Raw genomic sequence first — 113,284 nt, forward strand, 5'->3', positions numbered from 1 at the left:
TGACGGTGGCGCGGCCGATGGTGGCGCTGACGGTGGTGCGGCTGACGGCGGTGCCGACGGTGGCGCGGCTGACGGCGGTGCGGCCGATGGTGGCGCTGACGGTGGCGCGGCCGACGGTGGTGCCGACGCCGGTAACGGCGGCAACGGCAACGGCGGCAACGGCAACGGTGGCAACGGCTCGAACGGCAACGGCAACGGGTCGAACGGCAACGGGAACGGTGGCAACGACTCCGGTTCCACCACCACGACCGGTGGCTCGACCGACGGCGGTTCCTCCGCCGACGGCGGTGCCGGCAACTGCACCGTCGACCTCGACGGCGTCGAGTGCGTGGAGACCGGCTCGACCGGCTCCAACGGCTCGACCGGCTCCAACAACAACACCGACACCCAGCAGGCCGGCTCCCAGCCGGTCCAGCAGGGCGAGGCCAAGGAGGAGCTCGCCGAGACCGGTGCGGCCGAGACCTCGTTCCTGATCATCGGTGCCGCCACCATGATCGCCGGCGGCATCGGCTTCCGCTTCCTGCCGCGCCTCGTGGCCGGACGCGGCGCCGCCGCCTGAACGCGGTAAGCGCCCGGTAGGACGCAGAAGGGCCGGGGAGGCTTTCCTCCCCGGCCCTTCGTCGTGCCGCGTCTCCGGCTCGTGTACGGATCAGACCGTGCGGACCGCCGCCAGCAGTGCCAGCGTCGCCACCAGGGCGATCACCAGCGTCAGTACCATCGCGGGGGACAGTCCCTGCGGCTCCAGGCGCTGTCGGCTGGCCCGGCAGACGGGACAGCGACCCTCGGCGACCGGGGCCGCGCAGCTGGCGCACACCAGTCGGTCGTAGGTCATACGCTCTCCTCCTCCCGCACGGGGCTCACACCAGGACAACGCCCGGCACGATCCGGACGTTCCCCCTACCACTGTGCCAGCTCCGTGAGGTTCCGGCGCGCCCCGGCCGCGAACGGCTCCGGACCGCCCCCGAGGGCCAAAAAGGATAAAGCACGCAAGCCCGGACCGCGACTGCGCGGGGCTTCCCGGTTCGCGTAAGGTCACGCACACCTACTCCCGGCCGACCGTGGTGCATTCGTGATCCGATTCGACAACGTCTCCAAGTCCTATCCGAAGCAGAACCGCCCCGCGCTCCGGGATGTATCCCTGGAGATCGAGAAGGGGGAGTTCATCTTCCTCGTCGGTTCCTCCGGCTCCGGAAAGTCGACTTTCCTCCGGCTGATCCTGCGGGAGGAGCGCGCCAGCCAAGGGCAGGTGCACGTCCTCGGCAAGGACCTCGCCCGGCTGTCCAACTGGAAGGTGCCGCACATGCGGCGCCAGCTCGGCACCGTCTTCCAGGACTTCCGCCTGCTGCCGAACAAGACGGTCGCGCAGAACGTCGCCTTCGCCCAGGAGGTCATCGGCAAGCCGCGCGGCGAGATCCGCAAGGCCGTGCCGCAGGTGCTCGACCTGGTCGGCCTCGGCGGCAAGGAGGACCGTATGCCGGGCGAGCTGTCCGGTGGTGAACAGCAGCGCGTGGCGATCGCCCGCGCGTTCGTCAACCGTCCGATGCTGCTGATCGCCGACGAGCCCACCGGCAACCTCGACCCGCAGACCTCCGTCGGCATCATGAAGCTGCTCGACCGCATCAACAGGACAGGGACCACCGTCGTCATGGCGACCCACGACCAGAACATCGTCGACCAGATGCGCAAGCGCGTCATCGAGCTGGAGAAGGGCCGCCTCGTCCGCGACCAGGCGCGCGGCGTCTACGGCTACCAGCACTGACGGCGGGGGAACCAGAACACCATGCGCGCTCAGTTCGTGCTCTCCGAGATCGGCGTCGGTCTCCGGCGTAACCTGACGATGACCTTCGCGGTCATCGTCTCCGTGGCCCTGTCGCTGGCCCTCTTCGGCGGTGCCCTGCTCATGCGCGAGCAGGTCTCCACGATGAAGGACTACTGGTACGACAAGGTCAACGTCTCCATCTTCCTCTGCAACAAGACGGACGCCTCGACCTCGCCCAAGTGCGCCAAGGGTGCCGTCACCAAGCAGCAGCGCGAGCAGATCCAGGCCGATCTGAAGAAGATGGACATCGTGGAGAACGTCATCCACGAGAAGGCCGAGGAGGCCTTCGCGCACTACAAGGAGCAGTACGGCGACACCGCCATCGCCTCCGTCATCACCCCGGACCAGATGCAGGAGTCGCTCCGGGTGAAGCTGAAGGACCCGGAGAAGTACAAGGTGGTCGCCACCGCCTTCGCGGGCCGGGACGGCGTCGAGTCCGTCCAGGACCAGCGCTCCATCCTGGAGACGCTGTTCAACATGATGCGCAGCGTCAACTACGCGGCCGTCGCGCTGATGCTGCTGATGCTGGTGATCGCGCTGATGCTGATCATCAACACGGTCCGCGTCTCGGCCTTCAGCCGCCGCCGCGAGACCGGCATCATGCGGCTGGTCGGCGCCTCCAGCTTCTACATCCAGATGCCGTTCATCATGGAGGCCGCCTTCTCGGGCCTCATCGGCGGCGCCTTCGCCTGTGTGCTGCTCGTGGCCGGCCGGTACTTCCTCGTCGACCACGGCCTCAACCTCGCCGAGCAGATGCCGCTGGTGAACTTCATCGGCTGGGACGTGGTCCTCGCCCAGCTGCCGCTGGTGATCGTCATCGGCCTGATGATGCCGTCCGTGGCCGCGTTCATCGCGCTGCGCAAGTACCTGAAGGTGTGAGAAGAGACCTCCGACGGCGGGCGGCGTCCTGGGGCCAAAGCCTCGGTGGCGCCGCCGCCTTGTCCTAGAGTGGGCGCCATGCCGGCCGGCTCCGCGCCTCTCTGTCTCCGGCCCCGCGGCGTCGTCCGCGGGGCCGTTCTCACGTTGGTCTTCGCCGGGGTCCTGGCCACCGGCGCCGCGACCGGCGCGCTGCCCCGGGAGGACGGTGCCGGGCGGGAGCCCCGTACCGGCGCCGGGGACCGGGCGGTCTTCGACCGGGCGGCCCTGCACCGCGTCGCCGCCGATGCCGTCGCCGACGGCAAGTCGGGCAAGCAGGCCGCCGAGGAGTTCGTGAGCCGCAGCGGCGACCGCTGGGGCGCGGTCTACGACCGGCGGGAGTACGCCGAGTTCGAGCGGTCCCTCGACGGCGCCTACACCGGCGTCGGCCTCTCCGCGGCCGCCGCGTCCCCGGAGGGCGGCGTCGAGGTCACCCGGGTGCGGTCCGGCGGTCCGGCCGAGCGGGCCGGGGTGCGCGTCGGGGACCGGCTGCTCGCGGTCGACGGGCGGGCCACCGACGCCCGGTCCGTCTCCGAGGCCGTCTCCCTCCTGCGCGGCGACGGGGTCCCCGGCTCCACCGTCTCCCTCCGGGTCCGGCGGGGCGGCATGACCTGGACCCAGACCCTGCGCCGGGAACGGCTCGCGACCGACCCCGTCACCGTCAGCCGCCCCGACGAGCGGACCGTCGTCATCAGGATCGCCGCCTTCACCCGCGGCGTCGGCGCCCGGGTCCGGGAGGCGGTCCGCACCGCCCCGGCCGGCGCGGGCGTCCTGCTCGACCTGCGGGGCAACTCCGGCGGCCTGGTCGACGAGGCGGCCTCCGCCGCCTCCGCCTTCCTCGACGGCGGCCTGGTCGCCACCTACGACGTCGAGGGCGAGCAGCGGGCCCTGTACGCGGAGCGGGGCGGAGACACCGGCCGGCCGCTGGTCGCCCTGGTCGACGCCGGCACCATGAGCGCGGCCGAGCTGCTCACCGGCGCGCTCCAGGACCGGGGCCGGGCGGTCACCGTCGGTTCCCGGACCTTCGGCAAGGGCTCGGTGCAGATGCCGAGCACCCTCCCGGACGGTTCGGTCGCCGAACTGACCGTCGGGCACTACCGCACCCCCGCCGGGCACGAGGTCGACGGGCGCGGCATCGCCCCCGACCTGCCGGCCGCCGAGGGGGCGGAGGAGCGGGCCCGCACGGTATTGAGTGGCCTCGGAGGGGGCTCGTAGTGCGAAAATGACCGCACTATGGCTAAGGGACTCGTCAACGTGCAGGGAAAGCCTGCCAAGAAGGCCCAGGACAAGGGGCCGGAGCGCAAGCTCATCGCGCAGAACAAGAAGGCGCGCCACGACTACCTCATCCTCGACACGTACGAGGCGGGCGTGGCGCTCATGGGCACGGAGGTGAAGTCGCTCCGGATGGGGCGGGCCTCGCTCGTGGACGGCTTCGTCCAGATCGAGGGGAACGAGGCGTGGCTGTACAACATCCACGTCCCCGAGTACATGCAGGGCAGCTGGACCAACCACTCGGCGAAGCGGAAGCGGAAGCTGCTGCTCCACCGGGCGGAGATCGACAAGCTGGAGCAGAAGGCGTCCGAGACCGGTCACACGATCGTGCCGCTGGCGCTGTACTTCCTGGGCGGCCGGGTGAAGTGCGAGATCGCGCTCGCCAAGGGCAAGAAGGAGTTCGACAAGCGGCAGACCCTGCGGGAGAAGCAGGACACCCGCGAGACGGCGCGGGCGGTCGCGGCGGCGAAGCGACGCCAACGCTCCCAGGAGCGTTAATCCGCTGGCAACCGTGGCCGTGGGTCACGTACGATGGGCCACGCACCCCACAGAGGGTGCGCGGATTGAAAAATCAACATGGGGATGATCGGTTTCGACAGCGGATGTCGAAGCAGGGGAAGCGTGTCGAGGAAGCGGCAATGATCTCGTAAACCACGCGCCGAAACCTATAATCGCCAACACCAAGCGCGATTCCTTCGCCCTCGCTGCCTAAGTAGCGACTTGCGAAGTGTCAGCCCGGGGCTGTTCCCGACCCGGATCCTGGCATCATGAAGGGGACTAAACCTTGATCCCGGTCACGGGGTGAAGAGGGAAATCAAACAGTGACTGAGCCCGTTCCGGACTTGTCTGGGTGATCCGGAGGGCTGAGAAACTCGTACCAGACTGCACACGGAGAAGCCCTGGTTCCGCACCGTTGGACGCGGGTTCGATTCCCGCCATCTCCACTCATCCCATGTGGGCAGAGGCCCGGTGGTCGCGCGAGCGACCGCCGGGCCTCTGTCATTCCCCGGAGCCCTCACCCGCGAGCGCGGCGGCCGACGCCGGTCGCCGCGCACAGGGCCAGGGCCAGGGCCGCCGCCGTCACCGGCAGGACGAAGCCGAGGGCGGGCGACGGGGCGTGGTCGGCCGTCCAGCCGGCCGTGGCGGAGCCGGCGGCGATGCCGCCCAGCAGGGCGGTCACGGCCAGGGTCATGCCCTCGTTCAGCTGGGACGGCGGGGTCAGCCGCTGGACCAGGGCCATGCCCGTGACCATCGTCGGGGCCGTCGCCATGCCCGCCACCAGGAGGCCGGCGGCCAGCGCGAGGAGCGAACCCGTCCCCGACACCAGCAGCGGGGCCGCCATGAGCAGCGTCATCGCCGCCAGACAGGTGCGCAGGGCCGCCGTGCGGCGGGCCCGGCCGTAGAGGAGGCCGGCCGCGCAGGAGCCGGCCGCCTGGAGGGCCAGCACCGGGCCCGCCAGCGGGCCGTCCACGAACGCCAGGGTGGTCACCTCCATCGAGCCGAAGATCGCGCCCGTGGCCAGGAAGACCGCGAGCAGCGGCACCATCCCGGGCGCCCGCAGCGGCGAGCCCGCGGCGGTGCGCGGGGCCACCGGCGGCTCGGTCGCGCGCTGGGCCGCGAAGAGCAGGACGCCCGTCAGGAAGAGGACGGTGGCGGCCAGCGCGCCCGCCTCCGGGAAGAGCGCCGAGCAGAGGACCGCCGCCAGCACCGGGCCGAGCATGAAGCACAGCTCGTCGGCGGCCTGCTCGAAGGCGTTCGCCGTGTGCAGGGCGGCCGCGTCGCCGCGCAGCAGGTGCGCCCACCGGGCCCGGGACATGCCGCCCGTGTTCGGCGTGGTGGCGGCCGGGGCGATCGCGCAGAACAGGGTCCACGCGGGCGCGTGGACGTGCGCGCAGAGCAGCAGCGCCAGGTGGCCCAGGGCGGCCACGGCCGCGGCCGGGACGGCGATCCGGGCCTGCCCGTGCCGGTCGACCAGCCGGGCCACCCACGGCGCCGTCACCGCGCTCGCCACCAGCCCGGTCGCCGTGACCGAACCCGCCAGGGCGTAGGAGTCGTACGCCGCCGAGATCATGATCACCTCGCTGACCCCGAACATCCCCGCCGGCAGCCGCGCGATCAGGTTCCCGGCGGTGAAGGCGCGCGTGCCGGGCACGGCGAAGAGCCGCAGGTACGGATTGCGGGGGAGCGGGCGCGCGGAGACGTCCGGCGCGGGGCGGGGGGCCCGGGCGGAGGCGGGGGAGGGGTGCGGGGGCTGGGTGGTGTCCGGGTGGGGCATGGCACCAGGCTCGGGGCGGGGCGGCGGGGCCGTCCAACACCTGTGCGGTCGCCATTCACGCACCCGTGTTGTTGAATGCGGCGGTGCCCACTCCGTACGACATCGAGCCCCGGCTGCTGCGCGCCTTCACCGCCGTCGCCGAGGAGCTCCACTTCACCCGCGCCGCCGGCCGGCTCTTCGTCGCCCAGCAGGCGCTCAGCCGGGACGTCCGGCGGCTGGAGCGCGAGGTCGGCGCCCAGCTCTTCGTACGGACCACCCGGCAGGTCGCCCTCACCCCGGACGGCGAGCGGCTCCTGCCGTACGCCCGCCGGGTCCTCGACGCCCACGACGCGCTCCGCGACGCCTTCCGCCCCGAGCTGCGGCCCCTCCTCGTCGACCTGAACACGCCCGGCCTCGTCCAGGACCGGGTCCTGCGCCGCGCCCGCGAGCTCGTCCCCGAGCAGGAGCTGATGGCCCGCTTCGAGTCCGGGCTCACCGGAGCCGCGCGGGAGATCCTGGCCGGCCGGCTCGACGTCTCCTTCGGGCGGTACGGCGGACTCGCGCCCGCGCTGCGGGCCCGGCTCGACGCGCTCCTCGTGCGGTACGAGCCGATGGCGGTGATCCTGCCCGAGGACCACCCGCTCGCCGGACTGCCCGAGGTGCCGCTCGGCCGGCTCGCCGGCGAACGCCTCTACGCGGGCGCGGGGAACGACCGCACCCCGGAGTGGACCGACCTCGCCGTCCGGCTCTTCGCCGGCCGCGGCATCCACCTCTCGCCGCCCGCGCCGCTCGCCGTCGGCAAGGAGGAGTTCCAGCGGATCATGGCCAAGCACCGGCACCCGGTCCTCGCCGTCGTCGGCTTCCCGCCCATGCCCGGCTGCGTCCTGCGGCCCCTGGTCGACCCCGTCCCGCTCTCGCCCGTCAGCCTGGTGTGGCGCAGGGGCCTGCGCCATCCCGGCCTCGACGCCCTGCGCGCGGCCGCCGCCGAACTCGGCGGGCGCGAGGGCTGGCTGGACCGCCCGCCCGGCTCCTGGCTGCCGGACGACGAGCCGGGGGTGCCGCCGTCCGTCCCGCTCACACGGTCCGGTGCGTCCGGGTGAGAGCAAGGTTCCGCCGCCGTCACCTCACGGCACTGTCCTGAAACGCGCCCTCCCTAGCGTCGGATGCACCAGGATCCGAGACCGGATCCGACACCGTGGAGGTGCGAGATGGGCGGGCGCTGGATCGACGTCTGGGAGCCGGAGGACGAGACCTTCTGGCGGGAGAAGGGCGAGCGGATCGCCCGGCGCAACCTCGCCTTCTCCGTCCTCTCCGAGCACATCGGCTTCTCCATCTGGAGCCTGTGGTCCGTGATGGTCCTCTTCATGGGACCCCAGTACGGCGTCGACCCCGCCGGCAAGTTCTTCCTCATCGCGACCGCGACCTTCGTCGGCGCGCTGATCCGCATCCCGTACACCTTCGTCGTCGCCCGCTTCGGCGGGCGCAACTGGACGGTCTTCAGCGCCCTGCTGCTGCTCCTGCCGACCGGCGTCGCCTACGCGGTGATGGAACCCGGCACGTCCTACTCGACCTTCGTCCTGGTGGCCGCCCTCACCGGTGTCGGCGGCGGCAACTTCGCCTCCTCCATGACCAACATCAACGCCTTCTTCCCGCTCCGGAAGAAGGGCTGGGCGCTCGGCCTCAACGCCGGCGGCGGCAACATCGGCGTCCCCGTCGTCCAGCTCGTCGGCCTCCTCGTCATCGGCACCGCCGGCGCGATGCACCCGAGGATCGTCCTCGGCGTCTACCTGCCGCTGATCGTCCTCGCCGCCGTCTGCTCGGCGCTCTTCATGGACAACCTCACGCCCGTCAGGAACGACACCGGCGCCTTCCGCGAAGCCGTCCGGGCCCGCCACACCTGGATCATGGCCTTCCTGTACATCGGCACCTTCGGCTCCTTCATCGGCTACAGCTTCGCCTTCGGCCTGGTCCTCCAGACGCAGTTCGGCCGCACCCCGCTCCAGGCCGCCTCGCTCACCTTCATCGGCCCCCTCCTCGGCTCCCTCATCCGGCCCTTCGGCGGCTCCCTCGCCGACAAGCACGGCGGCGCCCACATCACCCTCGCGACCTTCGCCGCCATGTCCGCGGCCACCGGCGTCGTCATCTGGGCCTCGGTCATCGAGTCCCTCACCGTCTTCCTCGTCGGCTTCATCGCCCTCTTCGTCCTCAGCGGCCTGGGCAACGGCTCCACCTTCAAGATGATCCCGGCGATCTTCCTCGCCCAGGGCTACGGCAAGGGCCTGGCCGGCGAGCCCGCCGAGGCGTACGGGCGGCGGCTCTCCGGGGCCTCCATGGGCCTCATCGGGGCCGTCGGCGGCCTCGGCGGCCTCGGCATCAACCTCGCCTTCCGGCAGTCCTTCCAGACCGTCGGCAGCGGCACCGGCGCCTTCGTCGCCTTCCTCGTCTTCTACGCCGCCTGCATGGCCGTCACCTGGGCGGTATACCTTCGCCGGCCGCCCGTCGTCCCCGACACGGCCGAGACCGCCGAGGAGCCGGAGAACCGGCCCGGATACGCGAAGGTGTGAGCGGGCGTGCCGGGCGCGTACCGTAACGGCCAGGAAATACGCGTGAACCCCGACCGTCACGCGTCCGCGCCACCCTCGATGACCATGGACCAGCACGAACACGGACCCCTGGCCGGCTTCACCGTCGGCGTCACCGCGGCCCGGCGCGCGGACGAACTCATCGCCCTGCTGCGCCGGCGCGGCGCGGCCGTCGTGCACGGCCCCGCGCTGCGGATCGTCCCCCTCGCCGACGACACCGAACTCCTGGCCGCCACCAAGGAGATCATCGGCAGCACGCCGGACGTCGTCGTCGCCACCACCGCGATCGGCTTCCGCGGCTGGATCGAGGCGGCCGAGGGCTGGGGGCACGGCCCCGAGCTCCTGGACGCGCTCCGCGGGGTCGAACTCCTCGCCCGCGGGCCCAAGGTCAAGGGCGCCGTCCGGGCGGCCGGGCTCACCGAGTCCTGGTCGCCGTCCTCCGAGTCCATGGCCGAGGTCCTCGACCGGCTCCTCGCCGAGGGCGTCGACGGGCGGCGGATCGCCCTCCAGCTCCACGGCGAACCGCTCCCCGGCTTCGTCGAGGCGCTCACCGCCGCGGGGGCGACGGTGCTGGGCGTGCCCGTCTACCGATGGATGCCGCCCGAGGACCTGGGGCCGCTCGACCGGCTGGTCGACGCGATCCTGTCCGGCGCCGTCGACGCCGTCGCCTTCACCAGCGCGCCGGCGGCGGCCTCGCTCTTCGCCCGCGCGGGCGAGCGGGGGGTGCGGGACCGGGTCGTCGAGGCGCTCCGGCACGAGGTGCTCGCGGTGTGCGTGGGGCCCGTGACGGCACTGCCGCTCCAGGCCGAGGGCATCCCGACCCACCAGCCCGAACGGTTCCGGCTCGGGCCGCTCGTGCAGCTGCTGTGCACCGAACTCCCCGCCCGGTCCCTGGCCCTGCCCGTCGCCGGCCACCGCGTCGAGATCCGCGGACACGCGGTGCTCGTCGACGGCGAGCTGCGGCCCGTGCCGCCGGCCGGCATGGCCCTCCTCGGCCTCCTGGCCCGGAAGCCGGGGTGGGTGGTCTCGCGGGCCGACCTGCTGCGGGCGCTGCCCGGGGCCGGGCGGGACGAGCACGCGGTGGAGACGGCGATGGCCCGGCTGCGGGCCTCGCTCGGCGCCCCCAAGCTCATCCAGACGGTCGTCAAGCGCGGCTACCGCCTCTCCCTGGACCCGCTCGCCGACGAACCCCGGACCCCGTGAACCGGCGGGTACCGTACGGACCATGGACGACGGGGTGGGCATCAGGGAGGCGCGCGACACGGACGCGGGGGCGCTCGCGCAGGCACTGGCGCGGAACCGGGCGTACATGCGCCCCTGGGAACCGGACCGGGCCGAGCGGTACTACACGGCCGAGGCGCAGGCGGAGCGGCTGGCGGACGGCGGCCGGCGGTGGTTCGCCGTCGACGGGGAGCGGATCGTCGGGGCCGCGATCCTCTCGGGCATCGTGCTCGGGCCGTTCCGCAGCGCCAGCCTCGGTTACTGGGTGGATCCCGAATACGGCGGACGGGGCCTCGCCACCGCCCTCACCGAGGAGGTGATCCGGGCCTCCCGCGACACGCTCGGGCTCCACCGGATCGAGGCGTGCACCCTCCTCGACAACCGCACCTCCCAACGCGTGCTCGCCAAATGCGGCTTCGAGCGGATCGGGACGGCCCCGCGCTACCTCCACATCGCGGGGGAGTGGCGCGACCACCACCTCTTCCAGCGGATCCTGCACGATCAGGCGCCGCCCCTCGCCTGACACGGCAGCCACCGGTGGCGTACCTTTGACGGCTGCCCAGTGCACGTCAGAAGGGGGCCTTAGTGGCCGCGCAGGAAGCCGTCGACACGGTCAGAGACCGTGAGATCGGCATCGAGCAGGAACATCTGGACCAGGTCTACCGCCGCCTGGAGGAGAAGATCCACGAGGCGGAGTTCCTGATGAACGACGCCGCCCAGAAGGGGCACGTCGGCACGCCCGGCGCCCTCGCCGAGCGCGACGCCCAGGTCTTCCGCGCCGGAGTCCACCTCAACCGGCTCAACAACGAGTTCGAGGACTTCCTGTTCGGGCGGATCGACCTCCTGGAGGGCAAGGACGGGGTCAGGGGCCCCGACGGCGCCTACACGTCCGTGGAGCCCGCCGACGACGCCGTCCGGGCCGACAACACCGCCGACATCGGCGAGACCCTGCACATCGGCCGCATCGGCGTCCTGGACGCCGACTACTCCCCGCTCGTCATCGACTGGCGCGCGCCGGCCGCCGCGCCCTTCTACCGCTCCACCCCCGTCGAACCCGGCCGGGTCGTGCGCCGCCGCGTCATCCGCTCCAAGGGCCGGCGCGTCCTCGGCGTCGAGGACGACCTGATGCGCCCCGAGCTGAAGGCCGCCCTGGACGGCGCCGAGCTGCCCGTCATCGGCGACGGCGCCCTGATGGCCGCCCTCGGGCAGGCCCGCGGTCACTCGATGCGCGACATCGTCTCGTCCATCCAGGCCGAGCAGGACCTCGTCATCCGCGCCCCCGCCGCCTCGGTCACCTACGTCGAGGGCGGGCCGGGCACGGGCAAGACCGCCGTGGCGCTGCACCGGGCCGCCTACCTGCTCTACCAGGACCGCAGGCGGTACGCCGGCGGCATCCTCATCGTCTCGCCGACCCCGCTGCTCGTCTCGTACACCGAGGGCGTGCTGCCGTCCCTCGGCGAGGAGGGGCAGGTCGCCATCCGGGCGCTCGGCGACCTCGCCGAGGACGCCGCCGGGGGCGTGGCCGACACCTACGACGAGCCCGCCGTCTCCCGGATCAAGGGCTCCTCCCGCATGCTCGCCGTGCTCCGCAAGGCCGCCCGGGGCGCCCTCGACCAGCCCGACACCCCGCGGCTGCTCCGGGTCGTCGCCTTCGGCCGCCGCCTGGAGCTGGAGGAGAACGAGCTGCGGCGGATCCGGCAGAACGTGCTGTCCGGCACCGCCCCCGTCAACCTGCTGCGGCCCCGCGCCCGCCGACTGCTCCTCGACGCCCTCTACGCCCGGTCGGGCGCCGCGGGCCGGCACAGCGACCCGGAGCTCGCCGCCGAGCTGCGCTCCTCCTTCGACGAGGACGTGTCCACCGAGGACTCCTTCCTCGGCTTCCTCGACGCCTGGTGGCCGGAGCTGGCCCCGCGCCGGGTCCTGGACGCCATGGGCGACGAGAAGCGGCTCGGCCGCTGGGCCCGCCGGATCCTCAACCCCGGCGAGGTCCGCCGGGTCGCCCGCTCGCTGCGCCGCCCGGGCCTCTCCGTCCACGACGTCGCCCTCCTCGACGAGCTGCACACCCTGCTCGGCGCCCCCGCCCGGCCGAAGCGGAAGCGGGAGTACGACCCGCTGGACCAGCTGACCGGCCTGGAGGAGCTGATGCCGGTCCGCGAGGAGACCCAGCGGGAGCGGGCCGAGCGGCTCGCGGCCGAGCGCACCGAGTACGCCCACGTGATCGTCGACGAGGCGCAGGACCTGACGCCCATGCAGTGGCGGATGGTCGGCCGGCGCGGCCGGCACGCCACCTGGACGATCGTCGGCGACCCGGCCCAGTCCTCCTGGTCCGACCCGGACGAGGCCGCCGCCTCCCGTGACGAGGCGCTGGGCTCGCGGCCGCGCCGCCGCTTCGAGCTGACCGTGAACTACCGCAACCCGGCCGAGATCGCCGAGCTGGCGGCCAAGGTCCTGGCCCTCGCCATGCCCGGCAAGGAGTCCCCGAGGGCGGTCCGCTCGACCGGGGTCGAGCCGCGGTTCGTCGCCGTGGCCGGGGGCGACCTGGCCGGGACCGTGCGGGCCGAGGCCGAGCGGCTGCTCGCCGGGGTCGAGGGCACGGTCGGCGTGGTCGTCGCCATGGACCGGCGCGCGGAGGCCGCCCGCTGGCTCGACGGCCTGGGCGACCGGGTGGTGGCGCTCGGCTCGCTGGAGGCGAAGGGACTGGAGTACGACGCCACCCTGGTCGTCTCCCCGGCCGAGATCGCCGACGAGTCCCCGGCCGGGCTGCGGGTGCTGTACGTGGCCCTCACCCGTTCGACGCAGGCGCTGACCGTGCTCGCGGGGGAGCGGGACCTGCCGGACGCGGCGGGGGTGCCGGACCTCCTGCGGGACTGAGGCGGGAGGGACGACCCTGGCGCGCGGTGGCGATTTCAGGTCAACACGCGCCGGGGGAATCACCTTCGGGGAGGGTTTGTTAGCCTGGTCGTGACACCGGCTCGATCCAAGCCCCCGGGCCCAACCTTCGTCCCTCAGAGGGACCACTTGCCGCGAGGCGAGCATGGCGGGTCGGTGTCACTTAGACGTACATACGAAGTTGAGGCCCCGGTCGTCTTCCGATGACCGGGGCCTCTTCTGTTGTTCGCGTGACTCTCGTATGGTGGAAACTACTTTCCGAAAACAAAATGACCGCATTACCTGCTACCGGCAGGTAGGTGCGACCATCGGAGGGCGCCGCCAGGCAACCAGCCGGGGCGGCGTAGCAACGAAGCTAGGGAAAGCAGAGGAACCCGGCCATGGCAACGGCGCCCAGCGTCTCGTACTCGATGACGGTCCGGCTGGAGGTGCCCGCGAGCGGCACCGCGGTCTCGCAGCTCACCGCGGCGGTCGAGTCCCACGGAGGTTCCGTCACCGGCCTCGACGTCACCGCGTCGGGCCACGAGAAGCTCCGGATCGACGTCACCGTCGCCGCGACGTCCACCGCGCACGCCGACGAGATCGTCGAGCGGCTGCGGGACATCGAGGGCGTCGTCCTCGGCAAGGTCTCGGACCGTACGTTCCTGATGCACCTCGGCGGCAAGATCGAGATGGCGTCCAAGCACCCCATCCGGAACCGTGACGACCTCTCGATGATCTACACCCCGGGCGTGGCCCGGGTGTGCATGGCGATCGCCGAGAACCCCGAGGACGCCCGCCGCCTCACCATCAAGCGCAACTCGGTCGCGGTCGTCACCGACGGCTCCGCCGTCCTCGGCCTCGGCAACATCGGCCCCAAGGCCGCCCTGCCGGTCATGGAGGGCAAGGCCGCCCTCTTCAAGCGCTTCGCGGGCATCGACGCCTGGCCGATCTGCCTGGACACCCAGGACACCGACGCGATCGTCGAGATCGTGAAGGCGATCGCCCCGGGCTTCGCGGGCATCAACCTGGAGGACATCTCCGCGCCCCGCTGCTTCGAGATCGAGGCGCGGCTGCGCGAGGCCCTGGACATCCCGGTCTTCCACGACGACCAGCACGGCACCGCCATCGTCGTGCTCGCCGCCCTCACCAACGCCCTCCGGGTCGTCGGCAAGGGCATCGGGGACGTCAAGGTCGTCATGTCCGGCGCCGGCGCGGCCGGTACGGCGATCCTCAAGCTGCTGCTCGCCGCCGGCGTGAAGCACGCGGTCGTCGCCGACATCCACGGCGTCGTGCACGCCGGCCGCGAGGACCTGGTGGAGGCCCCGGCCGACTCGCCGCTGCGCTGGATCGCGGACAACACCAACCCGGAGGGCGTCACCGGCACCCTCAAGCAGGCGGTCGTCGGCTCCGACGTCTTCATCGGCGTGTCGGCCCCGAACCTGCTGGGCGCGGAGGACGTGGCCGCGATGGCCGAGGACTCCATCGTGTTCGCGCTCGCGAACCCCGACCCGGAGGTCGACCCGGCCGCCGCCCGGCAGACCGCCGCCGTGGTCGCCACCGGCCGCTCGGACTTCCCCAACCAGATCAACAACGTCCTGGTCTTCCCCGGCGTCTTCCGCGGTCTGCTCGACGCGCAGTCCCGCACGGTGAACACCGAGATGATGCTCGCGGCCGCCAGCGCCCTCGCGGACGTCGTCACCGAGGACGAGCTGAACCCGAACTACATCATCCCGTCGGTCTTCAACGACAAGGTCGCGGGCGCCGTCGCCGGCGCCGTCCGGACCGCGGCGAAGGCCGCGGGCGCGGGCGCCTGACCCCTCCCGCGGGGCCTTCGGCGTCCCCCGGTGGACGGTAACCGAGCGTGTCGCGATTCGCGGAGCCGTAAACCCGCCTTTAGGGTGGCTTTTCGGCTCCGCACCGTTTGCGGGGAGTCGACGCTACGTCACCACCAGGGGGATCCGGCGCTTTTCGTGTGACCCCAGAGGGTGCCGGATTGGCGTTCCCGCCGCTGGTGGGGGCAGGATGCTCCCCCGAGGACTTCGTCCAGGGGGGAACCCCCAGGGCGCGAGGGATCCACGAGAGGCAGACCCCGGTTCCGGGGACTGTCCGAGGCCCCTGGCAGCATCGGCTTCGATCTCACGCCTCACAGGCAAGAAGAACACGGGAGTAACAACATGAACCGCAGTGAGCTGGTGGCCGCGCTGGCCGACCGCGCCGAGGTGACCCGCAAGGACGCCGACGCCGTGCTGGCCGCCCTCGCCGAGACCGTCGGTGAGGTCGTCGCCAAGGGCGACGAGAAGGTCACCATCCCCGGCTTCCTGACCTTCGAGCGCACCCACCGTGCCGCTCGCACCGCTCGTAACCCGCAGACCGGCGACCCGATCAACATCCCGGCCGGCTACAGCGTGAAGGTCTCCGCGGGCTCGAAGCTCAAGGAAGCCGCCAAGGGCAAGTAAGCGGCCTGTAGGCGCACGAAAGGGCGGCCACCCCCTCCGGGGTGGCCGCCCTTCCGTACGTCCGGGAGAGGGCCCCGCAGGGCCCTCCACGCGGGAACCGCTAGACGAGCGCGCCGCCCGGCAGCTCGACCTTGGCGCCCAGCTCCACGAGCTTGTCCATGAAGTTCTCGTAGCCGCGGTTGATCAGCTCGATGCCGTGGACCCGGCTGGTGCCCTGGGCGGCGAGGGCCGCGATCAGGTACGAGAAGCCGCCGCGCAGGTCGGGGATGACCAGGTCGGCGCCCTGGAGGCGGGTGGGGCCGCTGACGACCGCCGAGTGGAGGAAGTTCCGCTGGCCGAAGCGGCAGTCGGAGCCGCCCAGGCACTCGCGGTACAGCTGGATGTGGGCGCCCATCTGGTTCAGCGCCGAGGTGAAGCCGAGCCGGGACTCGTACACCGTCTCGTGGACGATGGAGAGGCCGGACGCCTGCGTCAGGGCGACGACCAGCGGCTGCTGCCAGTCGGTCTGGAAGCCGGGGTGGACGTCGGTCTCCAGGTGGATCGCGTTCAGCGAGCCGCCCGGGTGCCAGAAGCGGATGCCCTCGTCGTCGATCTCGAAGGCGCCGCCGACCTTCCGGTACGTGTTGAGGAAGGTCATCATCGAGCGCTGCTGGGCGCCGCGCACGTAGATGTTGCCCTCGGTGGCCAGCGCCGCGGACGCCCAGGAGGCCGCCTCCAGGCGGTCCGGGAGGGCCCGGTGGGTGTAGCCGTCGAGCCGGTCGACACCGGTGATCCGGATGGTCCGGTCGGTGTCCATCGAGATGATGGCGCCCATCTTCTGCAGGACGCAGATGAGGTCCTCGATCTCGGGCTCCACCGCCGCGTTCGACAGCTCGGTGACGCCCTCGGCGAGCACCGCGGTGAGCAGCACCTGCTCGGTCGAGCCGACCGAGGGGTACGGGAGGCGGATCTTGCAGCCGCGAAGCCGCTGCGGGGCCTCCAGGTACTGGCCGTCGGCGCGCTTCTCGATGGTCGCGCCGAACTGGCGAAGCACGTCGAAGTGGAAGTCGATCGGCCGGCCGCCGATGTCGCAGCCGCCGAGGCCGGGGATGAAGGCGTGCCCCAGACGGTGCAGCAGCGGGCCGCAGAAGAGGATCGGGATGCGCGAGGAGCCGGCGTGGGCGTCGATGTCGGCGACGTTGGCGGACTCGACGTGCGTCGGGTCGAGCACCAGCTCGCCGGGCTCGTCCCCGGGACGGACCGTCACGCCGTGCAGCTGGAGCAGCCCGCGGACGACGCGCACGTCGCGGATGTCCGGCACGTTGCGCAGTCGACTCGGACCACTGCCGAGCAGGGCGGCGACCATCGCCTTGGGCACGAGGTTCTTCGCGCCGCGGACGCGGATCTCGCCCTCGAGCGGGGTGCCGCCATGGACGAGCAGTACATCTTGGCTGTCTGTGCCGGTCATGAATCTCGCGTTCCGGAGTCGTCGGTCGGGTGGCCAGAGAAAAGGGTAAGGGGCCATTGGACCCCGACAGGGCCGGTCGGGGTGCCTGTCAGATGTAATGAATTCGGCACAACACCCTCCGTTTCCATGATCTTGCGGACTGTCACCGTCCGGTTGTCCCCGGCGGGCGGTCCGGCGCCTTCCGTCCCGCCCCTCCCGACCTGCGAGGCTCGTTCACTTTCCGCCGGATTCCCCCGGACTCCCGCGGCATCGCGCCCGAGAACCCCCACGCGCGCCGAAGATGCGGGATCATGTGTCGCATGACCGAGGTGTCCTCGCTCACAGGACGGCTGCTCGTGGCCACCCCCGCCCTCGCGGACCCGAACTTCGACCGCGCGGTGGTGCTGCTGCTCGACCACGACGACGAGGGCTCGCTCGGCGTGGTCCTCAACCGGCCCACCCCCGTCACCGTCGGTGACGTGCTCGCCGCCTGGGCCGGCCTGGCCGGCGAGCCGGGCGTCGTCTTCCAGGGCGGGCCCGTCTCCCTCGACGCGGCCCTCGGCCTCGCCGTGATCCCCGGCGACGAGGGGCCGCTCGGCTGGCGCCGGGTCTTCGGCGCGATCGGTCTGGTCGACCTGGAGACCCCGCCCGAACTCCTCGGCCCCGCGCTTGGCGCGCTCCGCATCTTCGCCGGCTACGCCGGCTGGGGGCCCGGCCAGCTGGAGACCGAACTGACCGAAGGCGCCTGGTACGTCGTCGAGTCCGAGCCCGGCGACGTCTCCTCCCCGACCCCCGAGACCCTCTGGCGCCAGGTCCTGCGCCGCCAGCGCGGCGAGCTCGCGATGATCGCCACCTACCCCGACGACCCTTCGCTCAACTGAGCCCCGCCGGGTTCAGTACCCTTGGGTCCCATGAGCACTCTCGAGCCCGAGCGCGGGGCAGGTACGGGAACCCTCGTCGAGCCGACGCCGCAGGTGTCCCACGGTGACGGCGACCACGAGCGCTACGCCCATTACGTCCAGAAGGACAAGATCATGGCGAGTGCCCTCGACGGCACTCCCGTGGTCGCGCTGTGCGGGAAGGTCTGGGTCCCGGGGCGCGACCCCAAGAAGTACCCGGTCTGCCCGATGTGCAAGGAGATCTACGAGTCCATGGGCTCGGGCGGGGACAAGGACAAGGGCGGCAAGGACGGCGGCAAGGGGAAGTAACCCCGCCTCCGTACCCGTCGGGAACGGCCCCCGTCGTACGCACCAGCGGTGCGTGCGACGGGGGCCGTTCGTGTTCTCCGGGGGCGCGGCGGGGGCTTTCCGGGGACGTGCGGGCGGGTGGCTTCCCGGGGCGCGGGCGGGCGGCCTCGCGGGGGTGTGGGCGGGCGGCCTCGCGGGGCTTGGGGCGGCCTTCCGGGGTGTCGCGAGCGGTCGTCCGAAGTGCCGCGAGCGGCGGTCCGGGGCTTCGGGGGCGGCCTCCCAGGGGCGTGGGCGGGTGGCCTTGCGGGGCTTCGGGGGTGGCCTTCCGGGGTGCCGCGAGCGGTGGTCCGGGGCTCCGGGGGCGGTCTTCCGGAGCACCGTCCGCGGGCCTGAATTGGTCGAGACCTCTTGTCGTGATCGCCGGGCGCGCCTAACCTCACCGCTGTTGTTGTGAGGAACGAAACGCCCGTTGCGCATGCTGCAACGCACGCTCGGAGGGGAACGTCATGAAGCTTCCTGCCCGGATCGCCGCCCCCGTCGCCCTGTCGCTCGCCGCCCTCGTCCTGGCCGCGTGCGCCCCCCAGACCTCCGCCCCCGCCGCCGGCGGGGACGAGAAGACCGGCACCCTGCGCGTCTGGCTCTTCCAAGAGGTCGCCAACCAGCCCAAGGAGAAGGTCGTCGACGGGGTCGTCGCCGCCTTCGAGAAGAAGCACCCCGGCGTCGACGTCGAGGTCGAGTACATCCCCGTCGAGACCCGCGCCCAGCGCGTCAAGGCGGCCTTCAACGACCCGAAGTCCGCCCCCGACGTCATCGAGTACGGCAACACCGACACCGCCGGCTACGTCGAGGACGGCGGGCTCGCCGACGTCACCGCCGAGTTCGCCGCCTGGGACCAGTCCGCCGACACCGACGCCACCGCCAGGGAGTCCGTCACCGTCGGCGGAAAGGTCTACGGCGCCCCGCTCTTCGTCGGCGTCCGCGCCCTCTACTACCGCACCGACGTCTTCCGGGAACTCGGCCTCGCCGCCCCCGCGACCCAGGACGAACTCGTCGCGACCGCGAAGCGGATCCGCAAGGAGCGGCCGGAACTGTACGGCCTCGCCGCCGGCGGAGCCTTCACCTACGGCGCCCTGCCCTTCGTCTGGGCCGCCGGCGGCGACCTCGCCACCCGGGACGGCTCCGGCGCCTACGAGGCCGCCCTCGACTCCGACGCCGCCGTCAGGGGCCTCACCACCTACACCTCGCTCCTCGGCGACGACAACTGCCCCGCCGCCACCTGCGCCCAGATGGGCGGCAACGCCACCATCACCGCCTTCGCCGCGGGCAAGGCCGGCATGGCCATCGGCGGCGACTTCAGCCACGCCGCCGTCGAGGCCGGCCAGGTCAAGGGCAAGTACGCCGTCGTCCCGCTGCCCGGCACCACCCCCGGCTCCATCGCCCCCGCCTTCGCCGGCGGCAACAACATCGGCGTCCTGAAGTCCACCTCGCACCGCACCCTCGCCGTCGACCTCATGAAGGGCCTGGCGGGCAAGGAGACCCAGGCCGGGCTCTTCGACGCGATGGGCTTCCTCCCCACCTTCACCGACGTCCGCGCCGACGCCGCCCGCCGCAAGCCCTTCGTGAAGCCCTTCATCGACACCCTCGCCGCCGGCACGAAGTTCGTGCCCGCCACCCCCGCCTGGGGCCGCATCGACTCCTCGCTCGTCGTCCCCACGATGCTCCAGGAGATCGCCAGCGGCCGGAAGGACGTGCGGACCGCCGCCGGCGACGCGGCGAAGAAGATGGACGCGGCCTTCGCCGAGGCGGGGTGACCCGCGTGACGCTCACCGCCCCCGCGCCGCCGGCCCCCGCGGACACCGCGAAACGGCCCGTCCGCCGCCCCCGGAGCCGTACCGGCACCTCCTCCTGGACCCCCTGGCTCTACCTCCTGCCCGCCCTCGCCGTGCTCGGCGCCCTGCTCGTCTACCCCGTCTACCAGCTGGGCCTGATCTCCTTCCTGGAGTACACCCAGGCCCAGGTCAGCGGCGGCGAACCCACCTCCTTCCAGGGCCTCGGCAACTACACGGCCCTCTTCGCCGACCCGCAGTTCCGTCAGGTCCTCCTGGCCACCGTCGTCTTCGCCGCCGCCTGCGTGGCCGGCACCCTCGCCGTCGGCTGCACGCTCGCCGTGCTCCTCACCCGGGTGCGGGCGCTGCCCCGCCTCGCGCTGATGCTCGCCGCGCTCGGCGCCTGGGCCACCCCCGCCGTCACCGGCTCCACCGTCTGGGTCTTCCTCTTCGACGCCGACTTCGGACCGGTCAACAAGCTCCTCGGCCTCGGCGACTTCTCCTGGACCTACGGGCGGTACAGCGCCTTCGCGCTCGTCCTCCTCGAAGTCGTCTGGTGCTCGTTCCCCTTCGTGATGGTCACCGTCTACGCCGGGATCCGGGCCGTCCCCACCGAGGTCCTGGAGGCCGCCGCCCTCGACGGCGCCTCCCAGTGGCGGATCTGGCGCGGCGTGACCGCGCCGCTGCTCCGCCCGATCCTCGCCGTCGTCACCATCCAGTCCGTCATCTGGGACTTCAAGGTCTTCACCCAGATCTACGTGATGACGGGCGGCGGCGGCATCGCCGGGCAGAACCTGGTCCTCAACGTCTACGCCTACCAGCAGGCGTTCGCCTCCTCCCGGTACAGCCTGGGCGCGGCGATCGGCGTCGTGATGCTGCTGATCCTGCTCGCCGTGACCCTGGTGTACCTGAGGCTGCTGCGCCGTCAGGGGGAGGAGCTGTGACCGCCCCCCGCGTCCTCGGCGTCCGCCGACCCGGACGGCTGCTCGCCGAGGCGGCCGCGCTCCTCACCGCCGTCGTCGTCGCCTTCCCGCTGTACTGGATGGTCCTCTCCGCCCTCAAACCGGCCGGCGAGATCCAGTCGACCCGCCCCCGCCCGTGGACCCTCTCCCCGTCCCTCGACTCCTTCCGGCGGGTCTTCGAGCAGCAGGACTTCGGGCGCTACTTCCTCAACAGCCTCCTGGTGGCGACCGCCGTCGTGCTCGCCTCCGCCGTCATCGCCTTCCTCGCCGCGACCGCCGTCACCCGCTTCCGCTTCCGGTTCCGCACCACGCTCCTGGTGATGTTCCTGGTCGCGCAGATGGTGCCGGTCGAGGCGCTGACCATCCCGCTGTTCTTCCTCATGCGCGACGCCGGACTCCTCAACACCCTCGGCTCGCTCGTCCTGCCGCACCTCGCCTTCTCGCTGCCCTTCGCGATCTGGATGCTGCGCGGCTTCGTCCGGGCCGTGCCGGAGGCGCTGGAGGAGCAGGCCCGGATCGACGGGGCGAGCCACGCGCGCTTCCTGTGGACGATCCTCTTCCCGCTGGTCCTGCCCGGGCTCGTCGCGACCAGCGTCTTCTCGTTCATCTCCACCTGGAACGACTTCCTCTTCGCCAAGTCGTTCCTCATCAGCGACACCTCGCAGTCGACCCTCCCGATGGCCCTGCTCGTCTTCTTCAAACCCGACGAGAACGACTGGGGAGGAATCATGGCCGGGTCGACCGTGATGACGATCCCGGTGCTCGTCTTCTTCGTACTCGTACAGCGCCGCCTGGTCTCCGGACTGGGCGGGGCGGTGAAGGACTGACGCGATGACCGACACGGACCTGATCCCGGCGCCCCTGACGGCCGGCCACCCGGAGGGCCTGCTCCCGCTCGGCGCGGGCACCACCCTCGACGCCGGACCCGGCACCGGCCCCACCGCCCGCTGGCTGCGCTCCGTCCTCGGGGACGCCACCGGCCTGCCCCTCCCCGACGGCACCGGCCCGGGCGCGGTCCGGCTGCGGATCTCCCCGGAGACGGAGAAGGAGTACGGCCCCGAGGGCTACCGCCTCTCCGTGAGCGGCGACGGCGTCCTCCTCGACGGCGGCGGCCCCGCCGGGCTCTTCTGGGGCGCCCAGACCCTCCGGCAGCTCCTCGGCCCCGACGCGTACCGCCGGGCGCCGCTGCCCGGGCGGACCTGGGCGCTGCCGTACACCGAGGTCGCCGACCGTCCCCGCTTCGGCTGGCGCGGCCTGCTCCTCGACGTCTCCCGGCACTTCACCGCCAAGGAGGACGTGCTGCGGCTGCTCGACCTGATGGCCGCGCACAAGCTGAACGTCTTCCACTTCCACCTCACCGACGACCAGGGCTGGCGGATCGAGATCGAGCGGTACCCGCGGCTCACCGAGGTCGGGTCCTGGCGGGCCCGCTCCAAGTGGGGGCACCGGGCCTCACCGCTGTGGAACGACACCCCGCACGGCGGGTACTACACCAAGGACGACATCCGCGAGATCGTCGCCCACGCCGCCGCCCGGCACATCACCGTCGTCCCCGAGATCGACCTCCCCGGCCACTCGCAGGCCGCCATCGCCGCCTACCCCTGGCTCGGCAACACCGACGTCGTCGACACCACCGCCCTCACCGTCTGGGACACCTGGGGCGTCAACCCGAACGTGCTCGCCCCGACCGAGGAGGTGCTCCGCTTCTACGAGGGCGTCTTCGAGGAGGTCCTGGAGCTCTTCCCGTCGACCTTCGTGCACGTCGGCGGCGACGAGTGCCCCAAGGAGCAGTGGAAGGCGTCCCCGGCCGCGCAGGCCCGGATCGCGGAGCTGGGCGTCGGCGACGAGGACGGGCTCCAGTCCTGGTTCATCCGGCACTTCGACCGCTGGCTCGCCGACCGGGGCCGGCGCCTCATCGGCTGGGACGAGATCCTGGAGGGCGGTCTGGCCGAGGGCGCGGCCGTGTCGTCCTGGCGCGGCTACGGCGGCGGGATCGCCGCCGCCGAGGCCGGGCACGACGTCGTCATGTGCCCCGAGCAGCAGGTCTACCTCGACCACCGGCAGGACGGCGGCGAGGACGAGCCCGTGCCGATCGGCTTCGTGCGCACCCTGGAGGACGTCTACCGCTTCGAGCCCGTCCCGCCGGGCCTGTCCGAGGCGGCGGCCCGTCACGTCCTGGGCACCCAGGCCAACGTGTGGACCGAGGTGATGGAGAACCGCGCCCGCGTCGACTACCAGGTCTTCCCCCGCCTCGCCGCCTTCGCCGAGGTCGCCTGGTCCGCGCTGCCCGCCCCCGCCGACCGCGACACGGACGGCTTCCTGCGCCGCATGGAGACCCACTACCGGCGCCTCGACGCCCTCGGCGTCGCCTACCGGCCGCCGTCCGGACCCGCGCCCTGGCAGCGCCGCCCCGGTCTCCTCGGGCGCCCGATCGACGGACCGCCCCCGATCGTGTGAGCCGTCTCGCTTCCCGGGGTCACCCGGGAGCGGCGAAACGGGAGTTACCTTCTCTCTCAGGACGTCCCCAGGCGTCCCGGGACGGTTCAGGCCGTCCCGGGCCTCCCGGGCGACCCGGGCGCCCCGCCGGAAGGGGGCGCGCGCGGCCCCTCGCTCCGGACGGCTCGGAACATGTGCCAGAGTTGCCACGTCCGGCCTGTGAGCACGTACGGTACGCCCACACACAGGCGCGCCGTGCGCCCGCTCGCACGTGCGCGGCGGCCGGTCGCAGACGGGGACGTACCGGGACAACCGGGAAGGGGCAGCGGGTTGACCACGCACGCACCACAGACGGCGCAGTCCGTGACGCTGCCCGCCTCGCTCGACGAGGCGGTGGCCGCGCTGACCGCCATGCCGGCGGCCGTGCCCGTCGCCGGCGGCACCGACCTCATGGCCGCCGTCAACCGCGGTCAGCTCCGCCCCGCCGGACTCGTCGGCCTCAGCCGCATCAACGAGATCCGCGGCTGGCAGTACCAGGACGGCCACGCCCTCCTCGGCGCCGGCCTCACCCACGCCCGCATGGGCCGCCCCGACTTCGCCGCCCTCATCCCGGCCCTCGCCGCCGCCTCCCGCGCGGCCGGACCGCCCCAGATCCGCAACGCCGGCACCCTCGGCGGCAACGTCGTCACGGCCGCCCCCACCGGCGACTCGCTGCCCGTGCTCGCCGCCCTGGAGGCGGACCTCGTCGTCGTCGGCCCGCTCGGCAGCCGCGAGATCCCCGTCTCGCACCTGCTCGCCGGCCGCGACCTGCTCGCCCCCGGCGAGCTCGTGGCCTTCGTCCGGGTGCCGCTGCTGCACGCCCCGCAGGTCTTCCTCAAGGCCACCGGCCGCACCGGTCCGGCCCGCGCCACCGCCTCCGTCGCCGTCGTCCTCGACCCGGCCCGGCGCGGCGTCCGCTGCGCCGTCGGCGCGGTCGCCCCGATGCCGCTGCGCCCGCTGGAGGCCGAGCGCTGGATCGCCTCCCTGGTGGACTGGGACAACGACCGGGGGCTGGCCCCGGAGGCCCTGACGGCCTTCGGCGAGTACGTGGCCGCCGCCTGCGTCCCCGATCCGCCGGGTGACGAGCAACTGCCGCCCGCCGTCCTGCACCTGCGGCGCACCGTCGCCACACTCGCCCGCCGGGCACTGGGGAGGGCCCTGTCGTGAGCACCAGCAACCACGAGCCGAACGAGACGGCGGCCCCGGCCGCGCCGGGCGGCTGGGAGCCGATCCCGCAGAGCGAGGGGTACGACGAGGGCGCGACCGCCTTCGTCCACCTGCCGCCGGAGTTCATGCTGGACGGGGTGCCGCTGGAGGCCCCCGGCCACGGCTACACGCCGCCGATGATCGTGCCGCTCCAGCCGCTGACGCAGGCGGAGCGGTCCGACGAGGGCGTGGAGTTCTTCGCGCCGGAGCCGTTCCCCGAGGCGTTCCAGGAGCGGGGTCCCGAGCCGCTGCCGCACGGCTACGGCGAGGAGGCCGCGGGCGGTCCCGCCGCGCACCCGTACGGCGAGCACGACCCGCACGCGACGGCGCAGTGGCACTTCGGCGGGACCGGACAGTGGGAGGTCCCGCCCGTCCCGGAGGCGCCGCGGGCCCTCCAGGAGCCGCCGCGGGCCCCCGGCTTCCCGGCCGCGCCCGGCTTCCCGGCCGAAACCGATTTCCCGGCCGCGCCCGACTTCCCTGCCGCGCCCGCGTTCCAGGCCGAGTCCGACTTCCCGGACGCGCCCGTCGCGGACGAGCCGGTCGTCCCCGAGCCCGTGTCGTACGAGCAGGCTCCGCCGACGCTGCCGGGCGGCGCCCCGGCGCCGTGGGCGGTGCCGGAGGCCGTGGCGGAGCCGGAGGCCGAACCCGCGGCCGAGCCCGCCGAGGAGCCCGAGCCCGCCGAGGAGCCGGAATCCGTAGAGGAGCCGGAGCCCGCCGAGGAGCCGGAGCCCGTGGAGGAGCCCGAGGCGGAGGCCGTCTTCGAGGAGCCCGGCGCCGAGCCGGACGCCCCGGTGCCCTCGTACACCTCCGTCGACAGCGACGAGCACCCGCACACCTCCTACGTGCTGCGGGTCAACGGCGCCGACCGGCCCGTCACCGACTCCTGGATCGGGGAGTCGCTGCTCTACGTGCTCCGCGAGCGGCTCGGCCTCGCCGGGGCCAAGGACGGCTGCTCGCAGGGCGAGTGCGGGGCGTGCAACGTGCAGGTGGACGGCCGGCTCGTGGCCTCCTGCCTGGTGCCGGCCGCGACCGCCGCCGGATGCGAGGTGCGGACCGTCGAGGGACTCGCGAGCGACGGCGAGCCGTCCGACGTGCAGCGGGCGCTCTCCCGCTGCGGCACCGTGCAGTGCGGCTTCTGCATCCCGGGCATGTGCATGACCGTGCACGACCTGCTCGAAGGCAACCACGCCCCCACCGAGCTGGAGACCCGCCAGGCCCTCGCCGGCAACCTCTGCCGCTGCTCCGGCTACAAGGGCGTGCTCCAGGCCGTCGAGGACGTCGTCGCCGAGCGCGCCGCCGGCGCCACCGAGCACGCCACCGCGGGCGAGGACGACGCCTCCGCCCGCATCCCGCACCAGCACGACGGAGGCAGGGCGTGAGCAGCGACGCGACGACCGCCATTCCCACGCTCCCCTTCGCGGAGGCCGCCGGGCCCGCGCCGGAGCCCGAGACCCCGCTCCACGGACTCGGCGCCTCCCTCCCGCAGGCCGACGCCCGCGCCAAGGCCGAGGGCACCTTCCCGTACGCCTCCGACCTCTGGGCCGAGGGCCTGCTGTGGGCCGCCCTCCTGCGCTCCCCGCACGCCCACGCCCGGATCGTCTCGATCGACACCTCGGCCGCCGAGGCGATGCCCGGCGTGCGGGCCGTGGTGACCGCCGCCGACGTGCCCGGCGCCGCCACCTACGGCCGGCAGGTCGCCGACCGGCCCGTCTTCGCCGACGGCCTCGTCCGGCACCACGGCGAGGCCATCGCCGCCATCGCCGCCGACCACCCCGACACCGCCCGGCTCGCGACCGCCGCGATCCTCGTCGAGTACGAGCTCCTGGAACCCGTCACCGACCCGGAGAAGGCGTTCGCCGCCGAACCCCTCCACCCCGACGGCAACCTGATCCGGCACATCCCGCTCAGCTTCGGCGACCCCGAGGCCACCGGCGAGATCGTCGTCGAGGGCCTCTACCGGGTGGGCCGCCAGGACCCCGCCCCCATCGGCGCCGAGGCCGGACTCGCCGTGCCCCGCCCCGACGGCGGCGTCGAGCTGTACACCGCCTCCACCGACCCGCACACCGACCGCGACCTCGCCGCCGCCTGCTTCGGCCTCGCGCCCGACCAGGTCAAGGTCGTCGTCACCGGCGTGCCCGGCGCCACCGGCGACCGCGACGACCCCGGCTTCCAGATCCCGCTGGGCCTGCTCGCGCTGCGCACCGGCTGCCCGGTGAAGCTCACCGCGACCCGCGAGGAGTCCTTCCTCGGCCACGCCCACCGCCACCCCACCCTGCTGCGCTACCGCCACCACGCGGACGCCGACGGCCGCCTGGTGAAGGTCGAGGCGCAGATCCTGCTCGACGCGGGCGCGTACGCCGACTCCTCCTCCGAGTCCCTGGCCGCCGCCGTCGCCTTCGCCTGCGGCCCGTACGTCGTCCCGCACGCCTTCGTCGAGGGCTGGGCCGTCCGCACCAACAACCCGCCCTCCGGCCACGTCCGCGGCGAGGGCGCGATGCAGGTCTGCGCCGCCTACGAGGCGCAGATGGACAAGCTCGCCGGCCGCCTCGGCGTCGACCCGGCCGAGCTGCGCATGCGGAACGTGCTGGCCACCGGCGACCTCCTGCCCACCGGCCAGACCGTCACCTGCCCCGCCCCCGTGGCCGAACTCCTCGCCGCCGTACGCGACTTCCGGCTGCCCGCCCTCCCCAAGGACACCCCCGAGGAGGACTGGCTGCTGCCCGGCGGCCCGGAGGGCGCGGGCGAACCCGGCGCGGTCCGGCGGGGCGTGGGCTACGCCCTGGGCATGGTGCACATGCTCGGCGCCGAGGGCACCGACGAGGTCTCCACCGCCACCGTCCGCGTCCTGGACGGCGTCGCGACCGTCATCTGCTCGGCGGTGGACACCGGTTCGGGCTTCTCGACCCTCGCGCGCCAGATCGTCCAGGAGACCCTGGGCGTCGACGAGGTCCACGTCGCCCCCGTCGACACCGACCAGCCCCCGGCCGGCGCCGCCACCCACGGCCGCCACACCTGGGTCTCCGGCGGCGCCGTCGAACGCGCCGCCAAGATGGTCCGCACCCAGCTCCTCCAGCCGCTGGCCCACAAGTTCGGCATGTCGACCGAGCTGCTCCAGATCAGCGACGGCAAGATCACCTCGTACGACGGGGTCCTGTCGACCACCGTCGCCGAGGAGATGGACGGCAAGGAGCTGTGGGCCACCGCCCAGTGCCGCCCGCACCCCACCGAGCCGCTGGACGAGTCCGGCCAGGGCGACGCCTTCGTCGGCCTCGCGTTCTGCGCGATCCGCGCGGTCGTCGACGTCGACATCGAGCTCGGCGCCGTCCGGGTCGTGGAGATGGCCGTCGCCCAGGACGTCGGCCGGGTCCTCAACCCCGCCCAGCTCGCCACCCGCATCGAGGCGGGCGTCACCCAGGGCGTCGGCGCGGCCCTCACCGAGAACCTGCGCACCGCCCGCGGGCTGGTCCGCCACCCCGACCTCACCGGCTACGCCCTGCCGACCTCGCTGGACGCGCCGGACATCCACATCGTGAAGCTCGTCGAGGAACGGGACGTCGTCGCGCCCTTCGGGGCGAAGCCGGCCAGCGCCGTCCCGGTCGTCACCTCGCCCGCGGCGGTGGCGGCGGCGGTCCGCGCCGCGACCGGCCGCCCGGTCAACCGGCTGCCCATCCGGCCCCAGGCGGCGGTGGCGGCCACTCCCTGACCGGAGGAACGGGGCGGCTGAGGTCGGAGCTTTGAGCCTGAGCTCTGAGGCCTGGCCTTGAGGCCCGGCCGCCCCTCGCCGCTTCCCTCCCCGCTCCCCTCACTCCTCCGCGATCTCCACGCGGGAGGTCAGCTGGGAGGCGGCCAGTACGGCCCCGCGCGTGAGGAGGGCGGCCAGCAGGATCGTCGCCCACCCCTCGACGTGCATCGGCGAGACCTTCGGCGCCAGCCAGGACAGCAGCCACCAGATCAGCGCGTCCTGCGCGAACCCGATCGCCCCGAACACGGCGAGCATCGGCACCGGCACGCGCCCCGAGGGCCCGACGTACACGAGCTGGGTGAGCACGACCATGACGAGCGCCGTCATCATCAGCCCGAGCAGGGCGTCGACGTCCTCGCCGTCGAAGGTGATGCCGGGCAGCAGCCCCCCGGCCAGGCCGACACCCACGAGGATGCCCAGTCTGCGTCTGCCGTGATCATTCATGCGGCGGACTGTGGCACATCCCCGGACGGTCCGGGAAGACCGTCCGGGGATGTGCGGAAGTGGAGACCGTGGCGGGATTCGAACCCGCGTCACTCGCTTTGCAGACGAGCCCCTGAACCACTCGGGCACACGGTCATGTGGTGTGGCGACAACGACGACGTTAGGCGCCGCCGGGAAGGGCCTCAAGGGTTTCCGGGGGCGTGCCATGGGACCGCAACGGGGCTGCCATACGCCGTTCACAGAACGGCGCGGGGACCTGATGGATTCGGGGATGCGAGGGGTGGCTTGATAGCAGGAGTAAACGTTTAGGCATCCGTGGTGGGCGGGCTGGTGGAGTGCGGTGTCCCTGTTTTGTGCGGCTGTCCGGATTTCGATGCGCACGTCTGTGCGTGTGCGTGTGCGTGCGTAAACTGCGATCCTTCATCGAGGGATCGGGGGGAAGCGTGTCGTTCGAGGAAGAGTGGGGCGCCGCGATGAGGCTCAACGGACTGCCCAACGACCCGGGACGGTGGAGCCCGGGCGTCGACCTCTCCGTGAAGCAGGACCACCTCGGCGCGATCGGTCATGCCGCGTACGAGCTGCACGGACGGCTGGCGAAGGACGGCAACCACGCCCGCATGGACAGCTACGAGGCGGCGACCGCGCTGTCCGGCCACGCCTTCCGTACGGGCTCGGCCCTGACCACCGTCCAGGAGACCTGGGGCTTCCAGCTCCGCACCCTGCTGCACGCGGTCGCGCACATCTCCAACCACCTCGACTACAGCGTGGCCTCGCACGCGAAGGACGACGCGGAGGTCAGTGCCTCCCTCTCCGTTTCCAAGATCAGCGAATACTTCACGTAGGCGGGGAGCGGACGGACCGTGCTGACTTTCGACGACGTGTACGGGGCGCCTCTGGGCCGGATGAAGGACGCGGCGGACCGCTGGGCCGAGATGAAACGCAAGCTGGACGAACTCGCCGGGGACGCCCGCCGGACGATGGCCGATCAGACCAGGGCCGAGGACTGGCGCGGCCTGAACGCCGAGGTGACGAAGCCCTTCATCGACAAGACAACCAAGGAGTTCGCCGACGCGGCGAAGGCGGCCGAGGGGATCCAGAGGATCCTGAAGGACGGCTATGAGACGTTCAAGCAGGCCCAGGACGAGCTGAAGAGGCTCGTGGAGGTCGAGGCCCCGGGGCAAGGGCTTCTCGTGAAGGCCGATGGGTCGGTGGAGGTCCGCCACCCGGTGGTGAGGGACGCCACCACCCGCAACGACCCGGAGTACGACCGGACCTTGCGGAACGAGCAGTTCAAGGTCAACGCCATGGCGCAACGCATCAAGGCCGCCGTCGAACGCTGCGACGACGCCGATGTGTCCTGTGCGAACGCCCTGCGCGCCAACATCACCGGCGACGCGCACAACTTCAGCGCCCCGACGTACAAGAGCCTCGACGCCGAGGAGGCTGCCCGGGCCGCCGAACTGGCGCGGAAGGGCCGGAACCTCACGCACGCGGAGCTGGAGCAGCTCAACGAACTCCTCGCCGACAACCAGAAGGCGGGGGAGTTCTCCCGGGCCTTCTACGACCGGCTCGGCACGGAGGCTGCGCTGGAGTTCTTCGGCGAGCTGGCGGCCGACACCGGCGGGCAGGGTTCGCAGGAGCGGGACGAGGAGCGACTGGAGGACGTCCAGGCCCTCCAGAGGAACCTGGGCCTCAACCTCGCCAACGCCACGCGCGGGGACGAGGGGTGGGCCAAGGAGTGGTCCGCAGAGCTGCGGAAGCTCGGCACCGAACGCGTCCCGCTCCCCTCGCGCCCCGACGGCACCGGCCCCTACGGCTACCAGCTGCTCGGCGGGCTCCTGCGGTACGGCGACTACCACCCGAAGTTCCTCGTCCCGATCGCCGAGCACGTCACCCAGCTCCACGCGAAGGAACCGGACCTCTTCAAGCCCGACCGCACGCTGATGGGTCCCCGCGCCCAGGGCACGTACAACCCCTCCGGACTCAACGGTCACGGCTTCGACCCGGTGATCCCGGTCCTGGAAGCGCTGGGGCACAGCCCGGAGGCGGCGAAGCAGTTCTTCTCCGCCGAACCCACGTCGTACGAGCGGGACGGGAGGGAGGGCGGGACGCTGGACCTAGGGAAGGACAAGGAAGGCAAGGACATCGCGGACTACCTCGGCTGCTTCGCCGATGAGAAGTACGCGTCCTTCTCGGACCACGTCAACGGGGACGACGCCTCGGGGGCCAAGGACTACATGCCGGACGCGCTGGGTCATGCTCTGGAGGCGGCGACGCTCGGGCACGCCTGGGACGATGCGAGTGCGGGGCTCCGCAGGGATGCCACCACAGGCGAGATCATGGCGGACGTCGTGGAGAGGTACGGCAGCGACGCCGAGTTCGTCAAGAAGCATCACTCGGCGCTGGCAGACAGCCTGGGCAACATGGGGGCCGGCTACGTAGACGACCTGAGCTGGGCGCTGGACGGGAACGAACTGACCTCCCCCTACGCGCCGGACGTCGACGGCAAATCGCTGAAGGACACCGCGGACATCAGGGCGGGCCACCCTGAGTTCGGCGAGCAGAACGCGACCAACTTCCTGAGTGTCCTGGGCCAGTACCCGGACGCGTACGCGTCGATGTCCACGGCCGACCGCCTTTACACCACCAGCATGCTGGAGGCGCAGGTCGGCACCGACGGGCGGATCGACGAGAGCGCCGCCATCAAGGCCGCGGCTACGGGGGCTCAGCTTCAGGGCATCCTCGACGAATCGCGCGCGGGGCAGATCAAGGCCGAAGGCGAGAAGGTCATCGAGGACTACGAGAAGGCGCAGGAAGAGCGTGGCGCGTGGGTGCAGTTGGGAGCGACCGCGGCCATCGCGGCAGGGGTCGCCTTTGTGCCGGCCACCGCCGCCGCCGCTGGAGCTGCTGCCATCCTCGTCCCGCTCGCGATCGACACGGGTTCAGGCGCCATGGAGACGTTGGCGGGCGTGGTCGTCGGGGATTGGTCGGAGAAAGCCAACGAAGAACACAAGGACGCCACGGAGGACGCGGTCGACGAGGACCGGCAGGCCGTCTACACGGCCGGCAGGCACAGCGCCCTGTCTCCGATGAACCACTTCGTCGACGCGCACAGGGGCCAGGGGAGCGAGGGGTTCGAGGGGAACCTCTACGTGGCTGCGCGCCTGGGCTATCTCGACGGAAACGCGCTCGCCGAGCAGGTCGGCCAGGGACCAGAGACAAGGTGATCGCATGGGACTGCGGAACGTTTCCGTCAGAAGGGTGCTGCAAGGCGCTGTCCTCGGGCTGGCCGTGTGCCTCCTCGCCACCGCCTGTGGCAGGGGCGAGGAGCCGGAACCGGAGCGCGTCATGGCTGAGCAGCAGTGTGATGGCACCCTGTCGCCAGGCGCGGCCCGCGCTCTGGAGACAGTGATGCACACGAAGCGCTTCTCACACGATCCGAGAGGTGGGCTGGAGCGGACCGCCGAGGCGTTGGTGGCAGATCACGGCAAGGGCGAGCGGAGATCGCCGACGCGCCGTCTGTGTCGCGCCAATCCGGCGGGGAGTTCGGACAGGATCACCGTCGCATTCCACCTCTACAGGGACACCGAGCTGGCTCGGGGCGACCGCGTGGCGAGTCTTCATCCGTACGCCATGGGCGTGGAAGCCCTGTCCGGGCCGAAACGGGCGCTGCTCTACGTCAGGTGCGCCAGCCCCCGGCTCAAGGGGTCCGATAAGCACCCCGCCCGTGTCATGGGCCAGCTCGACTTCATCCGGTCCGATCTCTCCGACACCGCCCCCATCCGCGAGGCCCACCTCACGATCCTCCATTCCGCGACCCTCGCCGTCGTCCGGAAGCTCGGCTGCGAGGACGACGCCGGGCTGGCCGAGAAGCCCGTCCTCAAGCCGCTGCCCGAGTAGGGGGCGTAGGACCAAGGGGGGACGTGGGGATACGACCCGCGACAGGGGTCACCTGGGGATACGGCCCTTACCCTGAGGGGATGAGCGCCCTTGAACCCCGTGAGGCCGGCATCGACGCCGGACCGATACCCGTCGACGCACCCCGTGGCTCCGTCCTGGACTCCGCGCACCGCGCGCTCAGCATCGGCATCGTCTCCGTCGTCCTGCTGATCGCCTTCGAGGCGACCGCCGTCGGGACGGCGATGCCGGTGGCCGCGCGGGAGCTGGACGGGGTGTCCGTGTACGCCTTCGCCTTCTCCGCGTACTTCACGACCAGCCTGTTCGGGATGGTCGTCGCCGGGCAGTGGTCCGACCGGAACGGGCCGCTGGTGCCGCTGACGGCCGGGATGAGCGCCTTCGCCGCCGGCCTGCTGCTGTCGGGCACGGCGGGCGCGATGTGGGTGTTCATCCTCGGGCGGGCCGTGCAGGGGCTCGGCGGCGGGCTGGTGATCGTCGCGCTGTACGTGGTCGTCAGCAGGGCGTACGCGGAGCACCTGCGGCCCGCGATCATGGCGGCCTTCGCGGCGAGCTGGGTCGTGCCTTCCGTGGTCGGACCGCTCGCCTCCGGGACGATCACCGAGCACCTGGGGTGGCGGTGGGTCTTCGTCGGGATCCCGGCGCTCGTCGTGCTGCCGCTGGCGCTCGCGCTGCCGGCGATCCGGCGCACGGCCTCCGGGCCGGCCGACCCGTCGGCGCCCGTCGCGCCCTGGGACCGGCGCCGGATCCTGCTGGCGCTCGCGATCTCGGCGGGCGCGGGGCTGCTCCAGTACGCGGGGCAGGAGCTGCGCTGGCTGTCGCTGCTGCCCGCAGCCGCGGGCGCGGCGCTGCTCGTGCCGGCGGTGCGGGGGCTGCTGCCGCGCGGCACGGTCCGGGCGGCTCGCGGGCTGCCGTCCGTGATCCTGCTGCGGGGCGTGGCCGCCGGGTCCTTCATCGCGGCCGAGTCCTTCGTGCCGCTGATGCTCGTCACCCAGCGCGGGCTCAGCCCGACCCTCGCCGGGCTCTCGCTGGCCCTCGGCGGGCTGACCTGGGCGCTCGGCTCGTGGATCCAGTCGCGGCCGTGGACGGAGCCGTACCGGGAGCGGCTGGTCGTGCTCGGGATGCTGCTGGTCGCCCTGGCCATCGCGGCCGCGCCCAGCGTGCTGCTGCCGGGGGTGCCGGTGTGGGTGGTCGCGGCCGCCTGGGCCGTCGGCTGCCTCGGCATGGGCGTGGTGATCGCCTCGACGAGCGTGCTGCTGATGAAGCTGTCCCCGCCGGAAGAGGCGGGCGCGAACTCGGCCGCGCTCCAGATCTCGGACGGGCTCTCGAACGTCCTGCTGCTCGCGGCGGGCGGCGCGGCCTTCGCCGCCCTCGGCGGCGGGGCGGTCGGCCACGCGGTGGCCTCCACCGCCTCCGAGGCGTCCCACCCGGGGGCGTTCGCGGTCGTCTTCCTGCCGATGGCGGGGGTCGCGGCGGCGGGGGCGTGGGTCGCGACGCGGCTGCGGGACGGGCGCCCCGGCGAGTAGTACCACTCTGGCCCCAAGGTGGTACCGTTCTGGTATGGCCATGAACCTGCGTCTTCGCGACGACCAGACGGAAGCCCTCAAGCAGCGCGCCGAACAGGAGGGCACGAGCATGCACGCGCTCCTCCTCAAGGCGGTGGACGACTACCTCGCGCGCACCGCGCAGGAGGCGATCGTGCGGAAGACGGCCATGGAGCAGGCGGCCAAGTGGCACGAGCTGATGGAGCGGCTCAAGTGACCTGCGTCTACCTCTCCGCCGAGGACGTCCTGGTCATCGCCGGATACGCGGTCGACGACCAGGTCGTCGTCGTACGTGACGCGGGGCTGCTGGAGTCGGCGGTGCACAGGCCGTCCGCGGCCATGTTCGGCGAGGAGGCGTACCCCGACCTCGTCGACAAGGCCGCCGCGCTGCTCCAGTCCCTCGCGGTCAACCATCCGTTCGTCGACGGGAACAAGCGCACGGCGTGGCTCTCCTGCGTCACCTTCCTCGCCATGAACGGCGTCCAGCTGCGGCCGGACATCGACGCGGCGGAACGCCTGGTCATCGATGTCGCCACCGGCTCGCTCGACGAGGTGAAGACGATCGCGCAGGGGCTGCGCGAGCTGACGGTCCCCGACGTGAGCTGAGTCGCACCCGCCTCGTGTGCGATCGAGGTTCCGGCCGGGCCGCCGGTAAGGTGGCCCGGTTGTCATATCTGGACGAGCGTCGAACCGGAGATCGTGACTACCACCGCCACCTCCTCTCATCACCTCTCTCCCGCCTTTCCCGGGCGTGCTCCCTGGGGCACCGCCGGCAAGCTGCGCGCCTGGCAGCAGGGCGCGATGGAGAAGTACATCCAGGAGCAGCCCCGTGACTTCCTCGCGGTCGCCACGCCCGGCGCCGGCAAGACCACCTTCGCGCTGACCCTCGCGTCCTGGCTGCTGCACCACCACGTGGTGCAGCAGATCACGGTCGTCGCCCCCACCGAGCACCTGAAGAAGCAGTGGGCGGCCGCCGCGGCGCGGATAGGGATCAAGCTGGACCCGGAGTACAGCGCCGGGCCGCTCAGCAAGGAGTACGACGGCGTCGCCCTGACGTACGCCGGCGTCGGGGTCCGCCCCATGCTCCACCGCAACCGCTGCGAGCAGCGCAAGACCCTCGTCATCCTCGACGAGATCCACCACGCCGGTGACTCCAAGTCCTGGGGCGAGGCGTGCCTGGAGGCGTTCGATCCGGCCGCGCGCCGGCTCGCCCTCACCGGCACGCCCTTCCGCTCCGACACCAACCCGATCCCCTTCGTGACCTACGAGGAGGGGAACGACGGCATCCGGCGGTCCTCCGCCGACTACACCTACGGATACGGGAACGCGCTCGGCGACGGCGTCGTCCGGCCTGTCATCTTCCTGTCCTACAGCGGCAACATGCGCTGGCGCACCAAGGCGGGCGACGAGATCGCCGCCCGCCTCGGCGAGCCGATGACCAAGGACGCCGTCTCGCAGGCGTGGCGCACCGCGCTCGACCCGCGCGGCGACTGGATGCCGAACGTGCTCCGCGCCGCCGACCAGCGCCTCACCGAGGTGCGGAAGTCGATCCCCGACGCGGGCGGTCTGGTGATCGCCTCCGACCAGGACTCGGCCCGCTCCTACGCCAAGCTGATCCGCGAGATCACCGGCACCAAGGCGACCATCGTCCTCTCCGACGAGGCCGCCTCCTCGGACCGCATCGACGAGTTCAGCGAGTCCACGGACCGCTGGATGGTCGCGGTCCGCATGGTGTCCGAGGGCGTCGACGTGCCCCGCCTCGCCGTGGGCGTGTACGCGACGACGATCTCGACGCCGCTGTTCTTCGCGCAGGCCGTCGGCCGTTTCGTGCGATCCCGCAGGCGCGGCGAGACCGCGTCCGTGTTCCTTCCCACCATCCCCAGCCTCCTCGGCTTCGCCAGCGAGATGGAGGTCGAGCGCGACCACGTGCTCGACAAGCCCAAGAAGGAGGGCGAGGAGGACCCGTACGCGGAGTCCGAGAAGGAGCTCGCCGAGGCGGAGAAGCTCCAGGACGAGGACACCGGCGAGCAGGACATGCTGCCCTTCGAGGCGCTGGAGTCCGACGCCGTCTTCGACCGCGTCCTCTACAACGCCGCCGAGTTCGGCATGCAGGCCCACCCCGGCAGCGAGGAGGAGCAGGACTACCTCGGCATCCCCGGGCTCCTCGAACCCGACCAGGTGCAGCTGCTGCTCCAGAAGCGGCAGGCCCGGCAGATCGCGCACAGCCGCAAGCGGCCGGACACCGAGGCGGACCTGCTGGAGCTTCCCGCGGAGCGGCGCCCCGTCGTTTCCCACAAGGAGCTGCTGGAGCTGCGCAAGCAGCTCAACACCATGGTCGGCGCCTACGTCCACCAGAGCGGCAAGCCGCACGGCGTGATCCACACCGAGCTGCGGCGGGTCTGCGGCGGCCCGCCGAGCGCGGAGGCCACGGCCGGCCAGATCCGCGAGCGGATCAAGAAGGTGCAGGAGTGGGCCACCCGGATGCGGTGAGCGAGGCTCCGGGAACGTGAGGAGGCCCGTACGACGACGGTCGTACGGGCCTCCTTCCCGTCCCGCGGGTGCGGGGCGGGAGCCGGGGCCGGCCCCCACGGACGGCCGTCCGGCACCCTCCACGCTACGGGCACGACATAGCCGTATCTGTCAGCCAAAGTCCCGAGGAGGGCCGACGAAAGTCCTGAACCGTCCGCATCCGGTCGCCCGCGCCCGGATTCTGGACGAGGTCTTCCGCTGAGCGGAGCGGGTCGCTACTGTCCCGGCACAAAGCAACCGCCCCGTGGCAGCGCCGCCGCGGAGCGCAGCCGGTGTATCCCCTTCCTGCCGGCGGCCTCTGACGTGCGTCGCCGACGGGACCGGCGCCGCGAACCCCGTGGGAGCCCGCCGCCACTTTCTCTTTCGAAGGAGAGGGCGTCGTGACCGCGGAGACCTCCCAGACGCTCGACAGGGGACTCAGAGTCCTCAAACTGCTCGCCGACACCGACCACGGCCTGACCGTCACCGAGTTGTCCAACAAACTCGGGGTCAACCGGACCGTGGTCTACCGGCTGCTCGCCACCCTGGAGCAGCACGCCCTCGTCCGCCGCGACCTCGGCGGCCGGGCCCGCGTCGGCCTCGGCGTGCTGCGCCTCGGCCGGCAGGTCCATCCGCTGGTGCGGGAGGCGGCCCTGCCCGCCCTGCGCTCGCTCGCCGAGGACATCGGCGCGACCGCGCACCTGACGCTCGTCGACGGGGCGGAGGCGCTCGCCGTCGCCGTCGTCGAGCCCACCTGGACGGACTACCACGTGGCCTACCGGGCCGGCTTCCGCCACCCGCTGGACCGGGGCGCGGCGGGCCGGGCGATCCTCGCCGCCCGCCAGGGCACCCTCATCGAACCGGGCTTCACCCTCACGCACGGCGAGCTGGAGGCCGGGGCGAGCGGGGCGGCCGCGCCGCTGGTCGGCGTGACCGGCGTCGAGGGCAGCGTCGGCGTGGTCATGCTCGCGGACGCGGTCCCCGAGCGGGTCGGCCCCCGCGTGGTGGACGCGGCCCGCGAGGTCGCGGACGCGCTGCGCTGACGCGCGCGGCACCCGGGGCACCCGTCGGACGCCGGGTGCCCCTTCCGCGTGCCCGGACGCGCCTACCGGAGCAGCAGGTCCGCCACCGTCGTGCGCGCGTGGTGGACCGAGCGGCCCGTGCGGGTCGTGGTCAGCAGGCCGGCCGCGCGCAGGGCGGCCGTGTGGGCCGAGACCGTGGCCGCGGACACGCCCACGGCCCGGGCCAGCTCCGTCGTCGTACGGGGCGCGGGCAGCGCGCGCAGCACCGCCGCCCTCGTGGGGCCGAGCACGCCCGCCAACGGCTCCCCGGGGCCGTCGGGGGCCTCCGGCGCGGGCGGCAGCCCCGGGCCCGCCGGATAGGCGAGGACCACCGGCCGCCCCGGACGGTCCTGCACCAGCGGCCCGCCCCGCCAGTGGAAGGTCGGCAGCAGCACCAGGCCCCGCCCGCCGAGCCGCACCTCCCCGCTCCCGGCCGGCCACGTCCACACCGCGCCGTCGAAGCGGGAGCCCGGCGCCAGCGCCGTCAGCGCCGCCCCCAGGCCGCCCTCGGCCAGCGCGACCGCGTGCCGCGCGAACTCCGCCCGGTGCAGGTCCTGCACCCGCCCCCAGACGGGCGCCAGGACCGCCCCGTAGGCCGCCCGCTGCGCGTCCCCGAGCGTCCGCCAGCCCTCCGCCCCGCCCGCGTGCAGGGACCTGACCCACGCCGGGGCCGGGCCGTGCCCCGCGTACACCCGCGCCAGCTCGGACCGTACGAGCTCCGGCGCCGCCGCCCGGATCTCCGCGAAGCCCTCCTGCCGGGTCCCGCCCAGCACGTCCAGGAACGCGGGCGCCGAACCGCCCGGCACCAGATCGGCCAGCGGCCCCGCGCCCGCCGGCAGGGCCCGCGCGGTCCTGGCCCGCCAGCGCCCGAAGAGCAGCCCCTCATGCGGCGCGCCCAGCATCAGCAGCGCCGCGTGCAGCTCCGGCACGGGCGACGGCCGCGGCGCGCACCGCACCCGTGCCAGGTCCTCCGCCGTGAAACGCACCCGCAGCAAGCCCACGACCCCCGTCGTCCCGTCGTCGTCCCGTCCAGCCTTGAGGCCGGAGCCGAAAGCCTCGCCCCGCGCCCCCGCCGCCCACCAGCATGCCCGTCATGACCAGCCTCTCCCGCCGCGGCCTCGGCAAGGCCGCCGTCCTCGGCGCCGCCGCAGCCCTCCTCGGCTCCCGCGCCGCCCACGCCGCCGCGCCCGCCCCCACCGGCCCCCTGGTGCCCGTGCTGCCCCCGCCCACCGGCCCCCACCCCGTCGGCGTCGTCCGGCACGCCTTCACCGATCCGTCCCGCACCGACCCCTGGGACCCCGCCCGGGGCGCCCGCCAGGTCGTGGTCAGCGCCGTCTACCCCGCCCGCACCGTCACGGGCCGGCCGCGCGCCCCGCAGCTCACCCCCGCCGAGGCGCCCGTCTTCGGCCTCCTCGCGCCGCTGGTCCGGGGGCTGCCCGCCGCCGGGGTCGACTGGGGCGCGGTGCTCACCCACGCGCACACCGGCGCCCCGCCGCTGCCCGGCCGCCGGCCCGTCGTGCTGTACACGCCCGGCGGCGGCGACGCCCGCACCCTCGGCACCGGCCTCGCCGAGGAGCTGGCCAGCCACGGCACGGTCGTCGTCCTCGTCGACCACCCCGGCGAGGCGAGCCAGGTGGAGCTCCCGGACGGCACCGTCCGGGAGACGGTCCTGTACGGCCCGCCGGACCGGGCGACCTTCCGGACCATGGTCGACACCCGGGTCGCGGACCTCCGCCTCGTCCTCGACCGGCTCGGCGACATCCCGGCCGCCGCCGGCGCCGATCCGCGCCGCACCGGGATCTACGGCCATTCCGCCGGCGGCACCGCCGCCGCCCTGCTCGCCGCCCGCGACCCCCGGATCCGGGCCGTCGCGAACCTGGAGGGCCATCTCGACCTGGAGCCCTGGCCGGGCCGGCGGCCACTGCTGCTGCTCCGCACCGACGGCTTCGCGGAGGCCGAGCGGATCGAGCGGTCCTGGGTGGGCCTGCGGGCCCGGCGCCGCACCCTGCGCGCCGCGAACCACTGGGTCTTCACCGACCACGCGGCGCTCGTCCCGCCGCTGCGCGCCGCGGGGCTGGTGACGGACGCGGTGCGGGACGGGCTGATCGGCCCCGGCGACCCGGCGGCGACCACCGCCGCGGTCCGCCACGAGCTGCGCGCCTTCTTCGCCCGCACCCTGGCCCGCGCCCGCCACTGACCGGCCGGCCGGCGACCCGGCGGCCGCGCGACGGCCCGCGCCCGCCGCCGACCCCGGCCCAGTAGATTGGTCGCGTGCTCTCGCGTCTCTCCCGTATGCCCCGGTCCCGTGTGCTCGCGGCGTGCGCCGTGCCCGTCGTCGCGCTGGTCGCCGTGGCGGGGCTCGCGCCGCTGCCGTTCGCCATCGCCCAGCCCGGCACCACCACCGACGTCCTGGGTAAGGACCAGGGCCGGGAGGTCATCACGATCACCGGCGCCCCGGTCCGGCCCACCACCGGCCAGCTGCGGATGACGACCATCCTCGCCACCGGCCCCGGCACGGACGTGGACCTCGGGGACGTGGCCGACGCCTGGTTCCGCACCGACCGGGCCGTGCTGCCGCACGACAACGTCTACCCGCCGGGAAAGTCCGACGCCGAGATCGAGAAGCGCAACCTCGGACAGATGAAGGAGTCCCAGGACGCCGCCGCCGTCGCCGCCCTGAACTACCTGAAGCTGGACCCGGAGCAGGTGGAGGTCGACCTGCACCTCGCCGACGTCGGCGGGCCCAGCGCCGGACTGCTCTTCGCCCTCGGCGTCGTCGACAAGCTCGACGGCGACGGCGACGGCGGCGACCTCACCGGCGGCGAGGTCGTCGCCGGTACGGGCACGATCGCGCCGGACGGCAAGGTCGGGGCGGTCGGCGGCGTCTCCCTCAAGACCCAGGCCGCGGCCCGCGACGGCGCCACCGTCTTCCTCGTGCCGAAGGACGAGTGCTCGGACGCCCGGGCCGAACTCCCGGACGGGATGCGGCTCGTGCCCGTCTCCACCCTCAGCGACGCGGTGGCGTCCCTGCGGGACCTGGGGCAGGGGCAGGAGTCGAAGGTTCCGTCCTGCTAGGGGGCGCCGCCGCCGGCTTCGCGTCCAGGCCCCGCCAGGCGGGGAAGACCGCCGGGGCGAGCGTCACCAGGAAGTAGAGCGCCGCGACCCCGAGCAGCGTCGCCGTCAGCCCCGCCCGCTCGACCACCAGGCCCGTCACCAGACCGCCCAGCGGCGTCGCCATCAGGACCCCGGCCGTGCTGGCCCCGGCCACCCGGCTGCGCAGCTCCTCCGGCACCCGCTCGTACATCACGGTCGCCAGGATCGGGTTGAGCACCCCGGCGCCTAGCCCCGCCGTCACCGCCACCACGAGGAGCGGCGCCACCGTCTCCGTCAGCGCCGCCGCCACGAACAGCGGGGCGCCGGTGAGGACGAAGCCGACCGTGAAGATCCACCGGCGCGGGAAGCGGTGCCCCACCGCCCCGTAGAGCAGCGCCCCGGTGAGCGCGCAGCCCGCGAAGACGGCGACCAGCAGGCCCTGCGCGGCGGGGCCGCCCAGGTGCTCCCTCGCGTGCAGCGGCAGCAGCACCGAACTCCAGCTCAGCGCGAGGCCGTTGGTGAGCATGACCATCAGCATGATGCCGAGCATCAGCCGGTCCCCGAAGAGGTACGCGTACCCCTCCCGCAGGTCCGCGCGGTAGCGCGCGGCGGAGAGCAGCGGCCCGTCGGGGCGCGGCGCGGCGGCGGCGAACCGGCGCAGCGCGGCGGCCGTGAGCGCGGCCACGAAGGCGAAGGTGGCCGCGTCGACGAGGAGCACCGTGTCCGCGCCGACCGTCGCCACCAGCACGCCGCCGAGCGCCGCGCCGCCCATCCGCGCCCCGCGCGACACCGCGTCGTACAGGCTCGCGGCCCGGGCCAGCGGCGTCCCGGCCCGCTCGGCGAGGTCCGGCACCAGGACGTACCTGGCGGTCTCGCCGGGGGCGTGGAAGAGGCCGTTGACCCCCATCAGCGCGCACAGCATCCAGTAGGAGAGGACTCCGGCGTGGTGGAGCACCGGGATCGCGGCGAGCGCGAGCCCGCACACCACGTCGGAGACGATGCCGACCCGGCGCCGTCCGATCCGGTCGACGACCGGCCCGCCGGCGATGGCGGACAGCACGACCGGCAGGGCGGCGCAGAAGGCGACGAAGCCGGCCTTGCCGGGCGAGCCGGTGGTCTCCAGGGCGAACCACGGCACACCGATCAGGGTGAGCGAATTCCCCGCGATGGAGATCGAGTTGGCGGTCAGGACGGTGAACAGGGGCTTCCTGTCGGCCCCGTGCGGCTGCTTTCCCCCCGGGGCGCTCATGCGGCGAGGGCGACCGTGAGGTCGGTCGGGCCGGACAGGCGGATTCCCCAGGCGACCAGGGTCCGGCCGACCCGCTCCCGGACCGATCCCGCCCGGCCCGCCGCGGCGGCCCTCCGGTGATCCTCGGCGGCGGACGTGCGGTGCAGCAGGAGGTGGATGTCGGCGTGCATGATCTCGTTCCCTTCCGTGGGTGGTGGGCGGTGCGGAGGCGTGCCGGGGCCGGGCCCCCGGGGGTGCGGAGGCGTGCCGAAGCGGGGCCCGGCCGGTGGGTGGCCCGGGCGCCGGGCGGGGCGGGGGAGGGGTCGCGCGCGGCGGCGCCGCGCCGGCGGTCAGTTCTCGCGCTGCGGGAACGCGTGCAGGTGGAGGCGGAGGCGGGCGGCGTCCGGGGCCTGGGCCTCGGGGGAGTTGCGGTACTCGTCGATCAGCGCGTGCAGCCGTGCGCCGAGTTCGCGCGCGGCGGCGGGCGGCAGCCGCAGGGTGAAGTCGCTCATGTCGGAGGCGCCGGACCAGGCGGGCCAGTCGTGCCGGGTGGCGATCCAGGTCGACAGTTCCTGCGTGTGGTTGGACGCGACCTCGTGCAGGAGGAGGTCGGCGGCGCCCCGCACCTCGGGGTCGGTGCTCTCGTGGAGCGAGGCGTCCCAGCGGATGCCCTGCTGGGCGGCCTTCCACCAGCGTTCGCGGCCCTTGCCGAGGCTCGGGTCGTCCGTGACGAAGCCGTGGGCGGCGAGCTGCCTCAGGTGGTAGCTGGTGGCCCCGCTGGACTCGCCGAGGCGTTCGGCGAGCTGGGAGGCGGTGGCCGGTCCCTGGTGGCGCAGGGAGCGGAGGAGCTGCATGCGGAGGGGGTGGGCGAGGCCGCGCAGGGAGCGCGGGTCGAGCACGCGGGTCTCGTGCTCCTGAGGGGCCGTCTCGGGCTTCTCGGGCTCGGGCATGCCCTGAGCGTAGACATGCAAAGAAGACGTTGCAAGGGTTTCTTTGCAACGTCTTCTTTGCATGTCTCGCGGGCCACCCCGGACGGCTACTCCGGCTCCCCGCCCGCCGCCTGCTCCACCAGCGGGATGATCCGCAGCGGCACCGCGTTCTCCATCACGATCGCCGTCGACGCCCGCACGATCCCCTCGAAGGCCACCACCTTGTCGATCACCCGCTGGAGGTCCGCGTTCGACCGCGCCACCAGCCGGCAGAGCATGTCGCCGTGGCCCGTCGTGGTGTGCAGTTCCAGCACCTCCGGCACCGTGGCCAGGTGCTCCCGCACGTCCGCGCCCTGCCCCTGCTTGATCTCCAGCGTCGCGAAGGCCGTCACCGGATAGCCCAGCGCCGCCGGGTCCACCTGCGGGCCGAAGCCCCGGATCACCCCGCTCGCCTGGAGCCGGTCGAGCCGCGCCTGGACGGTGCCGCGGGCCACCCCGAGCCGCCGCGACGCCTCCAGCACGCCGATGCGCGGCTCGCGTGCCAGAAGCACGATCAGCCGGCCGTCCAAATGATCGATCGCCACAGCGCCCTCCGAATGGTCACGATGTACAAGTCGCCCGCACATACTCCCCGGTCGCTGTACAGATTGCGCACCCCAACAGCGAACTATTGCGCACCTTGCCGGTCGGCGGGACGCTGCTGCCATGACTGAGACCCTGGATCACACCCCTTCCACCGCGCGTGAGGCCGACCCCTTCCCGGTGAAGGGCATGGACGCGGTCGTCTTCGCCGTGGGCAACGCCAAGCAGGCCGCGCACTACTACTCCACCGCCTTCGGCATGAAGCTGGTCGCCTACTCCGGACCGGAGAACGGCAGCCGCGAGACCGCCAGTTACGTCCTCACCAACGGCGCCGCCCGCTTCGTGTTCACCTCCGTCATCAAGGCGAGCACCGACTGGGGCCGCTTCGTCGACGCCCACGTCGTCGAGCACGGCGACGGCGTGATCGACCTCGCCATCGAGGTCCCGGACGCCCGCGCCGCCTACGCCCACGCCGTCGCGCAGGGCGCCACCGGTCTGGTGGAGCCGTACGAGCTGAAGGACGAGCACGGCACCGTCGTCCTCGCCGCCATCGCCACCTACGGCCAGACCCGCCACACCCTCGTCGAGCGCGCGGACTACACCGGCCCGTACCTCCCCGGGTACACCGCCGCCGCCCCGATCGTCGAGCCGCCGGCCAAGCGCACCTTCCAGGCGATCGACCACTGCGTCGGCAACGTCGAGCTCGGCAAGATGAACGAGTGGGTGACGTTCTACAACGACGTCATGGGCTTCACCAACATGAAGGAGTTCGTGGGCGACGACATCGCCACCGAGTACTCCGCCCTCATGTCGAAGGTCGTCGCGGACGGCACCAAGAAGGTGAAGTTCCCGATCAACGAGCCGGCGATCGCGAAGAAGAAGTCGCAGATCGACGAGTACCTCGAGTTCTACAACGGCCCCGGCGTCCAGCACATCGCCCTCGCCACCAACGACATCGTCGCCACCGTGCGCGCGATGCGCGCCGCCGGCGTCGAGTTCCTGTCCGTCCCGGACGCCTACTACGACACCCTCGGCGAGTGGGTCGGCGACACCCGCGTGCCGATCGACGAGCTGCGCGAGCTCAAGATCCTCGCCGACCGCGACGAGGACGGCTACCTGCTCCAGATCTTCACCAAGCCGGTCCAGGACCGCCCGACCGTCTTCTTCGAGATGATCGAGCGCCACGGCTCCATGGGCTTCGGCAAGGGCAACTTCAAGGCCCTGTTCGAGGCCATCGAGCGCGAGCAGGACAAGCGCGGCAACCTGTAGGTCCCCGCGCACGGCGTCCGGGGCGGGATCACGGGGCCCGCCCCGGACGCGCGCACGGTCAGTTCCCGGTCCTCCCCGGGGACTTCACCGGCTGCGCGTCCTTCGCCGGCGGCGCGTCCTTCACCGGCAGCGCGTCCTTCGGCACCGCGTCCGGGTCCGGCTCGCCCAGGCCGTCGAGCGCCGCCCGGGCCCGCGGCGCGTGCAGCGGCGAGAACGACGGATGGATCCGCAGCGCCTCCGCCAGGTGCCGCCGCGCCGGACCCGTCCTGCCCAGCGCCCGCTCGATCTCGCCCAGGTGGTACGTGAACGGCGCACTGCGCACGCCCTCGTCGGTGGCCCGCACCGCGAACGGCAGCGCCTCCTCCGCCCGGCCCGCCCGCAGCAGCGCCCAGCCCAGCGCGTCCGCCACCGCCACCGAGCGGTGCCCCTTCGCCCACGCGGCCCGCAGCCGGGTCACCGCGGCCCGCGGATCGCCGTGGTCCGCGTCGAGCAGCCCCAGCACCACCTCGGCCGACCCGGACACCCAGCTCCCGCCCCGCAGCCGCGCGTAGGCCGCCCGCGCGTCCCCGTCCAGGCCCAGCGACTCCGCCAGCTCCCCGGACTCCAGCACGTACTCCGGCAGCGGCTGACGCGCCAGCGCCGCCCGCCAGTCCCGCTGCGCCTCGTCGGTCCGCCCGAGGGCCGCCAGCGCCCGCGCCCGGCCCGCCAGCGCCGGCCCGTGGTCCTTCACGAACCGCAGCGCCGTCCCGTATCGCTCCAGCGCCTCGGCCGGCTCGCCCCGCTCCCACGAGAACTGCCCCAGCCGGGTGTGGGCCACCGCCTTCTCGGTGTCCGTCGCCGCCAGCGCCGCCGCGTCCAGCGCCGTGGCGTCCGCGTCCTCCCGCCAGCCCCGGTCCCGGTAGGCCCCCGCCGCCCGGCCCCGCACCACCGCCCCGCCGTGCAGCTCCTCCAGCCGCTCCATCGCCTTCCGGGCCGCCGCCGGGTCCCCGAGGCCGTTGTACGCGTCGATCAGGAGCGGGTAGGCGTTCCACCGCCGCGGCGCGGCCTTCCGCACCCGCTCGCCCCACTCCTTCGCGCCCTTCCAGTCGCCCCGCGCCCCCGCGAGCACCCCGAGGCCCAGCTGCGCGTCCACGTTCCCCCGGGCCGCCGGAAGCTCCGCCAGCGACCGGTTCAGCGCCCGCTCGGCCCGCGGCAGGTCCCGTACGTCCCCGAGCCGGGTGCCCCGCTCCGTATAGGCGGCGCCCAGCACCGCCCACGAGGCCGCGTCGTCCGGATGCCCGCGCAGCCACTTCTCCCGGTCCCCGATCAGCGCCACCAGGTCCGGCAGCGCCGCCGGCGCGCCCGCGTGCGCCGCGCTCGCCGCCCGCTCGGCCGGGCCCGGCGGACGCGGCGGCGCGCCCCGGTCCAGGAACTCCGGCAGGTACAGCAGCGCCGTCGCCGCGAGGACCGCGCCCGCCCCGGCGGCGAGCACCGCCCGCGACACGTTCTGGCTCTTCATGGGGCTCATGCGGCTCACTCTGCGCCCGCCCCGCTCGTACGAAGAGCACACGAGCCGCCCGTCCCGGCAGGTTCACACCGATGGCCCCGGGTGCCAGGCTGGAACCATGGACGATCTCCAGACGCCCCACGCCGCCCTCCTCGCGGCCCTCCGCGCCGGGCTGCCCGCCGACGCCGTCCTCACCGACCCGGACGTCACGGCCTCCTACGCCCACGACATGGCGAGCTTCTGCACGGCCGGCACCCCCGCGGCCGTCGTGCTCCCGCGCACCGTCGAACAGGTCCGGCACGTGATGCGGACCGCGACCGAGCACCGCGTCCCGGTCGTGCCGCAGGGCGCCCGCACCGGACTCTCCGGGGGCGCCAACGCCTCCGAGGGCTGCGTCGTGCTCTCCCTCGTCAAGATGGACCGGATCCTGGAGATCGACCCCGTCGACCGCGTCGCCGTCGTCGAACCGGGCGTCGTCAACGCCGTCCTGTCCCGCGCCGTGGCCGAGCACGGCCTGTACTACCCGCCGGACCCCTCCAGTTGGGAGTCGTGCACCATCGGCGGCAACATCGGCACCGCCTCCGGCGGCCTGTGCTGCGTCAAGTACGGCGTCACCGCCGAGTACGTCCTGGGCCTCGACGTCGTCCTCGCCGACGGCCGCCTGCTCACCACCGGCCGCCGCACCGCCAAGGGCGTCGCCGGATACGACCTCACCCGCCTCTTCGTCGGCTCCGAGGGCAGCCTCGGCATCGTCGTGGGGGCCGTCCTCGCGCTCAAGCCGCAGCCGCCCGCCCAGCTCGTCCTCGCCGCCGAGTTCCCCTCCACGGACGCCGCCTGCGCCGCCGTCTGCGCGGTCATGGAGCGCGGCCACACCCCCTCGCTCCTCGAACTCATGGACCGCACCACCGTCCAGGCCGTCAACCGCCTGGCGCGGATGGGCCTCCCCGAGTCCACCGAGGCGCTCCTCCTGTGCGCCTTCGACACCCCCGACCCGGCCGCCGACCTCGCCGCCGTCGGCGCGCTCTGCACGGCCGCGGGCGCCACCGAGGTGGTCCCCGCCGCCGACGCCGCCGAGTCCGAACTCCTCCTCCAGGCCCGCCGGCTCTCGCTCACCGCCCTGGAGACCCTCAGGCCCGCCACGATGATCGACGACGTCTGCGTGCCCCGCACCCGGCTCGCCGAGATGCTCGCCGGCACCACCGCCATCGCCGAGAAGTACGCCCTCACCATCGGCGTCTGCGCGCACGCGGGCGACGGCAACACCCACCCGGTCGTCTGCTTCGACCACACCGACGAGGACGAGTCCCGGCGCGCCCGCGAGTCCTTCGACGCGATCATGGCGCTCGGCCTCTCCCTCGGCGGCACCATCACCGGGGAACACGGCGTCGGCGTCCTCAAGAAGGAGTGGCTGGCCCGCGAACTCGGCCCGGTCGGCCTGGAACTCCAGCGGGAGATCAAGCGGGTCTTCGACCCGCTGGGCCTGCTCAACCCCGGAAAGCTCTTCTGAGCCCACCGGTACGGGCTCACAGCTCGCCGTCCTGCGACTCGTCCGACGGCCACGGGTCGCGCAGCCACAGGTCGTCGCCGACCACGGTGGTGGCGAGCAGCTCGGCCAGCCCGTCGTCGATGCCGAGCCGCTCCGACTCGGTGCCCGGCGGGACCGCGCGCAGGGTCCGCTCCAGCCAGGCGGACACCTGCGCGGACGGGGCCTCCAGGAGCGCGTCGCCGTCGGGGGAGGAGAGGGCCATCAGGACGACGCTGCGGCCGTCGACCTTCGTCGGCCAGATCCGCACGTCGCCGTGGCCGCAGGCCCGGAAGACGCCCTCGACGAGCAGTTCACGGGCGAAGGTCCAGTTCACCGGGTGCTCGGAGCCGATGTGGAAGGTCATGTGCACGGCGTACGGGTCGCCGGTGCGGTAGGCGAGCCGGGCCGGCACCGGGACCGAGCGCTCGGGGGACAGGACCAGCTTCAGTTCCAGCTCGCGCTCGACGGTGGTGGGCTCGGTGTACGGCATGGCTGTGCCTCTCGCGTGGGGGCCCCGTGCGGGCCTTCACCTGGAGAGAGCGGGGTGCCCCGGGTTCATTACGCGACTTCGGGAAGTTTTTTCGGGAAGTTTTTTCCCGGCCCGGTCGCGAGCCCCCTCCCGGCCCCCCGGGACCGCCCGTTCCCGGGCCCGAACCTCACATGGAGTGAGGGATTCCGGCCTGTGTCGCCCGAAGGCGGCCTTTCTCGCGGGCTCTTTCTTCCCTCGGCGGCGTTCTTCGTTACTGTGCCTCCTTAGTGTGGTGACGGAACGTTGTGACTGAACGGAGTCGGGGCAGTGGCTACTCCTCCCGGAGGCGGCGGCGAGGTACCGCAGGCGGGGTACTACCCGGATCCGTCGATCCCCGGATACATCCGGTACTGGAACGGCGGCTCCTGGGTGCCCGGCACGAGCCGGCCCGCCCCGAAGGACGGCGAGGCCGCGCCGGTCCCGCCCGCCTCGGCCATGCCGGCCGGGCCGATCCTCGCCCCGAGCCCGGCCCCGGCCCCCGTCCGGGAGGCCGCCCCCGAACCCGCCCCGGCCGCCGCCCGCGTGCCGGCCGCCGTCGAGGAGACCGGGCCCGTCTTCTTCGACGAGGAGCCCCCGGTCCGGGAGCCGGCCAGCGCCTGGGGGGCCGACGCCTCCCGGCAGTACGGCCCCGCCGCCGGCCAGGACCGCCCGGCCGCCTGGGCGGCGCCCGCGGCGCCCGCGCCCGTCGAACCGGCGCCCGCGCCCGCCGTGCCCGACCCGAGGTCCCCGGTCGAGTGGCCGGCCGCCCCCGCGCAGGCCGAGGCCCCCGCCGCCGACCCCCGCACCCCGAGCGCCCCCGCCCGTCTCGGGGGCATGCCGGTCACCCCGGCGCCCACCCCGGCGCCCGTCCAGGAGACCCCGGCCCCGGCCCCCGTACAGCCCCGGCCGCAGCCCCGGCCGGCACCCGCTCCTGCCCCGGCTCCGGCGCCCGCCCGGGCCCCCGCCCCCGTCACCCTGGCCTGGGCCCAGCCGCAGCAGGCCCAGCCGCAGCCGCAGCCCCAGCCGCACCCGGCCCAGCAGGCGCACCAGCAGCAGCCCCAGCAGCCCGTCGTGCCGTGGAAGCCGCCGGTCGAGGACCCCTTCCTCGCGGCCGTGCGGGAGCAGTCCTCCGCGCCCCCGGCCGGACTCGGCCGCCGGCTCCTCGCCCGCGTCGTCGACACCCTCCTCCTCGGCGCGCTGACGGCCGGCGCGGCCTTCCCCTTCGTGACCGCCGCCCTGGACCACATCGAGGCCAAGATCGACGCGGCCGAGCGGTCCGGCGTCACCGTGCAGGTCTGGCTCGTCGACGGCACCACCTCGGTGCAGTTCGGCATCGCGCTCGGCCTGCTCCTCGTCCTCGGCGTGCTGTACGAGGCGCTGCCCACGGCCAAGTGGGGCCGTACGCTCGGCAAGAAGCTGTGCGGCATCCAGGTCCGGGACATCGAGGCCCACGAGCCGCCGACCTTCGGCCGCTCGCTGCGCCGCTGGTTCCTCCACACCTTCCTGGGCCTGCTGGTGATCGGCGTCCTCAACGTGCTCTGGTGCGTCTTCGACCGCCCGTGGCGCCAGTGCTGGCACGACAAGGCGGCCGGCACCTTCGTCGCGAAGGTCTGACCCCGGCGACCCGTCGGGGGCGCGGTCCCCCGAACGGGCGTCCATCCGTTGCGGGCCCCGGACGGCCGGGATGCGATGCCCCCATGAGCACCGACCAGCCGCCGCCCGGCCCGCCCCCCGACGACGACCCGTTCGGCAAGCGGCCCCAGGAGCCGCCGCAGGGCCCGCCGCCGGGCTCACCGCCGCCTCCCGGGCCCCCGCCGCCCGGGAACCCGTACGGCTCCCCGTACCCGCCTCCGCCCCCGTACGGCGGCTACGGCGGCGGCTACGGCGGCACCGACCCGCTCTCCGGGATGCCGCCGCTGGCCGAGTCCGGGCGCCGGATCCTCGCGCGGCTCGTCGACTGGCTGATCATCGCGGTGCCGCTCGCCATCATCGGCATCCCGTTCGACGTCTACGACCGGGCGACCGTGGACGGCGACGACTTCCAGGCCACCTGGACGGGCGGCGGACAGATCGTCTTCCAGCTGCTGACGATCGTCGCCTTCATCACGTACGACACGGTGCTCACGGCCAAGAACGGCCAGACCGTCGGCAAGCGGCTGATGAAGCTGCGCGTCGCCATGCTCAACGACGGCACCACGCCCCCGATGAGCCAGTCGCTGCTGCGCGCCGTCGTGCTCTGGCTGCCCGCGCTGATCTGCTGCGCCTGCCTCTGGCCGCTGCTGCTGCTCGTCCTCATCCTGGTCGACAAGCCCTACAAGCAGGGTCTGCACGACAAGGCGGCGAAGACGGTGGTCGTCACCGTGCCCCGGTGACCGCCGGCGGAACGGACGGACGACTCACGGACCGGTCCGGGTATCGGCTCCCGCGCCCACCTGCGCGGCCGGTACCCGGACCGCTTCGTTCCCGGACCGCGGGGCGGTGGCGCCGGAGGTCTTGACGGGCCGCGTCCCTGCGGGCATCGTCACCGCCACGAGGACGCCGAGCAGCAGTCCGGCGACACAGGCCGCGGCGATGCCGGGCGGCCCGGTGGCGCCGGTCAGGAGCAGGAGCGCGGCGGTCGCGAGGACCACGACGGCCGAACCGTAGGCGTACTGCGCTGCGTTCGGACGCTGCATGACGGATACCGCCCCTCCGGACTTCCGGTCGACTCTACGACGCTCGATGCCCCGGAGGAACGGCGGGTAAGCGTGACCTGACCCACGGTGCCGGAGCACGGGGGGCGCACGGGAGGCACGGCCGGGCACGGAAACCCGCCGGAGGACCCCCGGCGGGCGGCCCGGAAGCCGCCCGGCACCCGAACTTACGTTTCTTTTACCCTTCCTGACTGTCCGCATACCGGATTTCGACACCCGCATAGTGCACTTGGTGTGTGCAAGTCAAGATCTGTCTTTTCTCCTCTCACTCCGGTCGAATGTCGTCACTTGTGACGCGCGACCCCGCCCGGACGGACACCCCACCTCCTGGTCCGAGGGCGTGGGCGCCGGGGAGGAACGACACCAAGTGACCAACAGACGACGGGCGATTCGGGCGTCCGCGGTCGTCGTGGCGCTCGCGGCCACCGCCGCCACCGCCTCGACGTTCAGCACCGCCTGGGCTGACGACAACGGCCGGATCTCCGCGGCGGACGTCCGCCAGGACCCCGCTCCGGGCAGCGACACCGACAAGACCGCGGTCGACCACGACCTCGACGGCCCCTTCAGCAAGCAGCAGGCGCAGCAGCGCAAGGCCGCCCTGGAGCAGGTCCTCAGCGGCGACGCCAAGGTCGAGAACCGCGGCGGCTCCAAGGTCGTCAAGCTCGACGCCAAGAAGTACGTCGAGCTCGGCCGTGAGAAGACCGACAAGATCTTCACCATCCTCGTCGAGTTCGGCGACCAGGTGGACACCACCACGCTCGTCGACCGCAAGGACGACGACACGGACGAGCTGAAGCCGAAGTTCGGCGGCCAGCCCGGCCCGCTGCGCAACCAGATAGCCGAGCCCGACCGGTCGAAGGACAACTCGACCGCGTGGCAGGCCGACTACAACCAGAAGCACTTCCAGGACCTGTACTTCGGCTCCGGCAAGGACCCGAAGACCGGTAAGCCGAAGGAGTCGCTGAAGACCTACTACGAGCGCACCTCGTCCGGCCGCTACTCGGTCGACGGCGCGGTCTCCGACTGGGTCAAGGTCCCGTACAACGAGGCCCGCTACGGCTCCAACTACTGCGGCCAGACCAACTGCGCCAACGTGTGGGACACCGTCCGCGACGGCGTCACCGCGTGGGTCGCCGACCAGAAGGCCAAGGGCAGGACCGACGCCCAGATCAAGGCCGACCTGGCGACCTACGACCAGTGGGACCGCTACGACTTCGACGCCGACGGCAACTTCAACGAGCCCGACGGCTACATCGACCACTTCCAGATCGTCCACGCGGGCGAGGACGAGTCGGCCGGCGGCGGCGCCCAGGCGACCGACGCCCTGTGGGCGCACCGCTGGTACGCCTACGGCACCAACGCGGGCAAGACCGGTCCGGCGAACAACAAGGCCGGCGGCACCCCGATCGGCGACACCGGCATCTGGGTCGGCGACTACACGATGCAGCCCGAGAACGGCGGCCTCGGCGTCTTCGCCCACGAGTACGGCCACGACCTCGGTCTGCCGGACCTGTACGACACCGCCGGCGGCGAGAACTCGACCGGCTACTGGTCGCTGATGTCCTCCGGTTCCTGGCTGGGCCTGGGCAAGGACTCCATCGGTGACATGCCCGGCGACATGAACGCCTGGGACAAGCTGCAGCTCGGCTGGCTCAACTACACCAAGGTGAGCGACGAGCAGCGCGGTACGAAGTCCACCCACAAGCTGGGCGTGGCCGAGTACAACACCAAGAACCCGCAGGCGCTCGTCGTCGAGCTGCCGAAGAAGGCCGTCACCACCGACATCGTCGCCCCCGCCGAGGGTTCCGCCCAGTGGTGGAGCGACATGGGTGACGACCTCAAGAACACCCTGACCCGCCCGGTCGACCTCACCGGCAAGTCGTCCGCCTCCCTGGAGCTCCAGGGCTGGTACGACATCGAGGCCGAGTACGACTACCTCTACACCGAGGTGTCGACGGACGGCGGCGCCAACTGGACCGCCGTGGACGGCACCGCCGACGGCGTGGCCCTCCCGCGCGACGCGGCCGGCTCCCCGGCGCTGACCGACGTCTCCGGCGCCCACAAGAAGCTCGTCTACGACCTCTCGGCGTACGCGGGCAAGAAGTTCGACCTCCGCTTCCGCTACCAGACGGACGGCGGCGCGGGCGGCAAGGGCTTCACCGCCGACGCGATCACGCTGACCGCCGACGGTGCCGCCGTCTTCGCGGACGGCGCGGAGAACGGTGACAACGGCTGGACCGCCAAGGGCTTCTCGCGGGTCGGCAAGGGCTTCACCAACGAGTACGAGCAGTACTACATCGCCGAGAACCGCCAGTACGTCTCGTACGACGCCACCCTCAAGGTCGGCCCGTACAACTTCGGCTTCGGCGGCGACAAGGCGAGCTGGGTCGAGCACTACCCGTACCAGAACGGTCTGCTCATCTGGAAGTGGGACCTGTCCCAGAAGGACAACAACACCTCCGTCCACCCGGGCCAGGGTCTGATCCTCCCGATCGACGCCCACCCGACCCCGCTGAAGTGGAATGACGGCACCCTGATGCGCAACCGCGTCCAGGCGTACGACTCCACCTTCGGAACGTACCGGACGGACGCTTTCCAGCTGCACAAGGCCGACGTCCCCACCTGGGTGAAGTCGCAGGCCGGCAACCCGGTCTTCGACGACCGCAAGGGCACCTACTGGTTCAAGGAGACCGAGCGCGCCGGCGTCAAGGTCACTGACACCAACACCAAGATCCAGGTCGTCAAGGAGCCGAAGAACGGCCAGACGATCACGGTCCAGGTGGGCCCGTCGACCCGTTGATCGACTAGCCTTCCGGTAAAACAGCAGGTCACAGCATGATCGGCCGTCGCCCCCTAGCGGGCGGCGGCCGATCGTGTTTAGGTGCAGCTGACCGAGTTCTCAGGAACTCCTTATTGACAGTCGGCTCACGGGGGAGTGGTTCCGCATGCCTGGTGGAGGGTTCTGCAAGTTGCCGGGAGGCAGCGTGGTGGTCGCGATAGGACTGCCCAGTCCGGCCGGGGACGGCGCCTCCGTGCGCTTCCTCGTCCACGCCGCGAACCGCGCCAGGGCCCTGACCAGGCTCCGAAACCTGGGCCTGCGGTCGGTTTACCTGCGGGGGAACGCCGAACCGCCCACCCCCGACGAGATCACCGCCGTCCTCCACCACCCCGACGGCCTGCTGTGGAAGTCCGCGCCGGGCGCGGCCCAGGAGCTGTGGCACCCGGCCCGCACCCTCCCGCGGGCCCCGGCCGCCTGAGGCGCGCCGCCCGGCCCCGGCTCCCGCTAGCCGACGACCGGCTCGCCGGTGAGGAGCACGCCCGCCTCGCGGAGCTCCGCGAGCGCGCGGTCGGTGGTGCCGCGGGCGACGCCCGCCGTGAGGTCGAGCAGGACGTGGGTGCGGAAGCCCTCGCGGGCCGCGTCCAGCGCGGTGGCACGGACGCAGTGGTCGGTGGCGATGCCGACCACGTCGACCTCGGTCACGTCCCGCTCGCGCAGCCACCCCGCCAGCGTCCCGCCGTTCTCGTCCCGCCCCTCGAAGCCGCTGTACGCGGCGGCGTAGGCGCCCTTGTCGAAGACGGCCTGGACCGCTCCGCCGGCCACGGCCGGGGCGAAGTTCGGGTGGAAGCCGACGCCCTCGGTGCCGGCCACGCAGTGCCGCGGCCAGGAGTCGACGTAGTCGGGGGCCTCGCCGTCCGGGGCGAAGTGGGCCCCGGGGTCGATGTGGTGGTCCCGGGTGGCGACGACGTGCCGGTAGACGGAGCCCGCCGCCTCGCCGACCAGCTCGGTGATGGCGGCGGCGACGTCCGCGCCGCCCGTCACCGCGAGGCTGCCGCCCTCGCAGAAGTCGTTCTGTACGTCCACGACGATCAGTGCGCGGTGCATGGCGGGTGTCCTCGGGGGTCGGGCGGGCGGTCGGTCGGGGAGAGCGGTCCCGAGCCTAGAGACTCCGCCCCCGCTCCGGGAGGGGACGTCACCGGGCTCTGGACGTATCTCTAGATGTACTCCGTCGGCAGCACCGGCTCGCCGCGCGACAGCTGGATGGCCGACATCGGCAGTCCGGCGCGGGCCGTGATGTGCCGGGCGCGGGCCGTCTCCAGCGGCTCCCGGGCGACCACCTCGCCGCCCTTGACCAGCTCGACCAGGAGCTGGTCGGCGGCGAGCGCGTCGGGGACCGGGCCGGTGCCGATCACCTCGGCGGCGGCGACCCCGTCGGCGTCCCTGCGGCGCGCGGCCCACTTGCGGCCGCCGACGGACGCCTTGCCGCCCAGCGACTTCTTCGCCACCGGCACCAGCGGCGCCTTCGGGTCGGCCGAGGCGGCCCGGGCGACCAGCTTGTAGACCATCGAGCAGGTCGGGTGGCCGCTGCCGGTGACCAGCTGGGTGCCGACGCCGTACGCGTCCACCGGCGCGGCGGCCAGCGAGGCGATGGCGTACTCGTCCAGGTCGGAGGTGACGACGATCTTCGTGTCCCGGGCGCCCAGCTCGTCCAGCTGTGCCCGCACCCGGTGGGCGACGAGCAGCAGGTCGCCGGAGTCGATGCGGACGGCGCCGAGCTCGGGCCCGGCGACCTCGACGGCGGTGCGGACCGCCTCGGCCACGTCGTAGGTGTCGACGAGGAGGGTGGTGCCCCGGCCCAGGCTGTCGACCTGGGCCCGGAAGGCGTCCCGCTCGCTGTCGTGCAGCAGGGTGAAGGCGTGCGCGGAGGTGCCGACGGTGGGGATGCCGTAGCGGAAGCCGGCGGCGAGGTCGGAGGTGGAGTCGAAGCCGCCGACGTAGGCGGCGCGGGAGGAGGCCACGGCGGCCAGCTCGTGGGTGCGTCGGGCGCCCATCTCGATGAGCCGGCGCCCGCCGGCCGCCGCCGACATGCGGGAGGCCGCGGCGGCGATGGCCGAGTCGTGGTTGAGGATCGAGAGGATCACCGTCTCCAGGAGCACGCACTCGGCGAAGGAGCCCTCGACGCGCAGCACGGGGGAGCCGGGGAAGTACACCTCGCCCTCGGGGTAGCCCCAGATGTCGCCGGAGAAGCGGTATCCGGCCAGCCACTCCAGGGTCGGTTCGTCGACGATCTCCCGCTCGCGCAGGAAGCCGAGGACGGCCGGGTCGAAGCGGAAGTTCTCGACGGCGTCCAGGACCCGGCCGACGCCCGCGAGGACGCCGTAGCGCCGTCCCTCGGGCAGTCTCCGGGTGAAGACCTCGAAGACGGAGCGCCGGTCGGCGGTGCCGGCCCGGAGGGCCGCCTGGAGCATGGTGAGCTCGTACTGGTCGGTGAAGAGCGCGGTCGACGGCACGTCCACCGGGAGCCCAAGGTCCGCAGCGTTCATGTCACCGATGCTAGCGCACTATTCGTCAATCTGACGAATACCCTGCCGGTGTCGCCGGGAGGGCATGCCCGTTTGTGCGACAGGGGGTCCCGGGTGGCAGCATGGGGTAAGTGAGCATCGCGCCTATCGAGATCGAACGGACCGAGTCGGCCGAGGAGGTCTCCGCGGTCGTCGAGCCCGACGTCCCCTGGGTCACCCTCGTGCACAACGACCCGGTGAACCTGATGAGCTATGTCACCTACGTCTTCCAGGCGTATTTCGGCTACTCCAAGGACAAGGCGCACAAGCTGATGCTCGACGTGCACAACAAGGGCCGCGCGGTGGTCTCCAGCGGCACCCGCGAGGAGATGGAACGGGACGTGCAGGCGATGCACGGCTACGGACTGTGGGCGACCCTCACCCAGGACCGCGGCTGATGGCCGGCCACTTCGAGGCGGTGCCCGGCGGCGGGGCCGCCGTCGCGCTCGACGAGGTCGAGGTCTCCATCCTGCGCTCCCTCACCGTCCAGCTCCTGGAGCTGATCGGCCCGGGCGAGGAGCCCGAGGCGGACGCCGACCCGCTCGCCGCCCTCTTCGCCGAGGGCCCCAGCAAGCCGCCCGCCGACCCCGCCCTGCGCCGGCTCTTCCCCGACGCCTACGGGGACGACACCGAGGAGCTGCGCGCCGCCGCGGCGGACTTCCGCCGCTACACCGAGAACGACCTGCGCGCCCGTAAGCGCGAGGACGCCCTCGTCGTGGTGCGCGCCCTGGACGGGCTGGACACCGAGCCCGAGGAGTCCGTGCTCCTGAAGCTGACCCCCGACGAGTCCCGCGCCTGGCTCGGCACCCTCAACGACCTGCGGCTGACCATCGCCACCCGGCTGGAGATCACCGAGGACGAGGAGAGCGAGCGGCTCTACCGGCTGCCGGACAGCGACCCCCGCAAGCCGATGGTGATGGCCTATCTCTGGCTCGGCGCGCTTCAGGAGTCACTGATCGAGACGCTGATGTCCTGAGCGTCCGGCGCGGCAGGGCGTTCGCTCAGCGGACGCTCAAATCCGGATAACGAACTCGTTATCCGAGCGGGCGCTTTGCCGTCTTGAGTCCCTTTCGCACCCCTCTTTTTGTGGTGCGCGCCACATCCAACTCCGTCGATCACCCCCCACCCCGTGATAAATCTTCACGACCACTCGGGCACGCCACCCCTGTTCCCGAGGGCGCTCGGGCCGGCTGACCGCCGGTAGCACTCCATCCACATCCGGGGGGATCAGGATCTGATCCGCAGCAGACGCAGTCGCGGTCGCGCGGATCAGCATGGAGAAAGGCGCACCACCATGACCTCAGTGCGGGTCGACAAGCAGCACGACGGCAATGAGGCCGCGGACTCCGCCCCGGGCGAGGGTTACCACCGGGCACTCGGAGCCCGTCAGATCCAGATGATCGCGATCGGCGGTGCCATCGGCACCGGCCTCTTCCTCGGAGCCGGCAAGGGCATCTCCAAGGCGGGCCCCAGCCTGATCCTCGCGTACGCCCTCGCGGGCCTCGTCATCTTCTTCATCATGCGGGCGCTCGGCGAGCTCCTCATGTACCGCCCCGTCTCCGGCTCCTTCTCGGAGTACGCGCGGGAGTTCATCGGCCCCTTCGCGGGCTTCGTCACCGGCTGGACGTACTGGCTCTTCTGGGTCGTCACCGGCATCACCGAAGTCACCGCCGCGGCCACCTACATGACGTACTGGTGGGACATCCCGCAGTGGCTGTCCGCCCTCGTCTTCACGATCATCCTGTACGGCGCCAACCTGATCTCCGTGAAGCTCTTCGGCGAGCTGGAGTTCTGGTTCTCCATGGTCAAGGTCACCGCCATCGTCGGCATGATCCTGATCTGCGCCGGCATCCTCACCCTCGGCTTCTCCGACGCCGGCGACACCGCCTCGATCACCCACCTGTGGGACCTCGGCGGCTTCTTCGCCGGTGAGGACGGCATCGCCTCCACCCTCATGACCCTCCAGATGGTCATGTTCGCCTTCCTCGCGGTCGAGCTGGTCGGCGTCACCGCCGGCGAGTCGAAGGACCCGAAGACCGTCCTGCCCAAGGCCATCAACACCGTGCCGTGGCGCATCGCCGTCTTCTACGTCGGCGCGCTCATCATGATCCTGTCGGTCGTCCCGTGGACCCACTTCAAGCCGGGCGTCTCGCCGTTCGTCGCCGCCTTCGAGGAGATGGGCTTCCAGGCCGGCGCCGCGATCGTCAACTTCGTCGTCCTGACCGCCGCCCTGTCCTCCTGCAACTCGGGCATGTACTCCACCGGCCGCATGCTGCGCGACCTCGCGCTCAACGGCCAGGGCCCGAAGGTCTTCACCCGGCTGACGAAGAGCGGCACCCCGCTGATCGGCACCACCTTCTCCGCCGCGCTGATGATGGTCGGCGTCTGGATCAACTACCAGTGGCCCGGCGACGCCTTCAACTACGTCGTCTCCTTCGCCACCATCTCCGGCATGTGGGCCTGGATCATGATCCTCGTCTGCCAGATCCGCTACCGCCGCAAGGCCGACCGCGGCGAACTGCCCCAGTCCTCCTTCAAGGCCCCCGGCGGCATCTGGGCCAGCGTCTTCGCCCTCGCCTTCATCGGCCTGGTCGTCGTGACCATGGGCATGGACCAGGACAACCGCGTCGCCCTCTACGGCGCCCCGGTCTGGGGTCTCCTCCTCGCCGTCGCCTACCTGGTGCTCAAGTCCCGCAACCCCGAGGGCGCCGCCTTCGCCAAGCGCTCCTGACACACTCCGTCCCAGCATCCGGGCCGCCCCGTACCACTCCTCGGTACGCGGCGGCCCGTCCGCATATCCTGTCGGCATGCTGACCCTCACCCGAGACCTGTACGACCGGATCGTGGAACACTCCCGGGCGGACCACCCCGACGAGGCATGCGGCGTGGTCGCGGGGCCGGTCGGCTCGGGCCGCCCCGAGCGGTTCATCCCGATGCTCAACGCCGCCCGCTCGCCCACCTTCTACGAGTTCGACTCCGCCGACCTCCTCAAGCTCTACCGCGAGATGGACGACCGCGACGAGGAACCCGTGATCATCTACCACTCGCACACGGCGACCGAGGCGTACCCCTCCCGCACCGACATCACCTACGCCAACGAACCCGGCGCCCACTACGTCCTCGTCTCCACCGCCGACACCGACGGCGCCGGCGACTTCCAGTTCCGCTCCTACACGATCGTCGACGGCGTCGTGACCGAGGAGGACGTCAAGGTCGTGGAGGCGTACGCCTGAGGCGTACCGCTAGTCTGACCGCGACCTTTCAGGGCGGCAGGACCCAGGAAGCCGGTGCGAACCCGGCGCGGTCCCGCCACTGTGACCGGCCCCCTCCCCGGGGGCCGCCAGCCAGGAACTGACCTGCCGCCTTCTCCACCGATCGGGGACGTGGAAATCCCCGGAGGAGGCTCCGCCATGTCCTGGCGCCGCACCACGCCGTCCGCGCTCGCCCTGCTCCCGCTGCTCGCCGCCTGCGCGGCCCCCGCGGCCGGACCCACCGCCGCGAAGCCCGCACCCGGCTTCCCGTACACCGTCGTCAACTGCGGTGTCACCACCACCCTCCAGGCCCCGCCGCGCCGCGCGGTCACCATGAACCAGCACGTCACCGAGGTGATGCTCGCCCTCGGCCTGGAGAAGTCCCTCGCCGGCACCGCCTACCTCGACGACGCCGTCCTCCCCGCCTACGCGAAGGCGTACGACTCCGTCCCCGTCCTCGCGAAGGAGTACCCCTCCAGGGAGGCCCTCCTCGCCGCGAACCCCGACTTCGTCTACGGCGGCTACACCAGCGCCTTCGACGCCAAGGCCGGACGCGGCCGCGACGACCTGGCGAAGTCCGGCATCGGCAGCCGCCTGAACACCGAGTACTGCGCCGACGGACCCGTCTCCGTCGACGACCTCTACCGCGAGGTCACCGAGGTCGGCCGCACCTTCGGCGTCCCCGACCGCGCCGAGCGGTGGACGGACGACGCCCGCGCCTCCCTCGCCGCCACCGAGAAGCGCCTCAAGGACCTCGACCCCGTCTCCGTCTTCGTCTACGACAGCGGCGACAAGACCGCCTTCACCGCCGGCGGCCGGGGCATCGGCAACGACCTCATCACCCGCGCCGGCGGCCGCAACGTCTTCGCCGACCTCGACAAGCCCTTCGGCGACGCGGCCTGGGAACAGGTCGTCGCCCGCGAGCCCGACGTCGTCCTCCTCTACGACTACGGCTCCACCACCGTCGAGCAGAAGAAGCGCCGCCTCCTCGACGACCCCGCCCTGAAGGACGTCCCCGCCATCAGGAACCGCCGCTTCGCCGTCCTCCCCCTCTCCGACACCGTCCTCGGCGTCCGCGTCCCCGCCGCCGTCGACAAGCTCGCCGCCCAGCTCCACCCGGCCGCCGCCCGGTGACCGCCACCACCACCGTCCGCCCGGCCGCCGGCCGGGCCCGGCGGGCCCCGGCCGGGCGCGCCCGGTACGCCGCCGTCGTCGCCGGGCTCCTCGCCGCGCTCGCCGCCGTCGTCCGCGCCTCCCTCGCGCTCGGCTCCGTACGGATCCCGCCCGGCCAGGTCCTCGACGCGCTCACCGGCCGCGCCGCCCCCTCCCCGTACCGCACGATCGTCCTCGACGTGCGGCTGCCCCGGGTCCTGCTCGGCGCCGTCGTCGGCGCCGGGCTCGCCGTCGTCGGCACCGTGCTCCAGGCACTCGTCCGCAACCGGCTCGCCGACCCCTTCCTGCTCGGGATCTCCTCCGGCGCCTCCACCGGCGCCGTCCTCGTCATCGTCCTCGGCATCGGCGCGTCCACCGCCCTCGCCCTGCCCGCCGGCGCCTTCGCCGGCTCCCTCCTCGCCCTCGTCCTCGTCTACGGACTCGCCCGCCGCGGCTCCACCATGACCGGCCCCCGGCTCGTCCTCGCCGGCGTCGCCGTCTCCTACGTCCTGTCCGCCCTCACCACCCTCCTCCTCGTCACCGCCGGCCGCCCCGAGCACTTCCAGGAAGCCCTCTACTGGTCCCTCGGCGGACTCGGCTCCGCCCGCTGGGACACCCTCGCGCTCCCCGCCGCCGTCCTCACCCTCGGCACCGGCGTCCTGCTCGCCCTCGCCCGCCCCCTCGACCTCCTCCTCACCGGCGAGGAGAGCGCCACCGTCCTCGGCCTCGACACCGACCGCTTCCGCGCCGCCGTCTTCGTCCTCGCCTCCCTCGTCACCGCCGTCATGGTCGCCGCCAGCGGCGCCGTCGGCTTCATCGGCCTCATGGCCCCGCACGCCGCCCGCCTCGCCGTCGGCTCCCCGCACCGCCGGCTGCTCCCCGTCGCCGCGCTCGGCGGCGCCGTCGCCCTCGTCGCCGCCGACCTCGGCGCCCGTACCCTCGCCGCACCCCAGGACATCCCCGTCGGCGTCCTCACCGCCCTCACCGGCGGCCCCCTCTTCCTCTGGCTGATGCGCCGCCGCCCCGAAGGAGCCGCCCTGTGACCGGCCTGCGCCTCGAAGCCCTCTCCCACCGGGACCGGCTCCACGCCGTCGACCTCACCGCCCGCCCCGGCGAGACCGTCGGCCTCATCGGCCCCAACGGCAGCGGCAAGACCACCCTCCTGCGCTGCGTCTACGGCACCCTCGCCCCCACCTCCGGCCGCGCCCTCCTCGACGGCACCGACCTCACCCGGCTCGGCCCCGGGGAACGCGCCCGCCGGGTCGCCACCGTCCCCCAGGACTCCGCCGCCGACATCGACCTCACCGTCCGCGAACTCGTCGCCCTCGGCCGCTCCCCGCACAAGCGCTTCTGGGAGGGCGACACCGCCGACGACCTGGCCCGCGCCGACGCCGCCCTCGCCCGCGTCGGCCTCACGGCCCTCGCCGACCGCACCTGCCCCACCCTCTCCGGCGGCGAGCACCGGCGCGCCCTCCTCGCCCGCGCCCTCGTCCAGGAACCGGAACTCCTCGTCCTCGACGAACCCACCAACCACCTGGACATCCGCCACCGGCTCGACGTCCTCGCCCTGGTCCGCACCCTGGGCACCACCAACCTGCTGGCCCTGCACGACCTCAACCTCGCCGCCGCCCACTGCGACCGGCTCTACGTCCTCGAAGCAGGCCGGATCGTCACCGGCGGCACCCCCGCGGAGGTCCTCACCCCCGAACTGCTGGCCGCCGTCTACGGCGTGGAAGCCGAGGTCGTTCCGCACCCCAGGACCGGTACACCGACCGTTCTCTACCCGCCCGGTCCGTCAGTCGGTCGGAAAACATCCAGTATCTGAGATCACATTCCGGAACCCGGACCGGGAATCGATACGATGAGCCCATGGTTTCCCACGACGTGAGCGAAGAGACTCCGGGCACCGTGCTGCTCGTGGCACGCCTGCACGTCGACCTGTGCCGCCTGGCCAGCGCGATCTGTTCGTCCCGCGCCGCGCTCTGAGCCACCGGCCGAGCGCCCTCACGCACGACCCCCCTCCGCGCGGGGGCCCCAGCAGCGCGCCCACCACGTCACGTACGAGTCTTCCGACAGGAGCCCACGCCATGGCCATCGAGGTCCGCATCCCGACCATCCTCCGCACCTACACCGACGGCGAGAAGGCCGTCGAGGGCAGCGGTGACACCCTCGCCAAGCTCTTCGCCGACCTGGAGACCCGCCACGCCGGCATCGAGGCCCGCATCGTGGACGACGGCAAGCTCCGCCGTTTCGTCAACGTCTACCTCAACGACGAGGACGTCCGCTTCCTGGACGGCATCGAGACCAAGCTGACCGACGGCGACAGCGTCACGATCCTGCCGGCCGTCGCCGGCGGCATGGTCTGATCCACATGCGCTACGACTCCTCGCTGGCGGCGGTCGGCAACACGCCGCTCGTCCGCCTCCCCCGGCTCTCGCCCTCGGACGACGTCCGCATCTGGGCGAAGCTGGAGGACCGCAACCCGACCGGCTCGGTCAAGGACCGCCCCGCGCTCCACATGATCGAGCAGGCGGAGAAGGACGGCCGCCTCACCCCCGGCTGCACCATCCTGGAGCCGACCAGCGGCAACACCGGCATCTCGCTGGCCATGGCCGCCAAGCTCAAGGGCTACCGCATCGTCTGCGTCATGCCCGAGAACACCAGCGAGGAGCGGCGGCAGCTGCTCGCCATGTGGGGCGCCGAGATCATCTCGTCCCCCGCGGCGGGCGGCTCCAACACGGCCGTGCGGGTCGCCAAGGAGCTCGCCGCCGAGAACCCGACCTGGGTGATGCTCTACCAGTACGGCAACCCGCACAACGCCGGCGCCCACTACGCCACCACGGGCCCCGAGATCCTCGCCGACCTGCCGTCGATCACCCACTTCGTGGCCGGCCTCGGCACCACCGGCACCCTCATGGGCGTCGGACGGTACCTCCGCGAGAACAAGCCCGACGTCAAGATCGTCGCCGCCGAGCCGCGCTACGACGACCTCGTCTACGGCCTGCGCAACCTCGACGAGGGCTTCGTCCCCGAGCTCTACGACGCCTCCGTCCTCACCACCCGCTTCTCCGTCGGCTCCGCCGACGCCGTCACCCGCACCCGCGAACTCCTCCAGCAGGAGGGCATCTTCGCGGGCGTCTCCACGGGCGCCGCCCTGCACGCGGCCATCGGCGTCGGCAACAAGGCCGTCAAGGCCGGCGAGAGCGCCGACATCGCCTTCGTCGTCGCCGACGGCGGCTGGAAGTACCTCTCCACCGGCCTCTACACGGCCGCCACCACGGAAGAGGCCATCGCCGCGGTCCAGGGCCAGCTCTGGGCGTAGGCACCCACGGGCGCCACAGGCGCCCCCACTAGGGCCTGTCCGACCATTGGCGTCGGATCAGGCCCTAGCGCGCGAGATGGCGGACCCGGTCCCACAGGACCGGGTCCGCCTCTCCCGCTTTCCGGCGGAAGTCCCGCAGCGGCACGTCCCGCAGCTCGTCCGTCTCCAGGAAGCTCGGCCGCCCGCGCGCGTCGCCCACCGCCCCCGGCGGCAGCGCGATCACCCCGGGCCGCTCGTCGTGGTACTTGCTGGTGATCTTCGCGACCAGCGCGCCGTCCCCCCGCACCGCCAGCACCAGACACGGCCGGTCCTTCGAACCGGGCCCGTCCTCGAAGGGCACCTCGGCCCACCAGATCTCCCGGGGCCGCGGCACCCGCGCCCCGGGCTTCCGCCCCGTCGGCCGGCCCGGCGGACGGGTCCGGACCGGCGGGCGGGCACGCCCCGGAGCCGGACGGCGCGAAGCGCGCCGCCGTCCGTCGGCGACCGCCACCACCAGCGCGATCACCACGACCGCGGCCAGCGCGGGCCACCACGACGTGTCCATACCCCATGACGTTACCGGCGCGGGCCGCACCGCGCCGCCGCGCCCCGCCGTCCATCCGAACCGGTGACAGAGCCCGTGAGTTCGCCCACAACGGGACGCCACGAAGGAGCGACCGGCCCCCGTGCGCCTTACGCTCGTCTGACCGCACGGCCTCCCCCTCCCCTTTGCGTGCCTGACCGCACCCGTCCACGGAGGTTCACGCTCCTATGAAGCTCACCGTCGTCGGCTGCTCGGGGTCGTTCCCTTCCGCGGAATCGGCCTGTTCGAGCTACCTCGTCGAGGCCGACGGCTTCCGGCTGCTCCTCGACATGGGCAACGGCGCCCTGGGCGAGCTGCAGCGCCACATCGGCCTGTACGACCTGGACGCGATCTTCCTCAGCCATCTCCACGCGGACCACTGCATCGACATGTGCGGCTACTTCGTCGCCCGCTACTACCGGCACGAGGGCGGCCGCTGCGACGCGCTCCCCGTGTACGCCCCCGAGGGCGCCGAGCAGCGCCTGACCACGGCCTACGCGGACACGCCCTCGCCCAGCTCGATGAGCGAGGTCTTCGACTTCCGCACCCTGGGGTCCGACACCTTCGAGCTGGGCCCGTTCACGATCCGCACCGAGAAGGTGTGCCACCCGGTGGAGGCGTACGGCATCCGGGTCGAGCACGGCGGCCGCTCGCTCGCGTACTCCGGCGACACCGGCGTCTGCGAGGAGCTGCACGCGCTCGCCGACGGGGTGGACCTCTTCCTCTGCGAGGCGTCCTTCACCCACGGCAAGGAGGACATCCCGGAGCTGCACCTCAACGGCCGGGAGGCCGGCGCCCACGCGGCCCGGGCCGGCGTGGGCCGGCTCGTCCTCACCCACATCCCGCCGTGGACGGACGGCGAGCGGAACCTGGCCGACGCGCGGGCCGTGTACGGGGGCCCGGCGGAGCTGGCGAAGTCGGGCGCGGTCTACGAGGTCTGACGCCCTGTGCTCCACGAGGTGTGAGCCCCCGGTGTTCCGCGAGGTCCGAGCCCCCGTGGGACACGAGGTCCGAGCCCTTGTGGGACACGAGGTCCAAACCCCTTTGAGACACGGGGAAGGCCCCGGAACCTCTCGGTTCCGGGGCCTTCGCCTTGGTGCGGGGGAGGGCTCACGCCTTGGTGAGGTCCTCGATCTCCTCCTCGGGCTCGCGGCCCGGGGTGGGGAGGTTGAACTTGGTGATCGCGAAGCGGAAGACCACGTAGTAGATCGCCGCGAAGACGAGGCCGATCGGGATGATCATCCACGGCTTGGTCGCGAGGTTCCAGTTCAGCAGGTAGTCGATGCCGCCGGCGGAGAAGGTGAAGCCGGCGTGGACGCCGAAGGCCCAGGTGACGGCCATCGAGACGGCGGTGAGGACCGCGTGGATCGCGTAGAGGACCGGCGCGATGAACATGAACGTGAACTCGATCGGCTCGGTGATACCGGTGACGAAGGAGGTCAGCGCGAGCGAGAGCATCATGCCCATGACGGCCTTGCGGCGCTCCGGGCGGGCGGCGTGGGCGATGGCGATCGCGGCGGCCGGGAGACCGAACATCATGATCGGGAAGAAGCCCGACATGAAGATTCCGGCGCTCGGGTCACCGGCGAAGAAGCGGTTGAGGTCACCGTGGACGACCTCGCCGGCGGCGTTGGTGAAGTCACCGATCTGGAACCAGGAGACGGTGTTCACGAACTGGTGCATGCCGACCGGGATCAGCGCGCGGTTGATGAGACCGAAGAGGCCGGCGCCACCGGCGCCGAGGCCGGTCATCCACTCGCCGAAGCTGGAGATGCCGTTGCCGATGGGCTCCCAGACCAGGCCGAAGACGACGCCGACGGCGGTGCCGACGAAGGCCATGATGATCGGGACGAGACGGCGGCCGTTGAAGAAGCCGAGCCAGTCGACCAGCTTGGTGCGGTGGAACTTCTGCCACAGGACCGCGGAGAGCAGACCCATGAGGATGCCGCCGAGGACGCCGGGGTTGTTGTACTTGGCGGCGACGTCGGCGCCGTCCTGGATGACGGCCTCGGCGACCGGGAAGGCCTTCAGCACGTTGCTGTAGACCAGGAAGCCGACCAGGGCGGCCAGGGCGGTGGAGCCGTCGGCCTTCTTGGCGAAGCCGATGGCGACGCCGATGCAGAAGAGCAGGGGCAGGTTGTCGAAGACCGCGCCACCGGCGGTGGCGAAGACCGAGGCAACCTTGTCCCAGCCCAGGCCGTCCTTGCCGAAGACGTCGGCCTGGCCGAGACGGAGCAGAATACCCGCGGCCGGCAGCACGGCGATCGGCAGCTGCAGGCTGCGACCGACCTTCTGCAGGCCCTGGAACAGGCCGGATCCGCGCTTCTTCGCGGGAGCGGCGGCCTGGGCGGTGGCCGTACTCATCAACTTCCTCCAGTAGGCAAGGCGCCGCCAGAGGACAGTGGAAAGGGGGTGACGGCGGCGTCTCGTGGAACGCGGTGGTCTGGACCGCGTGGTCTACACCAATGAGTGGTGTAGACCAGTTGTAGCACGTGAGACTTAGATAAGGAACCTGCGAATTTTTGTCGTGGGGGCATAGTGATGAAGGCGTGACAAAAGGCCCCCGGACCATGAGGTCCAGGGGCCTTCCGCGAGGCTCGGGAGGGGCCGAAAGCCCCGGAACGGTCAGGCTCGTGAAGACCGCCGCGGTGCCGTCACGCACCGGGCCGCCGCCTCACTTGACGTTGTCGCGCTCCATCTCCTCGCCCACCTCGTCCGGCTCGCGACCGGGGGTCTGGAGGTTGAACTTGGTGATCGCGAACCGGAAGATCACGTAGTACACGACCGCGAAGGCCAGGCCGATCGGAATGATCAGCCACGGCTTCGTCGCCAGGTTCCAGTTGATGACGTAGTCGATCAGGCCGGCCGAGAAGCTGAAGCCGTCCTTCACGCCGAACGCCCACGTCACCGCCATCGACACGCCCGTCAGCACCGCGTGGACCGCGTACAGCAGCGGCGCGATGAAGAGGAACGAGTACTCCAGCGGCTCCGTGATGCCGGTGACGAACGAGGTCAGCGCCACCGAGAGCATCAGGCCGCCGACCTCCTTGCGGCGGTGCGGCTTCGCGCAGTGGGTGATCGCCAGCGCCGCCGCCGGAAGCGCGAACATCATGATCGGGAAGAAGCCCGTCAGGAACTGGCCCGCGTCCGGGTCACCCGCCAGGAACATCGGGATGTCACCGTGGACCACCGTGCCGTCCGGCTTCTCGTACGTGCCGAACTGGAACCAGATGGGCACGTTCAGGAACTGGTGCAGGCCGATGACCAGCAGCGCCCGGTTCGCCAGACCGAAGATGCCCGAACCCCACGAGCCGAGCCCCACCAGCCAGTCGCTGAAGCTCTCCAGGGCGTCACCGATCGGCGGCCAGATCCACAGGCAGAGCGCGGCGAACGCGATCGCCACGAACGTCATGATGATCGGCACGAGCCGGCGGCCGTTGAAGAAGCCCAGCCAGTCGACCAGCTTCGTCCGGTGGTACCGCTGCCACAGGTACGCGGTGAGCAGACCCATGACGATGCCGCCGAAGACGCCCGGGTTCTGGTACGTGTAGCCCGCGAACGAGTCGTCGGCGCCGAGGCAGCCGCCGATGATGTCCTTCGTACCCTCGGGGCAGTCCTTCGGGAACTGACGCAGCACCGTGTAGTAGACGAGGAAGCCGACGACCGCGGCCAGCGCCGTCGAACCGTCCGACTTCTTCGCCATGCCGATCGCGACGCCGATGCAGAACAGCAGGGGCAGGCCGAGGCTGCCGTCGAGCAGCGCGCCTCCCGCGCCGGCCATCACCTTGGCGACGTTGTCCCAGCCCAGGCCGTCGGCCCCGAAGACGTCCGGCTGGCCGAGCCGGTTGATGATGCCCGCGGCGGGGAGCACGGCGATGGGGAGCTGAAGGCTGCGCCCCATCTTCTGCAGACCCTGGAAGAGATTGCCCCACAGGGACTTCTGCGGCCGCGCCGCGGCGCTGTCCGTACTCATCGGCGACCTCCCTGCCCCGGAACAAGCCGGGACCGCGTCTCGTTGCACACTGGTGTAGACCACTTGCGGTAGGCTCCGGAAGCCCGCTGAGGACAGGCCGCCGGTGATCGTCATCATTCGGCAGAACGGCGGCACTCGCTCGCGAAGTTGAGCCAACCGTGGGTTACCGTGACAAAGCGGACCGCCGGTGCGCCGAGATTCGCGTGTCCCGCGAACGGAACGGACAGGGAGAAACACATGGCCACCAAGGCTGAGAAGATCGTCGCCGGGCTCGGCGGCATCGACAACATCGAAGAGGTCGAGGGCTGCATCACCCGCCTGCGCACCGAGGTCGCCGACGCCAGCCTCGTCGACGACGCCGCGCTCAAGGCCGCCGGCGCCCACGGCGTCGTGAAGATGGGCACCGCCATCCAGGTCGTCATCGGCACCGACGCGGACCCGATCGCCGCCGAGATCGAAGACATGATGTGAGCAGCTGACACCAGCTGACGAGGGCCCGTTCCGGCAGGGGAACGGGCCCTCGTGCGTACCCCCGTACCGGTCGGCCCCTCCCCTCCATGGGGCTAGGCTCGTCCCATGTCTCGCATCGACGGCCGTACCCCCGAACAGCTCCGCCCCGTCACCATCGAACGCGGCTGGAGCAAGCACGCCGAGGGCTCCGTCCTCATCTCCTTCGGCGACACCAAGGTCTTCTGCACCGCCTCCGTCACCGAAGGCGTCCCCCGCTGGCGCAAGGGCAGCGGCGAGGGCTGGGTCACCGGCGAGTACTCCATGCTCCCCCGCTCCACCAACACCCGCGGCGACCGCGAGTCCGTCCGCGGCAAGATCGGCGGCCGCACCCACGAGATCTCCCGCCTCATCGGCCGCTCGCTCCGCGCCGTCATCGACTACAAGGCCCTCGGCGAGAACACCATCGTCCTCGACTGCGACGTCCTCCAGGCCGACGGCGGCACCCGCACCGCCGCCATCACCGGCGCCTACGTCGCCCTCGCCGACGCCGTCGCCTGGGCCCAGGGCAAGAAGCTCGTCAAGGCCGGCCGGCAGCCACTCACCGGCACCGTCTCCGCCGTCTCCGTCGGCATCGTCGGCGGCGTCCCCCTCCTCGACCTCTGCTACGAGGAGGACGTCCGCGCCGACACCGACATGAACGTCGTCTGCACCGGCGACGGCCGCTTCGTCGAGGTCCAGGGCACCGCCGAGGCCGAGCCCTTCGACCGCGCCGAGCTCAACGCCCTCCTCGACCTGGCCTCCGCCGGCTGCGCCGACCTCGCCGACCTCCAGCGCAAGGCGCTCGACGCCACCCTCTGAGGAACTCTCCCGCCCTGAGCTGCGTCCTTTACGGCAAGGGGCGCGCGGCCGTACCGTGCGCCCCGCCGACATGTACGCAGCCAGGGGAGGACCCGAACAGTGAAGCGCCGCCGCACCATAGCCCTCGCCGTCGCCACGGCGGCGGCAGTGACGACCCTGCTCACGGGCTGCGGAGCCCTCGACAAGGCGATGGACTGCGTGAAGACCGCCGACGCGATCGCCACGTCGGTGGGCAAGCTCCAGCAGGCCGTCTCCAACGCCACCAACGACGTCACGCAGATCGAGGAGTCGCTCAACTCCATCTCCACCGAGCTGGGCAACCTCGAGAACACGACCGACAACGCCGACCTGGCCAAGGCCGTCGACGACCTCACCAAGGGCGTCGACTCGGTCCGCACGGCGGTGAAGAACGGCGACACCACGCCCGACATCACGCCCATCACCGACGCGGCCGCCGAGGTCGGGAAGGTCTGCACCCCGGGATAATCGGGGGCATGACCCGACAGCGCCTGATCCTCGCCACCCGCAACGCGGGCAAGATCACCGAACTCCACGCGATCCTCGCCGACGCGGGCCTCGACCTCGACCTCGTCGGCGCGGACGCGTACCCCGAGATCCCCGACGTCAAGGAGACGGGCGTCTCCTTCGCCGAGAACGCCCTCCTCAAGGCCCACGCCCTCGCCCAGGCCACCGGCCTCCCGGCGGTCGCCGACGACTCGGGCCTCTGCGTGGACGTCCTGGGCGGCGCCCCCGGCATCTTCTCCGCCCGCTGGGCCGGCACCCACGGCGACGACAAGGCCAACCTCGACCTGCTCCTCGCCCAGCTCGGCGACATCGCCGACGAGCACCGCGCCGCCCACTTCGCCTGCGCCGCCGCCCTGGCCCTCCCCGACGGCACCGAACGCGTCGTCGAGGGCCGCATGGAGGGCACCCTCCGCCACGAGCCGACCGGCACCAACGGCTTCGGCTACGACCCCATCCTCCAGCCGGCCGGCCACGACGTGACCTGCGCCGAACTGACCCCCGCCGAGAAGAACGCCATCAGCCACCGAGGCAAGGCCTTCAGGTCCCTGGCCCCGGTGGTCCGGGAGCTGCTGGGCTGACGGCAACGAGAAGGGGCGCCTCGCCTTGCGACGGTGCGCCCCTTCATCGTGCGGCCGATGGGACTCGAACCCACATGGGCGAAACGCCCAGAGGCACCTAAAACCTCCGCTTATACCATTCAGCAACGGCCGCTTGCCCCGCCATGCTACCGGTGACGGCTCGCCTGACTAAGGGCTACGCCGCTTTCCGCCCCGGCACCAGGTATCGGTCACCGCATGACAGTTGGGGCACAGCAAGCGAAGGTTCTCGCGCCGGTCGTCGCTCCAGTCCCCGTTGACGTGATCGATCTCCAGGGTCATCGGCTTCCCGAGCCACTCGGGCCCGGTGCCGCATTCGGCGCACTCTTCGCGTGTGCCCACCTCGCGGAGCGCCCGCCGGAGCAGGTGCGTCCTGGTTCTGCGCCGGCCGTCGTGTCGGACCAGGATCTCCGCTGCCGGTTTCGTCGGCCCGGACCTGCCTCGTTGGTGGGCCTGCCCCAGGAAGTGTGTGGTGGCCACGCCGTCCTCTGTCGTCCACCGATGGAACAGTCTCCGCGCCTGCCTGCTGTCCTGCCGGCCCAGGAGGCGTAGGGCGCCGGAGACGGAGACGGATCTCTCGACCGCGCTCCGCAGTTCCTCCGGCGCGGGGCGCGGTGGATGGTTGCCGCCTCGCCGGTGAGGAAAGTGCGCGATGTCGATGCCGTAGTGGGCGAAGCGCTTCAGGAGGTAGCGGCGCAGCTTGTCGTACGGCTGTACGCCGAAGAACTCCATGACCTCCGTGATGTCCCCGCACCGCGAGGCCGCTTCGGCCAGCCGCTCCGGGGTGTACCGGACGGCCTCCCTCACCGGAGGCGGCCCTTTCCGCGCCCCCGGTAGTTGTCCGTCGCCGAGTGGCAGTTGGGGCAGAGGAACCGCAGGTTCTCGATGCGGTTGTCGCGCCAGTCGCCGTCGATGTGGTCGATCTCCAGCCGGAGCGGGCGGCCACGCCAGACGCCTTCGTTGCCGCACCGTGCGCACTGTTTCCGTGCCCCGGCCTCGGTCATCGCCCAGGCAAGACGATCGCTCGGGACGCGTCGGGCCTGCGCGCCGGTCTGCCGCACGAGAAAGGCGTCGGGTGTCCGCGGGCGCCAGGGCTTGCCCCGCTGGGCAGGTGCGCGGAAGTGCGAGACATCGATCCCGTACGTCTTGATCCGGCGGCTGATGTGCGTGTGCTGCCCGCCCACGAGCTCGACGCCCAGTCGGCGCAGGACGTCCGTCATGTTCGTGGACGCCGCCACCGCCTCCGCCAGCACCTCCCGCGTCCACCGCACCCCCTCCCGCTCGAAGTGCGACGTGTCCACGCCCAGCTTCCGCATGCGGTCGTGCAGGTAGCGCCGTGACCCGCTTCTCGGGTCCACTCCCAGCCGTTCCAGCGCCTGCGTCAGTGTCCGTGCCCCTCGCGCCGCCGATTCCAGCCGGTCCTTCGTGTACGGACTCGTCCCCATCTGAACGGACCCCCTCCCCAGTGCGGATCTCGTACAGATCAACGAGCCGAATATCGGACGGTTACGCCGATCGCGCGCGGAATGCGGACGGGCCCGCGCCCCGTCCGTGGAGGGGGTGCGGGCCCGTTCGGGGGGACCGGGGGTGGTCAGATGCCCAGGTCGCGGATGATCTTGGCGACGTGGCCGGTGGCCTTGACGTTGTAGAAGGCGTGCTCGATCTTGCCCTCCTCGTCGACGACGACCGTGGAGCGGATGACGCCCGTGACGGTCTTGCCGTAGAGCTTCTTCTCGCCGAAGGCGCCGTACGCCTCCAGGGTGGACTTGTCGGGGTCGCCGACCAGGGTGACCTTGAGGTTCTCCTTCTCGCGGAACTTCGCGAGCTTCTCCGGCTTGTCGGGGGAGACGCCGATGACGTCGTAGCCGGCGGCGGCCAGCACGTCGAGGTTGTCGGTGAAGTCGCACGCCTGCTTGGTGCAGCCGGGGGTGAGGGCGGCCGGGTAGAAGTAGACGATGACCTTGCGGCCCTTGTGGTCCGCGAGGGAGACCTCGTTGCCGCCCGCGTCCGGCAGGGTGAAGGCGGGGGCGGTGTCGCCGGGCTGCAGTCGCTCGCTCATGGCTCGCTCTCCTCGGGGGGTGTGCGCGTACGTGATGAGCCTAATGGGGGTCGGGGACGGCCTCCCGGCGGCGGAACTGACAGACTGTCCACCAACGACCGGATCACGACTACGGAGGCAGCGCGGTGTCGGACGCCAGGACCCCTGCGCAGATCGAGGCGGACATCGTCCGCCGGCGCGACCAGCTCGCCGTCACGCTCGACGAGATCGGCATTCGGATGCATCCGAAGACGATCATCGGAGACGCGAAGGCCAGGGTCGCCTCGACCGTCGACGAGACCGCGGGGCGGGCGTTCGTCGCCGTGAACCGGGTCGTGTCCGACGTGAAGGCACGTTTCACCGACGAGGAGGGCGCGCCGCGCCTGGAGCGGGTGGTGCCGGCCGCGCTCGTGGCCGTCGCCGTGGTGGGGCTGCTGCTCAGCTCCTCCCGGAAGCACAAGGGCTGAGCCGGCCCGGTAGGTTCGTTCCCGTGAGCGAGAACACCCACGACAAGCTGCCCATCCGGATGCTCCACGACCGGGTCCTGGTCCGCACCGACTCCCCGGAGGGGGAGCGGCGCTCCGGGGGCGGGATCCTGATCCCGGCGACCGCCGCGGTCGGCCGCCGCCTGGCCTGGGCCGAGGTGGTCGCGGTCGGGCAGAACGTCCGGACCGTCGAGATCGGCGACCGGGTGCTGTACGACCCCGAGGACCGCGCCGAGGTGGAGGTGCGGGGCGTGGCCTACGTGCTGATGCGGGAGCGGGATCTGCACGCGGTGGCGGCGGACCGGTTCCAGAGCGCGGACTCGACCGGGCTGTACCTGTAGCGAGTGAACGGACGAAGGCCCTGGTGACCGGTGTCACCAGGGCCTTTGCCCGTTCTTTGCTAGGCTGGGGGCACCCCGACGAGACGCGCCGTACCGGGACATCGGAAAAGACGACGCACCTTTCCTTTTCCGTCTCGCGGAGGTGTTCTCGTCATGGCCTGGGTTCTGCTCGTCGTCGCCGGTCTGCTCGAAGTCGGCTGGTCGATCGGGATGAAGTACACCGAGGGCTTCACCCGTCTGTGGCCGAGCGTCTTCACCGGCGCCGGGATCGTCGCCTCGATGCTGTTGCTCTCGCAGGCCGCGAAGACCCTCCCCATCGGTACCGCCTACGGCGTCTGGGTCGGCATCGGCGCGGCCGGTGCGGCGGTGCTCGGCATGGTGGTGCTCGGTGAGCCGGCGACCGCCGCCCGGATCTTCTTCGTCTGTCTGCTGCTGGTCGCCGTGGTGGGCCTGAAGGCGACCTCGGGGCACTAGGGCCTGCGCTTGCCGCCCGGCCGCTTCGCCGGGCCGGGGCCCGCCTCGCCGGTGTCGTACCAGCCGTCCCCGTCGCCCTCCCCGTCTTCGTCGCCGTCGCCCTCGCTCTCCAAGCCGTCCGGTGTCGGGGGCACCTCGGGGAGTGCGGCGCCCGGCATGAGGCGCAGGTCGAAGTCGCGTACGGGTGTGTCCGCGAGGGCTTCGCGGGTGAAGCGGGCCCAGATCTCGGCCGGGGGGCCGCCGCCGTTGACGCGGGGGAGGCCGAGGGCGCCGTACAGGGGCTCGTGGGCGCCGGACTCGGGGTCCTGGCCCATGAGGGCGACGACGGTCGCGAGTTCGGGGGTGTAGCCGGCGAACCAGGCGGCCTTGTCGTCCTCCGCGGTGCCGGTCTTGCCGGCCGCGGGGCGTCCGGCGGCCTGCGCGGCCGTGCCCGTACCGGTCTCGACGACGCCGCGCAGGACGGCGGTGGTGGTGTCGGCGGCCTCGCGGCCGACGGCCTGCCGGGGTTCGGTGGAGGGCAGCGGCAGCGGCTCCCCGTCGCGGGAGAGCGCGGTGACGAGGGTGTGGTCGCCGCGGCGGCCGTGCGCGGCGAGGGTGGCGTAGGCCTGGGCCATGTCGAGGACGCTGGCGGTGGCGGGGCCGAGTGCGATGGAGGGGGAGGCGGTGAGGTCGGGGGTGGCGGCGGGCAGGCCGAGCGCGACGGCGGTGCGGCGCACGTGGGCGGGGCCGACGTCGACGGCCATCTGGGCGTAGACCGCGTTCACGGAGAGGTCGGTGGCGGCGCTGACGGGGATCTCGCCGTAGCTCTCGCCGTCCTCGTTGGCGGGGTCGTACGGGACGCCGGGCCAGCCTTCGACGGGCCGTCGGTCGGTGCCGTCGTAGAGGGTGTAGGGGGTGATCGGTTCGCCGTACTGGGTCTGGGCGCCGCTCTGCACGGCGGCGGTGAAGACGAAGGGTTTGAAGGTGGAGCCGACCTGGTAGTCGCGGCGGGTGGCGTTGTTGACGTACTGCTCGGTGTAGTCGATGCCGCCGTAGAGGGCGACGACGCGGCCGGTGGCCGGTTCGACGGCGGCGGCGCCGGCCCGTACGTACCGGTCGGTGGGGTTCGCGGCGGGGTCGAGGCGGTGGGTGACGCGGTCCTCGACGGCGCGGACGAGGGCGGCCTGGCGGTCGGGGTCGAGGGTGGTGACGATCCGGAAGCCGCCGCCGGCGAGGGTCTTCTCGTCGACGATGCCGCGGCTGGTGAGGTACTCCTCGACGGCCTGTACGAGGTAGCCGCGCTGGCCGGAGAGGCCGGTGGCGGGGCGGGCGGTCTGCGGGTCGGGGAAGCGGAGGGCGGCGCGTTCGCCGGCGGTGAGCCAGCCCTCCTTGACCATGCCGTCGAGGACGTATCCCCAGCGGGCGAGGACGGCGGGGCGGTTCTCGGGGTGGGTGGTGACGTCGTAGGCGCTGGGGGCCTTGAGGAGGGCGGCGAGGTAGGCGCCCTCGGCGGTGCCGAGGCGTTCGACGTCCTTGCCGTAGTAGGCGTGGGCGGCGGCCTGGACGCCGTAGGCGTTGCGGCCGAAGTAGCTGGTGTTGAGGTAGCCCTGGAGGATCTCGTCCTTGGTCTTCTCGCGCTCCAGCTTGATCGCGATGAAGAACTCCTTGGCCTTGCGGGTGAGGGTCTGCTCCTGGCCCAGGTAGTAGTTCTTGACGTACTGCTGGGTGATGGTGGAGCCGGACTGGCGGCCCTTGCCGGTGACGGTGTTCCAGGCGGCGCGGACCATCGCCTTGGGGTCGACGGCGCGGGAGGTGTGGAAGTCGCGGTCCTCGGCGGCGAGGACGGCCTGCCGGACGGTGAGGGGGATCCGGTCGAGGCGGACGTTCTCGCGGTTGACCTCGCCGTCGCGGGCGAGGACGGTGCCGTCGCGGTAGAGGTACAGGTTGGACTGGGCGACGGCGGCGGCGTTGGCGGCCGGGATGGACACCAGGAGGTATCCGGCCACGAGGCCGCCGGCGAGCAGCACTCCGCCGAGCAGGAACAGGCCGAGGGCGGCGCGCAGCAGGCGGCGGGGGAGGGAGCGCCGGGGCCGGGCGGGGGTGCGGCGTGCGGGGAGGGTGGGGTCCCTCGGTTCCCAGCCCGGATCCGCGCCCGGGTCCGGGGGTGGCGCGGCGGCGGAGGAGGAGCGCAACGAAGGGGACATGGCATCACATAGTGCACATAAAGCGGGCGAAACTCCCGAAGGTGAGGGGTGACTGACGGGAAATCCGCTCGCGGCGCGGTGCCGGAGGCCACTAAGGTCGTGCGCTTCGTCCCTCTTCCTCCGTACGCGCACCGAAAGGGCAGCTCCATGCTGCGGCTGTACGCGACCGTGGCCGCGGGCGGCTTCCGGCGGTACGCCACCTACCGGGTGGCCACCCTGGCGGGCCTCTTCACCAACACGGTCTTCGGGTTCGTCTTCTCGTACACCTACATCGCCCTGTGGGCCGAACGGCCGCAGCTCGGCGGCTACTCCATGGCCGACGCCCTCGCCTACGTCTGGATCGGCCAGGCCCTCATCACCGTCTGCGGCATGATGGGCGGCGGCTTCGAGGCCGAGCTGATCGAGCGGATCAGGACGGGCGACATCGCCGTCGACCTCTACCGCCCCGCCGACCTCCAGGGCTGGTGGTGCGCGGCCAACGCGGGCCGGGCCGCCTACCAGCTGCTCGGCCGGGGCGCCGTCCCGCTCGTGATCGGCGCGTTCGCCTTCCGCTTCACCCTTCCGGCCGGTCCGGCCGGCTGGGCCGCCTTCCTGCTCGCGGTGGCCCTCGGCTCGCTCGTGTCGTTCGCGCTCTGGTACCTCGTCGCGATGAGCGCCTTCTGGCTGCTCGACGGCCAGGGCGTGGTGCAGGTGGCCTGGCTGGCCGGCCTGTTCTTCTCCGGGATGCTGCTCCCGCTGAACGTCTTCCCCGGCGCGCTCGGCGAGTTCGCCCGCGCGCTGCCGTGGGCCGCCCTGCTCCAGGTCCCGGCGGACGTCTACCTCGGCCGGTACGGCGACGGCCCGGGCCTGCTGCGCGCGTACGGCTTCCAGCTCGGCTGGCTCGCGGTGCTGCTCGCGGCGGGGCGCGCGGCGCAGGCCGCGGCGACGCGGAAGGTGGTGGTGCAGGGTGGATGAGCTGCTGACGGCCGCCCCTGCGGAAGGGACGGCGGGCGGGGCCCGTACGGAGGAGGCGTACCGCCCCGCGGCCGACGCCCTCCGCACGTACCGGATGGTCGCCGCCCTGTGGATCCGCTCCACGATGACCTACCGCGCGTCCTTCGCGCTGACCCTCGCCAGCTCCTTCTGCGTCACCTTCTTCGACTTCGTCGTGATCCTGCTGATGTTCGGGCAGGTCCGGGGCCTCGGCGGCTTCTCCTTCGCCGAGGTCGCCTTCCTGTACGGCACCACCGGCACCGCCTTCGGGATCGCCGACCTGACGCTGGGCTCGCTCCAGCGGATGGGCCGCCGGATCCGGGACGGCTCGCTCGACGTGTTCCTGCTGCGGCCGGCGCCGCTGCTCGCGCAGGTCGCGGCGGACGCGTTCGCGCTGCGCCGCCTGGGCCGGGTGCTCCAGGGGCTGATGGTGCTGGTGTGGAGCCTGGTGCTGCTGCGCGACGAGGTGGCGTGGTCCTGGGGGAGGGCGCTGATGGTGCCCTGGACGGTGGTCTGCGGGGCGGTCATCTTCATGGCGGTGATGGTCCTCGGCGCGTCGGCGCTCTTCTGGCTCCAGGACGCGGCCGAGGTCACCAACTCGTTCACGTACGGCGGCAACACGCTGCTCCAGTACCCGCCGACGGTCTTCGCGCAGGACCTGGTCAAGGGCGTGGTGTTCGTGGTCCCGCTGGCCTTCGTGAACTGGCTGCCCGCGCTGTACGTCCTCGGGCGCCCCGCCCCGCCCGGGGTGCCGTCCTGGGCGGCCTTCGCCTCGCCGCTCGTCGCCCTGGTCTGCTGCGGGGCCGCGGGCCTGGCGTGGCGGGCGGGCGTCCGCTCGTACCGATCGACAGGGAGCTGAGAGCACGTGTCCTGCGAACCGCTCATCGTGCTGGACGGGATCGAGAAGACCTTCACGGTCCGCCGGAAGGCGGGCCCGTTCCGCCGGGAGAAGCGGGAGGTCCGGGCCGTCGACGGGATCTCCTTCACCGTGGACCGGGGCGAGATGGTCGGCTACATCGGCCCGAACGGCGCCGGGAAGTCCACCACCGTCAAGATGCTCACGGGCATCCTCACCCCCAGCGGCGGCCGGCTCCGCGTCGCGGGCATCGACCCCGCCCGCGACCGCACCCGCCTCGCGCGCCGCATCGGCGTCGTCTTCGGCCAGCGCACCACGCTCTGGTGGGACCTGCCGCTGCGGGACTCGTACCGCCTGGTGCACCGCATGTACCGGATCCCCGACGACCGCTACCGCGAGAACCTGGCCCGCTGCGTCGACCTCCTCGACCTGGGCGACCTCCTCGACGTGCCGGTCCGCCAGCTCTCCCTGGGGCAGCGGATGCGCGGCGACATCGCCGCCGCCCTCCTCCACGACCCGGAGGTGCTGTACCTGGACGAGCCGACGATCGGCCTCGACGTCGTCTCGAAGTCCCGCGTCCGCGCCTTCCTGCGCGAACTGAACGCGGAGCGCGGCACCACGGTCCTCCTCACCACCCACGACCTCACCGACATCGAGCAGCTCTGCTCGCGGGTGATGGTCATCGACCACGGCCGGCTGGTGTACGACGGCGGTCTCCCCGGCCTGCACGCGGCCGGCGACGGCGAGCGGACCCTCGTGGTGGACCTGGCGCGCGCGTTCCCGCCGATCGACTCCGTGCCCGGCGCCCGCTTCGTACGGGCCGAGGGGCCGCGCCAGTACCTCGCCTTCCCGGCGTCCGCGTCGGCCGCCCCGCTGGTCGCCGCGGTGGCCGAGGCGTACCCCCTGGTGGACCTCTCGGTGCGGGAACCGGACATCGAGTCCGTGATCGCGAAGATGTACGGGGGAGCGCCCGGGGGAACTCACGAGGAGCGCCGGGAGTCCCTGATGTAAGGAGGTCGGGACGGCATGGTGAGTTTCTCTTACACGGCTGCGGACGAGGAGAAGAGCAGGGGCGTCCGCCGCATGAAGGCCCTGGCGACGGCACTGCTGGCCGTCGTGGCGGTGGTCTACGCCCTGGCGACCTGGGCGGAGAACTCCGGCGCGGGCGCCTGGGCCGGGTACGTGGCGGCGGCGGCCGAGGCCGGCATGGTCGGCGCGCTCGCGGACTGGTTCGCGGTGACGGCGCTCTTCCGCCACCCGCTGGGCCTCCCCATCCCGCACACCGCGATCATCCCCACGAAGAAGGACCAGCTGGGCGCCTCGCTCGGCTCCTTCGTCGGCGAGAACTTCCTCTCCGCCGACGTCGTACGCGGCCGGCTGCGAGCCCTGGGCGTCGGCCGCCGCGTCGGCGCCTGGCTGTCCCACCCGGACCACGCCGACCGGGTCACGGAGGAGCTGGCCACCGCCCTGCGCGGGGCGCTGACCGTCCTGCGCGACGCCGACGTGCAGGCGGTGGTGGGCGAGGCGATCACCCGGCGCGCCGAACAGGCGGAGATCGCGCCGGGCGTCGGCAAGACCCTGGAGCACATGGTCGCGGACGGCGCCCACCGCCGGGCCGTCGACCTCGTCTGCACCCGCGCCCACGACTGGCTGGTCACCCACGGCGACTCCGTCATGGACGCCGTCCAGGGCGGCGCCCCCGGCTGGACCCCCCGCTTCGTGGACCGCAAGGTCGGCGAGCGCGTCTACAAGGAACTCCTCCGCTTCGTCACGGAGATGCGGGACATGCCGACGCACCCCGCGCGCGGCGCCATCGACCGCTTCCTCACCGACTTCGCCGCCGACCTCCAGGCCGACACGGACACCCGCGCCCGCGTCGAACGCCTCAAGTCCGACCTGCTGGCCCGCCCCGAGGTCCAGGACGTCATCGCCTCGGCCTGGGCCTCCGTCCGCGCCCTCATCATCGCGGCGGCCGAGGACGACCAGAGCCAGCTCCGCCTCCGCGCCCGCGCCTCCCTGATCTCCCTCGGCAAGCGCCTGGCGACCGACACCCGCCTCCAGTCCAAGGTCGACGGCTGGCTGGAGTCGGCCACGATCTACCTGGTCACCACCTACCGCCCCGAGATCACCTCCCTGATCACGGACACCGTCGCCGGCTGGGACGCCGACCAGACCTCGAAGAAGATCGAGGCCAACATCGGCCGCGACCTCCAGTTCATCCGCATCAACGGCACGGTGGTGGGCGCCTTGGCGGGCCTGCTGATCTATACGGTCAGCCACGCTTTCGGGGGGTGAGGGGGAGGGTGGGGGCCGGTCCAGCCCGGGGCCGAGCCTGCCCGCGGCTCGCCCCGACTTGGGGCTCAAACCTGCCGGGGGCCGGACTCGGCACGGGGCCGAGCCCGTCCGGGGCTCGCGCCGGCTCGGGGCTCAGCGCCGCCCGGGCTTCCCCTGGCCCGGGGGCTCAGCCGCGTTCGCGGGTCGCGGCCCAGGCGGCGACGCCCATCGCCCCGGCCACGGAGAACACCGCGGGCCACGCCCCGATCTTCTTCGCCAGCGGATGCGACCCCCCGAACGCCGCCACATAGGCGGCGGACAGCCCCACGGCCGTCCCCACCCCACCCGCCCGCTGCCACTCCCGAGCCGCCACCCCACCGGCCACCGCCAGCACCACCCCACCCAGCGGCCGCTTCTTCGTCCACCGAGCCGTGGCGTACCCACCCACGAGTCCGGCGGCGGCGATGGCGGGGGAGGGGATGCGGGGCATGGTGGCACCTCGTGTTCGGATCGACGTCTTTGTCCGCAGCCTAACGAGGTGCCGCCCCCGTGCGTCAGGCGAGCAGCGAGGCGAAGAACCCGATCGAAGGCTCTTCGGGCGTGCCCACGAGCAGTGCGCGGTCCAGCAGGGTGTTGTTGTGCTCGCAGCTCGTCTCGGGGAGCATCACGCAGGCGTGGCACGCCGCGAGGTTGGTGCCGGCGGTCCCCGACGCCTCGGACTCGATGCAGAGGGGGTCGGAGGAGCACCACGCGGACCGGTGCACGGCCCCTCGGACGGCGTCGGCGAGCCGGGCGGGCTCGCCCTGGGCGACGAGCCCTCCGAGACTGCCGGCCGAGTCGCTCGTCGCCGTGTAGACGAGGATCCCCGCCATGCCCTCGTCGGCGTACAGACGCTCGCGGAGCGCGGCCGCCGGGTATCCGGCGTCCAGGCTCCACTGGGTGATGAGCACGTGGGCCAACGTGTGCAGCAGGATCATCCGCGGCCCGGCCGGGGAGGCCGGGGCCAGGTCCGGCTCCGTCGCCCGCTGTCGCAGCAGCCGTTCGTGCGCGGCACGGATCCGCTCCGCCCGGGCGACCACGGGCGCCGAGCCGGCCCATGCCTCCAGCCGGTCCTCGTCGAGACGGAGGAAGACGCCCTCGCCGCGCACCTCCATCGCGGGCAGCCAGGACAGGGGCGAGGTCGAGAGGGCGGCCTCCTTGCCCTCGGTGGTCGAGTCCGGGTCGGCGAGTCGGGTGAACGCCTTGAGCGCCCTGACCTCGCGGAGCTTCTTCACCAGCATCGGACCCGTGACTCCGAGGGGGACCAGGGGTGCCGGATCGCCCAGCGGCGTCTCGCAGACGAACTGCTCCTTGTGGGAGCGCTCGCGCTCGTCGTTGCCCGCGCGGAGCCGCTCGTACTCCTTGTGACGCAGGGCGAGATAGCGGCGGTCGAAGGAGGGGGTCCCGTCGCCCTCCGGATCCTCCTCCCGTTCGGCGGCGAGGAGGGCCATGACCTCGTCGACGGGGACCGGCGGCTTGTTCCTGAAGACGAAGTTGAGGCACATTTCCACGGCGTCCCGACTGTCGAGCTCGCGGAGCTGCGCCCAGTGCTCGTCGAGCGGGTCGGCCCGCCCGTCGCTCCACGGGGGGATGGAGAGGGCCGACTTCAGGACGGGCTGCCACACGGAGGAGGAACCGCGCTGGAGCGTGCGGGCGGAGAGCCTGCAGGGGTCCGCGGGGACGGACGTCCCGAGCCAGGGGCGGGTGCCGCGACACCGCAGCCCCAGGTCCTTCAGGGCGTTCCTGCGGAAGGAGCCCTCCATCGAGACCTCCGGCACCCCGCAGGTGCACGACACGATGATGGAGCGGAGCGAGGAGCTGCGTCCGGAGGAACGCAGGGTGAGGGTGCCGCCGCACTGCCCCGCCGTGGACGTCCCACCCGCCGACGACCGGTGCACCCAGTGCCAGTACGGGAACTCGTCGAGGTGTCCCGCCTCGCAGGCGATCACGAAGCGGGAGGGGACGAGGTCGGACCCGCATGCCCCGCACTGGCTGCGGCCGGGGGGCGGATTGAACTGGTGCCATCGGCGGAGCTCGCCGCACTCGGGGCAGGAGTGCATGATCGGGAACCGGCGGACCCGGACCCCGTCCTTGCTGGTGTCCTCGGAGGCGGGCGGCAGCCGGAAGTAGTCCACCTCGAGGAGTCGGGCGAGCCGGCGCTCGCTGATCCGCGGGGACTCGTCCGACCGCCAGTGCTCGTCGGCGCCGTCGAGCCCGGAGACGACGAAGGACTCGTGGTCGACCGCGATCAGGGAGCCGACGCCGTACGTGGTGATCATCTGGGCGCGGCGGACCGCGCCCCGCCGGGGCAGGCTCGGGGCGGGCGCGCCGTTCGCACCGGTACGGCGGCGACGCGCGGGGGGCGGGGTCATCGGGATGCCTCCAGGAACAGGGCGGATTCGGCGTCGACGTCGCGCAGGCTCCACAGCGTGGGCCACGCCTCGGCGTCCTCGGACTCGTCGTCGTACGACTTCAGCAGCGACGGTCTCCGGTCGCCCCGCTGCGGTTCGAAGAGCAGGCCGCCGTGGACGTCGGCCTCGTCGCACCACCAGTCGACGAACTCGTCGAAGGCGCGCGACACCGCCTCGAGCTCCGGCGGCGGTGGCGCGTCGTCCTCCGTGGGGACGGCGGCGGTGACGCGGTCGAGAAGGATCTGCTTCACGTCCTCACGGAGCCGGTCCTCGTACGAGGCGACCTTTCCGGCGGCGTCGTTCTCCCGGGCCTCGGGGAGCAGGATCCGTGCGAGGGCGACGACGACGGCGTGGAGACCGCGCTCGCGGGCGCGCGCGGAGAAGGGGGTGACGGACGTGGACTCCACCTCGCGGTAGAGGGCCGAGTGGAAGTGCAGGAAGTTCTCGTAGTGCGAGCGGTCGCGGGACCGGGTGGCGTTGAGCATGACGGCGACCAGACCGGGGTGGGCGCGGCCGACGCGGCTGGTCGCCTGGATGTACTCCGCGGTGGTCTGGGGCTGGCCCATCACGGCCATCAGCCCGAGCCGGTCCACGTCCACGCCGACCGCGATCATGTTGGTGGCGAGGAGGACGTCCACCGTGTCCGGGTCGGGGAGCCGCTTCTCGATGCCCTTGAGGCGGGCGGGGATGTCGCTCGCGTCGACCCGGCTGGTGAGCTCCGAGTAGTTGGTGGTGGACCGGACCTCCACCCCTTCCCGTTCGGCGAGCAGCTCCAGGTAGTCCACGACGTCGTCGTGGACCTGGAGTTCGGCCGCGGACAGGAGCCGGAGGCTGTTGAAGTAGCCCACCAGGCTCCAGTAGGCGTCGCGGACCTCCTCGCTCGTCCGTGCCTGCCTGGCCCGGTGCATGAGGGTGGCGTAGGTGCGGATGAGGAGGGTCGACTGGCTCGTGCCGGGGGCCAGCAGCCCCACGTAGCGGCGGCTGGCCTTCTCCTCCCGAGGCGTCTCGACCGCGAACCAGGAGTCCCGGGAGTCCAGTCCGGCCGGCGGGAACTGGCGTACGTCGCGCGCGAAGAGGCTGCGCCCCTGGTCGACCGCGCGGCGGATGGTCGCCGTGGAGGCGATCACCTTGGGACGATCGGCGAGGGCGTCGACCGCGGTCTCGTAGAGGCCGGTGAGCGTGCCCAACGGGCCTGAGATGAGGTGGAGTTCGTCCTGCACGACCAGCTCGGGCGCCGGGGTGGGGTCCGCCGGGTCGTCCCGGTTGAAGAGCGCCGCGGTGGCCGGTCGCCATGGCATCGAGGCGAACTTGTCGACGGTGGCGATGACCAGGGTGGGGCGGGCGTCGTAGACCGCCTCGTCGACCAGGTGGACCGGGAGGCCGTCCGCGAAGTCGCAGCCCTCGCCGGGGCAGCGCACGCGCATCCGCCGGGCGTCGCGATCGACCGCGTAGGCTCGTGCGTCCAGCCGGGTCCCGCACCAGGGGCAGGCGTGCAGCTGGACGGGGTTCTCGGTGGCGAGCCGCCGGCCGAGGTCGCGGCGGAGCTCCTCCAGCTTCTCCTCGGCCTTCTCCAGGGTGTTGGGCGTCGCCGACCGGCCGACCCACATCCCGATGGAGAACTCCTCGGTGCCCAGCTCCGAGGGAAGGTCCCGGCGCATCCGTTCCATGGCGCACAGCAGGATCGCGGCCCGCTCGAACTGCTGGAGCGTGAGCAGACGCAGGGTGTAGCGCATGAGGACGGTCACGCCCCCGCCGTCGGCTCCCTTCCGGATGCGGCGGAGGAACGCCGTGAAGGCGATCAGACCGAGATACGCCTCGGTCTTGCCGCCGCCGGTGGGGAACCAGAGCAGATCGGCGATCTCGCGGTCCGGATGCTTCCGGTCGTCGATGCCGGACAGGCAGAGCAGGACGAACGCGATCTGGAAGGGGCGCCAGCGGCCGGCCGTCGGGTCCGGTGCGCCGTCCTTGCCCGCCTTGACCCACGCGCTCCGGGCCCGCTGATCGGCCATGGCCCGGTTGGCGAGCCGGAAGGCCCGCATCAGTTCCGGCTTCCCGGGGTCGGCGAGGAGCGCGATGCCCGCCCGGATCCTCCGCAGGGCCTCGCCGCAGCTGTCGACCTGATCGGAAGCGGACCGCGCGTGCGGGGTGTCCGCGAGGAGGTCGGCCTCGGTCCGCTTGCGCTCGATCCACTGCTCGTAGCCGTCGGCGAGCGCGTGCAGTGCGTCCAGGATCTCGGCGTCGGAGCCCTCGGCGAGACCGAGCATGGACAGGGCCGAGCTGTCGATCTCCGGGTTGGAGTCGGCGAGCAGCACCTCGACGGCGGGTACGAACTCGCTGCGGACCTCGCTCACGGCGGCCTTCCTGGCGTCCGTGATCCCGATCGGTGGCGCGTTCCACTCCCAGTCGGCGGCACACCCGTGCCCGACGGCGAAGGTCGGTGCGTGGCGGTGCAGCAGACGGCTGGTGGCCACCTCGTCGTCGTGGGACGTGTGCGGGGCGGGGCGCTCGACGAAGGCCCCGGAACCGTTCGAGGCCCGGACCGTGAGCCCGCACTGGAAGAGGGAGGCGGCGTCCTGCAGATCGTGCTCGCCGACCCGCTGGGTGTTGACGAGGGTCACGGTCACGGTCACGGTGCCGGTGGTCGCGTGAGGGCGTCGGACGTTGACCCGGAGAGCGGCCCCGTGCCCGAGTTCGACCTCGATCCGCGGATCCGGGGTGGTCACGTCGACGGTGGTGTCCGGCAGCGACAGCACGGTGCGGTGCCACTGTTCCTGCTGGTCGGAGGTGGTGCGTGCTTCGGCCCGGCGGGCCGGGACGGGACGCCCCGTCGCGTCGGTGGGCCGGTAGGCGGAGGCCTGGACCCCGACGACGATCGACCGGCTCTCGTCCGGGTCGACCGCGAAGGTGAGGCCCATCGACGAGGGGCGCCGGGAGCCGGAGGTGACGGCCTCGTCGGAGGCGGACGGCTCGTCGGCCTCCTTGCGGGAGATCACGGGCGCGTCGTCCGGACTGTTCTGTTCCTGCTCCGCGGCCCGGAGCCGGTCCGCGGCGGCGGGATCCGCCGACCGGGGGTAGAGGACGCCGACGACATAGCGGTCGATCGGTGCGTCCTGCACGAGGACCTCGGTCAGGTCCTCGTGAGCGGCGTCGGGAGCTGGGCCCAGGAGCTCACGGCGCAGCCCGACGAGGAGCTCCTCGTCCCGGACCCGGTAGTGCTCGGCGTGTCGGCCTGCCACGTGCGTCATGCGTTCCTCTCCTCGTTCTCGTCGAGCTCCTCGCCGCCTCCGGCCCTCCGGAACCGGCCGATGCCGGTGAGCCGGGGGGCGATCCACATGCCGCGGTCGCCCAGACCGGCGTTGGCGCCGGCGGCCGTGCTGCCGGCCACCGTCTCCAGGGCGTCGACGCGTATCCCGTGGATCTCGTCCGGCCACCAGGGGTCCCAGGTCCGGTTCACCTTCTGGACCTGGAACAGGTCCTCGCGGAAGCGCTCGGAGACCTCTCCGATCTCCCGGTCCTCGTGCAGCAGCGCGTACGGCGGGCTCTGGTGCTCGCCCATCGGGACGTCGTGGCGCCTGCGCAGCACCACGGCGTCCCCGGGGGCCACCCGCTCCAGCAGGTACGCCTGGGCCGCGGCCGCGTCCGGCCCCGGGCACGCGGGCAGGTCACGGGCGACGTCACCGGCCTCGGCGACGATCCCGAACCGGTCGTAGGACCGCCACCCGGCCACGTACCGTCGCCCGACGGCCCTGCGGGCTCCCGCGCGCCGGACGAGCGGCAGTTCGGGAACGGCCACGTGATGGAGGTCCTGGCGCGCCCGCGTCATGGCCACGTACAGGGCCCTGGCCTCGGCGGGCAGGTCGAGGTCGTCCTTGTACTGCTTGCGGAGTTCGCCGACGGACGGAGGGGTGAGCACGATCACGCGGTCGAACTCGAGGCCTTTGGCCCGGTGGACGGTGGAGACGACGAGCCGCTCCGTCTCCGGGTCGGCGGCCTCGTCGGGGAAGCGGCCGTCGGACACGACGCGGCGGAGCCGTTCGAGGTCGAGCACGTGCCGCCCGGCCCCGCGGGCGACGCGGCGCAGCACCGTCCACAGCGCGGCCGGATTCGGCTCGTACGGCAGGGGGATCTCGGCGAGCAGGGAGCGGAAGCGGTCCTCGGTGAGGCCGCTCGCACCGGTGCGGCGGAGGAGTTCGGCCACCCAGAACGGGACCGGCCGTTCCTCGAGCGGGCGTCGCAGCCGATGGGGCACGCCGTGCGCGTGCAGCAGCTCGGACACGGCGAGGGCCTGGCGGTTGTCGCGGGTGAGGATCGCGCAGGTGTCGGGCGACCTGCGGAGCCCGTCCAGGGTGAGCGGATCGGTGAGGTCCGCCAGGACGTTGGCGGGTTCCAGGAGGAGGTCGCGCAGTTCGTCGTAGAGCCGCCCGGCCTCTTCGGGGTCCGTGACCTCCTGCAGCCGCGGGCCCAGATGCAGTGCCGTCCTGGCCTCGGGCGTGACGGCCCGGAAGTTCGCGGTGAGGTGCAGCTCGACCAGGTCGTCGGGGTAGGAGCCGCGCAGCCAGTCGAAGAACCTGCCGGTCTCGTCGGCCCGCTCGGCCATGTCGTCGATCTGGAACCCGTAGACGCTCTGGGCTGCGTCACCGACGACGGTGAAGCCGCAGCTGTCCTGGTACCGGTCGATCAGCGTCTCGACCAACTCGCGACGGCCGCCCAGCAGGTCCTGGACCTCGTCGATCACGACGTGGGCAGGGGGCACGGCGTCACCGGCCTCCAGCGCCCCCTTCTCCACCGCCTGCGCGGCCGCCAGGATCCGCTCCTCGAAGCCGACCGCGCTCCACTGGTCGTCGGGTCGGGCCTGTCGCAGGACTCCGTAGGCCCAGGCGTCGAAGGTCTGGGCCCGCACCCTTGTCGCCCGGTCGCCGTGCCGGGCGATCCGCTCGCGCAGTTCGCGTGCGGCGGCTCGGGAGAAGGTCAGGACGAGGATCTCGGAGGCGTCCAGGGCCTCCTCCGGGTCGTCGTGACCGCACAGGGCGTCGAGTCGGCGCACCAGGGTGTGTGTCTTGCCCGCCCCCGCCCCGGCGGTCACGAGCACCCGGGCGTCCCAGGGCTGCTCGACCACGGACCGCTGCTCGTCGGTGAGCGGCGGACTGTCGAGGTACGTGTCGGTCACGTGCGGCTCCAGAGGTGCTCGAACTGGGTGAAGGCGAGCTGGGTGTCGAAGTTCTCGATGTTGTCGCTGACGTTGAGGATCAGGCAGGTGTCCTTGCCGCCGTTCCGGGGCCCGCGCAGTCCACGCCCGATCATCTGCTGGTAGACGTTCGTGCTGTAGACCGGGCGCGCCACGACCACGACGCGGGTGGCCGGCGCGTCGAACCCCTGGGTGAGCACACCGTAGTTGGTGAGGACACGGATGCGGCCGGAACGGAACTCCTCGATGCGCCGGCGACGGTCCGAGGCGCTGGTCGTCGCGTCCACGGCCGCGGACGGCACGCCGCGGTCGTTCAGCAGGGCCGCCAGGTACTTGGCGTGGTCCACCGAGGTGGCGAAGAGCAGCGTCGGCCAGTCCTCCGGCAGACCCGCCACCTCCTCGACGATGCGCCGGCTGCGGGAGTGGTCGTCGGCGAGCCGCTGCTCGGCGGCACGGGTGAGCATCGACATTCGCTCGGCCTGCGCCTTCTCCTCCCGGGTCAGCTCGATCCGCCCGCCCTGGAGCGTCCGGTGCTCGACCTCCGCGAGCATGCCCCACTGCTGGAGGTCGCGGTACGGGTCGCCGGAGGGGAAGACGCCCTCGTCGAGGCGCCTGTTGCCGAACCGGCCGACCAGGCGCAGGGTCTCCTCCTCGTTGGTGTTGCGGTACGGGGTGGCGGTCAGACCCAGCAGGTGTCGTTTCGTCTCGTACCGGGTGAGGCCGAGCCGGCTGAGGATCTCCGTGTAGCGCTTGGAGACGGCGGTGTGCGCCTCGTCCACGATCACCAGGGCCGCCTCCCGCAGCCACGCGTAGGCGTCGGTGCCCAGGCAGCGTTCCAGCTTCGCGTCGGTGGCGACCACGAGGTGCGGATGGTCGACCACGTCCCCGACCTCGTTGGAGCTCCAGAGCCTGCTGATGGTGAGTGGGCTCTCCGCGCCGACCTTGTTCCATACGAACTTCCAGCTCTGCACGGCCTGTTCGCACAGCTCCTCGGTCTGCGCGATCCACAGCAGCGGGCCGCGCAGGTCGCCGACCTGCTTCACCCAACGGATCACGGCCTCCGAGGTGACCCGCGTCTTGCCGGCGCCGGTCGGCAGCGACAGCATCGCGCGCTGCGGGGCGAGCCGGTCGAGCAGTCCGCTGATGTTGCGGACCAGGTCCTCCTGGTAGTCGTGGAGGCGCGGGAAGTCTCGCGGACCCTCCACGGTCTCGAAGGCGGGAGGCGCCGGCGTGCGGGAACCCGCGAAGGCGACCGGGAGCCGCAGGTCCGACACGAAGGCGATGGCTGCCGACGAACCCCCGTAAGCGACCGGAGCGTTCGGGAACCTTGCCTGGATGTCGCGGGCGTGCTGCTGGAGCACCCCGTCGCCGTGGGCGTTGAACGCCATCTGGGCGATGCGGTGCCCGGACGGCTCCGTGCCACCGGCTTCCTGCGACTCCGCCTCCATGAGTCCCTCGGGCAGTCCGGCGCGGAGGGCGTCAGCGCCGATCAGCAGCTCGATCTTGGTGACCACGTCCGACGCCTCCTGGACGGCCTTGATCGCCGCCCGCATCGCGCCGTCGCGAGCCATGCGCTCCTGGAGCTCGAGGACGGCCCGGCACCCGGTCGGGCCCAGTCCGAGTTCCAGCTCCCGGTCGATCAGCCGCAGCATCGGCTCGGCCTCGACGGGGACGAGGATCTTCACCGTGGTGCCCTGGCGCACCGCGTCCAGAGGCCGCGGCCGGGTGCCGTTGGGGGTGCGGGTCAGCTCCTCGAGCTCGGTGCACCGCTGCACGAGGCTGCCCCGGGTGGCGCTGTTCAGCTGCTGACGCAGACCGGGGTAGAGCTCGACGAGCGGTACCGGCTCGCCCTCGGGCACCTCCCGGGTCTCCTTGCTGATGACGTCGGCGAAGCGGAGCATCCCCCACTTCTCCACCAGGAGCTCGGCGTCCTCGACGGTGGAGACCAGCAGGGCCGGCAGCTGTTCGGCGCGCAGCGCCCGGTACTCGGCGGTGCCGACGGCGACGGTGATCTCCTCGTCGGGGCGGGTGCCCCAGGCGTCGCCGACCCGGCACCGGGTGAGGGTGTCCTCGGGGAACTCGGCACCGAACCGGGTCAGCATGACGTAGGTGGCGCCGACGAAGCCGTCGTCCTCGCTCCGGGACAGCTCGGTGAGCAGCGAGTCCCAGCGATCGGCCGGCACCTCGTCGACGGTGGTCGCGAGATGCAGTTTGCGGGCCTTCTCCGAGGAGATGTCGGCGACGGGAAGGACGTCGCGGTACGCGGCGAGCTGCGGTCCGACCGCTTCCGCGAGTGGCTTGACGCCCTGGGAGGTGGCGACGTACCCGTGCCTCCGCAGCATCCAGCGGATGGGGGACGCCACGGACTGGCGGGTGCTCGTCTGCGCGCCGATCTGCAGGGTCCAGTTGTCGACCACCGCGTCGTCGGGCAGCGCCTTCAGGAAGGCGGCGCGGGACTCCTGGGACAGGGCGCGGAAGAGGTGCAGGGGGCCGCCGACGGGCGAACCCTCCACCTTCATCCGGCTCAGCGAGGGGCGGGGGGCGGTGTTGGCGAGCCGCTTCAGGTACGCGGTGTGCACGGCCTCCCGGTACTCCTCGAACCACCCCTCCGCGTCGGATTCGGGGCGCACCGCGGCTGACGGGCGCTCCCGCAGGCCGAGGTCGGGGAAGAAGGAGAGGTCGTCGGAGTGGAACCGGACGTCGACGGCGATGCCCGGGTCGCGTTCGGCCGTCACGACCGTGCCGGGAAGCATGCAGTCCCGCACCGGCCGGAACCTGCGGTCCGCGGTCCGCACGTGGAGCGTCTCCCGGGCCCGCGGCACCTTCTCCAGCAGGGTGTGGGCGAGGCGGCGCCCACCCGCACGACGGAACAGCTCCCAGAAGCGCTCCCACTCGGCGTCCCCGTATCCGGCGAAGCCCTGGTCGAGCACGCTGATGAACCTGCCCTCGGCGTGCGCCTCCCGGATGCCGAGCACGTTCAGGGCGTGGGCGAGCGACGGATCCTGGGCGAGCTCGCCGACCACGTACACGAGGGACTCGGGGAGTCCGCCCTCGTCGGCCCTCCGGAAGACCCGGCCGACCACGGGGGCGACGAGCCCGTGCTCCTCGGTGAGGACGATCTTCGCCTTCCGGGCCTCGGCGGCGTCGGGGGACCCCTTCTCGATCATGTCGGTGAGGATCCGGATCGCCGTCGCCGAGGCCGCGGGGGTCCCGGACGCCACGAGCGCCTCCAGCCATGTGCGGACGTCGGCCCGCTCGCGCCCGGCCGCGCCGATGATGTGTTCCACCTTTCCGGACCGCAGGGCGTCGACCTCCACCGACGGGTGCAGCCAGTCCGACGGGCGGTCCGGGCAGCCGTGCCACATCCGCAGCCATCCGGCGAGGTGCTGCTTCGGTTCGAGACGAGGGTGGACGTGGAGTTCCGCCGGTGTCCGCAGGACTCCCTCCTGGTCGGGGAGCGAGGGGCGCACGGCGGCGCGGGCCCAGATCTCCCGGGTCAGGAACTCGTCCGCCCAACTGATGGCCTCCTTCACGCGGCCGGGCAGGAGCGGGAGATGGGCGGCGGGGTCGTCGGCGGGGGCGAGCCGGGGGAGGGAGTCGACGACGAGCTGCGCCGAAACCTTGATCATCTCCTCGTTGAAAGCGGAGGAGTCGAGCAGGTTCTGGCGGTCCTCGTTCGTCTTCCAGGCGCCGTTGAGGATGCCGCTCAGGGAGATCTCGTACTTCGTGGGGAAGAACGACCAGAACCGTCCGCGCCCGCGTGCCTTCGACGACAGGTACAGGCCGCTCTTCGGATCCTTCTCCAGGGCGGGGACGGCCCAGGCGAGTTCGAGCGAAAGGCGGTCGTGCAGCTCACCGGCGTCGGCCCGCGCGGCGGGGCCCGGCTCGTGCGTGACGGTGAAGACCCTCCAGCGGTCCGCCGTGGTCGGCTTCCCGGTGCGTTCCTCGTGCACGGTGTGCAGGTCGCCCGCCTGCTCGGTGGTCAGGACGCGTCGGACGACGGGGCGGGGCCTGCGGTCGTCCAGGACGACCTTCGCCACGTGGGGGGAGAGGAGCTGGAAGCCGAGGGGGAACTCCTCGCGGGACGAGACGTTCGACCGTCCGCCGTGCATGTCCTGGGCCAGTCGGTCCGCGGCGCCGCGGAGCAGCGGCAGGCGCACCACCGTCGTGGCCCAGCGGAGCAGTTCGTCGAGCACGCCGTCCTGCGCGCGCTCCGCGGCCATGTCGAGGGGGCGGGCCATGCGCAGCACCGGGGCCTCGAAGTCCGTGCCCAGGTGTGCTTCGACCCCCGGCACCGACCGGATGCGCTCGTAGGACCAGTCGCGGTCGAAGCCGAAGGAGCCGGTGGCGCCGAAGAACTGCGGGGCGTCGGTGACGACGAGTACCGACTTCACGCCGACGCCGAAGCGGCCGATCTGTCCGCCGCGTTTGCGCGACATGCTCATCCGCAGGATGGTCTCCGCGCCCTCGGGCGAGACGGGCGTGCCCTCGTTGGCGCAGTAGAGGTGGGTGTCGGTGAGGACGACGTGGACCGTGCCGCCCGGCTGGGACGCGATCTCGTCGGCCGCGTTCTGGACGAGTTCGAAGAGCTGGCGGTCGCCGTAGCCACCCTGGGTGATGCGGCGCTCGCTGTTGGCGTGCTCGGGGATGAGGCCGGGGTCGACCTCGTAGGTCTGGAGAACGCGGTCGGACTGCTCGAGGACGGTCCGGATGACGGGGGAGTCCGTGGCTGACATGTCTCTGCGGCTCCTGGAGTCGAGGAGGGAAGGAAGAGGAAGGGCCGCGGCGGGCCGGCCCGGTTCAAGGTCCCGGGGTGCGTCGGTGCCTTGCACCAGGCCGGCGGGCCGCGTGGTGGTGAGGGTGCGGTCAGCCGTCATCGCGGTCGGGTTCGAGCAGGGTCATGCCGACGATGTCGGTGAAATAGACACGGCTCTCCCCGAGTTCCTGCAGGAAGTGCTCCCGCATGGCCGGAGCGGCCGTCCGATAGCCGAGCTCGGCGGCGGAGCACTCGCGTCCGGACCAGGGGGGAGGGTTCAGGGGGCACTCGTCGTAGGGGTGGGTCACGTTTGTCTCCTCAACTTTTGGGAACATTGCTGTGTCCCGCGCCGAAATGCGACGCTCTGTGCGTCGTCCGGGCAGGCTGGATCGCCGTTCGGCGCAGGTCGTTCCTGCTCGGACGGTTCTTGCGTCACGCGGGGTTCGGCGCTCGTGACCCCTCGGGCGTTCGCGGGAGTTGCCTTGTCGGAATTCCGCTTGCACGCCTCGTGGGCGGGACAAGGCAGGTTGAGGACAGACGTGTGGCGTGCGCATCGAGATGTCTTCTCGAAACGGCACGGCTTCTCCGGCTCCATGAGCTTGGCAAGCGATCTTCGGCGGCGTCAAGTCCCGCCGGGGAAGCTTCACTTGAGGAGTGTGAGGGTCCGTTTACGAGGTCGGGCGAAGCGGCATGGTTCGTGTCTTTCCGGAACTTTCGGGCGGAGCATGTGGACTCCTCGGTCGCAGGTTCGAGTCAAGTAGCAGTTGACGATCTACTTCGTGTCAAATTAGCCTGCTCGTGTTCATGACGCGGTCGACGAACGGGTGGTTGCATGGAGACGGGCGAGGACTTCGGGCCCTGGCTGGCCCGCCAGCTCAAGCTCGCGGGGAAGAACCAGGCCGAACTGGCCGACGAGCTGAAGCTGACGCGCGCCGCGGTGTCGGCGTGGATCACCGGACGGTCGGTCCCGCGTCCGACGATGATGACGGAGATCGCCCGGGCGCTCGGCACGGACATCGGCACGGTCCACACCCGCACCACCGACACCCAGGCGGGTCTTCCCGTCACCTGGTACCACCGCCCCGGCTACCAGGACGGCGGTCGCGACGGCGGCAACGCCGCGGCCTTCGCCTTCGACGCCGACGTCCAGGTGCTCGCCCGTGAGACCTGCCAGAACAGTCTCGACGAGCGGCTGACCGACAACGGCCGCCCGGTCCGCGTGCGCTACACCATCCACGAGATCACCGGAGAGACGCTCGACGCGTTCCGACAGGCGATCCTCTGGGACGAGCTCCAGCCCCACTACGAAGCGGTGTCGGAGGCGGCGGCCCACCAGAAGGTCGGGCGGGTCGTCCACGCCGGCGTGCGTGACATGTTCGAGAAGGGGAGGCTCGTCCTCCTCCGCGTCGACGACTACAACGCCTCCGGCCTCGTCGGCGACGACTACGACAACGGCAAGTTCGCCGCCGTCGTCCGACGCCAGCTGGAGAGCCTCAAGTCGGACCGCGGCGCGGGTGGTTCCTTCGGCCTCGGCAAGGCGACCCTGTGGGCGACCAGCGCCCTCGGCATGGTGCTGATCAACTCCACCCTCTCCGTCCCCCACGAGGGCCGGACCGAACGACGAGTCATCGGACGCCTGGAACTGCCCTGGCGATCCGTCGGCGACGGCACCTATGCCGGTCCCGCCTGGCTCGGACGCCCCGACCCCGACAGCCCCGGGGCCCAGGTCACCCGCTCCTGGTGGGCGGACGAGGACATCGTCGAGCGTCTCCACCTCACCCGCGACAGCGACGAACCGGGCACCTCCTTCCTCATCGTCGGCGCGCACGACGTCGCCAGCCTCGACGAGAGCAACGCCGACAGGGTGGTCGACGACGAGAACGGGCGGGACGGCCAGGAGGACGACGGGACCCGCGACATCCGCTCCATGCACCGCCGTCTCGTCGAGGCCCTCGAAAGGGACTTCTGGGCCGCCATGACCGCCGGAGGGAGCAGACTCCCGCTGCTGGAGACCTCGGTCCGGACGCTCCGCAACGGCCAGGTCGTCGTCGAGGAGCAGCAGATCGACCCCACCGAGGCCCAGCCCGCGCGCACCCGAGCCCTGCGCGCCTTCTACGAGGGGACGACCGTCGACCGGTTGACCGAGCCCGGGCAGGTGGCCCTGCGCACGGTCCCGCTGAAACTCCCCCTGGCGGGCGGTCGACGCGGCACGCACGGCACGCACCAGGCCGTCCTCCTCGTCACCGACGCGGGGGACAAGGACGGCGTCCCCAAGCAGGTCCACTCCCTGCGGGGCAACCGGATGACCATCAAGCGGTCGACCGTCGCCGGACTCCCCCTGGGGGTCAACAGTTTCCAGGCCGTGCTCCTCACCGGAACCGCGGCCGGTGAGGCCGCGCCCTTCGCCGAGGAGGCCGAGGAGTTCCTGCGGGCCGCCGAGCCGCCCGAGCACGACCGATGGGGCCAGACGGAGGAGCTGACCCTGCGCTGGTCGCACACCGCGCACCACCGGATCGCGCGCCTGACCACCGAGGTGAACGCGGCGGTGAAGGAACTGGTCGCCAGGCCCAAGCGGTCCGGCGACGAGGGCGGTGCCAAGCTCCGGAAGGCCCTCACCGTCTCCCCGACGAAGAAGACGACGTCCAGGCGCGCCGCCGGACCCGGACTGCCGGAACTCGACGGCCTCGACGCGTCCATCGGCCCGGCGGGGGAGTGGCGGATCACCGCGGAGGTGAAGCTGCCCCGCGTCGACGAACTTCCCGTGATGACCCCCGTGGTCCTGCTCGACGTGCGCTCGGGAGCTCGACCCCGCCTGGACTGGGCGGAACTCGTCGCCGAGGAGGGCTGCGAGATGGAGGACGGAGTGCTGCGCTTCACGCCCGGCGCCCGACGTGCCGTGTTCGGCGGCGCCACCGACGTCACCAGTCACCCGGTCCGTACCGCACTGACACGGCTGGTGCTCGAACTGCGCGCCGGCCAGGGGGAATGAGGGCATGAAGTTCTATCCGTACAAGCGGCTCAACCGGCCGATCGCCCTCCGGGTGACCTCGGCCTCCCTCAAGCTGCCCGACAACACCAGGGACCTCCTGGACACCTCGGCCTGGTCCGTCCCGCAGCGGACCGTCGCCCTGGGCGTGGCGCAGCACGACGACTGGACCTCGGCCAGGATCGGGCTCTCCGCCACGCTGCCGCCGGGCGCGGTCGCCGACGACGCCCCGTGGACCGGGCTGAAGGTCCTGGTCACGCTCGCCGACGGCGAGACCAACGTGCGGACCTCCGTGGAACTCCGGCAGGACGCGCCGGGGAGCAAGGAGTGGTCCGGGTTCGTCGAGGTGAACCGCGACGACCACGTGGGTCGAGCCTTCCTCTCCGCCCAGGCCGTCGCCACCGTCGACGACGTCGCCGGCCGGTCCGTCGCGGAGACCGACGAGGACTGGACCGTCGACGTGACCGCCGACGAACCCCTCGGGGGTCTGCGTCTGGACGTCAAACAGGTCGGGTTCGCCAAGAGCTCTCGGGAGTGGCTCCACGCGTACGCGGACGCCCCCTGGATCGTGGACGCGTCCGGCCGTGTCCCGGCCGTCCTGGTCAACACCGACGTCGAGGGTTTCGCCGACCTCCTGGACGCCGAGAGCGGCGGCATGGAGAACAAGGTCCACGAACTGCTCGTCACGCAGATGTCCACGGACGTGTGGACCGCCGTGTTCCACAGCGCCGTCGGCGATCTGGAGACGGAGTCCGACGGCACGCCCGTGTTCCCCACCGACTGGCGGGGCGAGGTGCTCCGGGAGATGCTCCCCGACGTCGCCCCGGGCGTCCATGTGGAAGAGGCGCTCCGACGGGTCCACCGACGGCGCACCGGCGACGCCGGGTGGGTGGAGCTCCAGACCCGCATCCACTACGCGGCCGTGCGTCGTGCCGGCGTGAGCAGGGCGCTCTCCCAGGCCCTGCGCGCGCTCCAGCAGTCGAACCGAGGGGACCACGCATGATCGAGAAGCCGTACCACGTACCCCTTCGCCTCGGCCTGCTGTCCGCGGCCGCCGCAGAGCCCTTCCTCACGGAGGACCTTCTCAAGGGGGTCGCGGGACATGCCGGTGTCGACCTGGACAAGGTCGTCGACCGACTGCCGGAGGACGATCCCCGATGGGAGGTCGAACCGCTCCGCGACCTGATCGAGGACGCCAAGCACGCGTTCGAGGACAACCGGACGCAGGCCGACGCCTGGCTGGCGCCCCGGCTGCACGCCGCACTGCGCCTCACCCGCCGGGAGGCGGCCGACCGGAGGCTCTGGACCCACCTGGCGCTGGCCGTCGCACCGGACTACGTGGCCTGGCGCCACCGGTCCAGGACCACGTCGAAGATCGGCCCGGAGCGGTTCAGGGGGGCACCGGACCGTCAGTGCTTCTCCCGGCTGTGGTGGGCCGCGGAGATGTTTCGCGACGGCGCGGACTACACGCCGGTGGTCACGGCCTGCGGGAACCAGGATCTCATCCATTCGGCGCTCCGACGGGAGCTGATCGACCACCGGCCCATCGCGCAGGCTCTCGTCCAGGTCATGGAGCGGGGCGTCGCCGTCACCGGTCGTGAGATCGAGGGCCTGATGACGGCGGTCAGCGCCGCCGGCGCGACCCTCGTCTACGACGCGCTGGCCCCCGACGTGCCGCGCGACCCGGGCGTGGTCCGGACGTGGATCGAGGAGGCCGCCCATGTTTCGGTGCCGAGGCGCGTCCTGCCGGACGGGCCCGACGAGGAACCGGTCCCGAAGAAATCGGTGAGCGACCTCACCGACTTCTTCGCCGACCTGTTCGAGACGGCGCCCGTCCGGGGGCGAGCCGTCAAGGAATGAGCGGCGGGAGGGTCACCGGCCGGTGAGCGGGTGGCCCTTGAGGTCGCGCTGCTCGCGCGGACTCACCGTCCGCCGGGGCTTCCAGCTCATCAACTCCTCGATGCCCGTGTCGAGCCTGGCCTCGGCCTCCTTCTTTCCCAGCCCGGGCTCGAGCACATGGCGCAGCACATGGAGGGCGAGCCGCGGAGGCACGGCGTTGCCGATCTGCTGCGAGATGTCGTTGCCGTCCCACGGATAGGCGGCGGGGAAGGTCTGGAGCACTCCGGCCTCGGCCTTGTTGAAACGGGCGAGGTCGCCGTCGAGGTTCCGGTCGGTGCCCGGATGCACGAGACGGTTCCGGGAAACCTTCCCGGTGACCGTTGCGGAGGGCATGTCGTGGTCACGGCGCCCTCGATCCTCCGGCTTGCCGCCGGTCCCGTAGTTGGACACGACGGTGAACGGCGGACGGGTGCGCACGTCCGCTGAGAATCGGCCGGCGCTCTCCAGGGCCTTCTCCATGGAGATCCACTTCTCGATGGGCCGGTCGTCCTCGCCCTCGGCATCCTCCACGGGCAGGGTGTCGGACGGCGACGGTCCGGCGAGGGACTTTCCTCGGTGGTACAGCTCGTGCGTCCGCTTCACGGGAGGGAGGGGAGTGCGGTCCGATCCGTCGCGGCGGGCCATCAGCACCGCACGTCGCCGTGTCTGGGGGACCCCGAAGGTCTCCGTGTGGAGCAGCTGCGTCGCGGTGCGGTACTCGAGGGTGTCGAGGACCTCGGTGTACGCGTGCCACACCGGCATCACGGCCGGCACCTGCTCCAGGATCACGGCCTCGAAGGGTACCGAGCCGGGCCGCCTGCTTCGCTCGATGATCCACCACAGCGGCTGCAGGACGAGCCCGGTCCGCTCGTCGCCGAGCTCCTCGAGCTTGTCCCTCAGCTTGTCGAGCACGCCGGTCAGCTCGCCGAACTCCTTGACCAGCCCGGCGAACTCGTCGTCGCGGATCTCGAGGGCCGTGGGCTCCTCCAGGTTCTTCAGGAGCTCCTTCACCTGCTCCGGCGACTTGCCCATGTCCTCGAGGCGCTTCCGAATGGCCTTGCGCTGTCGGGTCCTGGACTGTTCCACGGCCCGCTTCTCCGCCTTGACGGTCCGGGCCTCGACCTCCTTGAGCCGCAGCTCCTCGTGGATCTTCCGCCAGGCTCGGAAGACCTTCGCCCAGGCGGCCGATGCGTCGGGGTGGTCCACGGTGTCGCGCACCGCCCGGTGCAGGCGGTCGATGTACCGCAGAACCTGATCCAGCGCCCTGCGGCCCGCGCCGTGCCCGGCGACGGTGAAGGTCTGGCAGGGGGGCCCACCGGTCAGTACCTGTGCGTGCGGGAAGAAGGCGGCGCGATACTCGCGGACGTCGCCCTTGAAGGTGTCCATCCCGGCCTTGGCACGGGTCGCGCACGCTCCGGCGTCCCACTCGATGCCGGTCACCTCGTGCCCGAGGACGTCGGCAGCCACATCGAGCCCGCCGGGGCCGGCGAAGAGGTCGAGGATGCGGTACCTCGCCGGTGAGGGGCTGTCCGTTTCGATGTGACTCATGGGTCCGAATTCTAGCCGGCGGGCGAGGTCGGGACGTACGCCTCTTCTACGCCCTGTGGACAGAGCGCAGAGCGGTGGCCAGCGCCCTTCCGAGTGCGGCACCCACCGGTGGGGGAGTGGCGTGGCCGACCTGGCGGTACCGGGCCGTCTTGCGTCCCGTGATGCGCCACTCCGGAGGGAAGGACTGGAGAAGCGCGGCCTGGTCCACCGTGAGCTTCACCATCAGAGCGGGATCGGTCGAGCGCGGCCATGCGTACTCGGGGCCGGGGACCTCGTCGGCCAGGGATCCCGCGTTCACGCCCATCCGGGCCCAGGCCCTCTTCGTGCCGGACGGACCGAGGTCCGCTCCGCCCCGGTTCTCGGACCCGCCGACCAGCGTCGGCGCCACCGCCAGGGCCTGGGCGGCCCACGCCTCGGCGTCGCTCCACCCACGGGCCTTCATGGACGACAGCAGCGCCCGCCCGACGGGGACGTGCTCGGCGACCGTCGGACCCGGTGGGGCGAAGGCGTCGAACCACGGATCCTCGAGCGCCACCAGGATGCCCGACCGGCGTTCCTGCGGCACACCGTGGTCGGCGGCGTTCAGCACGAACCAGCGGAAGCGGTAGCCGAGGTGGGTCAACTCCTTCTCGATGAAAGACCGGATGCCGGCGTACTCGGCGGAGTCGACCAGCGCGGGCAGGTTCTCCATCAGCAGGGCGCGCGGCCGGACGGAGTGCAGCAGGTACACCGTGGCCTCGAGGAGCCGCAGCGAGCCGGTGTCGTCGGCCCCCCGCGCGGCCGATGCCTTCACCCTCGGCAGGCCGGCCGAGAGGAGGTCGACGTCGAGGCTCTCGGGATGGTCGTCGGGGAGGAAGTCGACCAGGTCCTCGCAGACCACGTTCCAGTGCGGTCGGTTGGCGAGGAGCGTCTCGCACGCCTGGGGCTTGTGGTCGAGGAGCAGGGAGGGCGTGAATCCGGCGCTCTCCAGACCGGAGGCGAGGCCGCCCGCTCCGGAGCAGACGTCGACGAACCGGAGGGTGTCACACGTCATCGTGCCGGTCCTCCGCTTCCCGCGCCGTCCCCCGTGTCCCTGTCCCTCGCTTCCCCGCCACGGTCGCCCTCACCGTCGCGGCGACCTCCTCCGGGGGTGCGTGTTCCCAGAAGCGGAGGACGGTCCATCCCTGGGCCTGGAGGTGCTCGGTCGTCTCCCGGTCGCGGGCCATGTTGCGGTCGAGCTTCTGTCGCCACCACTCCGCGTTCGCCTTCGGGTGCGTGGCGTGCTCCGGGCAGCCGTGCCAGAAGCAGCCGTCGATCAGTACGGCCACCTTGACCGAGGTGAAGGCCACGTCGATCCGGCGCCTGGCCATGCCGGGGACCGGGTACTCGACGCGGTAGCGCAGCCCGGCCGCGTGGAGGAGACGGCGTACCGCGAGCTCGGCGGCCGTGTCCTTGCTGGCCTGCCGGCTCATGCGGGCCGAGACGCCTGGGGAGGAGGGGAAGGCTTCGGGCACACAGGCATTCTGCCGGCGGCTGCGAGCCCTCACTCCGCCCCGTGGCACTCCCCGTACGTCCTCTCCGAGCCGCACCAGCACGCGTCCGTCCTCAGTGGGGGCCAGGGGGTGGCTCGGGCTCGGGCGGCGAGGGTGGTGGCGTATTGGGGGAGGAGGTCGGCGTTGGCGGGGGAGGAGGACTCCGAGGCGGCGAAGGCCTCGTAGGAGGGGACGGTGGCGCGGACGATGCCGAGGTTGGGGGTGCCGGCGGCCGCCAGTTCGCGGAGGGACGCCTCGATGTCCGTCAGATGGGCCCGGTAGGTGGGGTACTCCGTCTCCAGCTCCGGGTAGGCGGCGAGGAGCTCGGTGAGTTCCTCGGTCGGCCAGTGGAGGACCGCCACCGGGAAGGGGCGGGAGAGGGCCGTGCGGTAGGTGCCCAGTTCGGAGCGGAGGCGGGCGATCTCGGCCTGGAGCTCGGTGGGGTCGGAGGAGCCGAGGGACCAGAGGCGCTTGGGGTCGTGGAGCTCGTCCAGGGGGATCTCGCCCTGGTGGAGGCGGTCCGCGCGGGTGTCCCAGTCGTCGTGGGGCAGGGCCAGCATGCGGCGGACGCGGTGGCGGGTCGCCAGGAGGGAGTGCGTGGCGTGGGGGAGTTCCGTGTCGTCGCCGGAGGCGGCGAGGAGCGCGGCGGCCTCGGTGAGGGTCCGCTCGGCCGCCTCCAGCTCGTCGTGGGCCTCCAGCGTCTCCGCCGCGATCTGCCACGGGGGCGCGTCGGCCGGGCGGGAGCGTCGTACGCCCTCGATGATGGCCCTCGCCTCGGCCTCGTGCCCGTACTCCCACAGGTTCGACGCCTTCAGCGCGCGGATCAGGTGGGGGTCGGCCGGGGCGCCGGACAGCAGGTCGTCGTAGAGCGCCGTCGCGCCGGGGCGGTCGTCGGCCAGTTCCAGGTGGGCGGCGGCGCGGAGCAGCAGCGGTTCCCGGTCGCCGGGGTACTGCGTGGCGGTGCGCAGCAGGCGCTCGGCTTCGGCGGTGTGGGCGGCAGGCGTGTCGGGGCGCATGGCTTCACCGTACTGCTGTACGGCCCTGGAGAGTTGGCGCCGCAGCGCTTATCGTGCCGGGCGTGCGGGACAGGGGACGTGGGGGACGCGAGAGGGTGCCGGTCGTCGTCCAGGCGCGCTCGGGGCGCCGTGGGCTCGCCCGTGTGCTCTGGTTTGCGGCCGAGACGGTCGTCACCTGCGGTGTTCTGATCCTGTTGCTCGTGGTGCACCAGTTGTGGTGGACCAACCAGCAGGCGCGGGCCGAGGCGGGCGAGCGGGTGGCCGTGCTGGAGCGGGAGTGGGACATCTCTCCTCCCGGGGCAGGGGGCTCCTCCGGGTCCTCCGGATCCTCGGGTTCCTCCGGGGACGGGGTGGGGACGGTTCCCTCGGCCCCGCCCTCGGCGCCCGCCGCCGGGTCCTCGGCCTCGCCGCCCGCCCGTCCGTCCTCCGGCGGGGCGAAGCCGTCCCCCGCGCCCGCGCGCACGCCCTCCGGCGAGACGTTCGCCGTGCTGCGGATCCCGCGGATCGGGCTGACGGTGCCGGTCGCCCAGGGGATCTCGAAGAGCAAGGTGCTCGACAAGGGGTACGTGGGCCACTATCCCGGCACCGCCGCGCCCGGGCGGGTCGGGAACGTGGCGCTCGCCGGGCACCGGAACACGCACGGCGAGCCGTTCCGGTACGTCAACCGGCTGCGGAAGGGGGACGAGATCACGCTGCGGACGCGCGAGGGGACGTTCACCTACCGGGTCGACCAGATCCTGCCGGTGACCTCGCCGCGCGACACCGGCGTCATCCAGCCCGTGCCGCGGTCGATCGTCAAGCCCTCGTACGGGTACTCCAGGGCCGGGTCCTACCTCACCCTCACCACCTGCACGCCCGAGTTCACCTCCCGCTACCGGCTCATCGTCTGGGCGACCCTGCGACGGTGAGGGCGGCGCCGGCCAGCGCCAGGGCGGCGGAGGCGGCGAACGCGGTGTCCGGGTCCGTCGCCGACAGGGCGAGCATCAGGGCCACGCCCGCCGCCGAGCCGATGTAGCGGGCCGTGTTGTTCGCGCCCGAGCCCATCGCCGCGCGCTCCGGCGGCACGGAGTCGACGGCGAGGCGGGGCAGCGCCGCGTTCAGCAGGCCGCTGCCCGCGCCCGCCACCACCAGGCCGGCCATCAGGCGCGGCCAGGGCACGGCGGGGGCGTCCACGGTCCCGAGGAGGGGCAGGACGCCCGCCGCCGAGAGGACGAAGCCGAGGGCCAGTTGGTACGGGGCCGAGATCCGGCCCGCGAGCCGGCGGGCCTGCAGCGCCACCACGAACGAGGTGCCGGACCACAGGACGAAGAGGCCGGCCGCCGCCAGGGGGGCAACCCCCTGCCCGCGCATGAGCAGCGAGGGCAGCACGCTGAACAGGCCGATCACCGCCAGGCCCGTGAACAGCGCCCCCACCGTCGACGCCCGGAACGCCGGCCGCCGCAGCAGGCCCAGGTCGATCATGGGGTCCTTCCGCCGGCGCTCCACGGCCACGAACAGCGCCAGCAGCACCGCGGACGCCAGGAGCAGCACGCCGACCGCCGGACGCAGCCACCCGTCCCGGCCCAGCGTCAGGGCCGTGAGCAGCGCCCCCAGCGCCAGCGCCAGGGTCGTCGCCCCCGCCAGGTCCGGCCTCCCGCCGCCGCCCGCGCGCCCTGCCGGTGAAGGTGCCGGGGTGCCCGCGGTCCGTTCCGGTGACGGTGCCGGGGTGCCCGCGGTCCGTCCCGGTGACGGTGCCGGATCGCCCCCGTTCCCCGTCGGCGTAGAAGCCGGGCCGCCCCCGTCCCCCGTCCGCGGCGGCGTCAGCGTCCGGGCCCCCGTCACCGCCGTCGCCAGGGTCGCCGCGCCCAGGGCGAGGTACGCGAGCCGCCAGTCCGCGAGGCTGAGGACCGCCGCGAGCAGGGGGCCCAGGGCGATGCCGGCGCTCACGGACGCGCCCCAGACGCCGGTGGCCCGGATCCGGTCGCGGCCCGAGGGGTACGCGTCGGCGAGCAGGCCCAGGCTGCCCGCCAGGATCGCCGCGCTCGCCGCGCCCTGCGCGATCCGGGCGGCGGTGAAGAGCGCCGTCGTGCCGGCGAAGGCGCCGAGCGCCGTGGTCACGCCCAGGGCGAGCGTGCCGAGGAGGAAGACCCGGCGGCGGCCGTGCGCGTCGGCCAGCGCGCCCGCGACGAGGAGCAGGGCGGCGAGGCCGAGCGGGGTGCCGTTGAGGAGCCACGCCTGGGCCGAGGACGGGGTCCCGAACGCCTCGGCCGTCGCCGGGAGCGTCAGCATCGGCGCCGTGTAGTTCATGAGGGCGAGGGTGGTGGCGGCGGCCGTGACGGCGAGGGTGGCGGCGGGGCGCCGCGGGGCGGGGGTGTCGGGGGTGTCGGGGGCGGGGGTGTCCGGAGCGTGGGAGTGGGCTGTGCGCACGGGGCCTCCGCCCGGTCGTCGGTCGGTTCGATGACTGAACCTGGGTCCGGTGTCACCTTAGCCTCATCGGTTCGGTGAATGAACCCCCTTTCGGTAGGCTGGCCGCATGGCCCTCGGCAAGGACTACGCCCAGCAGCAGTGCTCCATCGCCCGCGCCCTGGAGATCGTGGGCGAGCGCTGGACCCTGCTCCTCGTGCGCGACGCCTTCTACGGCGTCCGCCGCTACAGCGACTTCCTCGCCCACCTCGGCGTCCCCCGCGCCGTCCTCGCCGCCCGCCTCCAGGCCCTCGTCGACGCCGGCGTGCTCGACCGGCGCCGCTACCAGGAGTCGCCGCCGCGCGACGAGTACGTCCTCACCGGGCGCGGTCTCGCCCTCTGGCCCGTCCTGTGGGCCCTCGGGGCCTGGGGCAGGGCGGAGGTCCCCGGCTCACTGCCCATGCGCCACTTCCACCACGCCGACTGCGGCACCGAACTGGACCCGCGCGGCATCTGCCCGGTCTGCCGCGTCCCCGTCGACCCCGCCGACGTCGAGATGCGGCCCGGCGCCGGGCTCGACCCCGACCCCGCCGACCCCGTCGGCCGCGCGCTCCTCGCGCCCCGCCGACTGCTCACGCCGCTGGACCCGGCGGCGACTTCCTGAAACGCCCCGCCGACCACTCGCGGCGCCGGGCCCGGCTGCGTACGCCGCCGGACCCGGCGGCTGCCTGAAACGCCCTGCCGACCGCTCTTACCGCCGGACCCGGCGGCTTCCCGGAACGCCGGGAACTCCTCCGTACAGCCGTTCGTCCTACCTGGCGGACAGTGAAGTACGGGGAACGGGGGGCGCGGTGAGCGGGAGTCTGGTCCTGCGGCGATGCGCGCCCCTCGTCCTCCTCTCCGCGCTGCTCACCCTCGCGGTGGCGCTCTCGGGCCCGGCGGGTCCGTACGACTCGGTCGGCGCGGCCGTCGTCCTCGCCGTCTCCGCCGGACTCTGCGCCCTCGTCGGCGCCCGTACGGCTCCGGCCGCGGCGCCGTGCCTCGTCCGCACCGCGCTGCGCGACCGGGTCCGGCGCACGGCCTTCCTCCCGCAGCGCGACCCCGACGCCGCCGGCCGCCGCCGGCCCAGGGCGCCGGGGCGTTCCCTCCCGACGGCCGCGTAGGCGTACCCGCACCCCCTCACCGCCCCACCCACCGCGAGACGCCTTCGCGCGGTCCGTCATGCCGAGATCCGTCATCCCCGGCACGACGAACCCCGGAGGGTTCCCTTGTCCGTCTTCCCGTCCCCGCTCCTCGACGCCTTCTCCGCGCTCGTCGACCGGCTCGCCGCACTCCTCCAGCCCGCCCTCGGCGGCGCCTCGACGGCCGTGGCCGTCATCGCCTTCACCGTCCTCGTCCGGCTCGCCGTCCATCCGCTCTCCCGCGCCGCCGTGCGCGGGCAGCAGGCCCGGGTGCGGCTCGCGCCCCGGGTCGCCGCGCTCCGCGAGACGTACGCGAACCGGCCGGAGCGCCTCCGGCGGGCGGTCCTGGAGCTGCACGCGGAGGAGAAGGTCTCGCCGTTCGCGGGGCTGCTGCCGGGCCTGCTCCAGGCGCCCGCGTTCCTCCTCCTGTACGCGCTCTTCTCCTCCGGCGACCGGATGGGCGGCCACGCGCTGCTCGCCGCGCCCCTCGACGGCCGCTGGACCGAGGCCCTCGGCGACGGAGGCCCGTTCGGTCCGGCCGGCCTCGTCCACCTCGCCGTCCTCGCGGTGGCCCTCGTCGTGGCGGCGTACCAGTACCTCCGCGCCCGCCGGGAGACGGTGCCGGGGCCGGACGGCGGGCCCGCGGGGTTGGCCCGGGTGCTGCCGCTGCTCTCCTTCGGGACCGTCGTGACCGTCGCCTTCGTGCCGCTCGCCGTCGGGCTCTACCTGGTCACCAGCACCGCCTGGTCCGTCGTCGAGCGGGCGCTGCTCATGCGGCGGCCGCCGTCTCCGCCCGTTCCTACTCGCGCGTAAGGGTCCGCAGGCTGAACGGGGTCTTGCGGGCTGAACGGGAGTCTTGGAGGATCGGACGATCCTCCGATGGCCGCACTCCATCGGCCGGGGCACCGAAGGGCCTCCCCCCGGGCCCACCTCGACCACAGGGAGAAGACCATGAAGCTGCTGCGAGTCGGCCCGCCGGGCGCCGAGCGTCCCGCCCTCCTCGACGGGGACGGCACCCTCCGTGACCTGTCCTCCTTCACCGACGACGTCGACGGCAGTCTGCTCTCCGACACCGCCACGCTCGACCGGATCCGGGCCGCCGCCGAGGCCGGCGTGCTGCCCGCGTACGGCGAGGCCGGCGACGCCACCGGGCTGCGGATCGGCCCGCCGGTCGGCCGGATCGGCAAGGTCGTGTGCATCGGGCTGAACTACCACGGCCACGCCGCCGAGACCGGACAGGCCACCCCGGCCGAGCCGGTCGTCTTCCTCAAGGCCGCCGACACCGTCGTCGGCCCCGACGACACCGTGCTCGTGCCGCGCGGCTCGGTGAAGACGGACTGGGAGGTCGAGCTGGCGATCGTCATCGGCCGGACCGCCCGCTACCTGGAGACCGACGAGGAGGCCCTGGCGCACGTCGCCGGGTACGCCCTCGCGCACGACGTCTCCGAGCGCGAGTTCCAGATCGAGCGCGGTGGCACCTGGGACAAGGGCAAGAACTGCGAGACCTTCAACCCGCTCGGCCCCTGGCTGGTCACCGCCGACGAGGTGCCCGACCCGCAGGACCTCACCCTGCGGCTGTGGGTCAACGGCGAGCTGAAGCAGGAGGGCAGCACCTCCGACCAGATCTTCCCGGTCGCCGAGGTCGTCCGGTACGTGAGCCGGTTCATGACGCTCTACCCGGGCGACGTCATCAACACCGGCACGCCCGCCGGCGTCGCCATGGGGCAGCCGGAGCCCAAGCCCTACCTCCGCCCCGGCGACGTCGTCGAGCTGGAGATCGAGGGCCTGGGACGCCAGCGGCAGGAGCTGAAGAGCGCCTGAGGCGCCCACCGGAGCGCCCGACGTCTCCACCGGAGCGCCCGACCCGCCCACCGGAGCGTCCGGCGCACCCCCCGGGCGCGCCCGACGCGGGCGCGGTGTGACGACGGCGTGTGAGCCGACGCGGGTGTGACGGCGCGCGGTCGACGGCGCTGTGACGGCGCGGGCGGAACGGCGGGCGCGCCGACGCGGGCGTGACGGCTCGTGTCCGATTCTGGCGGTACCCCGCGTGGGGTACCGCCATTTTCGTCCCTTTTTCTGCATATTGCGGCATATGGATCCTGTGAAGCCCGAACGAGCCCCCGACCGCAGGGCGCGTCTCGCCCTCTCCGCCGCGACGGCCGTCCTCGCCGCCGGCGCCCTCGTCGGCGGTCTCGCCGTCACCGGCGCCGCCGACCCGCTGCCCGGCGGGCTCGGTCCCTGCAAGCCGGGCAAGTGCCCGCCCACGTACCCCGACATCAACAACGATCCGGTCCAGTGGCGCGACAACGCCGTCAACATCTTCGTCGGCGGCGACTTCCTCGTCCGCGAGGCCGCCGCCGAGGCCGAGGGCAAGGTCGTCGTCCTCGGCGGCTTCGACCAGGCCAAGCGCGAGGGCGTCTCACAGGTCTACAACGTCGGCGTCGCGGGCGTCGGTTCGAGGGTCGTGCCCGACAACGACACCGCCTTCCTCAGCGTCGGCGGGAACGTCACCGTCGCCGCCGGTCAGCGGCTCCTCACCGAGGAGGGCACGGTCACCGGCAAGACGGTGTACGCGGGCACCGTCACCGGCACGGTGATCCCGGATCCCGTCAAGGACGCCGCCGCCGTCGCCCCGTACACCGCGCTGCGCGACGAACTGACCGCCGCCAGCCGTTGCTACGCGTACCCGAAGGCCGGCGACTCCACGCCCCGCACCCCGACGGGTACGGCCGTCAACAACGGCTCCGAGACGGTCTTCACCGGCGACGGCACCTCCGCGCTCCAGGTCTTCAACGTCGACTTCGACCTGGAGTCGCCGTCCGGTGGGCAGCAGGGCATCTCCTTCGCGAACATCCCCGCGAACGCGACCGTCCTCGTCAACGTCCTCGGCGACGACCGGACCATCGACAGCTACATCGCCGGCCTGCCGGGGCTCCGCGACCGGCTGCTGTGGAACTTCCCCGACGCGACCCGGGTGAAGTTCGAGGGCACCGCGCAGTTCGCGGGCAGCGTCCTCATCGGCGAGCAGGCCAGCACCGCCACGATCACCATGCCGGGCATGAACGGCCGCTTCTTCACCACCGGCAACCTCACCCACGCGTCCGAGCCGGGCGGGGGCGGCGGCCAGGAGATCCACAACTACCCCTTCAACGGCGACCTGCCGTCCTGCGACGAGGACCCGACGCCCACCACGCCGACGCCGACCACGCCGACCCCGACGGACACCACCCCGACGCCGACCGAGCCGACGCCCACCCCGACGGACACCACGCCCACGCCGACCGAGCCGACCCCGACCGACACCACGCCCACGCCCACGGAGCCGACCCCGACCGACACCACGCCCACGCCCACGGAGCCGACCCCGACCGACACCACGCCGACCCCGACCGAGCCCACCCCCAGCCCGACCGACTCCGCGGACGGCGGAGCGACGGACGGCGGCATGACGGACGGCGGCGCGACGGACGGGGGCGCGACGGACGGCGGAGGCTCCGACGGCGGCGGTTCGGACGGCGGTTACGGCGACGACACCGGTGGCAGCACGGGTGGGGACACGGGTGGGGACACCGGCGGCTACGGCGACGACACCGGTGGCCACCACGGCCCCGACGGCGGCGGCCAGCTTCCCGAGACCGGCGCCGGCACCGGGAAGGTCGTCATGGGCGTGACGGCGGCCGGCCTCGCCCTCGGCGGCGGCCTCCTCGTCGCCGTCAGCCGCCGGCGCCGTCGGCGGGACGGGGCAGCCTGACCGTGACGCCCTCGCGGGCCGACCGCCGGGCCGCCTCCAGGACGTCCAGGGCGGATGCCGCCTCCAGCGCGGTGACCGGGTTCGGCCCGGTGCCGCGCACGGCGGCGGCGACGGCCGCGTAGTACGCCGGGTAGTCCCCCGGCACCGACTCGACCGGCGTCCCGCCGCCGGTCAGCGGGGACTCCCCGGAGCCGATCCGGCCCCACAGCGGCTCGGGCTCCGCGCCCCAGACCGCGTCGGGGCCGGGTCGCAGTCCCTCGCGCAGCGCCGCCTCCTGCGGGTCGAGGCCGTACGTCACGAAGCCGGCGCGCTGCCCGAGCACCCGGAAGCGGGGGCCCAGCTGGGCGGTGGTGGCGGACATGTACAGGTGGGAGCGGACGCCGTTCGCGTGCGTGAGCGCGATGAAGGTGTCGTCGTCGGCCTCCGCGTCCGGGCGGCGCACGTCCGCCTCGGCGTAGACGGAGACGGCCGGGCCGAAGAGGACCAGGGCCTGGTCGACGACGTGGCTGCCGAGGTCGTACAGCAGGCCGCCGATCTCCTCCGGGGCACCGGACTCGCGCCAGCCGCCCTTCAGCCGCGGTCGCCACCGCTCGAAGCGGGACTCGAAGCGCTGGACCTGACCCAGCTCGCCCTCGTCCAGGAGGCGGCGCAGGGTGAGGAAGTCGCTGTCCCAGCGCCGGTTCTGGAAGACGGACAGCAGCAGCCCGCGCTCCTCGGCGAGCGCCGCGAGGCCGCGCGCCTCCGCGGCGGTGGCGGCGAGCGGCTTGTCCACGACGACCGGCAGCCCGGCTTCGAGCGCGGCCTCGGCGATCGGGACGTGGGTCTTGTTCGGGGAGGCCACGACGACGAGGTCCAGCTCCGGGGCCCCGTCGGCCCAGAGCTCCTCCGGCCGGGCGAGCACCCGGACGCCCGGGTGGGCGGCCCGCGCCTCGGCGGCGCGTTCGGGATTGCCGGTGGTGACGGCGTCGAGCGTCAGGCCGGGGGTGGCGGCGATCAGCGGGGCGTGGAAGACGGAGCCCGCGAGGCCGTAGCCGACGAGGCCGACGCGGAGGGGGAGGGGGGTGGTCGTCATGAATCCCACTTAAGCAACGCTGTTGCCGAAGTGCAAACAGGGGAGAGAATGGGTCGGTGACGGTGATGACGAGAGACCCCGGCGGCGGCGCGAACCTGTCGGCGCTGCGCGGCCACAACGCCGCGCTCGTGCTCGACCTGCTGCGCACGGCGGGGGAGGCGGGCATCAGCCGGCTCGAACTGGCCGGGCGCACCGGCCTCACCCCCCAGGCCGTCAGCAAGATCACCGCCCGCCTGCGCACCGAGGGCCTGGCCGCGGAGGCGGGCCGCCGCGCCTCGACCGGAGGCAAGCCCCGTACGGTGCTCCGCCTGGTCCCCACCGCCGCCTCCGCCGTCGGCGTCCACCTCGACCGCGACGCGCTCACCCTCGCCCTCACGGACCTCACCGGCACCCCGCTCGCCGTCCGCCGCCGCCCCCTGGCCCTGGCCGACGGCCCGGACCCGGTCCTGACGGCCGTGGCGGAAGGGGTGCGCGCCCTGCTGGCCGAGGCGGCTCCCGGAACCGCGGGGCCCGGCGGGGAGCCGGGCCGCCTGCCCCCCGTCCTCGGTGTCGGGGTCGCCATGCCCGGGCCGCTGGACCACCGGGCCGGGGTGCCGGGGCGGGTGACGGGGGCGCCGGTGTGGGAGGGGTGCGCGGTGCGGGAGGTGCTGGAGGGGCGGCTCGGGCTGCCGGTCGCGCTGGACAAGGACACCAACGCCGCCGCCCTCGGACTCGCCGTCCGGCCCGGCGCGCCCCGCTCCTTCGCCTACGTCCACCTCGGTACGGGGCTCGGCGCCGGTCTCGTCGTCGGCGGCGCCCCGCTGCGGGGCGAGCGGACCGGGGCGGGCGAGCTGGGCCACCAGACGGTCCAGCTCGACGGGCCCCCGTGCGGCTGCGGGGCGCGCGGCTGCCTGGAGGTGCTGTGCCTGGCGGCGGTGGCGCGCGGGGAGCTCGCCGAGGCCGCGCGGATCCTCGGCACCGGCGCGGCCAATCTGGTCCGGCTGCTCGACATCGACCGGGTGGTGCTCGGCGGCCGGGTGGTGCGGGGGGCGCCCGGGGTCTTCGCGGACGGCGTCTCCGCCGTGCTGGCCGGCCTCCGCCTGCCGACCCCGGTCGAGGTGACGGACGTTCCGGACGCCGTGGCCCTCGGGGCCGCCCAGCTGGTCCTGGCCCCGTTCTTCGGCCTGGCCCCGCCGAGGGGTTCGTCGGAAGAGCGGACCAGCCGACCATAGGCTGATCGGGCGGATCCGGCGGGCCGGTCGCGGCCCGGGCGGTGTCGCCGGGCGTTCCGGGCCGGGCGGTGTGGCAGCGTCGCGGGCGAGCCGTACGTCCGCGAGCAGCAAAGGCATCCGCACATGACACCCGCTCCCCGGCCCCCGCGCGCCGTCCGCGCCCTCGCCGCCGCGGCCGTCACGCTGGCCGGCACCCTGTTCTCCCCGCCCGCCTCCGCCGCCCCGGCGCCCGCGCCCGCCTGCGGCCTGGTCTCCGACACCGGGTTCCCGCTCGACACGCGGATCCACGACGGCCCGGCCGACTACCCCGCCGGAGGGGACTTCGCGGCCTGGGAGCTGGAGCTGCGGAACACCACCGGCACCGCCTGCACCGGGGTGCATCCGGTGCTCGTCCTGACCGACGAGGAGCGGGTGCTGCGGCCCGAGCAGATCCGGCTGGAGTTCTACGACGAGGGCGGCGGGCGCTGGCGGCGGGTCGAGTTCGAGGCGACCCAGGAGGCGGAGAGCGTCGGCGCGTTCACCGGGTTCGGCGGCTTCGCCGTGCCCGCCCGGGGGACCGTCACCGTCCCCGTCCGGCTGGCCTTCCGGGCGGACGCCGTCCCCGAGGAGGTCGTGGTCAACGCCGCGCTCGTCCAGCGCCGGGGCGCCGACGGCGACTGGGTCGGCCGCTCCGGCGACTACCGCCTCACGATCGGCCCGCCCGAGCTCGCCGCCCCCACCGCGCGGGCCACGCCCCCCGTGCCCGCCGACCCGAGGGACCCCGCGCCCACCCCCGCACCCGACGCCTCGCCCTCGCCCTCGCCCTCGAACCCGACCCTGGCCACGCCCCCGCCGCCCGCCGGCCGGACCCCCGGCGACCCGGTCCGCCCCGAACTCGCCCGGACGGGACGGGAGGACGCCTCCCCCCTGGCCCCCTGGGCGGCGGCCCTCGCCCTGGCCGGTGCCCTCCTCACCCGCACCGCCCGCCGCCTCCGCCGCCCCTGACCCGAGCACTCCGGGGTGCCCCGCACCCCGGAGCGCCAAGCGTCTCCCAGCACCTCGCGCCTCCGAGCACCCCTCGCCTCCGGGGCCCCGCACTCCGGAGTGCCCCGGCCCCGCACCCTGGAGCGCTCCACGCCTCCGAGCACCTCTCGCCTCCAGAGACCCCGCACTCCGGAGTGCTCGCGCCCCCGAGCCCCTCGCCCCCGCAAGCCCCCCGCCCCGTCCCCCCCCGCAGGTCACCCCACGTACACCTCCCCGTTCACCCCCGTCTGCGACGATCGCCGGATGAACCACGACCACACCCCGAGCGCCCCCGGCGCCCCCGTCCGTTCCGGTGTGCCGGAGCACGGCCGGGTGCCGAAGTACTACGCCGTGAAGGCGCGACTCGCCGTGCTCGTCGACGAGTTGGGGGAGGGCGGGGCGCTGCCCACCGAGCGGGACCTCGCCGTCCGCTACGAGGTGTCGCGGGAGACCGTCCGGCAGGCGCTGCGCGAGCTGCTCCTGGAGGGCAGGCTGCGCCGGCGGGGGCGCGGCACGGTCGTCGCCGGGCCCAAGCTGGAGCAGCCGCTCTCGCTCGCCAGCTACACCGAGGGCGTCCGCCGCCAGGGCCGCCGCCCGGGCCGCAGCGTCGTCTCCCTCGACCGCTTCCCCTGCCCCGACGCGCTCGCCCCCGAGGTCGGCGTGGCGCCAGGCGCGCCCGTCTGGCACATGGAGCGGGTGCTGCT

At 72.8% G+C, this 113,284-nt stretch carries 104 protein-coding genes, 2 tRNA genes, 1 other RNA gene and 2 riboswitches (1 of these 109 only partly in view); of the genes, 72 read left to right on the top strand and 35 right to left on the bottom strand.

The features are described 5' to 3' along the window. The coding region (locus tag IE321_RS41825) for an LPXTG cell wall anchor domain-containing protein (protein ID WP_229916322.1) at positions 1-559 on the top strand (559 nt) is incomplete at its 5' end. Positions 560-649: 90 nt separating this feature from the next. Here the strand turns inward: IE321_RS41825 and IE321_RS06330 are convergent. Then, positions 650-832 carry a hypothetical protein gene (locus IE321_RS06330; RefSeq protein ID WP_043227494.1) on the bottom strand — a complete coding sequence of 61 codons (183 nt, stop codon included), beginning with the start codon at positions 830-832 and terminating at the stop codon, positions 650-652. A 237-nt stretch (positions 833-1,069) separates the two neighbouring features. Here IE321_RS06330 and ftsE point away from each other — a divergent pair, with 237 nt between their 5' ends. The 5 genes from ftsE to ssrA all read left to right on the top strand — a co-directional run bounded on the left by ftsE (position 1,070) and on the right by ssrA (position 4,953). After that, a complete protein-coding gene (gene ftsE / locus IE321_RS06335) occupies positions 1,070-1,759 on the top strand; it encodes a cell division ATP-binding protein FtsE (RefSeq protein WP_043227495.1) in 690 nt (229 codons plus the stop codon). Between the two features lie 21 nt (positions 1,760-1,780). After that, a complete protein-coding gene (gene ftsX / locus IE321_RS06340; RefSeq protein WP_043227496.1) occupies positions 1,781-2,698 on the top strand; it encodes a permease-like cell division protein FtsX in 918 nt (305 codons plus the stop codon). Positions 2,699-2,776: 78 nt separating this feature from the next. Further along, positions 2,777-3,949, top strand: coding sequence for a S41 family peptidase (locus tag IE321_RS06345; RefSeq protein WP_190222075.1), 1,173 nt, complete (start codon positions 2,777-2,779; stop codon positions 3,947-3,949). 18 nt (positions 3,950-3,967) lie between these two features. Continuing rightward, positions 3,968-4,504, top strand: a complete 537-nt coding sequence (gene smpB / locus IE321_RS06350; RefSeq protein ID WP_051842485.1) for an SsrA-binding protein SmpB — start codon at positions 3,968-3,970, stop codon at positions 4,502-4,504. Between the two features lie 80 nt (positions 4,505-4,584). Further along, positions 4,585-4,953: a transfer-messenger RNA gene (gene ssrA / locus IE321_RS06355) on the top strand. A 68-nt stretch (positions 4,954-5,021) separates the two neighbouring features. On the opposite strand, the gene IE321_RS06360 is transcribed toward ssrA, so the two are convergent. Beyond that, positions 5,022-6,281, bottom strand: a complete 1,260-nt coding sequence (locus IE321_RS06360) for an MFS transporter (protein ID WP_226651602.1) — start codon at positions 6,279-6,281, stop codon at positions 5,022-5,024. A gap of 83 nt (positions 6,282-6,364) precedes the next feature. Between IE321_RS06360 and IE321_RS06365 the strand changes: the two genes are divergently transcribed. The 7 genes from IE321_RS06365 (at position 6,365) to IE321_RS06395 (ending at position 15,390) form a co-directional block, all read left to right on the top strand. After that, positions 6,365-7,360: a LysR family transcriptional regulator gene (locus IE321_RS06365; protein ID WP_190222076.1), complete on the top strand. Its 996-nt coding sequence runs from the start codon at positions 6,365-6,367 to the stop codon at positions 7,358-7,360. Between the two features lie 108 nt (positions 7,361-7,468). Continuing rightward, a complete protein-coding gene (locus IE321_RS06370; protein WP_043227499.1) occupies positions 7,469-8,824 on the top strand; it encodes a nitrate/nitrite transporter in 1,356 nt (451 codons plus the stop codon). An 84-nt stretch (positions 8,825-8,908) separates the two neighbouring features. Then, on the top strand, positions 8,909-10,045 hold the full coding sequence (locus IE321_RS06375; protein WP_079022272.1) for a uroporphyrinogen-III synthase: 1,137 nt from the start codon (positions 8,909-8,911) through the stop codon (positions 10,043-10,045). 22 nt (positions 10,046-10,067) lie between these two features. Further along, on the top strand, positions 10,068-10,586 hold the full coding sequence (locus IE321_RS06380; protein ID WP_190222077.1) for a GNAT family N-acetyltransferase: 519 nt from the start codon (positions 10,068-10,070) through the stop codon (positions 10,584-10,586). A 62-nt stretch (positions 10,587-10,648) separates the two neighbouring features. Continuing rightward, the gene (locus tag IE321_RS06385; RefSeq protein WP_043227501.1) at positions 10,649-12,934 is read left to right on the top strand and encodes a HelD family protein; all 2,286 of its coding nucleotides are present in this window, start codon (positions 10,649-10,651) and stop codon (positions 12,932-12,934) included. 398 nt (positions 12,935-13,332) lie between these two features. Further along, positions 13,333-14,748, top strand: a complete 1,416-nt coding sequence (locus IE321_RS06390; RefSeq protein ID WP_190222078.1) for an NAD-dependent malic enzyme — start codon at positions 13,333-13,335, stop codon at positions 14,746-14,748. 360 nt (positions 14,749-15,108) lie between these two features. Continuing rightward, the gene (locus IE321_RS06395; protein ID WP_017237029.1) at positions 15,109-15,390 is read left to right on the top strand and encodes an HU family DNA-binding protein; all 282 of its coding nucleotides are present in this window, start codon (positions 15,109-15,111) and stop codon (positions 15,388-15,390) included. A 100-nt stretch (positions 15,391-15,490) separates the two neighbouring features. On the opposite strand, the gene murA is transcribed toward IE321_RS06395, so the two are convergent. Next, positions 15,491-16,837 carry a UDP-N-acetylglucosamine 1-carboxyvinyltransferase gene (gene murA / locus IE321_RS06400; protein WP_043227503.1) on the bottom strand — a complete coding sequence of 449 codons (1,347 nt, stop codon included), beginning with the start codon at positions 16,835-16,837 and terminating at the stop codon, positions 15,491-15,493. Between the two features lie 299 nt (positions 16,838-17,136). Here murA and IE321_RS06405 point away from each other — a divergent pair, with 299 nt between their 5' ends. From IE321_RS06405 to IE321_RS06445, 9 genes are all read left to right on the top strand, one after another. Next, positions 17,137-17,697, top strand: a complete 561-nt coding sequence (locus tag IE321_RS06405; protein ID WP_043227504.1) for a YqgE/AlgH family protein — start codon at positions 17,137-17,139, stop codon at positions 17,695-17,697. Between the two features lie 30 nt (positions 17,698-17,727). Further along, positions 17,728-18,024: a DUF3039 domain-containing protein gene (locus IE321_RS06410; RefSeq protein WP_043227505.1), complete on the top strand. Its 297-nt coding sequence runs from the start codon at positions 17,728-17,730 to the stop codon at positions 18,022-18,024. Between the two features lie 485 nt (positions 18,025-18,509). Then, a complete protein-coding gene (locus tag IE321_RS06415; RefSeq protein ID WP_190222079.1) occupies positions 18,510-19,814 on the top strand; it encodes an extracellular solute-binding protein in 1,305 nt (434 codons plus the stop codon). A 5-nt stretch (positions 19,815-19,819) separates the two neighbouring features. Next, entirely contained in the window at positions 19,820-20,773 is a 954-nt protein-coding gene (locus IE321_RS06420; protein ID WP_308076609.1) for a carbohydrate ABC transporter permease, read from the top strand. After that, the gene (locus IE321_RS06425) at positions 20,770-21,618 is read left to right on the top strand and encodes a carbohydrate ABC transporter permease (RefSeq protein ID WP_190222081.1); all 849 of its coding nucleotides are present in this window, start codon (positions 20,770-20,772) and stop codon (positions 21,616-21,618) included. Before IE321_RS06420 ends, IE321_RS06425 begins: the two co-directional genes overlap by 4 nt. A 4-nt stretch (positions 21,619-21,622) precedes the next feature. Continuing rightward, positions 21,623-23,248: a beta-N-acetylhexosaminidase gene (locus tag IE321_RS06430; protein WP_190222082.1), complete on the top strand. Its 1,626-nt coding sequence runs from the start codon at positions 21,623-21,625 to the stop codon at positions 23,246-23,248. 309 nt (positions 23,249-23,557) lie between these two features. Next, positions 23,558-24,433, top strand: coding sequence for an FAD binding domain-containing protein (locus IE321_RS06435; protein WP_043227513.1), 876 nt, complete (start codon positions 23,558-23,560; stop codon positions 24,431-24,433). Next, the gene (locus IE321_RS06440) at positions 24,430-25,851 is read left to right on the top strand and encodes a (2Fe-2S)-binding protein (RefSeq protein ID WP_226651603.1); all 1,422 of its coding nucleotides are present in this window, start codon (positions 24,430-24,432) and stop codon (positions 25,849-25,851) included. Before IE321_RS06435 ends, IE321_RS06440 begins: the two co-directional genes overlap by 4 nt. Next, positions 25,848-28,175, top strand: coding sequence for a xanthine dehydrogenase family protein molybdopterin-binding subunit (locus IE321_RS06445; RefSeq protein WP_043227516.1), 2,328 nt, complete (start codon positions 25,848-25,850; stop codon positions 28,173-28,175). Before IE321_RS06440 ends, IE321_RS06445 begins: the two co-directional genes overlap by 4 nt. A 99-nt stretch (positions 28,176-28,274) precedes the next feature. Here the strand turns inward: IE321_RS06445 and IE321_RS06450 are convergent, their stop codons facing one another. Together IE321_RS06450 and IE321_RS06455 are read right to left on the bottom strand one after the other, a co-directional pair. Next, positions 28,275-28,658, bottom strand: a complete 384-nt coding sequence (locus IE321_RS06450) for a hypothetical protein (RefSeq protein WP_190222083.1) — start codon at positions 28,656-28,658, stop codon at positions 28,275-28,277. 60 nt (positions 28,659-28,718) lie between these two features. Further along, positions 28,719-28,793 (bottom strand) — tRNA-Cys (locus IE321_RS06455). A gap of 308 nt (positions 28,794-29,101) precedes the next feature. Here IE321_RS06455 and IE321_RS06460 point away from each other — a divergent pair. The 8 genes from IE321_RS06460 to IE321_RS06495 all read left to right on the top strand — a co-directional run bounded on the left by IE321_RS06460 (position 29,102) and on the right by IE321_RS06495 (position 37,668). Next, positions 29,102-29,500 (top strand): hypothetical protein, encoded by a 399-nt coding sequence (locus tag IE321_RS06460; RefSeq protein WP_226651604.1) that lies wholly within the window; start codon positions 29,102-29,104, stop codon positions 29,498-29,500. A gap of 18 nt (positions 29,501-29,518) precedes the next feature. Next, complete coding sequence (locus IE321_RS06465; protein ID WP_190222084.1) at positions 29,519-31,885, top strand: hypothetical protein; 2,367 nt, start codon at positions 29,519-29,521, stop codon at positions 31,883-31,885. 121 nt (positions 31,886-32,006) lie between these two features. Further along, a complete protein-coding gene (locus IE321_RS06470; protein ID WP_190222085.1) occupies positions 32,007-32,558 on the top strand; it encodes a hypothetical protein in 552 nt (183 codons plus the stop codon). Between the two features lie 80 nt (positions 32,559-32,638). Then, the gene (locus IE321_RS06475) at positions 32,639-34,099 is read left to right on the top strand and encodes an MFS transporter (RefSeq protein WP_190222086.1); all 1,461 of its coding nucleotides are present in this window, start codon (positions 32,639-32,641) and stop codon (positions 34,097-34,099) included. Positions 34,100-34,133: 34 nt separating this feature from the next. After that, positions 34,134-34,334 carry a ribbon-helix-helix protein, CopG family gene (locus IE321_RS06480; RefSeq protein ID WP_190222087.1) on the top strand — a complete coding sequence of 67 codons (201 nt, stop codon included), beginning with the start codon at positions 34,134-34,136 and terminating at the stop codon, positions 34,332-34,334. Then, a complete protein-coding gene (locus IE321_RS06485; RefSeq protein WP_190222088.1) occupies positions 34,331-34,723 on the top strand; it encodes a type II toxin-antitoxin system death-on-curing family toxin in 393 nt (130 codons plus the stop codon). Before IE321_RS06480 ends, IE321_RS06485 begins: the two co-directional genes overlap by 4 nt. 90 nt (positions 34,724-34,813) lie before the next feature. Further along, complete coding sequence (locus IE321_RS06490) at positions 34,814-36,607, top strand: DEAD/DEAH box helicase (protein ID WP_043227524.1); 1,794 nt, start codon at positions 34,814-34,816, stop codon at positions 36,605-36,607. Between the two features lie 419 nt (positions 36,608-37,026). Then, the gene (locus IE321_RS06495; protein WP_030753286.1) at positions 37,027-37,668 is read left to right on the top strand and encodes an IclR family transcriptional regulator; all 642 of its coding nucleotides are present in this window, start codon (positions 37,027-37,029) and stop codon (positions 37,666-37,668) included. Between the two features lie 62 nt (positions 37,669-37,730). Here IE321_RS06495 and IE321_RS06500 read toward each other — a convergent pair whose 3' ends face one another. After that, a complete protein-coding gene (locus IE321_RS06500) occupies positions 37,731-38,687 on the bottom strand; it encodes an ArsR/SmtB family transcription factor (RefSeq protein WP_308076613.1) in 957 nt (318 codons plus the stop codon). A 92-nt stretch (positions 38,688-38,779) separates the two neighbouring features. Here IE321_RS06500 and IE321_RS06505 point away from each other — a divergent pair, with 92 nt between their 5' ends. Both IE321_RS06505 and IE321_RS06510 read left to right on the top strand, forming a co-directional pair. Beyond that, a complete protein-coding gene (locus IE321_RS06505; protein WP_190222090.1) occupies positions 38,780-39,883 on the top strand; it encodes an acetylhydrolase in 1,104 nt (367 codons plus the stop codon). A 95-nt stretch (positions 39,884-39,978) separates the two neighbouring features. Then, positions 39,979-40,761, top strand: a complete 783-nt coding sequence (locus IE321_RS06510) for a S16 family serine protease (protein WP_190222131.1) — start codon at positions 39,979-39,981, stop codon at positions 40,759-40,761. Here IE321_RS06510 and IE321_RS06515 read toward each other — a convergent pair. From IE321_RS06515 to IE321_RS06530, 4 genes are all read right to left on the bottom strand, one after another. Next, positions 40,694-42,028, bottom strand: coding sequence for an MFS transporter (locus tag IE321_RS06515; RefSeq protein WP_190222091.1), 1,335 nt, complete (start codon positions 42,026-42,028; stop codon positions 40,694-40,696). The genes IE321_RS06510 and IE321_RS06515 overlap by 68 nt on opposite strands. Next, complete coding sequence (locus IE321_RS06520) at positions 42,025-42,198, bottom strand: hypothetical protein (protein ID WP_190222092.1); 174 nt, start codon at positions 42,196-42,198, stop codon at positions 42,025-42,027. The genes IE321_RS06515 and IE321_RS06520 overlap by 4 nt, the downstream gene beginning before the upstream one ends. A 159-nt stretch (positions 42,199-42,357) precedes the next feature. After that, positions 42,358-42,957 carry an ArsR/SmtB family transcription factor gene (locus IE321_RS06525; RefSeq protein WP_043228119.1) on the bottom strand — a complete coding sequence of 200 codons (600 nt, stop codon included), beginning with the start codon at positions 42,955-42,957 and terminating at the stop codon, positions 42,358-42,360. A gap of 86 nt (positions 42,958-43,043) precedes the next feature. Beyond that, positions 43,044-43,520 (bottom strand): Lrp/AsnC family transcriptional regulator, encoded by a 477-nt coding sequence (locus IE321_RS06530; protein WP_043228120.1) that lies wholly within the window; start codon positions 43,518-43,520, stop codon positions 43,044-43,046. Between the two features lie 121 nt (positions 43,521-43,641). Between IE321_RS06530 and hppD the strand changes: the two genes are divergently transcribed. After that, complete coding sequence (gene hppD / locus IE321_RS06535) at positions 43,642-44,787, top strand: 4-hydroxyphenylpyruvate dioxygenase (protein ID WP_190222093.1); 1,146 nt, start codon at positions 43,642-43,644, stop codon at positions 44,785-44,787. A 58-nt stretch (positions 44,788-44,845) separates the two neighbouring features. Here hppD and IE321_RS06540 read toward each other — a convergent pair whose 3' ends face one another. Beyond that, positions 44,846-46,294, bottom strand: coding sequence for a tetratricopeptide repeat protein (locus tag IE321_RS06540; protein ID WP_190222094.1), 1,449 nt, complete (start codon positions 46,292-46,294; stop codon positions 44,846-44,848). A 97-nt stretch (positions 46,295-46,391) separates the two neighbouring features. Here IE321_RS06540 and IE321_RS06545 point away from each other — a divergent pair, with 97 nt between their 5' ends. Continuing rightward, complete coding sequence (locus tag IE321_RS06545; protein ID WP_043228122.1) at positions 46,392-47,780, top strand: FAD-binding oxidoreductase; 1,389 nt, start codon at positions 46,392-46,394, stop codon at positions 47,778-47,780. 16 nt (positions 47,781-47,796) lie between these two features. On the opposite strand, the gene IE321_RS06550 is transcribed toward IE321_RS06545, so the two are convergent. Continuing rightward, on the bottom strand, positions 47,797-48,288 hold the full coding sequence (locus IE321_RS06550) for an SsgA family sporulation/cell division regulator (RefSeq protein ID WP_043228123.1): 492 nt from the start codon (positions 48,286-48,288) through the stop codon (positions 47,797-47,799). Positions 48,289-48,594: 306 nt separating this feature from the next. Here IE321_RS06550 and IE321_RS06555 point away from each other — a divergent pair, with 306 nt between their 5' ends. Next, positions 48,595-49,920: an RDD family protein gene (locus tag IE321_RS06555; protein ID WP_190222095.1), complete on the top strand. Its 1,326-nt coding sequence runs from the start codon at positions 48,595-48,597 to the stop codon at positions 49,918-49,920. An 83-nt stretch (positions 49,921-50,003) separates the two neighbouring features. Then, positions 50,004-50,678 carry an RDD family protein gene (locus tag IE321_RS06560; protein ID WP_043228125.1) on the top strand — a complete coding sequence of 225 codons (675 nt, stop codon included), beginning with the start codon at positions 50,004-50,006 and terminating at the stop codon, positions 50,676-50,678. 24 nt (positions 50,679-50,702) lie between these two features. Here IE321_RS06560 and IE321_RS06565 read toward each other — a convergent pair whose 3' ends face one another. Next, positions 50,703-50,981 (bottom strand): hypothetical protein, encoded by a 279-nt coding sequence (locus IE321_RS06565; protein WP_043228126.1) that lies wholly within the window; start codon positions 50,979-50,981, stop codon positions 50,703-50,705. Between the two features lie 385 nt (positions 50,982-51,366). On the opposite strand from IE321_RS06565, the gene IE321_RS06570 reads away from it, so the two are divergent. Together IE321_RS06570 and IE321_RS06575 are read left to right on the top strand one after the other, a co-directional pair. Then, positions 51,367-53,799 (top strand): immune inhibitor A domain-containing protein, encoded by a 2,433-nt coding sequence (locus IE321_RS06570; protein WP_043228127.1) that lies wholly within the window; start codon positions 51,367-51,369, stop codon positions 53,797-53,799. Between the two features lie 145 nt (positions 53,800-53,944). Further along, positions 53,945-54,256: a hypothetical protein gene (locus IE321_RS06575; protein WP_043228128.1), complete on the top strand. Its 312-nt coding sequence runs from the start codon at positions 53,945-53,947 to the stop codon at positions 54,254-54,256. Between the two features lie 26 nt (positions 54,257-54,282). Here the strand turns inward: IE321_RS06575 and IE321_RS06580 are convergent, their stop codons facing one another. Together IE321_RS06580 and IE321_RS06585 are read right to left on the bottom strand one after the other, a co-directional pair. Continuing rightward, a complete protein-coding gene (locus IE321_RS06580) occupies positions 54,283-54,882 on the bottom strand; it encodes an isochorismatase family protein (RefSeq protein WP_190222096.1) in 600 nt (199 codons plus the stop codon). Between the two features lie 110 nt (positions 54,883-54,992). Beyond that, complete coding sequence (locus IE321_RS06585) at positions 54,993-56,321, bottom strand: nicotinate phosphoribosyltransferase (protein ID WP_190222097.1); 1,329 nt, start codon at positions 56,319-56,321, stop codon at positions 54,993-54,995. Between the two features lie 110 nt (positions 56,322-56,431). Between IE321_RS06585 and clpS the strand changes: the two genes are divergently transcribed. The 10 genes from clpS to IE321_RS06630 all read left to right on the top strand — a co-directional run bounded on the left by clpS (position 56,432) and on the right by IE321_RS06630 (position 64,064). Then, on the top strand, positions 56,432-56,737 hold the full coding sequence (clpS, locus tag IE321_RS06590) for an ATP-dependent Clp protease adapter ClpS (RefSeq protein ID WP_043228132.1): 306 nt from the start codon (positions 56,432-56,434) through the stop codon (positions 56,735-56,737). Then, complete coding sequence (locus tag IE321_RS06595; protein WP_190222098.1) at positions 56,737-57,315, top strand: DUF2017 domain-containing protein; 579 nt, start codon at positions 56,737-56,739, stop codon at positions 57,313-57,315. The genes clpS and IE321_RS06595 overlap by 1 nt, the downstream gene beginning before the upstream one ends. Before the next feature lie 318 nt (positions 57,316-57,633). Beyond that, positions 57,634-59,070 (top strand): amino acid permease, encoded by a 1,437-nt coding sequence (locus tag IE321_RS06600; RefSeq protein ID WP_043228134.1) that lies wholly within the window; start codon positions 57,634-57,636, stop codon positions 59,068-59,070. Between the two features lie 76 nt (positions 59,071-59,146). Continuing rightward, on the top strand, positions 59,147-59,572 hold the full coding sequence (locus IE321_RS06605; protein ID WP_043228135.1) for a M67 family metallopeptidase: 426 nt from the start codon (positions 59,147-59,149) through the stop codon (positions 59,570-59,572). Between the two features lie 21 nt (positions 59,573-59,593). Continuing rightward, positions 59,594-59,713: riboswitch (cobalamin riboswitch) on the top strand. Between the two features lie 36 nt (positions 59,714-59,749). Then, complete coding sequence (locus tag IE321_RS06610; protein WP_043228136.1) at positions 59,750-60,724, top strand: ABC transporter substrate-binding protein; 975 nt, start codon at positions 59,750-59,752, stop codon at positions 60,722-60,724. Next, the gene (locus tag IE321_RS06615) at positions 60,721-61,785 is read left to right on the top strand and encodes a FecCD family ABC transporter permease (RefSeq protein ID WP_190222099.1); all 1,065 of its coding nucleotides are present in this window, start codon (positions 60,721-60,723) and stop codon (positions 61,783-61,785) included. Before IE321_RS06610 ends, IE321_RS06615 begins: the two co-directional genes overlap by 4 nt. Continuing rightward, positions 61,782-62,567 (top strand): ABC transporter ATP-binding protein, encoded by a 786-nt coding sequence (locus IE321_RS06620; protein ID WP_190222100.1) that lies wholly within the window; start codon positions 61,782-61,784, stop codon positions 62,565-62,567. Before IE321_RS06615 ends, IE321_RS06620 begins: the two co-directional genes overlap by 4 nt. 44 nt (positions 62,568-62,611) lie before the next feature. Next, complete coding sequence (locus IE321_RS43145; RefSeq protein ID WP_315986240.1) at positions 62,612-62,728, top strand: putative leader peptide; 117 nt, start codon at positions 62,612-62,614, stop codon at positions 62,726-62,728. Positions 62,729-62,829: 101 nt separating this feature from the next. Further along, positions 62,830-63,108, top strand: coding sequence for a MoaD/ThiS family protein (locus IE321_RS06625; RefSeq protein ID WP_043228140.1), 279 nt, complete (start codon positions 62,830-62,832; stop codon positions 63,106-63,108). A gap of 5 nt (positions 63,109-63,113) precedes the next feature. Further along, complete coding sequence (locus IE321_RS06630; protein ID WP_043228141.1) at positions 63,114-64,064, top strand: PLP-dependent cysteine synthase family protein; 951 nt, start codon at positions 63,114-63,116, stop codon at positions 64,062-64,064. A 64-nt stretch (positions 64,065-64,128) separates the two neighbouring features. On the opposite strand, the gene IE321_RS06635 is transcribed toward IE321_RS06630, so the two are convergent. Then, positions 64,129-64,608: a type II toxin-antitoxin system PemK/MazF family toxin gene (locus IE321_RS06635; RefSeq protein ID WP_190222101.1), complete on the bottom strand. Its 480-nt coding sequence runs from the start codon at positions 64,606-64,608 to the stop codon at positions 64,129-64,131. Between the two features lie 206 nt (positions 64,609-64,814). On the opposite strand from IE321_RS06635, the gene IE321_RS06640 reads away from it, so the two are divergent. Continuing rightward, entirely contained in the window at positions 64,815-65,567 is a 753-nt protein-coding gene (locus tag IE321_RS06640) for an MBL fold metallo-hydrolase (protein ID WP_043228145.1), read from the top strand. A gap of 169 nt (positions 65,568-65,736) precedes the next feature. On the opposite strand, the gene IE321_RS06645 is transcribed toward IE321_RS06640, so the two are convergent. Both IE321_RS06645 and IE321_RS06650 read right to left on the bottom strand, forming a co-directional pair. Further along, complete coding sequence (locus IE321_RS06645; RefSeq protein WP_043228146.1) at positions 65,737-66,990, bottom strand: PTS transporter subunit EIIC; 1,254 nt, start codon at positions 66,988-66,990, stop codon at positions 65,737-65,739. 310 nt (positions 66,991-67,300) lie between these two features. Then, on the bottom strand, positions 67,301-68,599 hold the full coding sequence (locus tag IE321_RS06650) for a PTS transporter subunit EIIC (protein ID WP_043228147.1): 1,299 nt from the start codon (positions 68,597-68,599) through the stop codon (positions 67,301-67,303). Between the two features lie 237 nt (positions 68,600-68,836). Here IE321_RS06650 and IE321_RS06655 point away from each other — a divergent pair, with 237 nt between their 5' ends. The 4 genes from IE321_RS06655 (at position 68,837) to rdgB (ending at position 71,010) form a co-directional block, all read left to right on the top strand. Further along, complete coding sequence (locus IE321_RS06655) at positions 68,837-69,070, top strand: PTS sugar transporter subunit IIB (protein ID WP_043228148.1); 234 nt, start codon at positions 68,837-68,839, stop codon at positions 69,068-69,070. A 105-nt stretch (positions 69,071-69,175) separates the two neighbouring features. Continuing rightward, the gene (gene rph, locus IE321_RS06660) at positions 69,176-69,907 is read left to right on the top strand and encodes a ribonuclease PH (RefSeq protein WP_043228150.1); all 732 of its coding nucleotides are present in this window, start codon (positions 69,176-69,178) and stop codon (positions 69,905-69,907) included. 99 nt (positions 69,908-70,006) lie between these two features. After that, positions 70,007-70,393 (top strand): hypothetical protein, encoded by a 387-nt coding sequence (locus IE321_RS06665; protein ID WP_043228151.1) that lies wholly within the window; start codon positions 70,007-70,009, stop codon positions 70,391-70,393. A gap of 8 nt (positions 70,394-70,401) precedes the next feature. Further along, a complete protein-coding gene (gene rdgB / locus IE321_RS06670; RefSeq protein WP_190222102.1) occupies positions 70,402-71,010 on the top strand; it encodes an RdgB/HAM1 family non-canonical purine NTP pyrophosphatase in 609 nt (202 codons plus the stop codon). A gap of 49 nt (positions 71,011-71,059) precedes the next feature. On the opposite strand, the gene IE321_RS06675 is transcribed toward rdgB, so the two are convergent. From IE321_RS06675 to bcp, 4 genes are all read right to left on the bottom strand, one after another. Beyond that, positions 71,060-71,143 (bottom strand) — tRNA-Leu (locus IE321_RS06675). A gap of 35 nt (positions 71,144-71,178) precedes the next feature. Further along, on the bottom strand, positions 71,179-71,760 hold the full coding sequence (locus IE321_RS06680; protein WP_226651608.1) for an HNH endonuclease signature motif containing protein: 582 nt from the start codon (positions 71,758-71,760) through the stop codon (positions 71,179-71,181). Positions 71,761-71,831: 71 nt separating this feature from the next. Beyond that, positions 71,832-72,473, bottom strand: a complete 642-nt coding sequence (locus tag IE321_RS06685; RefSeq protein WP_190222104.1) for an HNH endonuclease signature motif containing protein — start codon at positions 72,471-72,473, stop codon at positions 71,832-71,834. Between the two features lie 146 nt (positions 72,474-72,619). Continuing rightward, a complete protein-coding gene (bcp, locus tag IE321_RS06690; RefSeq protein ID WP_190222105.1) occupies positions 72,620-73,087 on the bottom strand; it encodes a thioredoxin-dependent thiol peroxidase in 468 nt (155 codons plus the stop codon). Between the two features lie 125 nt (positions 73,088-73,212). Between bcp and IE321_RS06695 the strand changes: the two genes are divergently transcribed. The 3 genes from IE321_RS06695 to IE321_RS06705 all read left to right on the top strand — a co-directional run bounded on the left by IE321_RS06695 (position 73,213) and on the right by IE321_RS06705 (position 74,366). Then, on the top strand, positions 73,213-73,533 hold the full coding sequence (locus tag IE321_RS06695) for a DUF3618 domain-containing protein (RefSeq protein WP_043228156.1): 321 nt from the start codon (positions 73,213-73,215) through the stop codon (positions 73,531-73,533). A 23-nt stretch (positions 73,534-73,556) separates the two neighbouring features. Next, positions 73,557-73,892: a GroES family chaperonin gene (locus IE321_RS06700; RefSeq protein ID WP_043228158.1), complete on the top strand. Its 336-nt coding sequence runs from the start codon at positions 73,557-73,559 to the stop codon at positions 73,890-73,892. Between the two features lie 58 nt (positions 73,893-73,950). After that, a riboswitch (guanidine-III (ykkC-III) riboswitch) is annotated at positions 73,951-74,012 on the top strand. A 33-nt stretch (positions 74,013-74,045) separates the two neighbouring features. Beyond that, positions 74,046-74,366: a DMT family transporter gene (locus tag IE321_RS06705; RefSeq protein ID WP_017237091.1), complete on the top strand. Its 321-nt coding sequence runs from the start codon at positions 74,046-74,048 to the stop codon at positions 74,364-74,366. Here IE321_RS06705 and IE321_RS06710 read toward each other — a convergent pair. Beyond that, positions 74,363-76,549: a transglycosylase domain-containing protein gene (locus IE321_RS06710; protein ID WP_190222106.1), complete on the bottom strand. Its 2,187-nt coding sequence runs from the start codon at positions 76,547-76,549 to the stop codon at positions 74,363-74,365. The two genes, IE321_RS06705 and IE321_RS06710, sit on opposite strands and share 4 nt — an antisense overlap. A 150-nt stretch (positions 76,550-76,699) precedes the next feature. Here IE321_RS06710 and IE321_RS06715 point away from each other — a divergent pair, with 150 nt between their 5' ends. Genes IE321_RS06715 through IE321_RS06730 form a run of 4 tightly spaced genes read left to right on the top strand, consistent with a single transcriptional unit; the run spans position 76,700 to position 80,672 of the window. Continuing rightward, the gene (locus tag IE321_RS06715; RefSeq protein WP_043228188.1) at positions 76,700-77,503 is read left to right on the top strand and encodes an ABC transporter permease; all 804 of its coding nucleotides are present in this window, start codon (positions 76,700-76,702) and stop codon (positions 77,501-77,503) included. Further along, on the top strand, positions 77,496-78,380 hold the full coding sequence (locus IE321_RS06720; RefSeq protein ID WP_372470213.1) for an ABC transporter permease: 885 nt from the start codon (positions 77,496-77,498) through the stop codon (positions 78,378-78,380). The genes IE321_RS06715 and IE321_RS06720 overlap by 8 nt, the downstream gene beginning before the upstream one ends. Before the next feature lie 6 nt (positions 78,381-78,386). After that, positions 78,387-79,388, top strand: coding sequence for an ABC transporter ATP-binding protein (locus tag IE321_RS06725; RefSeq protein ID WP_190222107.1), 1,002 nt, complete (start codon positions 78,387-78,389; stop codon positions 79,386-79,388). 15 nt (positions 79,389-79,403) lie between these two features. Beyond that, complete coding sequence (locus tag IE321_RS06730) at positions 79,404-80,672, top strand: DUF445 domain-containing protein (RefSeq protein WP_043228163.1); 1,269 nt, start codon at positions 79,404-79,406, stop codon at positions 80,670-80,672. 166 nt (positions 80,673-80,838) lie between these two features. Here IE321_RS06730 and IE321_RS06735 read toward each other — a convergent pair whose 3' ends face one another. The 6 genes from IE321_RS06735 to IE321_RS06760 form a co-directional block, all read right to left on the bottom strand. Further along, entirely contained in the window at positions 80,839-81,141 is a 303-nt protein-coding gene (locus tag IE321_RS06735) for a hypothetical protein (RefSeq protein WP_190222108.1), read from the bottom strand. A gap of 64 nt (positions 81,142-81,205) precedes the next feature. Next, on the bottom strand, positions 81,206-83,062 hold the full coding sequence (drmB, locus tag IE321_RS06740) for an MrfA Zn-binding domain-containing protein (RefSeq protein ID WP_190222109.1): 1,857 nt from the start codon (positions 83,060-83,062) through the stop codon (positions 81,206-81,208). Next, complete coding sequence (locus IE321_RS06745; RefSeq protein ID WP_190222110.1) at positions 83,059-86,346, bottom strand: helicase-related protein; 3,288 nt, start codon at positions 86,344-86,346, stop codon at positions 83,059-83,061. The genes drmB and IE321_RS06745 overlap by 4 nt, the downstream gene beginning before the upstream one ends. Beyond that, entirely contained in the window at positions 86,343-88,268 is a 1,926-nt protein-coding gene (locus IE321_RS06750) for a UvrD-helicase domain-containing protein (RefSeq protein WP_190222111.1), read from the bottom strand. Before IE321_RS06750 ends, IE321_RS06745 begins: the two co-directional genes overlap by 4 nt. Continuing rightward, positions 88,265-93,022 carry a DEAD/DEAH box helicase gene (locus tag IE321_RS06755; RefSeq protein WP_190222112.1) on the bottom strand — a complete coding sequence of 1,586 codons (4,758 nt, stop codon included), beginning with the start codon at positions 93,020-93,022 and terminating at the stop codon, positions 88,265-88,267. Before IE321_RS06755 ends, IE321_RS06750 begins: the two co-directional genes overlap by 4 nt. A 130-nt stretch (positions 93,023-93,152) precedes the next feature. Further along, entirely contained in the window at positions 93,153-93,350 is a 198-nt protein-coding gene (locus IE321_RS06760) for a hypothetical protein (RefSeq protein ID WP_190222113.1), read from the bottom strand. 524 nt (positions 93,351-93,874) lie between these two features. Between IE321_RS06760 and IE321_RS06765 the strand changes: the two genes are divergently transcribed. Genes IE321_RS06765 through IE321_RS06775 form a run of 3 tightly spaced genes read left to right on the top strand, consistent with a single transcriptional unit; the run spans position 93,875 to position 97,888 of the window. Beyond that, positions 93,875-96,031 (top strand): helix-turn-helix transcriptional regulator, encoded by a 2,157-nt coding sequence (locus IE321_RS06765; protein WP_190222114.1) that lies wholly within the window; start codon positions 93,875-93,877, stop codon positions 96,029-96,031. Positions 96,032-96,035: 4 nt separating this feature from the next. Then, complete coding sequence (locus IE321_RS06770) at positions 96,036-97,031, top strand: hypothetical protein (RefSeq protein ID WP_190222115.1); 996 nt, start codon at positions 96,036-96,038, stop codon at positions 97,029-97,031. Beyond that, positions 97,028-97,888 (top strand): DUF6339 family protein, encoded by an 861-nt coding sequence (locus tag IE321_RS06775; protein WP_190222116.1) that lies wholly within the window; start codon positions 97,028-97,030, stop codon positions 97,886-97,888. The genes IE321_RS06770 and IE321_RS06775 overlap by 4 nt, the downstream gene beginning before the upstream one ends. A gap of 12 nt (positions 97,889-97,900) precedes the next feature. Here the strand turns inward: IE321_RS06775 and IE321_RS06780 are convergent, their stop codons facing one another. The 4 genes from IE321_RS06780 to IE321_RS06795 all read right to left on the bottom strand — a co-directional run bounded on the left by IE321_RS06780 (position 97,901) and on the right by IE321_RS06795 (position 101,981). Further along, positions 97,901-99,454: a DNA cytosine methyltransferase gene (locus IE321_RS06780; protein WP_190222117.1), complete on the bottom strand. Its 1,554-nt coding sequence runs from the start codon at positions 99,452-99,454 to the stop codon at positions 97,901-97,903. A 46-nt stretch (positions 99,455-99,500) separates the two neighbouring features. Further along, on the bottom strand, positions 99,501-100,487 hold the full coding sequence (locus tag IE321_RS06785; RefSeq protein WP_190222118.1) for a DNA cytosine methyltransferase: 987 nt from the start codon (positions 100,485-100,487) through the stop codon (positions 99,501-99,503). Further along, positions 100,477-100,905: a very short patch repair endonuclease gene (locus tag IE321_RS06790; protein ID WP_190222133.1), complete on the bottom strand. Its 429-nt coding sequence runs from the start codon at positions 100,903-100,905 to the stop codon at positions 100,477-100,479. Before IE321_RS06790 ends, IE321_RS06785 begins: the two co-directional genes overlap by 11 nt. A 71-nt stretch (positions 100,906-100,976) precedes the next feature. Further along, complete coding sequence (locus IE321_RS06795; RefSeq protein WP_190222119.1) at positions 100,977-101,981, bottom strand: SEC-C domain-containing protein; 1,005 nt, start codon at positions 101,979-101,981, stop codon at positions 100,977-100,979. 143 nt (positions 101,982-102,124) lie between these two features. Here IE321_RS06795 and IE321_RS06800 point away from each other — a divergent pair, with 143 nt between their 5' ends. Continuing rightward, positions 102,125-102,889 carry a class E sortase gene (locus IE321_RS06800; RefSeq protein ID WP_308076619.1) on the top strand — a complete coding sequence of 255 codons (765 nt, stop codon included), beginning with the start codon at positions 102,125-102,127 and terminating at the stop codon, positions 102,887-102,889. On the opposite strand, the gene IE321_RS06805 is transcribed toward IE321_RS06800, so the two are convergent. After that, positions 102,861-104,267, bottom strand: coding sequence for an MFS transporter (locus tag IE321_RS06805; protein ID WP_190222135.1), 1,407 nt, complete (start codon positions 104,265-104,267; stop codon positions 102,861-102,863). The two genes, IE321_RS06800 and IE321_RS06805, sit on opposite strands and share 29 nt — an antisense overlap. A 226-nt stretch (positions 104,268-104,493) precedes the next feature. Here IE321_RS06805 and IE321_RS06810 point away from each other — a divergent pair, with 226 nt between their 5' ends. From IE321_RS06810 to IE321_RS06830, 5 genes are all read left to right on the top strand, one after another. Continuing rightward, entirely contained in the window at positions 104,494-105,027 is a 534-nt protein-coding gene (locus IE321_RS06810; protein ID WP_190222120.1) for a winged helix-turn-helix transcriptional regulator, read from the top strand. 187 nt (positions 105,028-105,214) lie between these two features. After that, on the top strand, positions 105,215-105,526 hold the full coding sequence (locus tag IE321_RS06815; protein WP_190222121.1) for a DUF6412 domain-containing protein: 312 nt from the start codon (positions 105,215-105,217) through the stop codon (positions 105,524-105,526). 105 nt (positions 105,527-105,631) lie between these two features. After that, positions 105,632-106,357, top strand: a complete 726-nt coding sequence (locus tag IE321_RS06820) for a YidC/Oxa1 family membrane protein insertase (protein ID WP_190222122.1) — start codon at positions 105,632-105,634, stop codon at positions 106,355-106,357. 138 nt (positions 106,358-106,495) lie between these two features. Further along, the gene (locus IE321_RS06825; RefSeq protein WP_043228180.1) at positions 106,496-107,365 is read left to right on the top strand and encodes a fumarylacetoacetate hydrolase family protein; all 870 of its coding nucleotides are present in this window, start codon (positions 106,496-106,498) and stop codon (positions 107,363-107,365) included. 271 nt (positions 107,366-107,636) lie between these two features. Continuing rightward, entirely contained in the window at positions 107,637-109,295 is a 1,659-nt protein-coding gene (locus tag IE321_RS06830) for a choice-of-anchor A family protein (protein WP_190222123.1), read from the top strand. Here IE321_RS06830 and IE321_RS06835 read toward each other — a convergent pair. Next, positions 109,258-110,367, bottom strand: coding sequence for a Gfo/Idh/MocA family oxidoreductase (locus IE321_RS06835; RefSeq protein WP_190222124.1), 1,110 nt, complete (start codon positions 110,365-110,367; stop codon positions 109,258-109,260). The genes IE321_RS06830 and IE321_RS06835 overlap by 38 nt on opposite strands. Positions 110,368-110,432: 65 nt before the next feature. Here IE321_RS06835 and IE321_RS06840 point away from each other — a divergent pair, with 65 nt between their 5' ends. From IE321_RS06840 to IE321_RS06850, 3 genes are all read left to right on the top strand, one after another. Continuing rightward, complete coding sequence (locus IE321_RS06840) at positions 110,433-111,578, top strand: ROK family transcriptional regulator (RefSeq protein ID WP_190222125.1); 1,146 nt, start codon at positions 110,433-110,435, stop codon at positions 111,576-111,578. A 123-nt stretch (positions 111,579-111,701) separates the two neighbouring features. Continuing rightward, positions 111,702-112,562 (top strand): hypothetical protein, encoded by an 861-nt coding sequence (locus IE321_RS42755; RefSeq protein ID WP_190222126.1) that lies wholly within the window; start codon positions 111,702-111,704, stop codon positions 112,560-112,562. Positions 112,563-112,844: 282 nt separating this feature from the next. Next, positions 112,845-113,284, top strand: partial view of a GntR family transcriptional regulator gene (locus IE321_RS06850; RefSeq protein WP_043232183.1) — the 5' portion only. Its footprint extends 328 nt past the window's final position; 440 of the gene's 768 nt are visible here — the first part of the coding sequence; its start codon is at positions 112,845-112,847; the stop codon falls past the right edge of the window.

The sequence above is a fragment of the Streptomyces hydrogenans genome, assembly GCF_014656075.1.
Taxonomy (GTDB): Bacteria; Actinomycetota; Actinomycetes; order Streptomycetales; family Streptomycetaceae; genus Streptomyces; species Streptomyces hydrogenans.

Excerpts from the sequence above, each read along its gene's own strand:
- IE321_RS06560 (WP_043228125.1), top strand. The coding sequence starts at position 50,004 with ATGAGCACCGACCAGCCGCCGCCCGGCCCGCCCCCCGACGACGACCCG.
- IE321_RS06515 (WP_190222091.1), bottom strand. The coding sequence starts at position 42,028 with ATGAGCGCCCCGGGGGGAAAGCAGCCGCACGGGGCCGACAGGAAGCCC.
- IE321_RS06730 (WP_043228163.1), top strand. The coding sequence starts at position 79,404 with ATGGTGAGTTTCTCTTACACGGCTGCGGACGAGGAGAAGAGCAGGGGC.
- rph (WP_043228150.1), top strand. The coding sequence starts at position 69,176 with ATGTCTCGCATCGACGGCCGTACCCCCGAACAGCTCCGCCCCGTCACC.
- rdgB (WP_190222102.1), top strand. The coding sequence starts at position 70,402 with ATGACCCGACAGCGCCTGATCCTCGCCACCCGCAACGCGGGCAAGATC.
- IE321_RS06430 (WP_190222082.1), top strand. The coding sequence starts at position 21,623 with ATGACCGACACGGACCTGATCCCGGCGCCCCTGACGGCCGGCCACCCG.
- IE321_RS06710 (WP_190222106.1), bottom strand. The coding sequence starts at position 76,549 with ATGTCCCCTTCGTTGCGCTCCTCCTCCGCCGCCGCGCCACCCCCGGAC.
- IE321_RS06380 (WP_190222077.1), top strand. The coding sequence starts at position 10,068 with ATGGACGACGGGGTGGGCATCAGGGAGGCGCGCGACACGGACGCGGGG.
- IE321_RS06625 (WP_043228140.1), top strand. The coding sequence starts at position 62,830 with ATGGCCATCGAGGTCCGCATCCCGACCATCCTCCGCACCTACACCGAC.
- IE321_RS06415 (WP_190222079.1), top strand. The coding sequence starts at position 18,510 with ATGAAGCTTCCTGCCCGGATCGCCGCCCCCGTCGCCCTGTCGCTCGCC.
- IE321_RS06565 (WP_043228126.1), bottom strand. The coding sequence starts at position 50,981 with ATGCAGCGTCCGAACGCAGCGCAGTACGCCTACGGTTCGGCCGTCGTG.
- IE321_RS06360 (WP_226651602.1), bottom strand. The coding sequence starts at position 6,281 with ATGCCCCACCCGGACACCACCCAGCCCCCGCACCCCTCCCCCGCCTCC.
- IE321_RS06785 (WP_190222118.1), bottom strand. The coding sequence starts at position 100,487 with ATGACGTGTGACACCCTCCGGTTCGTCGACGTCTGCTCCGGAGCGGGC.
- IE321_RS06780 (WP_190222117.1), bottom strand. The coding sequence starts at position 99,454 with ATGAGTCACATCGAAACGGACAGCCCCTCACCGGCGAGGTACCGCATC.
- IE321_RS06640 (WP_043228145.1), top strand. The coding sequence starts at position 64,815 with ATGAAGCTCACCGTCGTCGGCTGCTCGGGGTCGTTCCCTTCCGCGGAA.
- IE321_RS06540 (WP_190222094.1), bottom strand. The coding sequence starts at position 46,294 with ATGAGCCCCATGAAGAGCCAGAACGTGTCGCGGGCGGTGCTCGCCGCC.
- bcp (WP_190222105.1), bottom strand. The coding sequence starts at position 73,087 with ATGAGCGAGCGACTGCAGCCCGGCGACACCGCCCCCGCCTTCACCCTG.
- IE321_RS06525 (WP_043228119.1), bottom strand. The coding sequence starts at position 42,957 with ATGCCCGAGCCCGAGAAGCCCGAGACGGCCCCTCAGGAGCACGAGACC.
- IE321_RS06805 (WP_190222135.1), bottom strand. The coding sequence starts at position 104,267 with ATGAACTACACGGCGCCGATGCTGACGCTCCCGGCGACGGCCGAGGCG.
- IE321_RS06595 (WP_190222098.1), top strand. The coding sequence starts at position 56,737 with ATGGCCGGCCACTTCGAGGCGGTGCCCGGCGGCGGGGCCGCCGTCGCG.
- IE321_RS06395 (WP_017237029.1), top strand. The coding sequence starts at position 15,109 with ATGAACCGCAGTGAGCTGGTGGCCGCGCTGGCCGACCGCGCCGAGGTG.
- IE321_RS06745 (WP_190222110.1), bottom strand. The coding sequence starts at position 86,346 with ATGACGCACGTGGCAGGCCGACACGCCGAGCACTACCGGGTCCGGGAC.
- drmB (WP_190222109.1), bottom strand. The coding sequence starts at position 83,062 with ATGACCCCGCCCCCCGCGCGTCGCCGCCGTACCGGTGCGAACGGCGCG.
- IE321_RS06405 (WP_043227504.1), top strand. The coding sequence starts at position 17,137 with ATGACCGAGGTGTCCTCGCTCACAGGACGGCTGCTCGTGGCCACCCCC.
- IE321_RS06450 (WP_190222083.1), bottom strand. The coding sequence starts at position 28,658 with ATGAATGATCACGGCAGACGCAGACTGGGCATCCTCGTGGGTGTCGGC.
- IE321_RS06705 (WP_017237091.1), top strand. The coding sequence starts at position 74,046 with ATGGCCTGGGTTCTGCTCGTCGTCGCCGGTCTGCTCGAAGTCGGCTGG.
- IE321_RS06585 (WP_190222097.1), bottom strand. The coding sequence starts at position 56,321 with ATGAACGCTGCGGACCTTGGGCTCCCGGTGGACGTGCCGTCGACCGCG.
- IE321_RS06645 (WP_043228146.1), bottom strand. The coding sequence starts at position 66,990 with ATGAGTACGGCCACCGCCCAGGCCGCCGCTCCCGCGAAGAAGCGCGGA.
- smpB (WP_051842485.1), top strand. The coding sequence starts at position 3,968 with ATGGCTAAGGGACTCGTCAACGTGCAGGGAAAGCCTGCCAAGAAGGCC.
- IE321_RS06765 (WP_190222114.1), top strand. The coding sequence starts at position 93,875 with ATGGAGACGGGCGAGGACTTCGGGCCCTGGCTGGCCCGCCAGCTCAAG.
- IE321_RS06830 (WP_190222123.1), top strand. The coding sequence starts at position 107,637 with ATGGATCCTGTGAAGCCCGAACGAGCCCCCGACCGCAGGGCGCGTCTC.
- IE321_RS06345 (WP_190222075.1), top strand. The coding sequence starts at position 2,777 with ATGCCGGCCGGCTCCGCGCCTCTCTGTCTCCGGCCCCGCGGCGTCGTC.
- IE321_RS06475 (WP_190222086.1), top strand. The coding sequence starts at position 32,639 with ATGAGCGCCCTTGAACCCCGTGAGGCCGGCATCGACGCCGGACCGATA.
- IE321_RS06510 (WP_190222131.1), top strand. The coding sequence starts at position 39,979 with ATGCCCCGGTCCCGTGTGCTCGCGGCGTGCGCCGTGCCCGTCGTCGCG.
- IE321_RS06680 (WP_226651608.1), bottom strand. The coding sequence starts at position 71,760 with ATGGAGTTCTTCGGCGTACAGCCGTACGACAAGCTGCGCCGCTACCTC.
- murA (WP_043227503.1), bottom strand. The coding sequence starts at position 16,837 with ATGACCGGCACAGACAGCCAAGATGTACTGCTCGTCCATGGCGGCACC.
- IE321_RS06835 (WP_190222124.1), bottom strand. The coding sequence starts at position 110,367 with ATGACGACCACCCCCCTCCCCCTCCGCGTCGGCCTCGTCGGCTACGGC.
- IE321_RS06410 (WP_043227505.1), top strand. The coding sequence starts at position 17,728 with ATGAGCACTCTCGAGCCCGAGCGCGGGGCAGGTACGGGAACCCTCGTC.
- IE321_RS06735 (WP_190222108.1), bottom strand. The coding sequence starts at position 81,141 with ATGCCCCGCATCCCCTCCCCCGCCATCGCCGCCGCCGGACTCGTGGGT.
- IE321_RS06375 (WP_079022272.1), top strand. The coding sequence starts at position 8,909 with ATGGACCAGCACGAACACGGACCCCTGGCCGGCTTCACCGTCGGCGTC.
- IE321_RS06840 (WP_190222125.1), top strand. The coding sequence starts at position 110,433 with ATGACGAGAGACCCCGGCGGCGGCGCGAACCTGTCGGCGCTGCGCGGC.
- IE321_RS06775 (WP_190222116.1), top strand. The coding sequence starts at position 97,028 with ATGATCGAGAAGCCGTACCACGTACCCCTTCGCCTCGGCCTGCTGTCC.
- IE321_RS06825 (WP_043228180.1), top strand. The coding sequence starts at position 106,496 with ATGAAGCTGCTGCGAGTCGGCCCGCCGGGCGCCGAGCGTCCCGCCCTC.
- IE321_RS43145 (WP_315986240.1), top strand. The coding sequence starts at position 62,612 with ATGGTTTCCCACGACGTGAGCGAAGAGACTCCGGGCACCGTGCTGCTC.
- IE321_RS06470 (WP_190222085.1), top strand. The coding sequence starts at position 32,007 with ATGGCTGAGCAGCAGTGTGATGGCACCCTGTCGCCAGGCGCGGCCCGC.
- IE321_RS06520 (WP_190222092.1), bottom strand. The coding sequence starts at position 42,198 with ATGCACGCCGACATCCACCTCCTGCTGCACCGCACGTCCGCCGCCGAG.
- IE321_RS06330 (WP_043227494.1), bottom strand. The coding sequence starts at position 832 with ATGACCTACGACCGACTGGTGTGCGCCAGCTGCGCGGCCCCGGTCGCC.
- IE321_RS06755 (WP_190222112.1), bottom strand. The coding sequence starts at position 93,022 with ATGTCAGCCACGGACTCCCCCGTCATCCGGACCGTCCTCGAGCAGTCC.
- IE321_RS06795 (WP_190222119.1), bottom strand. The coding sequence starts at position 101,981 with ATGCGCCCCGACACGCCTGCCGCCCACACCGCCGAAGCCGAGCGCCTG.
- IE321_RS06390 (WP_190222078.1), top strand. The coding sequence starts at position 13,333 with ATGGCAACGGCGCCCAGCGTCTCGTACTCGATGACGGTCCGGCTGGAG.
- IE321_RS06370 (WP_043227499.1), top strand. The coding sequence starts at position 7,469 with ATGGGCGGGCGCTGGATCGACGTCTGGGAGCCGGAGGACGAGACCTTC.
- IE321_RS06770 (WP_190222115.1), top strand. The coding sequence starts at position 96,036 with ATGAAGTTCTATCCGTACAAGCGGCTCAACCGGCCGATCGCCCTCCGG.
- IE321_RS06650 (WP_043228147.1), bottom strand. The coding sequence starts at position 68,599 with ATGAGTACGGACAGCGCCGCGGCGCGGCCGCAGAAGTCCCTGTGGGGC.
- IE321_RS06600 (WP_043228134.1), top strand. The coding sequence starts at position 57,634 with ATGACCTCAGTGCGGGTCGACAAGCAGCACGACGGCAATGAGGCCGCG.
- IE321_RS06610 (WP_043228136.1), top strand. The coding sequence starts at position 59,750 with ATGTCCTGGCGCCGCACCACGCCGTCCGCGCTCGCCCTGCTCCCGCTG.
- IE321_RS06790 (WP_190222133.1), bottom strand. The coding sequence starts at position 100,905 with ATGAGCCGGCAGGCCAGCAAGGACACGGCCGCCGAGCTCGCGGTACGC.
- IE321_RS06630 (WP_043228141.1), top strand. The coding sequence starts at position 63,114 with ATGCGCTACGACTCCTCGCTGGCGGCGGTCGGCAACACGCCGCTCGTC.
- IE321_RS06580 (WP_190222096.1), bottom strand. The coding sequence starts at position 54,882 with ATGCACCGCGCACTGATCGTCGTGGACGTACAGAACGACTTCTGCGAG.
- IE321_RS06480 (WP_190222087.1), top strand. The coding sequence starts at position 34,134 with ATGGCCATGAACCTGCGTCTTCGCGACGACCAGACGGAAGCCCTCAAG.
- IE321_RS06685 (WP_190222104.1), bottom strand. The coding sequence starts at position 72,473 with ATGGGGACGAGTCCGTACACGAAGGACCGGCTGGAATCGGCGGCGCGA.
- IE321_RS06545 (WP_043228122.1), top strand. The coding sequence starts at position 46,392 with ATGGACGATCTCCAGACGCCCCACGCCGCCCTCCTCGCGGCCCTCCGC.
- IE321_RS42755 (WP_190222126.1), top strand. The coding sequence starts at position 111,702 with ATGACACCCGCTCCCCGGCCCCCGCGCGCCGTCCGCGCCCTCGCCGCC.
- IE321_RS06550 (WP_043228123.1), bottom strand. The coding sequence starts at position 48,288 with ATGCCGTACACCGAGCCCACCACCGTCGAGCGCGAGCTGGAACTGAAG.
- ftsX (WP_043227496.1), top strand. The coding sequence starts at position 1,781 with ATGCGCGCTCAGTTCGTGCTCTCCGAGATCGGCGTCGGTCTCCGGCGT.
- IE321_RS06810 (WP_190222120.1), top strand. The coding sequence starts at position 104,494 with ATGGCCCTCGGCAAGGACTACGCCCAGCAGCAGTGCTCCATCGCCCGC.
- IE321_RS06505 (WP_190222090.1), top strand. The coding sequence starts at position 38,780 with ATGACCAGCCTCTCCCGCCGCGGCCTCGGCAAGGCCGCCGTCCTCGGC.
- IE321_RS06605 (WP_043228135.1), top strand. The coding sequence starts at position 59,147 with ATGCTGACCCTCACCCGAGACCTGTACGACCGGATCGTGGAACACTCC.
- IE321_RS06575 (WP_043228128.1), top strand. The coding sequence starts at position 53,945 with ATGCCTGGTGGAGGGTTCTGCAAGTTGCCGGGAGGCAGCGTGGTGGTC.
- IE321_RS06655 (WP_043228148.1), top strand. The coding sequence starts at position 68,837 with ATGGCCACCAAGGCTGAGAAGATCGTCGCCGGGCTCGGCGGCATCGAC.
- IE321_RS06635 (WP_190222101.1), bottom strand. The coding sequence starts at position 64,608 with ATGGACACGTCGTGGTGGCCCGCGCTGGCCGCGGTCGTGGTGATCGCG.
- hppD (WP_190222093.1), top strand. The coding sequence starts at position 43,642 with ATGACTGAGACCCTGGATCACACCCCTTCCACCGCGCGTGAGGCCGAC.